This window comes from Bradyrhizobium sp. USDA3516, assembly GCF_057651995.1.
In genome coordinates this window covers 57,306-172,648 of record NZ_JBYGYN010000012.1, presented here as the reverse complement: position 1 = coordinate 172,648, position 115,343 = coordinate 57,306, and the positions used below count along the sequence as shown (strand labels likewise).

At 64.5% G+C, this 115,343-nt stretch carries 97 protein-coding genes and 2 pseudogenes (1 of these 99 only partly in view); 54 read left to right on the top strand and 45 right to left on the bottom strand.

Annotation, left to right across the window (positions count from 1 at the left end; all coding sequences use genetic code 11):
- Positions 1-1,956, bottom strand: partial view of a transglycosylase domain-containing protein gene (locus AC24YW_RS31495; RefSeq protein WP_487486363.1) — the 5' portion only. The gene continues 255 nt to the left of window position 1, outside the view; the window shows 1,956 of its 2,211 coding nt (coding positions 1-1,956); its start codon is at positions 1,954-1,956; its stop codon lies off the left edge, out of view.
- A 170-nt stretch (positions 1,957-2,126) separates the two neighbouring features.
- On the opposite strand from AC24YW_RS31495, the gene AC24YW_RS31490 reads away from it, so the two are divergent.
- Positions 2,127-2,552 (top strand): DUF1330 domain-containing protein, encoded by a 426-nt coding sequence (locus AC24YW_RS31490; protein WP_487486362.1) that lies wholly within the window; start codon positions 2,127-2,129, stop codon positions 2,550-2,552.
- 168 nt (positions 2,553-2,720) lie between these two features.
- Here the strand turns inward: AC24YW_RS31490 and AC24YW_RS31485 are convergent, their stop codons facing one another.
- Positions 2,721-3,944: an ABC transporter substrate-binding protein gene (locus AC24YW_RS31485; RefSeq protein ID WP_487486361.1), complete on the bottom strand. Its 1,224-nt coding sequence runs from the start codon at positions 3,942-3,944 to the stop codon at positions 2,721-2,723.
- Positions 3,945-4,078: 134 nt separating this feature from the next.
- Complete coding sequence (locus AC24YW_RS31480) at positions 4,079-4,435, bottom strand: DUF1304 domain-containing protein (RefSeq protein ID WP_487486466.1); 357 nt, start codon at positions 4,433-4,435, stop codon at positions 4,079-4,081.
- Positions 4,436-4,533: 98 nt separating this feature from the next.
- Here AC24YW_RS31480 and AC24YW_RS31475 point away from each other — a divergent pair, with 98 nt between their 5' ends.
- Positions 4,534-5,064 (top strand): methylated-DNA--[protein]-cysteine S-methyltransferase, encoded by a 531-nt coding sequence (locus tag AC24YW_RS31475; protein WP_487486360.1) that lies wholly within the window; start codon positions 4,534-4,536, stop codon positions 5,062-5,064.
- Between the two features lie 143 nt (positions 5,065-5,207).
- On the opposite strand, the gene AC24YW_RS31470 is transcribed toward AC24YW_RS31475, so the two are convergent.
- Positions 5,208-7,997: a [protein-PII] uridylyltransferase gene (locus AC24YW_RS31470; RefSeq protein WP_487486465.1), complete on the bottom strand. Its 2,790-nt coding sequence runs from the start codon at positions 7,995-7,997 to the stop codon at positions 5,208-5,210.
- 187 nt (positions 7,998-8,184) lie between these two features.
- On the opposite strand from AC24YW_RS31470, the gene AC24YW_RS31465 reads away from it, so the two are divergent.
- The 6 genes from AC24YW_RS31465 (at position 8,185) to AC24YW_RS31440 (ending at position 14,654) form a co-directional block, all read left to right on the top strand.
- Positions 8,185-9,156 carry an aliphatic sulfonate ABC transporter substrate-binding protein gene (locus AC24YW_RS31465; RefSeq protein WP_487486359.1) on the top strand — a complete coding sequence of 324 codons (972 nt, stop codon included), beginning with the start codon at positions 8,185-8,187 and terminating at the stop codon, positions 9,154-9,156.
- 210 nt (positions 9,157-9,366) lie between these two features.
- Entirely contained in the window at positions 9,367-10,212 is an 846-nt protein-coding gene (locus AC24YW_RS31460) for an ABC transporter permease (protein WP_487486464.1), read from the top strand.
- A 4-nt stretch (positions 10,213-10,216) separates the two neighbouring features.
- Positions 10,217-11,002 carry an ABC transporter ATP-binding protein gene (locus AC24YW_RS31455; RefSeq protein WP_487486358.1) on the top strand — a complete coding sequence of 262 codons (786 nt, stop codon included), beginning with the start codon at positions 10,217-10,219 and terminating at the stop codon, positions 11,000-11,002.
- Positions 11,003-11,057: 55 nt separating this feature from the next.
- A complete protein-coding gene (locus AC24YW_RS31450; RefSeq protein WP_487486357.1) occupies positions 11,058-11,567 on the top strand; it encodes an OsmC family protein in 510 nt (169 codons plus the stop codon).
- 204 nt (positions 11,568-11,771) lie between these two features.
- Positions 11,772-12,581, top strand: coding sequence for a hypothetical protein (locus tag AC24YW_RS31445; RefSeq protein ID WP_487486356.1), 810 nt, complete (start codon positions 11,772-11,774; stop codon positions 12,579-12,581).
- 396 nt (positions 12,582-12,977) lie between these two features.
- Positions 12,978-14,654, top strand: a complete 1,677-nt coding sequence (locus AC24YW_RS31440) for a methyl-accepting chemotaxis protein (RefSeq protein ID WP_487486355.1) — start codon at positions 12,978-12,980, stop codon at positions 14,652-14,654.
- A 115-nt stretch (positions 14,655-14,769) separates the two neighbouring features.
- Here AC24YW_RS31440 and mutS read toward each other — a convergent pair whose 3' ends face one another.
- Entirely contained in the window at positions 14,770-17,508 is a 2,739-nt protein-coding gene (gene mutS / locus AC24YW_RS31435) for a DNA mismatch repair protein MutS (RefSeq protein ID WP_487486354.1), read from the bottom strand.
- A gap of 318 nt (positions 17,509-17,826) precedes the next feature.
- Between mutS and pcaF the strand changes: the two genes are divergently transcribed.
- The 6 genes from pcaF (at position 17,827) to AC24YW_RS31405 (ending at position 24,592) form a co-directional block, all read left to right on the top strand.
- Entirely contained in the window at positions 17,827-19,035 is a 1,209-nt protein-coding gene (pcaF, locus tag AC24YW_RS31430; RefSeq protein WP_487486353.1) for a 3-oxoadipyl-CoA thiolase, read from the top strand.
- A gap of 151 nt (positions 19,036-19,186) precedes the next feature.
- Positions 19,187-20,080, top strand: coding sequence for a dioxygenase family protein (locus AC24YW_RS31425; RefSeq protein WP_487486352.1), 894 nt, complete (start codon positions 19,187-19,189; stop codon positions 20,078-20,080).
- A gap of 122 nt (positions 20,081-20,202) precedes the next feature.
- Positions 20,203-20,904: a protocatechuate 3,4-dioxygenase subunit beta gene (gene pcaH / locus AC24YW_RS31420; RefSeq protein WP_487486351.1), complete on the top strand. Its 702-nt coding sequence runs from the start codon at positions 20,203-20,205 to the stop codon at positions 20,902-20,904.
- The gene (pcaG, locus tag AC24YW_RS31415) at positions 20,905-21,507 is read left to right on the top strand and encodes a protocatechuate 3,4-dioxygenase subunit alpha (RefSeq protein WP_487486350.1); all 603 of its coding nucleotides are present in this window, start codon (positions 20,905-20,907) and stop codon (positions 21,505-21,507) included.
- A 261-nt stretch (positions 21,508-21,768) separates the two neighbouring features.
- A complete protein-coding gene (locus AC24YW_RS31410) occupies positions 21,769-23,457 on the top strand; it encodes a methyl-accepting chemotaxis protein (RefSeq protein ID WP_487486349.1) in 1,689 nt (562 codons plus the stop codon).
- A 70-nt stretch (positions 23,458-23,527) separates the two neighbouring features.
- Positions 23,528-24,592: a phosphotransferase gene (locus AC24YW_RS31405; protein WP_487486348.1), complete on the top strand. Its 1,065-nt coding sequence runs from the start codon at positions 23,528-23,530 to the stop codon at positions 24,590-24,592.
- Positions 24,593-24,761: 169 nt separating this feature from the next.
- On the opposite strand, the gene AC24YW_RS31400 is transcribed toward AC24YW_RS31405, so the two are convergent.
- The 3 genes from AC24YW_RS31400 to AC24YW_RS31390 are packed head-to-tail and all read right to left on the bottom strand — an operon-like array spanning position 24,762 to position 27,974.
- A complete protein-coding gene (locus AC24YW_RS31400) occupies positions 24,762-26,318 on the bottom strand; it encodes an MDR family MFS transporter (RefSeq protein ID WP_487486347.1) in 1,557 nt (518 codons plus the stop codon).
- Positions 26,319-26,335: 17 nt separating this feature from the next.
- A complete protein-coding gene (locus tag AC24YW_RS31395) occupies positions 26,336-27,499 on the bottom strand; it encodes an HlyD family secretion protein (protein WP_487486346.1) in 1,164 nt (387 codons plus the stop codon).
- Entirely contained in the window at positions 27,492-27,974 is a 483-nt protein-coding gene (locus AC24YW_RS31390; RefSeq protein WP_487486345.1) for a MarR family winged helix-turn-helix transcriptional regulator, read from the bottom strand. The genes AC24YW_RS31395 and AC24YW_RS31390 overlap by 8 nt, the downstream gene beginning before the upstream one ends.
- Before the next feature lie 152 nt (positions 27,975-28,126).
- Between AC24YW_RS31390 and AC24YW_RS31385 the strand changes: the two genes are divergently transcribed.
- The 3 genes from AC24YW_RS31385 to ispG are packed head-to-tail and all read left to right on the top strand — an operon-like array spanning position 28,127 to position 30,908.
- The gene (locus AC24YW_RS31385; protein ID WP_487486344.1) at positions 28,127-28,621 is read left to right on the top strand and encodes a Fur family transcriptional regulator; all 495 of its coding nucleotides are present in this window, start codon (positions 28,127-28,129) and stop codon (positions 28,619-28,621) included.
- A gap of 36 nt (positions 28,622-28,657) precedes the next feature.
- A complete protein-coding gene (locus AC24YW_RS31380) occupies positions 28,658-29,611 on the top strand; it encodes a DMT family transporter (protein WP_487486343.1) in 954 nt (317 codons plus the stop codon).
- A gap of 13 nt (positions 29,612-29,624) precedes the next feature.
- Positions 29,625-30,908, top strand: coding sequence for a flavodoxin-dependent (E)-4-hydroxy-3-methylbut-2-enyl-diphosphate synthase (gene ispG, locus AC24YW_RS31375; protein WP_212255829.1), 1,284 nt, complete (start codon positions 29,625-29,627; stop codon positions 30,906-30,908).
- A 7-nt stretch (positions 30,909-30,915) separates the two neighbouring features.
- Here ispG and AC24YW_RS31370 read toward each other — a convergent pair whose 3' ends face one another.
- A complete protein-coding gene (locus AC24YW_RS31370; RefSeq protein ID WP_487486342.1) occupies positions 30,916-31,368 on the bottom strand; it encodes a type II toxin-antitoxin system VapC family toxin in 453 nt (150 codons plus the stop codon).
- Complete coding sequence (locus AC24YW_RS31365; RefSeq protein WP_487486341.1) at positions 31,361-31,591, bottom strand: hypothetical protein; 231 nt, start codon at positions 31,589-31,591, stop codon at positions 31,361-31,363. The genes AC24YW_RS31370 and AC24YW_RS31365 overlap by 8 nt, the downstream gene beginning before the upstream one ends.
- A 299-nt stretch (positions 31,592-31,890) precedes the next feature.
- Between AC24YW_RS31365 and AC24YW_RS31360 the strand changes: the two genes are divergently transcribed.
- Positions 31,891-32,787, top strand: a complete 897-nt coding sequence (locus AC24YW_RS31360; protein WP_487486340.1) for a TauD/TfdA dioxygenase family protein — start codon at positions 31,891-31,893, stop codon at positions 32,785-32,787.
- 84 nt (positions 32,788-32,871) lie between these two features.
- Here AC24YW_RS31360 and AC24YW_RS31355 read toward each other — a convergent pair whose 3' ends face one another.
- Positions 32,872-33,705 carry an outer membrane protein gene (locus AC24YW_RS31355; protein ID WP_487486339.1) on the bottom strand — a complete coding sequence of 278 codons (834 nt, stop codon included), beginning with the start codon at positions 33,703-33,705 and terminating at the stop codon, positions 32,872-32,874.
- A gap of 424 nt (positions 33,706-34,129) precedes the next feature.
- On the opposite strand from AC24YW_RS31355, the gene AC24YW_RS31350 reads away from it, so the two are divergent.
- Positions 34,130-34,318 (top strand): hypothetical protein, encoded by a 189-nt coding sequence (locus tag AC24YW_RS31350; protein ID WP_487486338.1) that lies wholly within the window; start codon positions 34,130-34,132, stop codon positions 34,316-34,318.
- A gap of 3 nt (positions 34,319-34,321) precedes the next feature.
- Positions 34,322-35,134, top strand: coding sequence for an N-acetylmuramoyl-L-alanine amidase (locus AC24YW_RS31345; protein WP_487486337.1), 813 nt, complete (start codon positions 34,322-34,324; stop codon positions 35,132-35,134).
- Positions 35,135-35,166: 32 nt separating this feature from the next.
- On the opposite strand, the gene AC24YW_RS31340 is transcribed toward AC24YW_RS31345, so the two are convergent.
- The 3 genes from AC24YW_RS31340 to AC24YW_RS31330 form a co-directional block, all read right to left on the bottom strand.
- Entirely contained in the window at positions 35,167-36,774 is a 1,608-nt protein-coding gene (locus AC24YW_RS31340; protein ID WP_487486336.1) for a Na+/H+ antiporter, read from the bottom strand.
- Between the two features lie 46 nt (positions 36,775-36,820).
- On the bottom strand, positions 36,821-37,678 hold the full coding sequence (gene bla, locus AC24YW_RS31335; protein WP_487486335.1) for a class A beta-lactamase: 858 nt from the start codon (positions 37,676-37,678) through the stop codon (positions 36,821-36,823).
- Between the two features lie 180 nt (positions 37,679-37,858).
- Positions 37,859-38,233 carry a nuclear transport factor 2 family protein gene (locus AC24YW_RS31330; RefSeq protein WP_225175138.1) on the bottom strand — a complete coding sequence of 125 codons (375 nt, stop codon included), beginning with the start codon at positions 38,231-38,233 and terminating at the stop codon, positions 37,859-37,861.
- 94 nt (positions 38,234-38,327) lie between these two features.
- Here AC24YW_RS31330 and AC24YW_RS31325 point away from each other — a divergent pair, with 94 nt between their 5' ends.
- Both AC24YW_RS31325 and AC24YW_RS31320 read left to right on the top strand, forming a co-directional pair.
- On the top strand, positions 38,328-38,756 hold the full coding sequence (locus AC24YW_RS31325) for a GFA family protein (RefSeq protein ID WP_487486463.1): 429 nt from the start codon (positions 38,328-38,330) through the stop codon (positions 38,754-38,756).
- Positions 38,757-38,938: 182 nt separating this feature from the next.
- Positions 38,939-40,732 carry a caspase family protein gene (locus AC24YW_RS31320; protein WP_487486334.1) on the top strand — a complete coding sequence of 598 codons (1,794 nt, stop codon included), beginning with the start codon at positions 38,939-38,941 and terminating at the stop codon, positions 40,730-40,732.
- A gap of 31 nt (positions 40,733-40,763) precedes the next feature.
- Here AC24YW_RS31320 and AC24YW_RS31315 read toward each other — a convergent pair whose 3' ends face one another.
- Entirely contained in the window at positions 40,764-41,687 is a 924-nt protein-coding gene (locus tag AC24YW_RS31315) for a polyprenyl synthetase family protein (protein WP_487486333.1), read from the bottom strand.
- A gap of 160 nt (positions 41,688-41,847) precedes the next feature.
- Here AC24YW_RS31315 and mtgA point away from each other — a divergent pair, with 160 nt between their 5' ends.
- From mtgA to AC24YW_RS31300, 3 genes are all read left to right on the top strand, one after another.
- Positions 41,848-42,522, top strand: coding sequence for a monofunctional biosynthetic peptidoglycan transglycosylase (gene mtgA, locus AC24YW_RS31310; RefSeq protein WP_487486332.1), 675 nt, complete (start codon positions 41,848-41,850; stop codon positions 42,520-42,522).
- 171 nt (positions 42,523-42,693) lie between these two features.
- Positions 42,694-42,876, top strand: coding sequence for a 50S ribosomal protein L32 (gene rpmF / locus AC24YW_RS31305; protein ID WP_007598106.1), 183 nt, complete (start codon positions 42,694-42,696; stop codon positions 42,874-42,876).
- A gap of 140 nt (positions 42,877-43,016) precedes the next feature.
- Positions 43,017-43,667, top strand: coding sequence for a hypothetical protein (locus tag AC24YW_RS31300; protein WP_487486331.1), 651 nt, complete (start codon positions 43,017-43,019; stop codon positions 43,665-43,667).
- Between the two features lie 6 nt (positions 43,668-43,673).
- Here AC24YW_RS31300 and AC24YW_RS31295 read toward each other — a convergent pair whose 3' ends face one another.
- Entirely contained in the window at positions 43,674-43,934 is a 261-nt protein-coding gene (locus AC24YW_RS31295) for a hypothetical protein (RefSeq protein ID WP_487486330.1), read from the bottom strand.
- Between the two features lie 221 nt (positions 43,935-44,155).
- On the opposite strand from AC24YW_RS31295, the gene AC24YW_RS31290 reads away from it, so the two are divergent.
- Entirely contained in the window at positions 44,156-45,847 is a 1,692-nt protein-coding gene (locus tag AC24YW_RS31290; protein WP_487486329.1) for an EAL domain-containing protein, read from the top strand.
- A gap of 106 nt (positions 45,848-45,953) precedes the next feature.
- Here the strand turns inward: AC24YW_RS31290 and AC24YW_RS31285 are convergent, their stop codons facing one another.
- From AC24YW_RS31285 to AC24YW_RS31255, 7 genes are all read right to left on the bottom strand, one after another.
- Entirely contained in the window at positions 45,954-47,462 is a 1,509-nt protein-coding gene (locus AC24YW_RS31285) for a tripartite tricarboxylate transporter permease (RefSeq protein WP_487486328.1), read from the bottom strand.
- 4 nt (positions 47,463-47,466) lie between these two features.
- Entirely contained in the window at positions 47,467-47,952 is a 486-nt protein-coding gene (locus AC24YW_RS31280; RefSeq protein WP_487486327.1) for a tripartite tricarboxylate transporter TctB family protein, read from the bottom strand.
- A gap of 145 nt (positions 47,953-48,097) precedes the next feature.
- Positions 48,098-49,075 carry a tripartite tricarboxylate transporter substrate binding protein gene (locus AC24YW_RS31275; RefSeq protein WP_487486326.1) on the bottom strand — a complete coding sequence of 326 codons (978 nt, stop codon included), beginning with the start codon at positions 49,073-49,075 and terminating at the stop codon, positions 48,098-48,100.
- A gap of 205 nt (positions 49,076-49,280) precedes the next feature.
- On the bottom strand, positions 49,281-52,148 hold the full coding sequence (locus AC24YW_RS31270; RefSeq protein ID WP_487486325.1) for a PAS-domain containing protein: 2,868 nt from the start codon (positions 52,146-52,148) through the stop codon (positions 49,281-49,283).
- Between the two features lie 190 nt (positions 52,149-52,338).
- On the bottom strand, positions 52,339-53,214 hold the full coding sequence (locus AC24YW_RS31265) for an acyl-CoA acyltransferase (RefSeq protein WP_487486324.1): 876 nt from the start codon (positions 53,212-53,214) through the stop codon (positions 52,339-52,341).
- Between the two features lie 95 nt (positions 53,215-53,309).
- Positions 53,310-54,290: an amino acid--[acyl-carrier-protein] ligase gene (locus AC24YW_RS31260; RefSeq protein ID WP_487486323.1), complete on the bottom strand. Its 981-nt coding sequence runs from the start codon at positions 54,288-54,290 to the stop codon at positions 53,310-53,312.
- Positions 54,291-54,362: 72 nt separating this feature from the next.
- Positions 54,363-55,580, bottom strand: coding sequence for an acyl-CoA dehydrogenase family protein (locus tag AC24YW_RS31255; RefSeq protein ID WP_487486322.1), 1,218 nt, complete (start codon positions 55,578-55,580; stop codon positions 54,363-54,365).
- 359 nt (positions 55,581-55,939) lie between these two features.
- Here AC24YW_RS31255 and AC24YW_RS31250 point away from each other — a divergent pair, with 359 nt between their 5' ends.
- From AC24YW_RS31250 to mtnA, 3 genes are all read left to right on the top strand, one after another.
- The gene (locus AC24YW_RS31250; protein ID WP_487486321.1) at positions 55,940-56,212 is read left to right on the top strand and encodes a phosphopantetheine-binding protein; all 273 of its coding nucleotides are present in this window, start codon (positions 55,940-55,942) and stop codon (positions 56,210-56,212) included.
- A gap of 169 nt (positions 56,213-56,381) precedes the next feature.
- Positions 56,382-57,257 carry an S-methyl-5'-thioadenosine phosphorylase gene (locus AC24YW_RS31245; protein ID WP_487486320.1) on the top strand — a complete coding sequence of 292 codons (876 nt, stop codon included), beginning with the start codon at positions 56,382-56,384 and terminating at the stop codon, positions 57,255-57,257.
- A 33-nt stretch (positions 57,258-57,290) separates the two neighbouring features.
- Entirely contained in the window at positions 57,291-58,397 is a 1,107-nt protein-coding gene (gene mtnA, locus AC24YW_RS31240; RefSeq protein WP_487486319.1) for an S-methyl-5-thioribose-1-phosphate isomerase, read from the top strand.
- A 116-nt stretch (positions 58,398-58,513) separates the two neighbouring features.
- Here mtnA and AC24YW_RS31235 read toward each other — a convergent pair whose 3' ends face one another.
- Entirely contained in the window at positions 58,514-59,149 is a 636-nt protein-coding gene (locus AC24YW_RS31235) for an HAD-IA family hydrolase (RefSeq protein ID WP_487486318.1), read from the bottom strand.
- 104 nt (positions 59,150-59,253) lie between these two features.
- On the opposite strand from AC24YW_RS31235, the gene AC24YW_RS31230 reads away from it, so the two are divergent.
- Positions 59,254-60,009 (top strand): S1 family peptidase, encoded by a 756-nt coding sequence (locus AC24YW_RS31230; RefSeq protein WP_487486317.1) that lies wholly within the window; start codon positions 59,254-59,256, stop codon positions 60,007-60,009.
- Positions 60,010-60,133: 124 nt separating this feature from the next.
- Positions 60,134-61,636 carry a flavin-containing monooxygenase gene (locus AC24YW_RS31225; protein WP_487486316.1) on the top strand — a complete coding sequence of 501 codons (1,503 nt, stop codon included), beginning with the start codon at positions 60,134-60,136 and terminating at the stop codon, positions 61,634-61,636.
- 135 nt (positions 61,637-61,771) lie between these two features.
- On the opposite strand, the gene AC24YW_RS31220 is transcribed toward AC24YW_RS31225, so the two are convergent.
- Together AC24YW_RS31220 and AC24YW_RS31215 are read right to left on the bottom strand one after the other, a co-directional pair.
- Positions 61,772-62,698 carry a response regulator gene (locus tag AC24YW_RS31220; RefSeq protein ID WP_487486315.1) on the bottom strand — a complete coding sequence of 309 codons (927 nt, stop codon included), beginning with the start codon at positions 62,696-62,698 and terminating at the stop codon, positions 61,772-61,774.
- Positions 62,682-66,053 (bottom strand): hybrid sensor histidine kinase/response regulator, encoded by a 3,372-nt coding sequence (locus tag AC24YW_RS31215; RefSeq protein WP_487486314.1) that lies wholly within the window; start codon positions 66,051-66,053, stop codon positions 62,682-62,684. Before AC24YW_RS31215 ends, AC24YW_RS31220 begins: the two co-directional genes overlap by 17 nt.
- 167 nt (positions 66,054-66,220) lie before the next feature.
- Between AC24YW_RS31215 and urtA the strand changes: the two genes are divergently transcribed.
- The 8 genes from urtA (at position 66,221) to AC24YW_RS31175 (ending at position 74,187) form a co-directional block, all read left to right on the top strand.
- Positions 66,221-67,480 carry an urea ABC transporter substrate-binding protein gene (gene urtA, locus AC24YW_RS31210; RefSeq protein ID WP_487486313.1) on the top strand — a complete coding sequence of 420 codons (1,260 nt, stop codon included), beginning with the start codon at positions 66,221-66,223 and terminating at the stop codon, positions 67,478-67,480.
- Between the two features lie 145 nt (positions 67,481-67,625).
- Positions 67,626-68,552, top strand: coding sequence for an urea ABC transporter permease subunit UrtB (gene urtB / locus AC24YW_RS31205; RefSeq protein WP_487486312.1), 927 nt, complete (start codon positions 67,626-67,628; stop codon positions 68,550-68,552).
- Positions 68,553-68,569: 17 nt separating this feature from the next.
- Positions 68,570-69,709, top strand: a complete 1,140-nt coding sequence (gene urtC / locus AC24YW_RS31200) for an urea ABC transporter permease subunit UrtC (RefSeq protein ID WP_487486311.1) — start codon at positions 68,570-68,572, stop codon at positions 69,707-69,709.
- A gap of 10 nt (positions 69,710-69,719) precedes the next feature.
- Positions 69,720-70,475 carry an urea ABC transporter ATP-binding protein UrtD gene (urtD, locus tag AC24YW_RS31195; protein ID WP_487486310.1) on the top strand — a complete coding sequence of 252 codons (756 nt, stop codon included), beginning with the start codon at positions 69,720-69,722 and terminating at the stop codon, positions 70,473-70,475.
- Between the two features lie 208 nt (positions 70,476-70,683).
- Complete coding sequence (gene urtE, locus AC24YW_RS31190; protein WP_487486309.1) at positions 70,684-71,373, top strand: urea ABC transporter ATP-binding subunit UrtE; 690 nt, start codon at positions 70,684-70,686, stop codon at positions 71,371-71,373.
- 27 nt (positions 71,374-71,400) lie between these two features.
- Complete coding sequence (gene fmdA / locus AC24YW_RS31185) at positions 71,401-72,630, top strand: formamidase (protein WP_487486308.1); 1,230 nt, start codon at positions 71,401-71,403, stop codon at positions 72,628-72,630.
- A 98-nt stretch (positions 72,631-72,728) separates the two neighbouring features.
- On the top strand, positions 72,729-73,106 hold the full coding sequence (locus tag AC24YW_RS31180) for an FmdB family zinc ribbon protein (RefSeq protein WP_487486307.1): 378 nt from the start codon (positions 72,729-72,731) through the stop codon (positions 73,104-73,106).
- Positions 73,107-73,146: 40 nt separating this feature from the next.
- On the top strand, positions 73,147-74,187 hold the full coding sequence (locus AC24YW_RS31175) for an aliphatic amidase (RefSeq protein ID WP_487486306.1): 1,041 nt from the start codon (positions 73,147-73,149) through the stop codon (positions 74,185-74,187).
- A gap of 201 nt (positions 74,188-74,388) precedes the next feature.
- Here AC24YW_RS31175 and AC24YW_RS31170 read toward each other — a convergent pair whose 3' ends face one another.
- The 4 genes from AC24YW_RS31170 to AC24YW_RS31155 form a co-directional block, all read right to left on the bottom strand.
- Entirely contained in the window at positions 74,389-75,210 is an 822-nt protein-coding gene (locus AC24YW_RS31170) for an MlaD family protein (protein ID WP_487486305.1), read from the bottom strand.
- 178 nt (positions 75,211-75,388) lie between these two features.
- Positions 75,389-77,608, bottom strand: a complete 2,220-nt coding sequence (locus AC24YW_RS31165; protein WP_487486304.1) for an acetate--CoA ligase family protein — start codon at positions 77,606-77,608, stop codon at positions 75,389-75,391.
- 133 nt (positions 77,609-77,741) lie between these two features.
- Complete coding sequence (locus AC24YW_RS31160; RefSeq protein ID WP_487486303.1) at positions 77,742-78,311, bottom strand: class GN sortase; 570 nt, start codon at positions 78,309-78,311, stop codon at positions 77,742-77,744.
- A 178-nt stretch (positions 78,312-78,489) separates the two neighbouring features.
- Positions 78,490-80,754, bottom strand: coding sequence for a marine proteobacterial sortase target protein (locus tag AC24YW_RS31155; protein WP_487486302.1), 2,265 nt, complete (start codon positions 80,752-80,754; stop codon positions 78,490-78,492).
- 188 nt (positions 80,755-80,942) lie between these two features.
- On the opposite strand from AC24YW_RS31155, the gene AC24YW_RS31150 reads away from it, so the two are divergent.
- The 10 genes from AC24YW_RS31150 to AC24YW_RS31105 all read left to right on the top strand — a co-directional run bounded on the left by AC24YW_RS31150 (position 80,943) and on the right by AC24YW_RS31105 (position 92,310).
- Positions 80,943-81,713: a helix-turn-helix domain-containing protein gene (locus AC24YW_RS31150; RefSeq protein WP_487486301.1), complete on the top strand. Its 771-nt coding sequence runs from the start codon at positions 80,943-80,945 to the stop codon at positions 81,711-81,713.
- Between the two features lie 114 nt (positions 81,714-81,827).
- Positions 81,828-82,964: an acyl-CoA dehydrogenase family protein gene (locus AC24YW_RS31145; RefSeq protein WP_487486462.1), complete on the top strand. Its 1,137-nt coding sequence runs from the start codon at positions 81,828-81,830 to the stop codon at positions 82,962-82,964.
- Between the two features lie 111 nt (positions 82,965-83,075).
- Positions 83,076-84,242, top strand: coding sequence for an acyl-CoA dehydrogenase family protein (locus tag AC24YW_RS31140; RefSeq protein WP_487486300.1), 1,167 nt, complete (start codon positions 83,076-83,078; stop codon positions 84,240-84,242).
- Entirely contained in the window at positions 84,239-84,895 is a 657-nt protein-coding gene (locus AC24YW_RS31135; RefSeq protein ID WP_487486299.1) for a glutathione S-transferase family protein, read from the top strand. The genes AC24YW_RS31140 and AC24YW_RS31135 overlap by 4 nt, the downstream gene beginning before the upstream one ends.
- Before the next feature lie 214 nt (positions 84,896-85,109).
- On the top strand, positions 85,110-85,910 hold the full coding sequence (locus tag AC24YW_RS31130) for a helix-turn-helix domain-containing protein (protein WP_487486298.1): 801 nt from the start codon (positions 85,110-85,112) through the stop codon (positions 85,908-85,910).
- Positions 85,911-86,106: 196 nt separating this feature from the next.
- The gene (locus AC24YW_RS31125) at positions 86,107-86,973 is read left to right on the top strand and encodes a beta-keto acid cleavage family enzyme (RefSeq protein WP_487486297.1); all 867 of its coding nucleotides are present in this window, start codon (positions 86,107-86,109) and stop codon (positions 86,971-86,973) included.
- 100 nt (positions 86,974-87,073) lie between these two features.
- Positions 87,074-88,690 carry an acyl-CoA carboxylase subunit beta gene (locus AC24YW_RS31120; protein WP_487486296.1) on the top strand — a complete coding sequence of 539 codons (1,617 nt, stop codon included), beginning with the start codon at positions 87,074-87,076 and terminating at the stop codon, positions 88,688-88,690.
- Positions 88,687-90,663: an acetyl/propionyl/methylcrotonyl-CoA carboxylase subunit alpha gene (locus tag AC24YW_RS31115; protein WP_487486295.1), complete on the top strand. Its 1,977-nt coding sequence runs from the start codon at positions 88,687-88,689 to the stop codon at positions 90,661-90,663. Before AC24YW_RS31120 ends, AC24YW_RS31115 begins: the two co-directional genes overlap by 4 nt.
- 370 nt (positions 90,664-91,033) lie before the next feature.
- Positions 91,034-91,735, top strand: coding sequence for a hypothetical protein (locus AC24YW_RS31110; protein ID WP_487486294.1), 702 nt, complete (start codon positions 91,034-91,036; stop codon positions 91,733-91,735).
- A gap of 230 nt (positions 91,736-91,965) precedes the next feature.
- Positions 91,966-92,310 carry a response regulator gene (locus AC24YW_RS31105; protein ID WP_487486293.1) on the top strand — a complete coding sequence of 115 codons (345 nt, stop codon included), beginning with the start codon at positions 91,966-91,968 and terminating at the stop codon, positions 92,308-92,310.
- Positions 92,311-92,543: 233 nt separating this feature from the next.
- On the opposite strand, the gene AC24YW_RS31100 is transcribed toward AC24YW_RS31105, so the two are convergent.
- Entirely contained in the window at positions 92,544-92,744 is a 201-nt protein-coding gene (locus AC24YW_RS31100) for a hypothetical protein (protein ID WP_487486292.1), read from the bottom strand.
- Positions 92,745-93,375: 631 nt separating this feature from the next.
- Between AC24YW_RS31100 and AC24YW_RS31095 the strand changes: the two genes are divergently transcribed.
- Positions 93,376-94,041 carry a Crp/Fnr family transcriptional regulator gene (locus tag AC24YW_RS31095; RefSeq protein WP_487486291.1) on the top strand — a complete coding sequence of 222 codons (666 nt, stop codon included), beginning with the start codon at positions 93,376-93,378 and terminating at the stop codon, positions 94,039-94,041.
- Between the two features lie 118 nt (positions 94,042-94,159).
- Here AC24YW_RS31095 and AC24YW_RS31090 read toward each other — a convergent pair whose 3' ends face one another.
- The 10 genes and pseudogenes from AC24YW_RS31090 to AC24YW_RS31045 all read right to left on the bottom strand — a co-directional run bounded on the left by AC24YW_RS31090 (position 94,160) and on the right by AC24YW_RS31045 (position 105,738).
- Positions 94,160-95,146 (bottom strand): ABC transporter ATP-binding protein, encoded by a 987-nt coding sequence (locus tag AC24YW_RS31090; protein WP_487486290.1) that lies wholly within the window; start codon positions 95,144-95,146, stop codon positions 94,160-94,162.
- Positions 95,143-96,150: an ABC transporter ATP-binding protein gene (locus AC24YW_RS31085; RefSeq protein ID WP_487486289.1), complete on the bottom strand. Its 1,008-nt coding sequence runs from the start codon at positions 96,148-96,150 to the stop codon at positions 95,143-95,145. Before AC24YW_RS31085 ends, AC24YW_RS31090 begins: the two co-directional genes overlap by 4 nt.
- Positions 96,150-97,043, bottom strand: a complete 894-nt coding sequence (locus AC24YW_RS31080) for an ABC transporter permease (RefSeq protein ID WP_487486288.1) — start codon at positions 97,041-97,043, stop codon at positions 96,150-96,152. Before AC24YW_RS31080 ends, AC24YW_RS31085 begins: the two co-directional genes overlap by 1 nt.
- Positions 97,044-97,234: 191 nt before the next feature.
- Positions 97,235-98,182 (bottom strand): ABC transporter permease, encoded by a 948-nt coding sequence (locus AC24YW_RS31075; RefSeq protein ID WP_487486287.1) that lies wholly within the window; start codon positions 98,180-98,182, stop codon positions 97,235-97,237.
- A gap of 35 nt (positions 98,183-98,217) precedes the next feature.
- The gene (locus AC24YW_RS31070; protein WP_487486286.1) at positions 98,218-99,816 is read right to left on the bottom strand and encodes an ABC transporter substrate-binding protein; all 1,599 of its coding nucleotides are present in this window, start codon (positions 99,814-99,816) and stop codon (positions 98,218-98,220) included.
- 409 nt (positions 99,817-100,225) lie between these two features.
- Entirely contained in the window at positions 100,226-101,776 is a 1,551-nt protein-coding gene (locus AC24YW_RS31065; protein ID WP_487486285.1) for an AMP-binding protein, read from the bottom strand.
- 18 nt (positions 101,777-101,794) lie between these two features.
- Positions 101,795-102,950, bottom strand: a pseudogene (locus tag AC24YW_RS31060) (iron-containing alcohol dehydrogenase).
- Between the two features lie 293 nt (positions 102,951-103,243).
- Positions 103,244-103,495: a PilZ domain-containing protein gene (locus AC24YW_RS31055; RefSeq protein ID WP_487486284.1), complete on the bottom strand. Its 252-nt coding sequence runs from the start codon at positions 103,493-103,495 to the stop codon at positions 103,244-103,246.
- A 331-nt stretch (positions 103,496-103,826) separates the two neighbouring features.
- Positions 103,827-105,161, bottom strand: a complete 1,335-nt coding sequence (locus AC24YW_RS31050; RefSeq protein WP_487486283.1) for a T6SS phospholipase effector Tle1-like catalytic domain-containing protein — start codon at positions 105,159-105,161, stop codon at positions 103,827-103,829.
- Between the two features lie 247 nt (positions 105,162-105,408).
- The gene (locus AC24YW_RS31045) at positions 105,409-105,738 is read right to left on the bottom strand and encodes a hypothetical protein (protein WP_487486282.1); all 330 of its coding nucleotides are present in this window, start codon (positions 105,736-105,738) and stop codon (positions 105,409-105,411) included.
- Positions 105,739-106,096: 358 nt separating this feature from the next.
- Here AC24YW_RS31045 and AC24YW_RS31040 point away from each other — a divergent pair, with 358 nt between their 5' ends.
- The 3 genes from AC24YW_RS31040 (at position 106,097) to AC24YW_RS31030 (ending at position 107,145) form a co-directional block, all read left to right on the top strand.
- A complete protein-coding gene (locus AC24YW_RS31040; protein ID WP_487486281.1) occupies positions 106,097-106,360 on the top strand; it encodes a hypothetical protein in 264 nt (87 codons plus the stop codon).
- Positions 106,357-106,656 (top strand): hypothetical protein, encoded by a 300-nt coding sequence (locus AC24YW_RS31035; RefSeq protein ID WP_487486280.1) that lies wholly within the window; start codon positions 106,357-106,359, stop codon positions 106,654-106,656. Before AC24YW_RS31040 ends, AC24YW_RS31035 begins: the two co-directional genes overlap by 4 nt.
- A 210-nt stretch (positions 106,657-106,866) precedes the next feature.
- Positions 106,867-107,145 carry a DUF1488 family protein gene (locus AC24YW_RS31030; RefSeq protein WP_487486279.1) on the top strand — a complete coding sequence of 93 codons (279 nt, stop codon included), beginning with the start codon at positions 106,867-106,869 and terminating at the stop codon, positions 107,143-107,145.
- A gap of 332 nt (positions 107,146-107,477) precedes the next feature.
- Here AC24YW_RS31030 and AC24YW_RS31025 read toward each other — a convergent pair.
- The 4 genes and pseudogenes from AC24YW_RS31025 to rpmB form a co-directional block, all read right to left on the bottom strand.
- Positions 107,478-107,588: pseudogene (locus AC24YW_RS31025) on the bottom strand (phospholipase effector Tle1 domain-containing protein); the annotation flags it as partial.
- Positions 107,589-107,715: 127 nt separating this feature from the next.
- Positions 107,716-109,341: a DNA recombination protein RmuC gene (locus tag AC24YW_RS31020; protein ID WP_487486278.1), complete on the bottom strand. Its 1,626-nt coding sequence runs from the start codon at positions 109,339-109,341 to the stop codon at positions 107,716-107,718.
- Positions 109,342-109,360: 19 nt separating this feature from the next.
- Positions 109,361-113,059, bottom strand: coding sequence for an SNF2-related protein (locus AC24YW_RS31015; RefSeq protein WP_487486277.1), 3,699 nt, complete (start codon positions 113,057-113,059; stop codon positions 109,361-109,363).
- A 207-nt stretch (positions 113,060-113,266) separates the two neighbouring features.
- A complete protein-coding gene (gene rpmB, locus AC24YW_RS31010; protein WP_487486276.1) occupies positions 113,267-113,575 on the bottom strand; it encodes a 50S ribosomal protein L28 in 309 nt (102 codons plus the stop codon).
- Positions 113,576-114,128: 553 nt separating this feature from the next.
- Between rpmB and AC24YW_RS31005 the strand changes: the two genes are divergently transcribed.
- On the top strand, positions 114,129-114,944 hold the full coding sequence (locus AC24YW_RS31005) for a DUF3108 domain-containing protein (protein WP_487486461.1): 816 nt from the start codon (positions 114,129-114,131) through the stop codon (positions 114,942-114,944).
- Positions 114,945-115,343 lie beyond the last annotated feature (399 nt).

Genomic DNA, 115,343 nt, shown 5'->3' with positions numbered 1-115,343 from the left:
TTCGACCGGCAGGCCGCCGCCGGTCGCCTTCTTGGTCGGGGAATTGTCGTCATTGCCGAGCCAGACACCGGTGACGAGGTTCGCGGTGTAGCCGATGAACCAGGCGTCGCGATAATCCTGGCTGGTGCCGGTCTTGCCGGCCGCCGGCCAGCCCGGAATCTCCGCCTTCTTGGCGGTGCCCGAAACAAGCGTCTCCCGCATCATCGCATTCATCATGCCGACATGGCGGGGATCGATGACCTGGTTGCGCTCCTCCGGCTGGCGCATGTAGAGCAGCTTGCCGCCGGCCGTCCTGATCCTTGTGACGACATGCGGCGCCACCGCGAGGCCGCCATTGGCGAACGGCGCATAGGCGCCGACCAGCTCGACCACCGAGACTTCGGAGGTGCCGAGCGCGATCGAGGCGTTGGGCTCGAGCTTGGAGGAGATGCCGAGCCGGTGCGCGGTGCGCACCACGTTCTTCGGTCCGACCTCGAGGCCGAGACGGATGGCAACGGTGTTCAGCGACATCGCCAGCGCCTGCGTCAGCGTCACCGCGCCGAAATATTCGTGGGTGTAGTTCTCTGGCCTCCAGCCCTTGACCTCGATCGGCGCGTCCTGGCGCATGGTGTCGGGCGTGAGGCCCTGCTCGAGCGCGGTGAGATACACGAACGGCTTGAACGAGGAGCCCGGCTGGCGTTTGGCCGTGACCGCGCGGTTGTACTGGCTGTCGGAATAGTTCCGCCCGCCCACCATGGCGCGCACGGCGCCGTCGGGCGTCATGGCAACCAGCGCGCCCTGGCTGACGTTGAACTTCACGCTCTTGGCCGCGAGCTCGTCGATGATGGCCGCTTCCGCGACGCTCTGCAGCTTCGGATCGATCGTGGTCTCGACCTTGATGCTCTCGTCGATCTGGCCGACCAGATCGTCCAGCACCTCGCCGATCCAGTCGGCGACGTAGTTCACGGTGCCGGCGCCGGCCGGCTTCACGTTGTAGGAGGGATGGCCGATCGAGGCCTTCGCCTGAGCGTCGGTGATGAACTTCGCATCCGCCATCGCCGCGAGCACGATCTGCGCCCGCGCTTCGGCGCCTTCCGGGTTGCGGTTCGGGGCAAGGCGGGACGGCGACTTGACGAGGCCCGCCAGCATCGCCGCTTCCGCGACCGTCACGGTCTTGGCCGACTTGCCGAAATATTTCTGCGCCGCCGCCTCGACGCCGTAGGCGCCGGAGCCGAAATAGACGCGGTTGAGGTAAAGCTCCAGGATCTCGTCCTTGGAATGCTTGCGCTCCAGCCAGATCGCGAGCTCCACCTCCTGCAGCTTGCGCCGGATGGTGCGCTCCTGGGTCAGGAACAGGTTTTTCGCGAGCTGCTGCGTCAAGGTCGAGCCGCCCTGCGAGACGCCGCGATGAAGCACGTTGGTGACGAGGGCGCGCAGGATGCCGACCGGATCGATGCCGAAATGCGAATAGAAGCGGCGGTCCTCGATCGCGATGAATGCCTTCGGCAGGTAAGGCGGCAGATCCTTCAGTGCGACATTGGCACCGGCCATCTCGCCGCGCTGCGCCAGAATGCTGCCGTCGATGCCGACGATCTGGATCGTCGGCGGGCGCTTCGGGATCTCCAGCGACTGGATCGGCGGCAGATGCGCGCCGACATAGATGACGACGCCGATCATCGCGATGACGCCCCACAGGCTCAGCACCGCGCCCCAATAGACCAGGCGGCCGAGACCGAACCCGCCACGCGACTTCGCGCGACGCTTGGCGCCGCTGCGGCTGGCTGGCGCTTTGCGCTCGCGCGGCGGCTCGGTGCCGGCATCCTCGCTCTTGCGCTTGGCGGATGCTTTCGCGGATTTCTTCGGCTTGTCCTCGCCGCCGGGAACGCGGTCTGCCGGGGTGAGGCGCAGATCGGCGAGCGCCGCGGGCAAGCCGAACAGCGGCTCCTTCCGCGCACCCTTTTTCTTTCCCCACGCCATACGCAAAACGCCCGGTCAGCCCGCCCCGCCGAGACGCTAGCGGTCGCTGTTTAAGGCCGGGTTACCCCGGCGTTAACGCGCGATTAGGAGATGCGGCATTCGCCGTCCGCAGTTCCGCTTCCGGCGCGGCAAGGCTAGGATCGCCAGCATCAACAAGAAGAGGGAGCGCCATGGGCCATATCGATCCGACCAAGGAGATCTTTGCGCAATTCCGGGAGAACGATCGGCCGGGCCCGATCCACATGCTGAACCTGGTGCGCCTGCGCAAAGAGGCGGTCTATCCGGACGGCCGCAAGGCCAGCGGCGCGGAAGCCTATGCGGCCTATGGCCGCGAGAGCGGTCCGGTGTTCGAACGGCTCGGCGGCCGCATCGTCTGGCAGGGCAGATTCGAGCTGATGCTGATCGGCCCGCAGGAGGAACGCTGGGACCATTGCTTCATCGCCGAATATCCTGATGTCGCCGCCTTCGTCGAGATGATCCGCGACCCCGTCTATCGCGAGGCGGTGAAGCACCGCCAGGCCGCAGTGGAGGATTCGCGGCTGATCCGGCACGCCGTGCTGCCGGTCGGGAAGAACTTTGGGGAGATACCGACGTGAACGCCAAGTAGGAAGCTCTCTCGATCGTCATGGCCGGGCTTGACCCGGCCATCCACGACTTGCTTGACGCCCCAAGAACGTGGATGCCCGGGCCTTCGCCTCGCCGAAGCGGCTTCGGCCGCGCAGGCGGGACAAGCCCGGGCATGACGTCGCAGAGGCAGATGTGTTCTAGCCCGACGGGCCGGTGTCCTCGATGATCGGTCCGAACAGCTCCCAGCGCTCGCCGTTGAACTTCATCATCTGCATCTGCTTGTTGACGCGGTAGTCGTTCGGCCCGGTGTTGATCTTGATGCCCGGCAGCGCCAGGCTCGGCGTGTAGCCCTTGATATTGGCGGCCTGCTTCATGATGTTCTCACGCGTCAGATCGTCGCCGCATTGCTTGAGCACCTGCACCAGCAGCTCCGCCACCGAATAAGCGTAGGTGTTGATGGTGTTGAGCTTGTCGCCTTCCGGGAAATATTTGTCCATGAAAGCGAAGAAAGCCTTCACGCCGGGATCGTCCTTCCACTGCGGGTCGCTCGGCTCCTTGCCGTAATTGGTCGAGATGATGCCCTTGGAGATGTCGAGGCCTGCCGGCTTCAGGGTCGCCGAAATCGGGCTCGCATTGATGTCGAGGATGTGCACCGGCGTCCAGCCGAGATCGGCGAGCTTCTTGATCGCCTGCGCCGCGAATTTCGGCGTCGAGGCGTTATAGAACAGGTCAACGCCCATCGACTTCAGCTTCACCACCTGCGAGTCGACGGTGGGGTCGGTCACCTCATAGGAGACCTCGCCGACGATCATGTTGGCCTTGTCGCCGAGGCCGCTCTTGAGGCCGGCGAGATAGTCGCGGCCCATGTCGTCGTTCTGGTAAAGCACGCCGATCTTGGCATTGGGGTGATTGGCGAGAATGTACTTGGCGTAGATCCGCCCCTCGGACACGTAGTTCGGATTGTAGGCCATGGTCCAGGGATAGTTCTGCGGATCGTTGAAGCGCGCGGCGCCGGTCGAGGCCAGCAGCTGAGGGACCTTCTTGCCGTTGAGGTATTTCTGCACGGCGGCGTTCGCGGCTGTGCCGATCAGCTGGAAGGTGAAGAGCACTTCGTCGCCTTCGACGAGCTTGCGCACCTGCTCCACGGTCTTCGGCGGCGAATAGGCGTCGTCATACTGGATCAAATTGATCTTGCGGCCGTTGATGCCGCCCTGATCGTTGATCATCTTGAAGTACGCGGCCTGGGTCTTGCCGATATTGGCATAGACCGAATAGGCGCCGGAGAACGGCACGGTCTGGCCGATCTTGATCTCGGTGTCGGTTGCGCCGGTATCGTATTTCTTCTGGGCGAGGGCCTGGCTGGTCGAGACTGCGACGGCCAACGCCGCCGTGGCAGCTAAGAAGGCTCTGCGATTGTTCATGTTGGTTAGTTCCTCCTGACGGAATTTTAGGCCGATGGTCTTTCTCCGTTGATTGCAACGGTTGCCATCGCTGCCGAAGATTGTGGAGGAAGCCTCGCCGCAGCGCAAGGATCGCGGCGCTGCGCCGGTGCGTCTCAGGCGAGAAACATCGCAATCAACGCGATTGCCGCCGGCAGTGCCTGCACGATCAGGATCCGCGTGCTGACGGTCGCAGCGCCATAGGCGCCGGCCACGATCACGCAGAGCAGGAAGAACACCTTGATCTGGAACGCGAAGGCCGGGTCGCCGTGGAACAAGCCCCAGACCAGGCCGGCCGCGAGGAAGCCGTTATAGAGCCCCTGATTGGCGGCCAGCACTTTCGTGATCTCGGCCTTCTCGGGCGTGTTGCGAAACACCTTCAGGCCGGGCGGCTTGTCCCAGAGAAACATCTCCAGGATCAGGAAGAAGACGTGCAGCGCCGCGACCAGCGCCACCAGGACATTGGCGATCAGGATCAAGGTGAGCTCCCCCAAAGCATCAGCTTTCGGGTGGACGTTAGCACGGCTGCCGTGGCAAGTGCGATCGATGTGTTTCGCTCCCCTGGTGTTGCATGCCCATCCGGTCAACCAAGCCTTCTGTAAGTTTCGGTCTCGACCGCCTGGCGACGCCGATCGGGATTGCGCTGCTCGTCACCGACGCCGATGGCGCGTTGCGCGCGCTCGACTGGGAGGACTATGAGCACCGCATGCGCGAGCTGCTGCGCCTGCACCATGGCGCGGTGGATCTGCGTGATCAGCCTGCGCCGTCCGACATGCGGACTGCGCTGTCGCGCTATTTCGACGGCGATCTCGGTCAGCTCCAGAGCATCGCATGGCGCATCGCCGGCACACCGTTCCAGCAAAAGGTCTGGACCGCGCTGTCACAAATTCCCGCCGGCACCACGCTGAGCTATGGCGCACTCGCCGCGAAGATCGGCCTGCCCAAGGCGATACGAGCCGTCGGACATGCCAACGGCTCAAATCCGATCAGTGTGGTGCTCCCGTGCCATCGCCTGATCGGCGCGGACGGCTCGCTGGTGAAGTATGGTGGTGGCCTCGAGCGGAAGAGATGGCTGCTGCGGCACGAGGGTGTGGAGGTTTAGGTCTCTCCCATCGTCATTCCGGGGCGCGCGAAGCGCGAGCCCGGAATCCATATCCACCAGCTGTGGTTATGGATTCCGGGCCTGGCCCTTCGGGCCATCCCGGAATGACGAGAGGAGATGGTCGCGCGCGACTTTCCGCCCGCCTACGCCGCCGGCTGCACCGCCTTGTCGCCGGCCATCACATGGGTCAGCGCGCTCTTGATCGCGGCCTGGCGCGTCGGCGCGTTGATCTGCGCGCCCAGGAGGTCGGTGACGTAGAACACGTCGCGGGCGCGCTCGCCGAAGGTCGCGACATGGGCCGAGGCGATGTTGAGATTGAGCTTGGAGATCGCGGTGGTCAGCTCGTAGAGCAGGCCGGGCCGGTCGAGCCCGGAGACCTCGATGACGGTGTAGCGGTCCGACCATTGGTTGTTGATGGTCACTTCCGGCTCGATCACGAACGGCCTTGCCTTGCTGCGCACGGTGCGCCGCGCCACCACTTCCGGCAGGCGCAGCTTGCCCTCCAGCACGTCCTCGATCATCTCGCCGATGCGCGTGGCGCGCCGTCCTTCGTCCTCGTCGCGGTCGTACTCGCGCGAGATCGAGATGGTGTCGAGCGCGCGGCCGTCGGTCGTGGTGTAGATCTGGGCGTCGACGATGTTGGCGCCGGCCGAGGCGCAGGCGCCGGCGATGATCGACAGCAGCCAGGGATGGTCGGCGGCGAAGATCGTCAGCTCGGTGACGCCGCGCACCTCGTCGAAGCCGACATTGATCGCGAGCTTGTGGCCGGCCTGCTCGCTGGAGCGGACGAAGCGCGCGTGACGGATCTTGCGCGGCAGCTCGACCTTGAGCCAATAGGCCGGATAGTGTCGGCCGATATAGGCGTCGAGCTCGTCCTTCGGCCATTCGGCGAATGCCATGCGGAATTCGGCGTGCGCAGCGGCGAGGCGCTTGCCGCGGTCGACTTCCGAGAAGCCGCCGGTCAGCACCGGCTCGGTCTCGTAGTACAGCGAGCGCAAGAGCTGCGCCTTCCAGCCGTTCCACACGCCCGGGCCGACGCCGCGGATGTCGGCGGTGGTCAGGATCGTAAGCAGCTTCATCTGCTCCACCGACTGCACCACGGCAGCGAAATTCTCGATGGTCTTGCGGTCGGAGAGGTCGCGCGACTGCGCGACCGTGGACATCGTCAGGTGCTCCTCGATCAGCCAGGCTACGAGCTCGGTGTCGGCCGGGCTGAAGCCGAGCCGCGGGCAGAGCCGCCGCGCCACCTTGGCGCCGGCGATGGAGTGATCCTCGGGCCTGCCCTTGGCGACGTCGTGCAGCAGCGTCGCGATGTAGATCACGGCGCGGTGCTCGGGCCGGATCTTGCGGAACAGATCGCTCGCCAGCGCGAACTCCTCGATGCCGCCGCGCTCGATGTCCTGCAGGAAGCCGATGCAGCGGATCAGGTGCTCGTCGACGGTGTAGTGGTGATACATGTTGAACTGCATCATCGAGACGATCTTGCCGAAGGCGCGGATGAAGTGGCCGAGCACGCCGGTCTCGTTCATCCGCCGCAGCACGATCTCGGCGTTGTCGGAGGTCAGGATCTCCATGAATAGCCGGTTGGCCTCGGGATTTTCGCGCAAGCCCGCGTTGATCAGGCCGAGCGAGCGCGTCACGTCGCGCATCGCGTCCGGGTGGAAGGCGAGGTTGTTCTTCTGCGCGAGGCGGAAGATGCGGATCAAATTGACGGGATCGTGCTTGAACACGTCCGGAGCGGCGACGTTGATGCGGTTGTTGTCGACGATGAAGTCGTCGCTGTCGGGGACGCGCCGCTTCACCGCGGTCGGCCGCAGCCGCGCCATCATCCGGCTCAGCACCGGCGCCGGCTTGGCCTGCTGGTCCTCGAGCTTGGCGCAGAGGATGGCGGTGAGGTTGCCGACTTCCTTGGCGACGAGGAAGTAGTGCTTCATGAAGCGCTCGACGTCCTGCATGCCCGGATGCGAGGTGTAGCCGAGACGTATCGCGATCTCGCGCTGGAGATCGAAGGACAGGCGCTCCTCGGCGCGGCCAGAGTAGAAGTGCAGATTGCAGCGCACCGACCAGAGGAAGTCGGCGCAGCGGCGGAAGGTGCGATATTCCTGTGCGTCGAACACGCCGCGCGCGACCAGCTCATGGGTATCGCGCACGCGGTAGACGTATTTGGCGATCCAGAACAGCGTGTGCAGGTCGCGAAGTGCGCCCTTGCCGTCCTTGACGTTGGGCTCGACCAGGTAGCGCGACTGGCCGCCGCGGCGGTGGCGCTCCTCGCGCTCGGCGAGCTTTGCGGTGACGAATTCGGACGCGGTGCCCTGCACCACCTCCTTGTCGAAGCGCTCGACCAACTCGTCATAGAGCGGCTTGTCGCCGGTGAGGAAGCGCGTCTCCAGGATCGCGGTGCGGATCGTCATGTCGCCGCGCGCCTGCCGGATCGATTCGTCGACCGATCGCGTGGCGTGGCCGACCTTCAAGCCCATGTCCCAGAGGCAATAGAGGATGGCTTCGGCGACCTGCTCGCCCCAGGCGGTCTGCTTGTAGGGCAGGATGAAGAGCAGATCGATGTCCGATTCCGGCGCCATCAGGCCGCGGCCGTAGCCGCCGGTCGCCACCACCGCCATGCGCTCGGCCCCACTCGGGATCGGCGAGCGGTAGAGATGGCGCGTCGCGGCCGAATACAGGATGCGGATGATCTCATCCTGCACGTGGCACAGCCGCTCGGCGCAGCGGCGGCCGTGGCGGTCCTTCAACAGGATCGCCTGTGCGGCGGCGCGCGCCGCGATCAGCTCCGCCTTGAGCAATAGCGCCATCGCCGTGCGGAACGCGTCCTCGCGCCCCTCGTGCTTCTCGGCAAGGGCATCGACCGCGGCGGTGATCCGCGCGGTATCGAAGCGCTCGTCCACCTGTGGCTTCTGCTCAGTCGCGACGCTGTCCATGTCCCACCGGATATAAGAGGTGACAGGCGCTGTCACCCGCCATTCTCTGGCAATAGCCGTTCCATGCTGGAAAGCTGCGGCTTCGAGCAAATCTGTTCTCGGCCGGCATGCTTTCGAGGGCGGATTTTCTCGTTGACCTCTAGATATAACTCATTGAAAAACAATGAAGTTTTTCAGGAGGCTGAGGATGGCTGGGATGGCACGAATGATTCTTCTGGCGGGCGCTGTGGTGCTCGCATTGACCCAAGCGGCCAAGGCGGCCGACCCGCTCAAGGAAATCCGCATCGACTGGGCGACCTACAATCCCGTGTCGCTGGTGCTGAAGCAGAAGGGGCTGCTGGAGAAGGAGTTCGCCAAGGACGGTATCACGGTCACCTGGGTGCAGTCGGCCGGCTCCAACAAGGCGCTTGAATTCCTCAACGCCGGCTCGATCGATTTCGGCTCGACCGCGGGCTCGGCGGCGCTGGTCGCCCGCATCAACGGCAACCCGATCAAGTCGATCTACGTCTATTCGCGCCCCGAATGGACCGCGCTGGTGACGGCCAAGGATTCCAAGATCGCCGGCGTTGCCGACCTCAAGGGCAAACGCGTCGCGGTGACACGCGGCACCGATCCGCACATCTTCCTGGTGCGCGCCCTGCTCGGTGCCGGCCTCACTGAAAAGGACATTACGCCGGTGCTGCTCCAGCATTCCGACGGCAAGACCGCGCTGATCCGCGGTGACGTCGATGCCTGGGCCGGGCTCGATCCGATGATGGCCCAGGCCGAGGTCGAGGAGGGTGCTAGACTGTTCTATCGCAAGGCCGATGCCAACACCTGGGGCATCCTCAATGTGCGCGAGCAGTTCCTGAAGGATCGTCCCGAAATCGCCCGCCGCGTCCTCGCGGTCTACGAGGAAGCGCGGAAATATTCGCTGGCGAATTACGACGAGCTGAAGAAGACCTTCATCGCGGTGACGAAGCTGCCCGAAGCGGTCGTCGACAAGCAGCTCAAGGAGCGCACCGAGCTCACCCACAGCCGCATCGGCGCGCCCCAGCGCGAGTCGATCCTCGCCGCGGGCCTCGCGCTCCAGCAGGCCGGCGTCATCGATACCAAGGTCGACGTCAAGGCGACGCTGGATGCGCTGATCGACGACCAAGTCCCGCTGCCGACGAATTGATGTCTTACCCTCCCCTGGAGGGGGAGGGTCGATCGCGCGAAGCGCGAGCGGGCTGGGGTGATCTCTCCACACTAACAGTGCCCGTGGGGAGGCATCACCCCCACCCCGTCACGCAATCTCGCTTCGCTCGATCGCGGCCGACCCTCCCCCTCCAGGGGAGGGTTAAGAGGCGCCCTTGCATTCCCCGATCAGACGCGCTTGCTAATGACCATGATCTCCGACGCGCCCGTCTTGCAACAGACTTCGGAACCGGCCGAAAGCGCTGCTGCGCCCTCGCGCGCTGCGCGTTATGCGCGGCCGCTTCTCGGCGTGCTGCTGCCGCTGACGCTCGCACTCGGCTGGGAACTCGTGGTGTGGCTCGGCTGGTCCAACGGGCGCCTGGTGCCGCCGCCTTCGCGCGTGTTTGCCACCATCACCGAGCTTGCCCGTTCCGGCGAGCTGGTCCGGCACATCACGGCGACGCTGTGGCGCGTGTCGCTCGGCTTTGCTTTCGGCGTGGTCGCGGGTACGCTGTTAGGTGCCATCTCCGGTTACTGGTCGCTGGCGCGCCGGCTGCTCGATCCGACGGTGCAGGCGTTGCGCGCGATCCCTTCGCTGGCCTGGGTGCCGCTGTTCATCCTCTGGCTCGGCATCTTCGAGACCTCGAAGATCGCGCTGATCGCGGTCGGCGTGTTCTTCCCGGTCTATCTCGGCGTCATGGGCGCGATCCTCTCGGTCGATCGCAAGATCGTCGAGGTCGGACGCACCTTCCGCCTGTCGGGTCCCGCAATGATCCGCCGCATCCTGCTGCCGGCGGTGTTGCCGGCCTATGTCGTGTCCTTGCGCGTCGGTCTCGGCCTCGGCTGGATGTTCGTGGTCGCAGCCGAATTGATCGGCGCCTCCGAAGGGCTCGGCTATCTCCTGCTCGACGGCCAGCAGCTCGGCAAGCCCGCGCAGATCCTGGCCGCGATCGTCATCTTCGCCATCCTGGGCAAGCTCACCGATTGGCTGATCGAGCTCGCCGCCGCACCCTTCCTGCGCTGGCAGGACGCCTTCGGGCCGGCAAAGGGAGCTTGAGGCGATGCTGGCGCTTGACCGGGTCAGCAAGACCTATCCCAACGGCGTCGAGGCGCTGGCGCGCTTCTCGGCCGAGATCAGGCAAGGCGAGATCATTGCCATTATAGGCGGCTCCGGCTGCGGCAAATCAACATTGTTGCGTGCCGTTGCCGGCCTCGATCGCGCCAGCTCGGGCACGGTGACGCTCGACGACGAGGCTATCGGCTCGCCCCACGCCAAGATCGGCATCATCTTCCAGGAACCGCGGCTTCTGCCCTGGCTCAGCGTCGCCGACAATATCGGCTTCGGCCTCGCCGAGCTGCCGGCGGCCGAGCGGCGCGAGAAAGTGGCGCGTGGGCTCGCGCGCGTCGGTCTCACCGACAAGGCGCAGGCCTGGCCCCGCGAGCTGTCGGGCGGCCAGGCGCAGCGCGTCGCGATCGCGCGTGCGCTGGTGCCGCAGCCGGAGGTGCTGCTGCTCGACGAGCCGTTCTCCGCGCTCGATGCCTTCACCCGCAGGGATCTGCAGGATCATCTGCTCGACCTCTGGGCCGATACGCGGCCGACCCTCATCCTCGTCACGCATGACGTCGACGAGGCCGTGGTGCTGGCCGACCGTGTGCTGGTGATGCGGCCGCGGCCGGGCCGGCTGTTCGATCAGATCGAGATCAATCTCGGCCGGCCGCGCGACCGCAATTCGCCGCTGTTCGAGAACTTCAAACGCAGCGTGCTGACATCGCTCGACCGTTCGCTCGACCGCAACGTGCCCGACCGGGACGCAACCCAGGGTCCCGGTCAGGCCATGTGGTGGTGACAATCGCGCCGCGAGCCGGTACATCCGCAGGCATCATAGTCCGGGAGAGAACAAGATGGACGCTGCAGAGCTGCGCCAGATGCAGGCTCCGATCAAGGAGCGCTACAAGACCGATCCCAAGGCTGCGCTGATCACGCTGAAGGCCAAGGGCTCCACCGATAGCGACGGCATCGCCTGCAAGGTCGAGACCGGCCGCGCCATCGCAACGGCCGGCCTCCATCCCGCGACCGGCGGCTCCGGCCTCGAGCTCTGTTCCGGCGACATGCTGCTCGAAGCCCTGGTCGCCTGTGCCGGCGTCACGCTGAAATCGGTGGCGACCGCGATCGAGGTGCCTTTGAAGACCGGCAACGTCTATGCCGAGGGCGATCTCGATTTCCGAGGCACGCTCGGCGTCGACAAGGAAACCCCGGTCGGTTTCGCCGAGATCCGCCTGCGCTTCGAGGTCGACACGTCAGCGCCGCAGGACAAGCTCGATCTGCTGCTCAAGCTCACCGAACGCTATTGCGTGGTCTACCAGACCATCAAGAACGGGCCGAAGGTTTCGGTGTCGATGCAGCGGATGTAAGACGCAGGTCGTCATTCCCACCCACTGGTGTCGTCCCGGGGCGCGCCGCTTGGCGCGAGCCCGGGACCCATGACCCCAGGCCGTCGTGATTTTCGAACGGTCGTTGCTCCAGCTCTTAAGCCACCATGGCCTGTGGTTATGGATTCTCAGTGCGCAATTGCGCACCAGGGCTTGCGCTTCGCGCGCCCCGGAATGACAGACAGAATGTCCCTCGACCTCCACTTCCTCCTCTTCCTACTCCTGCGCATGGCGATCGCGGCGGCGTTCGTGGTGACGGCGTCGATCATCACCGAACGCTCGGGACCGGTGATCGGCGCGCTGATCGCGACCCTGCCGGTCTCGGCCGGACCGTCCTACGTCTTTCTCGCGATCGATCATGACGCCGCCTTCATCGCGCAAGGCGCGCTCGCGAGCCTGCCGATCAATGCGGCGACGATCTTGATGTGCCTCACTTACGTTGTGCTGTCGCAGCGGCACACTCTCGTGGTGAGTTGCGGAAGCGCTTTCGCGGTATGGATCGGGATGGCCTCGATCATCCGTCAGTTCGACTGGTCGCTCGCGGCGGGCCTCGCCGCCAACCTGATCGCGTTCGGCATCTGCATTCCACTGCTCGCGCGCTATCGCCATGTGAAGATGCCGCTCGTGACGCGCCGCTGGTACGATGTGCCGATGCGCGCTGCGCTGGTTGCGACCCTCGTCGCCATCGTGGTTTCGACATCGAGCTGGGTTGGCCCGCGCATCAGCGGCATCATCGCACTCTTTCCCGTGGTGTTCTCCAGCATCATGGTCATCCTGCATCCGCGCATCGGCGGACCGCCGACGGCCGCCGTGCTCGCAAACTCCGCCTGGGGCCTGCTCGGCTTTGGCATGGCCGTCGCCGTCCTGCACGTTGCAGTCGTGTGGTTCGGCTCCGCCGTCGGCTTGTGCATCGCGCTCGCAACCTGCGTGGCCTGGAATCTGACGTTGTGGGGAATTGGACGGCGCGCCTCGCGCCGTGCGCGGCCGACGCCGTGAGACTACGGATATTTGCGCCACGACGTCGCGAGAAGTCGATGTGGCTCGCTCAAGCCAGGCGAACAAGTGACGAGGCGTCTTCTCAAACCGTTGAATGAACGCCATCAATTCAAGTCCTGTCGTGCCGTTCTGCTGTGAGATCCAGTGCTGTCGCGCGGGCAGGCTGTTTCATCCCCGTCGAATTCCCGACAGTAAAATTAGAACTTTGTTCGAGCTTTTGCCGTAAAGAATCAGGCTGCTCGCTTCCGCTGCTGTCCGTACAAAATGTAACGGACCTTCCAGACTATCGGATCTGCGGGAAGCGTCGAATGGAATACGTCAGCTCTGCTGCACGATCAGTTCCTTGATACCGGTGGGCATATCCCTTCGGCTCAATTTCGAGATGGAGATTTTCTGATGTTCGGTCGCAAGTCCACCGTTGATGCACAAGCGCGGCTCGATGCCATCGGCCGCTCGCAGGCGATGATCGAATTCAATCTTGATGGAACGATCGTCACGGCCAACAAGAATTTCCTCGACGCACTTGGCTACCGGCTCGAGGAGATCCAGGGCAAGCATCACTCGATGTTCGTGCCGGCCGACCAGCGCGACAGCGCCGAATACAAGGCGTTCTGGGCCGCATTGAACCGTGGCGAGTATCAGGCGCGCGAGTTCAAGCGGATCGCGAAGGACGGCCACGAGGTCTGGATCGAAGCATCCTACAATCCGGTGCTCGACGGCAACGGCAAGACGGTGATGGTCGCCAAGATTGCGACCGACATCACCGAGAAGAAGATCCGCAGCATGACGGACGCCTCCAAGATCGCCGCCATCAGCCGCGCCCAGGCCGTCATCGAGTTCAAGCTCGACGGCACCATCGTCTCGGCCAACGAGAATTTCTGCAAGGCGCTCGGCTACACGCTCGACGAGATCAAGGGCAAGCATCACAGCCTGTTCGTGGCCGACGCCGATCGTAACAGCGCGGCCTATCGTGAATTCTGGGCCGCGCTCAACCGCGGCGACTATCAGGCCGGCGAGTTCAAGCGCATCGGCAAGGGCGGCCGCGAGGTCTGGATCCTCGCCTCCTACAATCCGTTGCTCGACGAAAACGGCAAGCCCTACGGCGTCGTCAAGTTCGCGACCGACGTCACCGCGGAGAAGCTGAAGAATGCTGATCTCGCCGGCCAGATCGCGGCGATCGACAAGGCCCAGGCCGTGATCGAGTTCAACATGGACGGCACGATCATCACCGCGAACGCCAACTTCCTCGGCGCGCTCGGCTATTCGCTGGCCGAGATCAAGGGCCGGCATCACAGCATGTTCGTCGAGCCCGCCGAGCGCGACGGCGGCGCCTATCGCGAGTTCTGGGCCGCGCTCAATCGCGGCCAGTACCAGGCGGCCGAATACAAGCGGATCGGCAAGGGCGGCAAGGAGGTCTACATCCAGGCTTCCTACAATCCGATCCTCGATCTCAACGGCAAGCCGTTCAAGGTGGTGAAATACGCCACCGACGTCACCAAGCAGGTCCTGGTCCGCATGGGCAACGAGCGCGTGCGCGGCATGATGGAATCGGTCGCCGCCGGCTCCGAAGAGCTCAACGCCTCGGTGCGGGAGATCTCCGAGGCCATGACCAAATCGCGCGAAACCGCGATGGGCGCGGTCGAGCAGGTCGGCGCCGCCGACGCGCAGGCCCAGCGTCTCACCGAGGCCGCGCAGGCGATGAGCGGCATCGTCGAGATGATCAACAACATCACCGGGCAGATCAACCTGCTCGCGCTCAACGCCACGATCGAATCGGCACGCGCGGGCGAGGCCGGCCGCGGCTTCGCGGTGGTCGCTTCCGAGGTCAAGAGCCTCGCCAACCAGGCCAAGCAGGCGACCGACAAGATCGGCCAGGAGATCGGCAGCCTCAACAGCATCTCCGGCGACGTCGTCAGCGCACTCGGCTCGATCAAGCAGGCCATCAACAATGTCAGCGAGTACGTGACCTCGACCGCCGCGGCGATCGAGGAGCAGAGCACGGTGACCAACGAGATGTCGACCAGCATGCAGCGCGCGGCCGCGGAAGCCGCGGCGATTGCGGCGCGGGGGTAGGCGGGAATCGTAGGGTGGGCAAAGGCGCGCACTTGGCGCGCCGCGCCCACCATCCTTCCGCGAATTTCGCATTTGCATGGTGGGCACGCTGCGCTTTGCCCACCCTACGGCATCGCTACTGCTTCGGCAGTTTCGCCTTCAGCGCGTACAGCGCATCGAGCGCCTCGCGCGGCGACATCTCGTCCGGGTGTAGCGCCTTCACCGCCTCCACCAGCAGCTCCGCTTCGCTCGGCGGCGCGGCCTCCGTGGCGGCGCGCGAGGGCACTGCGAACAGCGGCAGATCGTCGACCAGCGCTCGCGCGGGCTGGCCGCGGTCCTGTGCTTCCAGCTTCGACAGCACCGATTTGGCGCGTGTGATCACCGCCGGCGGCAGGCCCGCGTGCTTCGCCACCTGGATGCCGTAGGAGCGGTCGGCCGAGCCCGGCAGCACCTCGTGCAGGAACACGACGTTGCCCTGCCATTCCTTGACCCGCACCGTCGCATTGAACATCCGCGGCAGCTTGGCCGCGAGTGCGGTCAGCTCGTGATAATGCGTCGCGAACAGGGTCCGGCAGCGATTGCTCTCGTGCAGATGCTCGATCGCGGCCCAGGCGATCGAGAGGCCGTCGAAGGTCGCGGTGCCGCGGCCGATCTCGTCGAGGATGACGAGCGAGCGCTCCCCGGCCTGGTTCAGGATCGCCGCGGTCTCGACCATCTCCACCATGAAGGTGGAGCGGCCGCGGGCGAGATCGTCGGCGGCGCCGACGCGCGAGAACAGGCGGTCGACGATGCCGATCCGCGCGCGCGTGGCCGGCACGAAGCTGCCGATCTGCGCCATCAACGCAATCAGCGCGTTCTGGCGCAGGAAGGTCGATTTACCGGCCATGTTGGGACCGGTGAGCAGCCAGAGCTGGCCTGACTTCTGCGCCGGCGCAGGCGACAGGTCGCAGGCATTGGCGATGAACGGCTCGCCGTTGCGCTTGAGCGCCTGCTCGACCACGGGATGGCGGCCGGCCTCGATGGCAAAGCTGAGCGAGCCGTCGACCTCGGGCCGTACATAGTTCTGGTCGACGGCGAGCCTGGCCAGCGACGTCGCAACGTCGAGCAGCGCAAAGCCTTGCGCTGCGCCGCGCAGATCGTCGCTGATCGCGAGCGCCTTGGCGCAGAGCCGCTCGAAGATCTCGAGCTCGAGGCCGAGCGCACGGTCGCCGGCATTGGCGATCTTGGCCTCGATCTCCCCTAGCTCGGACGTCGTGAAGCGCACCTGCCCCGCCAGCGTCTGGCGATGGATGAAGGTCGCGTTCAGCGGCGGCGACATCAGCTTGTCGCCGTGCTGGGCGGTGACCTCGACGAAATAGCCGAGCACGTTGTTGTGCCGGATCTTGAGGCCCTTCACGCCGGTTTGGTCGGCGTAACGGGCCTGCATCGAAGCCACGACCAGACGCGAGGCGTCGCGCAGGTTGCGCGCTTCGTCGAGCGCGGGTTCGTAGCCCTGGCGGACGAAGCCGCCGTCGCGCTTGATCAGCGGCAGCTGCTCGTCGAGGGCGCTGGCGAACTCGGCTGCGAGGGCGCGCGACGGCCTTTGCAGCGCCGCCATCACCGCCGCGATTTCCTGCGGCGGCTGATCTATTTCGGAGAGCCGAGTCAGCACCTGGTCGGCGGCGATGATGCCGTCGCGGATGCCGGCGAGGTCGCGCGGCCCGCCGCGGCCGACCGAGAGCCGAGCCAAAGCGCGCGACATGTCGGGCGCGCCGCGCAGGATGCTGCGGATGTCCTCGCGCGCGGCGGAATCGGCCACGAAGGCGCTCACTGCGTTTAGCCGCCGCGCGATCGCCGGCGCATCGGTCAGCGGCGCGGCCAGACGCTGCGCCAGCAGGCGGGAGCCGGCCGAGGTCACGGTGCAGTCGATGGCGTCGAGCAGCGAGCCGCGGCGCTCGCCGGCGAGCGTGCGCGTCAGCTCGAGATTGGCGCGCGTTGCCGGGTCGATCGCCATGGTGGCGCCCGAAGCCTCGCGCGCGGGCGGCGACAGCGGCGGATGCTTGCCGACCTGGGTGCGGTCGACATAGGTGACGGCGGCGGCCGCCGCGGTGGCCTCCAGGCGCGTCAGCTGCGCCAGCCCGTCCATGGTCGCGACGGCAAAATAGTCGCACAGGCGCTTCTCGGCGGTGGCGCCGTCGAAGACGTCGCGGGTCAGCGGCGTCACGGCCGGCAGTTCGCGCAGGATCTGGCCGAGCTCGTTGTCGCCAAAGAGCGCGTCGGTGACGATCGCCTCGTTCGGGTTGATGCGCGCCAGCGTCGCGGCGAGCTCGCCGCCGGAGACCTCGGTGACCATGAATTCGGCCGTCGAGATGTCGATCCAGGCAAGGCCGAAGCGGTCGCCGCCGGCGCTGGAACGGGCGCGCGCGATCGCCAGCAGGTAATTGTTGGCACGCGCATCCAGCAGCGTGTCCTCGGTCAGCGTGCCCGGCGTCACCAGCCGCACCACGCCGCGGCGCACCACGCTCTTGTTGCCGCGCGCTTTCGCTGCCGCAGGATCCTCGGTCTGCTCGCACACCGCGACCCGGTGCCCGGCGTTGATGAGACGATGCAGATAATCCTCTGAGCGCTCGACCGGCACGCCGCACATCGGAATGTCGGCGCCCTGGTGCTTGCCGCGCTTGGTCAGGACGATGCCGAGCGTCTTTGAAGCGATCTCGGCGTCCTCGAAGAACAGCTCGTAGAAGTCGCCCATCCGGTAGAACAGCAGCAAGCCTTGATGCGCCGCCTTGATCTCCAGATACTGCTCCATCATCGGCGTGACGCGCGCGGCAGCCTCGGCCTGCGGCGCGGGCGTGTCGTCGGCGGGCGGAACTTGTATCGGCTGTTGCATCGTCATGGGCGGCGCAACCTACAAAATTTCGGCATCTGCTCCTATCGCTTTGGCCGGAGCGGCGAGGTTTTCCACGTTGTCCGTGTAGCGGGACATGGCGCCACATTCTCGGTCGTCATTCCGGGATGCGCCGGGAGGCGCAGGCCCGGAATCCATCGAGCCGCACGTCACGCCGACAAATGGATTCCGGGTTCGCGCCAAATGGCGCGCCCCGGAATGACGTCTGCCCCGCGAAACCGTCAATTGACCTGCCGCGGGCGCCCTCCTAAAACTCCGCCGACATTGAAGAATTTGGCCGGATCGCGGCATTCAGGGAGAACAACGATGCGTGACGTCTTTATCTGCGATGCCGTGCGGACCCCGATCGGCCGTTTCGGCGGCTCGCTCGCCAAGGTGCGCGCCGACGATCTCGCCGCCGCCCCGATCAAGGCGCTGATGGCAAAACACCCCAATCTCGACTGGGCGCAGGTGGACGAGGTGTTCTTCGGCTGCGCCAACCAGGCCGGCGAGGACAATCGCAATGTCGCGCGCATGGCGCTGCTGCTGGCGGGCCTGCCGGATTCGGTTCCCGGCCAGACCCTGAACCGGCTCTGCGCCTCGGGTCTTGATGCGGTCGGCGCCGCGGGCCGCGCCATTCGTTCCGGCGAGATCGAGCTTGCCATTGCCGGCGGCGTCGAATCGATGACCCGCGCGCCGTTCGTGATGGGCAAGGCGCAGGAAGCCTTCTCGCGCTCGGCCGAGATCTTCGACACCACGATCGGCTGGCGCTTCATCAATCCGCTGCTGAAGGCGCAGTACGGCGTCGACGCCATGCCGGAGACCGGCGAGAACGTCGCCGAGGAATTCCAGGTCTCGCGCGCCGATCAGGATGCCTTCGCCATCCGCTCGCAGCAGCGCGCAGGCGCCGCGATCGCGGCCGGTTATTTTGCGGAAGAAATCACGCCGATCACCATTCCCGGCGGCAAGGCCGGCCCCGTCACCGTCGACAAGGACGAGCATCCGCGCCCCGAGACCACGCTGGAAGGTCTCGCCAAGCTGAAGCCGATCGTGCGCAATCCCGGCACTGTGACCGCCGGCAACGCCTCCGGCGTCAATGACGGCGCCGCCGCCATGATCCTGGCCTCGGAGGCCGCGGTCAGGAAGCACGGCCTGACGCCGCGAGCCCGCATCCTCGGTCTCGCCTCGGCTGGCGTGCCGCCGCGGATCATGGGCATCGGCCCGGTGCCCGCGACCCGCAAGCTGATGGAACGGCTGGCTAAGAAGATCAGCGATTTCGACCTGATCGAGCTGAACGAAGCTTTCGCCTCGCAGGGCATTGCCTGCATGCGCCAGCTCGGCGTCGCCGATGACGCCGATTTCGTCAATCCGCATGGCGGCGCCATCGCGCTCGGCCATCCACTCGGCATGAGCGGCGCCCGCCTCGCGCTCACCGCCGTGCACGGCATGGAGAAGCGCGGCGGCAAGCTCGCGCTCGCCACCATGTGCGTCGGTGTCGGCCAGGGCGTCGCGGTTGCGATCGAGAAGGTGAATTGACGGGACGCGCAGCGTCCCGTCATCCCGTGGTTCGGTGCCCAGGACTCGTCATGCCCGGGCTTGTCCCGGGCATCCACGTTTTTGGTGCTCTGAGAAGGTCGTGGATGGCCGGGACAAGCCCGGCCATGACGAAAGGTGAGAGGATCGTCCCATGATCATCGAGCGCGAGAAGGACGTCACGGCCGCAGCCCTGGCGGTGATGGAGCGGACATCCGATCCGCGGCTGCGCGAGATCATGGTCGCCCTGGTCAAGCATTTGCACGCCTTCGTCCGCGATGTCAGGCTGACCGAGAAGGAATTCCGCGATGCCACGGCGATCGTGGCCGAGCTCGGCAAGCTGACCACCGACACGCACAACGAAGTCGTGTTGATGGCGGGGTCGCTCGGCGTCTCCTCGCTGGTGTGCCTGCTCAACAATGGCGATCAGGGCAATACGGAGACTGATCATTCATTGCTCGGGCCGTTCTGGCGGTTGAATTCGCCCCGGGTCGAGAATGGCGGATCGATCGTGCGCTCGGAGACGCCGGGCGCCACGCTGTTCGTCAGCGGCCGCGTCGTCGATAAGGACGGCCGGCCCGTCGCGGGGGCCGAGGTCGATGTCTGGCACGCCTCGCCGGTCGGCCTCTACGAGAACCAGGACCCCGAGCAGGCCGACATGAACCTGCGCGGCAAGTTCACGACCGATTCCGAGGGGCGCTTTTCCTTCCGCTCGGTGATGATGGTCGGCTATCCCATTCCAACCGATGGTGTCGTCGGCCGCCTGCTCGCGGCGCAGGGCCGCCACCCCTATCGTCCCGCGCATCTGCACGCCCTGATATTCAAGCCAGGATTCAAGGTGCTGATCTCGCAGGTATACGATCCCAACGATCCCCACATCGACAGCGACGTGCAGTTTGGTGTGACGCAGGCGCTGATCGGCAAATTCGTGCGCCACGATACCCCGCATCCGACGGCGAAGGACGCCTCGCTGCCCTGGTATTCGCTCGACCATACCTACCGGCTCGAGGCCGGGGAGGCGGTGCTTCCGCGTGCGCCGATCAGGTAGCAGCGGCCGGCTGCCATGCGCGGGAACGCCGCTAAACCGGCTTTCCCAAATTAGTTATATCCTATAATGATTGGCGAAAGCGTTGACCGGCCGGACCATGATGGCCGGGGAGGAGATCGCCAATGACATTCATCTATCCCACCGGCAGCAACGCGGCGCATCCGCTGCCGCTGTCGCCCGACTACAAGAGCTCGATCAAGCGCGCCCCGCACAAGCCCTTGATCCCGATGCCCCATACGCTGTCGGAGCTGACCGGTCCGGTCTACGGCCACGAGACCGTGCGCCAGGGCGACAACGATCTGACCACCCAGCATAGCGGCGAGCCGATCGGCGAGCGCATCATCGTGCACGGCCATGTGCGCGACGAGGACGGCCGCGGCGTGCCCAACTCGCTGGTCGAGATCTGGCAGGCCAATTCCTGCGGCCGCTATGTCCACGTCCGCGATCAGCATCCGGCGCCGCTCGATCCGAATTTCACCGGCGCGGGCCGCACCGTGAGCGATGTGTCCGGCTATTATCGCTTCGTCACGATCAAGCCCGGCGCCTACCCTTGGGGCAATCACCACAACGCCTGGCGGCCTGCGCACATCCATCTGTCGGTGTTCGGCCATTCCTTCGTCACGCGCCTCGTGACGCAGATGTATTTCCCGAACGATCCCCTGTTCCCGTTCGACCCGATCTTCAACTCGGTGCCGGACGAGAAGGCGCGGGCGCGGATGGTTTCGTCGTTCGACCTGGAGAATACCCAGCCCGAATGGGCGCTGTGCTACCGCTTCGACATCGTGCTGCGCGGTAAGGACGCCACCCCCATGGAGAACCATTAAGTGCAAGAGTCCGCGAAGCCCGACGGGATCACCCCATCGCAGACGGTCGGTCCATTCTTCAAATACGGCCTGACGCCGACCGGCGAGTACGCCTGGAACGACGCGTTCACCAATTCGACGCTGACCCCGGACGTTTCAGGCGACCGTATCCGCATCGAGGGCAAGGTGTTCGACGGCGATGGCGTTGCCGTGCCGGATGCCATGCTGGAGATCTGGCAGGCGGACGCGCAGGGCCGCTTCGCCGATCCCCAGGACAAGCGCGCGCTGCCGAATGCAAGCTTCCGCGGCTTTGCCCGCTGCGGCACCGACAAGGACGGCAACTATTCCTTTGAGACGATCAGGCCGGGCGCGGTGCCGGATCCCGCTGGCAAGCCGCAGGCGCCGCACATCCTGCTTGCGGTGTTTGGCCGCGGCATGCTCAGGCATCTCTACACCCGCATCTATTTCAACGACGAGGCCGGCAATGCTGCCGATCCCGTGCTGGCGCTGGTGCCTGCCGACCGCCGCGCCACGCTCACTGCGGTTCGCGAGGCCGGCAAGCCGGTTTACCGGCTCGACCTGCACCTGCAGGGCGACAAAGAAACGGTGTTCTTCGACGTGTGAAGGCGAGGCGTGCCGGGGAGGCCTGCTCCTCGGCACGCATATCTCATTCCGCGCACCGGAGCCGACGCTGCTGCCCCATCGGACTCCAACGTTCCTTTTGCGCCTTTGTGCGTCAGCCTCGCTGACTCAATACCGACGACTTGACACTCAATTCCCGTACTTATGCGGGCTTCGTGAAATACAATTCCGGCGCAAAGCAATTCCGTATTTACCGTAGTCGTCTAGGGTGGCCGCAGTTTCGACGCCGACCTGGATTGTTTCATGAAATTTCGTCTGTCCTTGTCCTCTGCGATCGTCGCGTTCGGCGTCGTTCTCGCCATTGGTTTCGCCGCCGTTGTGTCGACCAGCCTGTACGCCCTAAAAGAGCTCAAGGTCGGCGGTCCGCTCTATTCCGACATCAAGCTCGGCAACGACCTCATCGCCGACATCCTGCCGCCGCCCGAATACATCATCGAAGCTTATCTCGAGGCGACGCTGGCCATGCGCGAGCCGGACCAGCTGGCGGCCCACGGCGAACGGCTGGTCCAGCTCCGCAAGGATTACGACGAGCGCAAGGCGTTCTGGGTCTCCTCCAGCCTCTCGGCCGACCTCAAGACCGCGCTGGTGTCGAAATCCGATGCGGAGGTCCAGAAATTCTGGAAGGCGTCGGATCAGCTTCTGCCCGCCCTCAAGGCCAAGGACACGTCGGCTTCCGAGCGCGCCTATGCGCAGCTCAAGGAGGCCTATACGGCGCACCGTGCGGTCATCGACACCATCGTCGAGAGTGCCAACAAGCAGAATGCCGCGATGGAGAAGCTGGCCGCGGACCGCGACAGAGCGATGCTATATATCCTCCTCGGCGTCTCCGTCGCCGTCCTCGCCTTCGTTACCGCCGGTCTGTTGGGTGTTGCCCTCGGCGTGGTGCGCCCGATCGTGCGCATGACCGACACGATGCAGAAGCTCGCGACCGGCGATCTTGCCGCCGACATTCCGTTCGCGCAGCGCCAGGACGAGGTCGGCTCGATGGCGGGCGCGCTTCTGGTGTTCAAGCAGGCGGCGGTCGAGAATTCCCGTCTGCGCGAGGAGCAATTGCAGCAGGAGCAGGCGGCGGCGCTCGCCAAGCGCTCCGCCCTGCACCAGATGGCGGAAACGGTCGAGCGCGAGACCGGCCGCTCGGTCGATACCGCGACTGCGGCGACGCAGGGGGTGGAGCAAGCCGCCTCCGGCCTCTCTGAAATCGCAAAGTCGCTCTCTGCGCAGTCGCAGGCGGTCGCGGCGGCCTCGACGCAGGCGCTCGGCAGCTCGCAGGCCGTTTCGGCTGCGGCCGAAGAACTGAGCGCCTCGATCCGCGAGATCACGAGCCAGGTCGCGCGGACCAGCACCGTCACCAAATCGGCGGTCGCCGGCCGCGAGCAGGCGCGTTCGACCATTCAGGCCCTGGCCGGATCGGTGAAGAAGATCGCGGAGGTCTCCGACCTCATCGGCGGCATCGCAGGCCAGACCAACCTCCTCGCGCTCAACGCGACGATCGAGGCGGCGCGCGCCGGCGAGGCCGGCCGCGGCTTTGCGGTGGTTGCCGCCGAGGTGAAATCCCTGTCCGACCAGACCGCCAAGTCCACCGAGGAGATCGGCCGGCTGATTGCCGAGATCCAGGCCTCGACGCAGGCCGCGGTCGACGCCGTCGAGGCCATGGGAGGCCACATCATCGAGATCGACGGCGTGGCGACTTCGGTCGCTGCCGCGATGGAACAGCAGGATGCCGCGACCCGGGAGATCACGCGGTCGATTTCCGAATCGGCCTCCGCCGCACAGGAGGTCTCGACCAAGATCGGCGACGTCAGCCGTGACGCTGCCTCCGTCAACCAGCGCGCCGCGGATGTGAGGCAGGCGATCACCGGCATGGCGGCTAATCTGGAGCAACTGCGCTCGGTCGTGGTGCGGACCGTCCGCGACTCGACCGCCGCGGCCTGAGCCAGCGGCAGCCGCTGGTGCCCGGGCACGTGATCGTGCAGTATGACGCGGGACAGGGGCATCGTGGTTCATGACATCTCCACAATTGCCGGCGGTCGTTGAGCCCGCCCGACTGACGGCCGCGCTGCGCCGGGGCGGCGCGCTGGATGCAGGCGCCGTGCGCGAGGTCACGGTGCTGCACCAGCGCGACACCGTGGTGTCGCACATCGTCAGGCTCGGGCTGCGCTATGTCGGTGAATTCGCCGGTGCTCCGCAGTCGTTGATCCTCAAGACTCCCAATGCCGCGTTCGCCACGCGCCTCGCCAATGGCGGCCGGCGCGAGGTGGACTATTACACGCAGCTGGTGCCGCAGATGCCGCCAGGGCTCGTGCCGCGCTGCTTTGACGGGCATTTCGACGAGGACAGCCTTGCCTGGCATCTGCTGCTGGAGGATCTCACCGACAGCCATGAGATCGCGACAACCTGGCCGGTGCCGCCGTCGCGCGAGCAGACGTTCGCCGTCGTCACCACGCTGGCCCGCTGGCATGCAGCCTGGTGGGACCATCCGAGCCTCGGCGACACCGTCGGCACCTGGGCGAGCGTGGAGGACAGCGCGCAACACATGGAGACGTTTGCGGGTCACTATGACCGCTTTGCCGATCTTCTCGGCGACCGCCTCAGCGAAGAGCGGCGAAATATCTACCGCCGGCTCATCGATCAGTCGGAGCGGCTGTCCCAGCGTTACCATTCACGCCGCCACCTCAGCATCACGCATGGGGACGCCCATGTCTGGAATTTCCTGCTGCCCCGCCCGGGCGTCGCCGACACCGTGCGCATCTTCGATTTCGATCTTTGGAACATCGACGTTCCGGCCGACGACCTCGCCTACATGATGGCAATGCATTGGTATCCGGAACGCCGGCAGGCGCTCGAACGGCTGCTGCTCAATCTCTACCACGACACGCTGGTCGAGAGCGGCGTCACCGGCTACACGCGCGGCGCGCTCGACCGCGACTACCGCTGGGCGGTGCTCTGGCAGATCACGCGGCCGGTCCGGCAGTGGAGCATCAACATCCCGCCGGTGATCTGGTGGAACAATCTGGAGCGGGCGTTTGCGGCCGTGGACGATTTGGGCTGCGAGGAGCTGTTGGGATGATCTCTCGTGCCCCGGCGCAGCACGCAGTGATGCGCTGCTGAGCCGGGGCCCAGATCGACAGCAGAATGGGTCCCGGTTCTGCGGCGCATCGCCGTAAGCGCGTTCACGCGCGTCTTCGGCGCGCTATGGCACTGCACCGCGCCCGGGACACGAGATCGCGCGAACCGCTCTACTCCATCACCGCATGCTCCGGCCCCGCCGCCTGCTTGCGCAGCGTGGCCTTGGTCGAGCCGATCAGCAAAGCGAGCGGGATGGTGCAGAGGATGAAGAGCATCACCAGCTGGTAGTCGTGCGCGAAGGCGATGATCTGCGCCTGCACGCTGACCATCCGGTCGGCCATGGCGCGGCCGGTGTCGGTGGACAGATTGATCAGCCCGCTGACACCGGGCATCTGCAGCGCGTGGTTGAACGGATTGACGTGCTCGGAGAGGATCGCATAGGTTCGGCGCGTGCCCTGCGACAGCTCGGCGATGACCACGGAAATGCCGACCGAGCTCGCGACGTTGCGCATCAGGGTCAGCATCGCGGTGCCGTCGGTGCGCAGCTCGTTCGCCAGCGTCAGAAACGCAACGGTCGAGAGCGGCACGAAGACGAGGCCGAAGCCAAAACCCTGGATGACGCTGACGGTGACGATCTCCGGCACCTGGGTCATATCGGTCCAGCCGGTCATCTGGAACAGCGAGCCCGCCGTCAGCGTCAGGCCGGAGATGATCAGCGTGCGCGCCTCGAAGTAACGCATCATGCGGCCGACCAGCATCATGGCGAAGAAGGTCCCGATGCCGCGGGTCGCCAGCAGCAGGCCGGCGGTGATGATGGGATAGCCGATCACGTTCTGCATGTAGGGCGAGGCCAGCGCCATGGTCGAGAACAGGACGAGCCCCATCACGATCATGAACAGGCAACCGGTGACGAAGTTGCGGTCGCGGAACAGGGCGAAGCGGATGAACGGGGTCGATGTCGTGAAGGAATGCGCGAGGAAGAAATAGAGCGCGACGGCCGAGACGATGAACTCGGCGAGGATCTCGTTCGATTCCAGCCAGCCCAATTGCTCGCCGCGGTCGAGTGCGAGCTGCAGCGCGCCGATCGCGACCGCCAGCGCGGCGAAACCGAACCAGTCGAATCTGAGGCTGAGGTTCTTCTCGGTCTCGTCCATGAAGACGATCAGCCCGAGCACGGTGATGGCGCCGAACGGCAGGTTGACGAAGAACACCCAGTGCCAGGAATAGGTCTCGGTGAGCCAGGCCCCCAGCGAGGGTCCCATGATCGGGCCCATCATCACGCCCATGCCCCAGATCGCCATCGCCTTGGCGCGCTCCTGGAGCGTGTAATAGTCGAGCATGACCGATTGCGACAGCGGCACCAGGGCGGCGCCGAACACGCCTTGCAGCAGGCGGTACAGCACCATCTGGTTGATGTCCTGCGCGAGGCCGCACAGCACCGAGGCCATGGTGAAGCCGGCCGCGCAGATGATGAAGATGCGCTTGCGGCCGAAGCGGTTGGCGATCCAGCCCACCGGCGCCGTCATGATCGCCGCGGCGACGATGTAGGAGGTCAGCACCCAGTTGATCTGGTCCTGCGAAGCCGACAGGCTGCCCTGCATGTAAGGCAGGGCGACGTTGGCGATGGTGGTGTCCAGCGCCTGCATGATGGTCGCGGTCATGGCGCAGATCGTCACCATGTTCCGGCGCAGGCCGGGGACCATCAGGCTGGCACTGGCATCGGACATCCGATCGGTCCTTGTTCTTAGTCTTGGTCCTGGCCGGCGGTGGCCGACAGGCCGAGCAGGCCGGCGAGCGTGCGCTTGTGACCGGTGTCGATGGTCGCGTAGACGCTCATGCCGGCTTTCAGCTTCCGCACATATTTGTCGGTCTCGTCGAAATAGATGCGGATCGGCACGCGCTGCACCACCTTGACGAAATTGCCGGTGGCATTTTGCGGCGGCAGGATCGCGAATTGCGCGCCGGTGCCGGGCGAGAGCGAGCCGATCCTGCCCTTGAAGACATGGTTCGGGAACGCGTCGACCTCGAGCGTGACCGGCTGGCCTTCGGTGACATAGGTGAGATCGCTCTCCTTCGGATTGGCGTCCACCCAGGGATGCGCGACGTCGATGATGGAAAACACCGGCGTGCCGGCAGGCACATAGCGGCCGAGCTGGATCTGCTCGACCTGCGTCGCCACGCCATCCATCGGCGCACGCAGCACAGTGTGGTCGAGGTTGCGCTGGGCGTCGTCCAGCTTGGCTTTCGCCTGAGCGTAGGGTGGGAATTGCTCGAGCGGCAGGTCAGGGTTGCCGAGCAACTGGGTCTTTGCGTTGGAGAGCTGCTGCTTGATGTATTGCGCCTGCGCTCCGGCAGTGACGAGTGCATTCGATGCGTTGTCGAGATCGAGCTGCGAGCCGAAATTGTTCTTCACCAGCGCCTGCTTGCGCTCGACGTCACGCTGCTTCAGATCGATGCCCTGCTGGGCGAGGCCCAGCATGTCGCCATAGATCTTGATGTTGGCGACGAGGTTGTCATAGGTCGTGCGCGCCTGCGCGAGCTGCGCCTTGGCCTCCTCGACCGCGAGGCGGAACGGAACAGGGTCGATCTCGAACAGCTCGTCGCCCCGCTTGACCGACTGGCCCTCCTTGACGACGACTTTGAGGATCTTGCCGGAGATGTCGGGCGTCACCAGCACCTTCTGTGCGCCGACATAGGCATCGTCGGTGCCGACATAGCGGCCCCCATGCAGATAGAAGGTGACCCCTCCGACGGCGACGATCGCCGGCAGCACGACCAGGAGCAGGAATCGGCGATAGCGGCGCAGGCCCGCCAGCAGGCGGCGGCGCGGATCGCTGCCGGCATTCTTGGTCGGCTTGCCGCTGTCGCTCTTCTGCTCGGGCTGGAACTTGACGACCTGATCAGCCATGGCGCTGCTCCTTGCGTGCTTGCTCCGCGCCTGATGTCTGGATCGCGGTTCGCACGTTTTCCTTGATGGTCTCGAGTTGGGTGAGGAGGCGATGCGCATCCGCCGGATTGATGCCGTCGAGTGCGTTCGCCGTGAGCTCCGACTTCAGGCCGCTCATGCGGCCGAGCAGCTGCCGCCCGGCCTTCTTGAGGTACAGGCGCTTGACCCGGCGGTCCGACGCGTCGCTGCGGCGCTCGATCCAGTCGTTGTCGCAGAGCTTGTCGATCAGCCGCGTCAGCGTGATCGGCTGCATCTCCAGGAGCTCGGCGAGCTCGGACTGCTTCATGCCCTCGCTGCGCTCCACCTTGGCCAGCACCGCCCATTGCGCCCGGGTGATGCCGAAGCGCGAGGCCTCCTTGTCGGCATAGACGCGCAAGAGGCGGTAGAGCTCGGCGAGCGTGAACAGGAAATTCTGGTCGACCGACCCGCGGGTCATGAGCGTCTCCAATGAGCTTGGATATAATAAGCAAGCTTACGATTATTTCACGGCCCCGTCGCGCGACGCTGTCCCGCGGGAGAAGCATGGCTGACAGCCGGGCGGCTCGTCATGCTTTGGGTTCCGCCGCCGAAATGCTAGAAGACGGCGACATGAGCCTTGCAAAGCCGGCATTCCCTGCGCCCGATCACGATCACGGCCGTTGCACCGTGGACGCGCTCGCGCATGCCGAGGTGGTCTGCCAGCAGCGCGCGCAGAAATTCACGCCGATCCGCCGCCAGGTGCTGGGCGCCTTGCTCGCCAGTCACCGCCCGCTCGGCGCCTACGAGATCATCGACGAACTCGCCAAGTCGATGGCGCGGCCGGCGCCGATCACGATCTATCGTGCGCTCGATTTCCTGATGGCCAACGGCCTCGTGCATCGCATCGAAAGCCGCAATGCCTATCTCGCCTGCGCAGCCCACGACCACGATTCGACCTCCGCAGTGGCGTTCCTGATCTGCGAGCGCTGCGGCCTGGTCGGCGAGATCTCCTCGGCGTCCTTCGCCAAGGACCTCAACGCCGCCGCGCGCAGCTCAGGCTTCGCGCCAAAGCTGTCTGTGGTGGAGATCACGGGCGTCTGCACGCATTGTCAGAAAGTGTCTTGAAGCAACAACGGCGCAAAGCCGGATTTTTGGGAAGAAATGTCCGCACCTCAAGCCATACCGTCCGCCGGCCGTCCCCTCAGTGCCGGCGCCATTGCCCTGATGCTCATGCTGTGCCTGACCTGGGGCTTCAACCAGATCGCGGTGAAGCTGGTGCTGCCGGACATTCCGCCGATGCTCCAGGCCACCATCCGCTCAATGGGCGCGCTGCCGGTGCTGTTCCTCATCGGCACCTTTCGCGGCGTCAAATTCTTCGAGAATGACGGCACCTGGAAGCCGGGCCTGATCGCCGGGCTGATGTTCGGCATCGAATTCGTGCTGATCTTCCAGGGACTGCGTCTCACCTCCGCTTCCCGTGCGGTGGTGTTCCTCTACACGGCGCCGTTCTTCGTTGCGCTCGGCTCCTACCAGGTGCTCGGCGAGCGTCTCGGCGGCTCGCAATGGCTGGGCCTTGCCATCAGCTTTGCCGGCGTCGCGCTTGCGATCGGCGTGCCGCAGCCCAATGTCGATTCGCAGGTCCTGCTCGGCGATCTCATGATCGTCGGGGGCGCCGCGCTGTGGGCCGCAACCACGCTGGTTGCCAAGGGCACGCGGCTGCGCTTCGCCGCGCCCGAGAAGGCCTTGGGTTATCAGGTCGCGACCTCGATCCCGATCCTTGGGCTGGCGGCCTGGCTGTTCGGCGAAACCATCACGCACACCCCATCGCCGCTCTCGCTCGGCCTGATGGCGTTCCAGGCGATCTGGGTGGTGGGAACCACGTTCACGCTTTGGTTCGCGCTGGTGAAGGCCTATTCGGCCAGCAAATTGTCCGCTTTTACCTTCATCACCCCTTTGTTTGGCGTGGTGGGTAGCTATTTCATCATGCATGACACCCTCAGCCTGACATTCGGGGCCGCAGCGGTCCTTGTAATTGCTGGGCTTTTTCTTGTTAACCGTCCCAGCCCATCGGTTGCGGCGCCGCGCGATGCATTGCTGAACGTCACCAAAACCTGATATTTGGACCGCCATGAACAAGCTCGAAAACCCTCTCGATTCAGACATTGCGGGCCCGGCGCCCCGGCACCGGACCACCCAGGTCAAGGTCGGCAACGTCGCCGTCGGCGGCGGTGCGCCGATCGTCGTGCAGTCGATGACCAACACCGACACCGCCGATATCGATGGCACCATCGCCCAGGTCGCAGCGCTCGCGCGCGCCGGCTCCGAAATGGTCCGCATCACCGTGGACCGTGAGGAGGCCGCAGCCGCCGTTCCGCACATCCGCGACGGCCTCGCCAAGCGCGGCATCACCACGCCACTGATCGGCGACTTTCATTATATCGGTCACAAGCTGCTCGCGGCCTATCCGGCCTGCGCCGAGGCGCTGGCCAAATACCGCATCAATCCCGGCAATGTCGGCTTCAAGGACAAGCGCGACACCCAGTTCGCCGACATCATCGAGATCGCCAACAAGAACAACAAGCCGGTGCGCATCGGCGCCAATTGGGGCTCGCTCGACCAGGAGCTTCTGACCAAGCTGATGGACGAGAACGCCGCCTCGCCCAATCCGCGCGACGTGCGCGCGGTGACGCGCGAGGCCATGGTGCAGTCGGCGCTGCTCTCGGCCGCCCGCGCCGAAGAGCTCGGCATGCCCAAGGACCGCATCATCCTCTCCGCAAAGGTCTCTGCGGTGCAGGATCTGATCGCGGTCTACCAGGATCTTGCGGCGCGTTCGGACTACGCCATTCATCTCGGTCTCACCGAAGCCGGCATGGGCTCGAAGGGCATCGTGGCGTCCTCGGCCGCGCTCGGCATCCTCCTGCAGCAGGGCATCGGCGACACCATCCGCATCTCGCTGACGCCCGAGCCCGGCGGCGACCGCACCCGTGAGGTGCAGGTCGGCCAGGAGCTGTTGCAGACCATGGGCTTCCGCACCTTCGTGCCGCTGGTTGCGGCGTGCCCCGGCTGCGGCCGCACCACCTCGACCACGTTCCAGGAGCTGGCCCGCTCGATCCAGGATTTCATCCGCGACGAGATGCCGACCTGGAAGACGAAATACCCCGGAGTCGAGGAGCTCAACGTCGCGGTGATGGGCTGCATCGTCAACGGCCCCGGCGAATCCAAGCATGCCAATATCGGCATCTCGCTGCCCGGCACCGGCGAAGCGCCGGCCGCGCCCGTCTTCGTCGACGGCAAGAAGTTCCGCACGCTGCGCGGTCCCACCATCTCCGCCGACTTCAAGGCGCTGGTGATCGACTACATTGACCAGCGCTACGGCCAGGGCGCCAAGGTGCCGGCGCCTGCGGCGGAGTAGGCGAGGTTTACGAGACTTTCTGGTCTGGTGGCGGAACGGAATCAGCAGGCGAGCGCTTTGATCTGCCCGCTCGCCCCATAGTCCAGCAAGAGACGATCGCGGGTGACGAGTGTTGCGCCGATATCGCCTGCGGTCGCAATGATGATGCGGTCGGCAGGGTCGCGCGGCGGGTGCCGGGCAAGAACGACGATTCGATCAGGATATCCGGAGTAAGCTTGGCGAGCTCGACCCCCGGGATAGCCAGCACGTTCTGAAACCAGCGTTCAGGCCTCATCGAGAGGCCAATGCGGTTACGTGAAACCAGCAAGCCGATTTCCCACGCGCTAATCGGAGAGACAAAGATTGTGCTGCCCGCGTGCTGGACAGCATCTATCGCTTCGCGAGCTTTCGTTGCGAGGGGGAGCCCTTCGGTGATCCATATCGCGGCGTGAGTATCGAGAAGAAGCGCCGTCTCACTCATAGACTTTGCCCCAATCAGGATCGGCCGGCTCCGTGAGGTCAACACCTTCCGGAATGTAAACGGAGCCCTTCAGGGCGCCGAAGATCGGATGATGCCCGTCCTTCTTTGTCTGCGCGGCAGATGTCTCGGGGGCACTTTGTTCGACCCGGCGAAAGACCACGCGCCGTGTCTTGGTATCGACCTGTTCTGTCCGAAAACCAGCGGCAAGCCAAACCTTGGTCATGACGTTGTTGCTCGGATTGTTGCTCCACCAGGCCGGATATTGCGGCGAGTTAGGGGGAGCTTGCTTCCGATGACCCGCTCGATTTCGGCAAAGGTCATCGGCACCTCTTTGGTCCGTTGGGACTTCAGAAATTCACCAAGTCGCTCATATTTGCCCATGGTAGAAGCCTCCACCTCCATACACACTATTAAAGATGTCTAAGTGTGTCGACTTATAGCGTGTCGAGAATTTGTCGGCCTTTGCGGCCACTCGCGCAGAGCCTACGATGGCTCCCATCAACAACGATCGGGAGACACGCCATGAGCTCACTCGCCGGCAAGCAGGGCCCGCGCTATCGCCACATGGCCGAGGACGGCGCGCCATACGAGACCATCGCGGTCGAGAAGCTCACGCCCATCATCGGCGCGGAAATCAGTGGCGTCGATATCGGCAAGCTCGTCGATGGCGATGCCGGCTCCAACCGGCAGATGGACGAGATCCATCGCGCGCTCGCCGAAAATCTCGTCATCTTCTTCCGCGACCAGCACATCACGCCGCAGCAGCATCTCGCCTTCGGCCGCAAGTTCGGCGAGCTGCATTTTCATCCCGCAGCTCCCCACGAGGACGAAGACCCCGCCTTGATGAAGATCTATGCGGACAAGAACTCGCCGCGTGCCAACGGCGAGGGCTGGCACTCCGACGTCTCCTGCGATCTCGAGCCGCCGATGGGCTCGATCCTCTACATCAAGCAATGCCCGCCGCGCGGCGGGGACACGCTGTTCGCCAACATGTATGCGGCCTATGAGGCGCTGTCGGAGCGCATGAAGGCCTATCTCGACGGCCTGACGGCGCTCCACGACGGCGAGCCGATCTATCGCGGGCTCTATGCCAATTACGGCGTTGCCGATCGTCCCTCCTATCCGCGCGCCGAGCATCCCGTCGTGCGCACCCATCCGGTCACGGCTAAGAAGGCGCTCTACGTCAACCGCGGCTTCACCCGCCACATCAACGGCATCCCCCGCGACGAGAGCGATGCGATGCTCGCCTATCTCTACCAGCACGCCGAGAACCCGCTGTTCCAGTGCCGCTTCCGCTGGACCGAGAACGCCATCGCCTTCTGGGACAACCGCTGCACCCAGCACCGCGCGATGTGGGACTACTGGCCGCACACACGCTCCGGCACGCGCGTGACGGTGAAGGGAGAGCGGCCGGTGTGAGCGGTGGACGTTCGGCTGGCCTGCACTGAAAAAGAAAAAGCCCCGGACGATGCCGGGGCCTTCGATCGTCGCGGGAACGCGCCGTCAGTATCGGGCAACGATCGGGCCGCCAAACTTGTAGTTCACGCCGACGCGGGCAATCTGGTCTGTGAACTTGTGATTGATCGTGATGTCCGAGCCGGGAAGACAATTTACGCACCCCGGAATGCTCGTCGCGTACGATCCGAGGTCGACATAGAGATATTCAGCTTTGACCGTCCAATTTCCGGCAACGTGATACTCCATGCCGCCGCCAACCGTCCAGCCAGCCCGGGTCACTGAAGAGTTCACGATGCCAAGATCGCCGGGATCAATGCACGGCGCGCCGAAAAAGCAAAATGTATCGGTCGTCTTCAGATTTCCTACAGCCAAACCGCCAGTGACATAAAAGAGTGCATCACCCGCCGCCCAGCCCAATCTTCCGCGGAGTGTTCCCAGGAATGTCAGCTTGCTCGAATTGGTCATTACGTCGAGGGGATTGATGACCAGGAATCCGACCGGAGGGACCTGAACCCGGGTCGCCGTACCGTCGGCCCAGTTGGCATCGGCTTCGACACCGACAACAAGGTTGCTGGTCTGCCAATTATAGCCAGCCTGCACACCGCCAATCACCCCCTCAGGGTGCAAATTGGTCCGGGTGAACGCGTTCAAATCTGCGGCCCCGGCTGCTCCCCAACCGACGGGATTGGCAGCGGGAGTGATCCGATCGTCTCCCCAGTGACCGCCGACGTTGCCTCCCACGTAGAAGCCGGTCCAATTCCAAGCGGCAATGACCGGTGCTGGAGCCTTGGCGTAGGGACGGGCGCCCAGGTCGGCTGCCGCAGCGGCGCCGGTGAACAGGGCGGAGGTAACTGCAACGGCCAGCGCAAGTTTTTTCACGACGAGATTTCCCTCATTCCAAGGAGGCACGTTCCTTTAATTTACCAGTTGACAGCCGGCTTCGTCTGTCACCCGTGAGCAACGGTACCTGAATATGTTTCCCGGCTTGCGCGATTGGGGGGACGATACAAGGTGTGATTGTCAGCCGTCGAAAATGGCAGCGTCAGTGCTGAGGCGACAAGAAAGGCCCTGGCGGCGCCGGGCTTCATACGCGTTCCTGCACGCGGGGAGCGCCGGGGTAGCGACGGAGTGGTGCCTTAGAATGGGGAGTGCCCACCATCTCGCCTCACGCCAGGCGCGCCAGACATAGCAACGGCGCGAAGAGCCGCCTTTGCCTCCGGCCTACATCCTACGCGGCTCTGCGTTGACGTCTTCCAGCGTTCGCGCCAATCTTCCTCTAAAAAAGGAACCGGGAGGATCCGCCATGCTCCGCGCCGAGGGCAACAGATTCCTGACAAAGGCTGGCCCTGGAACGGGCATGGGCGAATTGTTGCGCCGCTTCTGGATTCCGGTCCTGCTCTGCGAAGAACTCGCCGAGCCCGACGGCGAGCCGGAACGTTTCGGCGATGTCGCGGGTTTCGTTGGCCGCCCCAGGATTGCAGCGGCGGAGTAGCGCTTGGGGCAATCGCGGGGCATCATCGTCGGGCTGGTCGCGTCGATCCTGCTATCGTCGCTTGTGACTGTTGACAGCAGCGAGGCCGCGATCGCGCGGAAGATTGCAAGATTCAAGGCCAAGCCGCAGGTGTCGGCCAAATGTGATATACCGAAATTCCGGATCGTCGTGGACGTCGGGCATACCCCGGACTCCTACGGTGCGTTGAGTGCGCGCAATGATCCGGAGTTCGGTTTCAACTTCCGCCTCGCACGGCTGATCACGGCCAAGCTCAAGTCCGACGGCTTTGCCGCAACCCGCCTGCTCGTCACCGATGGCAAGGCGCGGCCGAGCCTGTTCAAGCGCGTCGGCGCTGCGAACGAAGGCCGCGCCGACCTGTTCCTGTCGGTCCATCATGATTCGGTGCCGGACAAGCTGCTCGAGACCTGGGAATTCGACGGCGCAAAGAGCTATTTCAGCGATCGCTTTTCGGGCCACTCGCTGTTCGTATCGCGGCAGAATCCGCACTTCGCCACCAGCCTGATGCTGGCCCGGATGATCGGCCGGCAATTGAAGCAGCAGGGCCTGCACTATGCCAGCCAGTACACCCTGCCGGTGATGGGCCGCTACCGGCGCCAGCTGCTCGACAAGGATGTCGGCGTCTATCGCTATGACGGCCTGGTCGTGCTGTCGCGGACGCGGAGCGCCGCCGTGCTGCTCGAGGCCGGCTCGATCATCAACCGTGACGAGGAAATGGAGATGAACTCGCCGGAGCGGCAGGAGGCCGTCGCGGGCGCCGTTGCGGCTGCGATGAGGGAGTTTTGCGAGAAGCGGTAGTTGGCGCAGGTGCGCTCGCAATGACGAGGCAGCTACAGCGGCCCGCCGCGATACTCCCTATTCGCCAGGCTCGCCTCCTCCAGGTCCAGATCGCGCTCGATCCGCCGCCGCGTCTCGTCCGTGATCTTGCCGTCGCGCAAGAGGTTGTGGATGAACTTGCGCTCGGCGGCGATCAGGTCGCGGGTCAGAGCGATGCCGGCGGCGGAGACGTCGTGACGGTTGGGATTGAGTGAGTCCGGGAGCTGGTTGAGGCGTATCTCGTGGCGGGCGCGCAGCAGCCGCATGACCTCGTCGGAAACCTCTTTTTTCGTGGTGAGTGCGTCGAGCGATTGCAGCGCGGCCTCCAGCGCCTGACGGCGCGCGGCGATCTCCGCTTCGTGCTCGGTAGCATGCTCGTGACGACCGGCTTCGGCGACGCCGAGCCAATGCACGATCGGCGGCAGAGTCAGGCCGACGCCGATCAGAGTCACGAAGATGACACCGAAGGCGACGAACAGGATCAGGTCGCGATACGGAAACGCTTCGCCGTTCGGCAGCGCGAACGGCAGCGCCAGCGCGGCGGCCAGCGACACCGCGCCGCGCACACCAGTGAAGGCGAGCACGAACGGCCATTGCCATGGCGGCGGCGGATCGCGCTCGCGCAGCGACCTGGAGAGCATCCGCGGCAGATAGGTTGCGGGATAGAGCCAGGCAAAACGCGCGATCACGACGATCACCAGGACCAATGCGGTCGCGATGAGAATGTCGTCGAGCGGAAAAGTCTTCGATTTCTCGTAGAGCGCGCGCATCTGGAAGCCGGTGAGCAGGAACAGCATGCCCTCGATCAGGTAGATCACGAGATCCCAGAAGAAGATGCCTTGCAGGCGCGTCGCCGAGGAGATCAGCAATGGGCCGTTCCAGCTCACATAGAGACCGCAGGCCACGGTTGCGATCACGCCGGAGCCGCCGACATGCTCGGGCAGCCAGTACGAGACATAGGGCGTAATCAGCGACAGCGTCAGCTCCACCTGCGGATCTCCTGACCATCTGCGCAAGCGCAAGGAGAGCCATCCGACGCCGATGCCGAAGGCGATCTCGCCGGCGACGATGAGGAGGAATTCGCCGGCCGCGAGCGGCAGCGAGAAGTGGCCGATCAGGATAGCGGCGAGCGCGAAGCGATACAGGATCAGCGCGGTAGCGTCGTTGGCGAGACCTTCGCCTTCGAGCACGACCAGGATGCGGCGCGGCATGTTCAGCCGGCGCGCGATCGCGAGCGGCGCCACCACGTCGGGCGGCGCGACGATGGCGCCGAGCAGGAAGCCGACGGTCCAGGGCAGGCCGATCAAGTAGTGTGTGGCGGCCGCCACCATCGCCGTGGTGAAGATCACGGCGCCGACCGCGAGCAGCACGATCGGACGCAGGTTCTTCTTGAATTCGCGCCAGCTCATCGCGACGCTGGCCGAGTAGATCAGCGGTGGGAGCACCACGAGCAGCACCAGCTCCGGCGGCAGCTCCACCGTCGGCATGCCCGGCACGAAAGCAAGGCCAACGCCCGCCAGCATCAGCAGGATGGCCGGGGCGACGTTGAAGCGGCGTGCGGCCAGCGCCGCGCCTGCCAGCACGGCCAGCAGGATGAGAAAGGTCTGAAACTTCGCTTCCATGATGGTCTGTCTTGACCCGGAAGCGACGGCTACGTCAATGCGCGGCTCAGGCCAGCCGCTCGGCCACGATCCGGCCAACCCGCGCGAACGCGGATGCGATCTGCGCCGCATTCGGCGTGCCGCCCTGGGTATAGGCCGCGATCAGGATCGGCGTATCCGGCTTCGGCCAAGCGACCGCGATATCGCCCGAGGCGTCCTTGCCGTTGTTGCCGGTCTTGTCGCCGATCTTCCAGCCTGCCGGGAGTCCGCCACGCAGGCGGTTAGCGCCGGTCTTGCAGTTCACCATCCAGTCGGTGAGCAGGGCACGCGAAGTAGGCGACAGCGCCTCGCCCGTGACCAGCCGGCGCAAATTTCCCGCCATCGCCGCCGGCGTCGTGGTGTCCCGGGGATCGCCGGGCTGCGAGCGGTTGAGCTCGGGCTCGTTGTGGTCGAGCCGCGAGGTGGTATCGCCGAGCGAGCGCCAGAACGCAGTCAGCGCGGCGGGACCACCGATCCGCGCCAGCAGCAGATTGGCGCAGGTGTTGTCGCTGAGCTCGACGATGGCCTTGCACATCTCGCCGACCGACATCTTGCCGGCCGCGAGATTTTCCTTCGCCACGGGCGCGTATTCCAGCAGATCAGCCTGGCCATAGGGGATCATGGCCGCGAGTTGCTCCTCGCCGCGATCGACCCGCGCCAGCACGCTAGCTGCGAGCGAAGCCTTGAACGTCGAGCACATCACGAACCGTTCGTCCGCACGCCAGGCGAGCTTCTTGCCGGTTGCGAGATTCTCCGCATAGAGCCCGATCCGCCCGCCGCTCTCGCGCTCGTAGGATTCGAATTCTGATGGGGCATCCCCGGCGAGCGCAGGAGAGGCGGCCAACCAGGCGAATGAGGCGAGCAGGGAGCGGCGGTCGAGAAGCATGGTGATTTCCAGGCGAGCAGGGGTGGGAGGAGCGGACGCTGCATCCGCATCGTCATTGCGAGCGCAGCGAAGCAATCCAGAATCTGACCGCGGAGACAGACTGGATTGCTTCGCTGCGCTCGCAATAACGGAGAATTGGATAGCGAGTGCGTCCGAATTCGGGCGGCGGAATGGCGCCCGTCACTCCCTCAAATCATATCGGTACGACTTCGACACGATCTGCCAGCCGTCGGCGAGCTTCATCGCCACCAGATAATCGGTGAAATAGCGCGGCGGCAGCTGGCAGCGCACCTTGATGAAGGCGGTCTTGTCGTCCGAGCGGTCGATGGTGACGATGAAGTCCTCGCGCGGCTTGCCTTCGGCCTTGGCCGAGGCGCGCTTGCGCACGCGGTCGAGCCAGTCCGGCACGGTCAGAACCTGGAGCTCGCCCTTCTCGACCCAGCGCAAATCGGCGGAGGGATGGAAGATGGCGCCGAGCTTGTCGGCATCGCCCTCGTAAAGTCCGTCAAAATAGCATTGCACGACGGCTTCGACGCTCGACCGGTCCTGGCTCATGGATCGTTCCCTTGCATGATGGCTTCGGGCCAACTTAGTCGTCCACGTTGAAATGCGCTATGGGTGTGCCGGCGATTTGCACGAAGGCCTCACCATGACAGAATCAGAAAATTCGAACGCTCGCATCCTTGTCGGCGAATGCCTTTGCCGCGCCGTGCGCTTCGAGGTGGCCGATGCATTCGCCTATGCGATGAATTGCCACTGCTCCAACTGCCGGCGCACCACCGGTGCCGCCCTCAAGCCCTTCGCCGGCATCAGGCAAGACCGGCTCCGCATAGTCCGGGGTGACGACCTCCGGATGATCTTCGGCGACGACACCAGCCATGACGCGCATTGTGGCCGCTGCGGCTCGCTGCTCTATTCCCGGGTCCGCGAAGGAGAGTGGGTCCATGTCGCCATGGGAACCCTGGTCGATGCCCCCTCGATCCGGCCGAGCGCCCATATTTTCGTCGGCTCGAAGGCGCCCTGGCACGAAATTACAGACGACCTGCCGCAATATCGGGAGCACATCGGGGTTGTCTGACGGAACCCGTCCGCACCGCCGCTCGGTGGCGAACCGCGACGGCGCTGGCGCGACAAACAAAAGAGGGCGTTCGGCCTGTCGTCGAGGTCCGCTTCGTGACCTCCATCACAAGCGCCGGCGGTGGATGTTGCTAAAGCGGTCCCAAAGGGCCGAACGGCCCGGAAACCATCGGAAGTCGTGTCATGCGCAGCTTGCTCAGACTTTGTCCGCTTCTCGTCGCTCTCGGCCTGATGTTCGGTGCGGGGCCTGCTTTTGCCGGAAAGCGCGTGGCGCTGGTGCTGGCCAATTCGGCCTATCAGCACGCGCCCTCGCTCGCCAATCCCGTCAATGACGGGTCGGTGATGGCCAAGACGCTGAGGCAGGCCGGCTTCGACGTCGTCGATTTCCGGCACGATCTGTCGGCGCTGGACACACGGCGCGTGCTGCGCGACTTCGCCGACGCGACCCGCGACGCCGAAATCGCCGTGGTCTACTACGCCGGTCACGGCATCGAGGTGGAGGGCTCGAACTACCTGATCCCGGTGGATGCGAAACTCGAGCGCGACACCGACGTCTTTGACGAGGCGCTCTCGCTCGACCGTGTCCTGGTCGCGGTCGAGCCCGCCAAGCAGTTGCGTCTGGTGATCCTCGATGCCTGCCGCGACAATCCGTTCAGCAAGCGGATGAAGCGCACAGTCGCCTCGCGCGCTATCGGCCGCGGCCTCGCCCAGGTCGAGCCGATGAGCCCCAACACGCTGATCGCCTATTCGGCCAAGGCCGGCTTCACCGCGCAGGACGGCGACGGCGCGAACAGCCCGTTCACCATCGCGCTGTCGAAGCATCTGACGACGCCGGGCCTCGACGTCCGCCGCGCCTTCGGCTTCGTGCGCGACGACGTGCTGAAGTCGACCGGCAACAAGCAGGAGCCGTTCGTCTACGGCTCGCTCGGTGGCGAGGACGTGCCGCTGGTGCCGGTCAAGCTGGCGCCGGCGGCGCCCGTTGCCAATCCCCAGGCCGATATCCGCCGCGACTACGAGCTCGCGCTCCAGGTCGGCAACCGGCCGGCGTGGGAAGCCTTCCTCGCCCAGCATCCGGACGGGTTCTATGCGAGCCTTGCCAAGCTCCAGCTCGAGAAGATCGGCGCCGAGCGGGCGCATGCGGCGGCGCTCGAGAAGGCGAAGCAGGCCGAGGCCGAGCGCGACCGCCTTGCTGCGCTCGGCGCGCAGAAGGACGCGCAAGCCAGGGCCGCGGCCGATGCGAAGGCCGCCGAGCAGGCGCAGCTCGCCGCGCAGAAGGCCAAGGAGCAGGCGCAGCAGCAGGCGGCCGCCGCCGAGCAACAGCGCGTCAATCTCGCCGCTACGGCGCCGAGTGTTGCGCCGGGTAACACCACGAGCGCCGCCGGCACCAACGTCGCCGCGCTCAGTCCGGCGACCGCGCCGGCCGACCTCAACCGCTCGGTACAGAGCGAGCTCGGCCGCGTCGGCTGCTTCTCCGGGCAGGCCGACGGCAATTGGAATACGTCCTCGCAGCGGTCGCTGTCGCAGTTCAACCGCTATGCCGGCACCAAGCTCGACGTCAAGGTGGCGAGCACCGACGCACTCGACGCGGTCAAGGCCAAGCCGTCGCGGGTCTGCCCGCTGGTCTGCGAGCACGGTTTCAAGGCCGAAGGCGACAAGTGCACCCGGATCGTTTGCGGCAACGGCTATGTGCTGAACGACGACAATGAATGCGAGAAGAAGCGTGCCGGCAAGCCGGCGTCAAAGCCCGCGACCTCGCGGCGCGACGACGGCGAGGATCGCCCCGCACGGCAGCGGGCCGGTGCTGCAGCGGGCGGCTACGGTGCAGCTGCGGCGGCTGGCGCGGGCCGTGCCTCGAGCGGCAGCGGTCAGATCTTTTGCAACGCTCTGCTTTGCCGGCCGGTCAGGCCCGGCTGCCGCCTCGTCTATCGCGGCGGCGGCGGTCCCCACGTCGACGCCAATGCCGAGGTCTGCAACTGAAGAGGCACCGCTCTCCACTGAACGCCTAAGGTCAGTTTCTCCGCTCGGCCACGAAACGTGCGGCGGCCTGCAGCACGGCGGCGCGGTCGCCGAAGATCGAGACGGCGCTGTCGGCGCGCGCGAGCAGGTCACGCACGCGCTGCTTGGCGCCTTCGATCCCAAGCTGGGTGACGAAGGTGGTCTTGCCGAGCGCGGCATCGGCACCCGCCGGCTTGCCGAGCGCGGCCGCATCGCCCTCGACGTCGAGCAGATCGTCGGCGATCTGGAAGGCTTCGCCGAGCGCGCGGCCGTAATCGTCGAGCGCCTGATATTCCGCCTTCGAGGCCTGGCCGAGGATTGCGCCGGCAATGCAGCCGTAGCGCAGGAGCGCGCCGGTCTTCATCTGCTGGATACGGGCGACGTCGATCGGCTCGTTGCCGCCAAAGCGGCCTTCGCCGGCGAGATCGAGGATCTGGCCGCCGACCATGCCACCGATGCCGGCGCAGCGCGCCAGCGCACGCGTCAAGAGCAGCCGCACATTGGCGTCGCGATGGACCTCGTCGCGGGTGATGATGTCGAAGGCGAGCGTCAGGAGGCCGTCGCCGGCGAGGATCGCGGTGGCGTCATCGGTCTGCTTGTGCAGGGTGGGGCGGCCACGGCGCAGGTCCGAATTGTCCATCGCCGGCAGGTCGTCGTGGATCAGCGAATAGCAATGGATGCATTCGAGCGCGGCGCCTACCAGCAGGGCCGCCTCGCGCGGCACGCCGAACACGGCGGCGCTCTCGACCACCAGGAACGGCCGCAGGCGCTTGCCGCCGTTCAGGCTCGAATAGCGCATTGCGTCCATCAGTCGCTTGGGCCGGGCGATTTCGTCGTGCAGGATGTCGTCCGACAGCAGGCAAGCGAGCAGGGCTTCGGTGTCATCAGCGGTCTTGTCCAGACGTTTGGCGAAATCGGACGGGGACGTGCCGGTCATCAAGAGGGGCTCCAGAACTAAAATTCGGCGGACAATCCTTTATGCGCCCGCCCCAGTCAATCGTTTGGAAGGCCTAAAAAGTGCTGGAAAAGGCCCGAATTATCACAGACTTAATGCTCCAGCCCGTGGCCGCTCTTAAGTTTGCACCGGAAAGGTCAATTTGCGCATCGTCAAAATCCTGCTGGTGGTGCTCGCGGTCGTGGTCCTCGCGCCCTATGTGATCGCGCCGTTCTACCGCACCGGCCACCCTGTTTCGACGCTGATGGCCTGGCGCAGCCTGCGGGGCGCGCCGATGCAGCGGGAGTGGATCGATCTCGCCGATATGTCGCCCTCTCTGCCGCGCGCGGTGGTGGCGGCCGAGGATGCCCATTTCTGCAAGCATCACGGCATCGATTGGGGGGCGCTGCGCGAGGCGATCGACGACGCCAGGGAGGACGGCACCGCCTTTCGGGGCGCCTCCACCATCACCCAGCAGGTCGCGAAGAACCTGTTCCTGTGGCAGGGGCGCGATGTCGTCCGCAAGGCGCTCGAATTCCCGCTGGCGCTCTGGATCGACCTCGTCCTGCCCAAGCAGCGGATTCTCGAAATCTACCTCAACATCGCCGAGCTCGGGCCCCAGGGGCAGTTCGGGGTCGAGGCGGCCAGCGCCTACGCCTTCGGCAAATCGGCCGAAAGCCTTTCACCGCGCGAGGCGGCGCTTCTGGCCTCGATCCTGCCGAATCCGGTCAAACGCAGCGCCCGGACCCCGGGACCGGGCGTCCGGCGGCTGGCAGCCACCTATATGGCGCGGGCGCAGGCGAGCTCGCTCATGACCTGTTGGCGCGAAAATCACTGATTTTTGGCCCGTTCCGGGTGCATTTTCCGGCCCAAGAGCCTAGCTTTACGGCCAGCCTTCCTCTATAAGCGCGGCCTTGATCGGCATTCAGCTCGCCTCGTTATTTGCGGGTGCTGAGCCGTCCCTTCGCGGACGATGCCCTGATGACACCAATCCCTAGAGGATACTGAAATGGCCGTTCCGAGAAGAAAAACCTCGCCGTCGCGCCGTGGCATGCGCCGCTCGGCGGACGCCATCAAGAAGCCGACCTATGTGGAAGACAAGGACTCCGGCGAGCTCCGTCGTCCGCACCATCTCGACCTCAAGACCGGCATGTACAAGGGCCGTCAGGTCCTGAAGAAGAAAGAGTCCTGAAGCCAGGATCTTTCTCGGGCGGGAGATCGGACCCGCCCGATTTCGGCCAACCCATGAGATAGACGGTGACGGCGGCGGAGCGGATGCTTCGCCGCTGCATTGTTCTGCCCGGATATCTTGATCGAGAAAGCATCAAGCCGATGGTCGGTTTCCCGCTGCTTCTGATTCCGCTCGCGGTCTACAACATCATCGCTTTCCTGATGCCCAGCGTGTCCTTCACGGACGTGCTGTTCAAGGTGCCGATGATCACGGGCGAGACCTGGCCGGTCACGCTCGCCGATCTCCTGCTCGCGCTCGGCGTCATGCTGCTGCTGCTCGAAGTGGTCAAGGGCGCGCGGCCGGGCTCGAAATTCCTGATGGATCATTTGCTGTCGCTGATCATCTTCGGCGCGGCCGCCGCCGAATTCGTGATGTGGCCCAAATTCGGCAACTCCACCTTCTTCCTGCTGGTGCTGCTGGCGATGGCCGACTTTTTCGCCGGCATCGCCCAGCGTACGCGCCGCCGCGTCACCTATGTCGCCGAGACGACGGTGCCGGCGCCGCGCAAGGCCAAGCGCAGGGCCGAAGCGCCGGCGGAGGATGTGGAGTCCGAGCGCAAGTTCGAGCCGGTGGTTGCGCCGCAGCCGGAGCCGGCGGCACCGCCCGCGCCTACCGCGCAGTCCGTCGCCGAATCCGTGCTGATGGATCATCCGGCGCCCAAGCCCGTGCAGGGCGCGCCTTCGCCGGAAATTGCCTCGCCGCAGCTGCAGCCGGGCAACGGCACGCCGTCTTCCGACACGCCGCCGCGCTGACTGGCCTCAAGCCACCTGACGCGTGCGCGCGCTGACGGTTTCGAGCGGGCGCTTGCTGCCATAGGCCATCAGCGCATCCTCGGAGGAGGCGCGGCGGAGCCGGCTCGTCTGCGGCAGCTGCTCGGCATTGGCGATCAATTGGGTGATGAAGCTGGGATCGGGGCGCGGCAGCGCCGCCTTGCGGACCCACTGCAACGTCGGCATCAGCGGCACCAGGGCCGTGCCTGTGCCGTTGTCCGCCGCGTCCGATCGATCAGTACCCAACATCGCAATCACCGTTGATCCGGCGAGATTGTCGCGTTTCGGGACGCAGGCGCCGGTGCGAGTCCTGTACTCGCAAGGCCTATGCCGGCCGAGCCGGCTTGGTTCCTACGCCTTCGGAAACGTGGTTTCCAAATTGTTTATCAACTTTGCCTAGGTTCGGCAGCGAATCTGGCTCTATCCTGTGCCGGCTCAGGACTTCTCCACTGTCCCGAAACGAGGCGACTTTGACCCCTGGATTGCCGCAAGCCTCCGACATCCTGGCCGCGCTCGGTCAGGCCGTGTTCGCCTGGGACATCGCCAGCGATGCCATCGTCTGGGGCGAGCAGGTCGGCGCCGTCTTCCCCGGCATTCCCGCCGAGCGGCTTTCGACCGGCGCCGAATTCGCCAAGCTGATCGAGCCCGCGCAAACGCTGCGGACGGCGGCGCTGGCACTGACGTCCCCGGTGCACGGCGCCGACGGCACCCCTTACCGGATCGAATACGGCGTGCGCATGAGCGCCTCCGATCCCGTGATCTGGATCGAGGAGACCGGCCGCTGGTTCGCAGGTCCCGACGGCCGTCCCACGCGAGCGATCGGCTCCGTCCGCATCAACAATGAGCGCCACGCCCGCGACGAGGAATTGAGCAGGCTGGCCCGGCTCGATCCGCTGACCGGCGAGCTCAACCGCTCGCATCTGATCGCGGCGCTGGCCGAGGCGATCGAGGAGACGACGCGCTTCCGCTCGACCGCCGCCTTCATGCTGGTCGGCATCGATCATCTCGCCCGCGTCAACGATGCCTTCGGCTTCGACGTCGCCGACGCCGTGATCCTCGACGTCGCCAAGCGCATTCGCGCGCGCCTGCGCGGTGGCGACGTGCTCGGGCGCTTCTCCGGCAACAAGTTCGGCCTGATCCTGAAGAACTGCACCGTCGACGACATGAACGTGGCCGCCGAGCGCTTCCTCGCCGGCATCCGAGACGAGGTGGTGCCGACCAAATCCGGTCCGGTCTCGGTCACCGCCTCGATCGGCGCGGTCAGCCTGCCGCGCTACGCCCGCAACACCGACGAGGCCGTCAATCGCGCCCACGAGACGCTGGACGCCGCCAAGCGCCGCCGCTCCGGCTCGTTCGCGGCCTGGCGTCCGGATGCCGCACGCGACGCACAGCGCCGCGTCAACATCCGCGTCACCGACGAGATCGTCACCGCGCTCAACGAGCGCCGCATCAGGCTCGCCTATGAACCCGTGGTCTCGGCTGTCTCGCGCGAGCGCGCATTCCATGAATGCCTGGTGCGGATGGACCAGGGCGACGGCCAGGTGCTGCTCGCGCCCGACATCGTGCCGGTGGCCGAACGGCTCGGCCTGATCCGCCTGGTCGATCACCGCGTGCTCGAGCTCGTGGTCGCCGAGCTCGCGGCCGCGCCTGATGTCTGTCTCAGCCTCAACATCTCGCCGGATACGACCATGGATCCGGACTGGTGGGCGGGGATCGAATCGCTGATGCTGGCCCATCCCGGCGTTGCCGAGCGGTTGATCGTCGAGATCACCGAGACGGTCGCGATCCAGGACATCGACGACGTCCGCGCCTTCGTCAGCCGCCTCAAGCATTTCGGCAGCCGCATCGCCATCGACGATTTCGGCGCCGGCTACACCTCGTTCCGCAATCTGCGCAAGCTCGGCGTGGACATCGTCAAGATCGACGGCGCCTTCGTGCAGAACATCACCCATTCCGCCGACGACCGCGCCTTCGTGCAGACCTTGATCGACCTCGCCCGCCGCCTCGACATCAAGACCGTCGCCGAATGGGTGCAGGACAACGAAGCCGCAAACATGCTGCGCGACTGGGGCTGCGACTACATCCAGGGCCGCCTGATCGGGCTGGCCTCGGCGGAGCGGCCGTGGGGCGCTCCGCCGGATGCATTGCCTGCGGCAAGCTGAGAAGCCGTAGGGTGGGCAAAGGCGCACTTGCGCCGTGCCCACCATTCTTTTCCGAATTCGAGAAAGACGTGGGCACGCTTCGCTTTGCCCACCCTACGGAATCCCCCTAGGCCCCCTCGTCCAGCGCCACCAGCTCGCGCTTCTTGCGCAGCGACGGCAGCAGCGGCGCGATCAGCAGCACCAGGGCCAGCGCAAGGCACGCGCCCGAGATCGGCCGCTGCACGAAGGTCCAGAGATCGCCCTGCGACAGGATCAGTGACTTGCGCAGATTGTTCTCCATCATCGGTCCCAGCACGAAGGCCAGCACCAAAGGTGCCGGCTCGTAGCCGAGCTTGCGCATGAAATAGCCGATGATGCCGAACGCGATCATCACATAGACGTCGAACACGTTGTTGCTCGAGCAGTAGACGCCGAGGATCGTGAACAGGATGATCAAGGGGAACAGGATGTTGTAGGGCAGCTTGAGCAGCTGCACCCACATGCCGATCATCGGCAGGTTCAGGATCAGCAGCATGACGTTGCCGATATACATGCTGGCGACGATGCCCCAGAACAGGCCGGGGTTCTGCGTGATCAGCAGCGGGCCCGGCTGCAGGCCGTGAATGACGAAGGCTCCGAGCAGCAGCGCCATCACCACGTTCGGCGGGATGCCGAGCGTCATCAGCGGAATGAAGGCGCCGCCCGCCGCGGCGTTGTTCGCCGATTCCGGCCCGGCGACGCCCTCGATCGCGCCGTGGCCGAACCTTTCAGGGGTCTTCGACAGCCGCTTCTCAAGCGCGTAGGACGCGAATGACGAGATCACCGCGCCGCCGCCCGGCAGGATGCCGAGGAAAAAGCCGAGGATCGTGCCGCGGCCGACCGGACCTGCGCTCGCCTTCCAATCCTCCTTGCTGGGCAGGAGATGCGTGATCCTGGTGTTGATGACGTCGCGCTTGATCGCCTGCTCGGTGTTGAGCAGCACCTCGGCGACGCCGAACAGGCCCATCACCACGGGCACGAGGCCGATGCCGTCGATCAGCTCCATGCGGCCGAAGGTCAGCCGCGGCTGCGCGGTGATGCTGTCGAGCCCGACCAGCCCGAGCACGACGCCGATGCACGCCATCAGCAATGCCTTCGGCATCGAGCCCTGGGTCAGGAAGGTGAGCACGACGAGGCCGAGCACCATCAGGCTGAAATACTCGGCCGGGCCGAAGGCAATGGCGAGGCTGGCAAGCTTCGGTGCCACCAGCATCAAGGCCACCAGCGCAAAGGTTCCGGCCGCGAAGGAGCCGAATGCGGCGATGCCGAGCGCGGGGCCCGCGCGGCCCTGCTTCGCCATCTGGTGGCCGTCGATGCAAGTCACGACCGAGGCGGCCTCGCCGGGGATGTTGACCAGGATCGAGGTGGTCGAGCCCCCATACATCGAGCCGTAATAGATGCCGGCCATCATGATGATGCCCGATTCCGGCGTGCCCGACAGCGTCACCGGCAGCAGCAGCGACATCGCCGAGATCGGGCCGATGCCGGGCAGCACGCCGACCAGCGTGCCGATGAAGACGCCGATGAAGCAATAGAGCAGGTTGATCGGCAGCAGCGCGACGCCGAATCCATGTGCCACGTTGATAAGCGTATCCATGGGGTCAACCGATCCCGAACAGGCCGGACGGCAACTGGATCAACAGCAGCCGCTTGAGCACCCACCACATGCCCCATGGCACCAGCACCGCGATCGGAATCGCCAGCGTCCAGCGCACCGGATCGATCAGCCGCAACAGCAGCAGCATCAGCGGGATCGACGACAGCAGGAATCCCAGCGGCTCCAGCGCGAAGGCGAATGCCGTGAGGCAGGCGATGAGGACGAGCGGCTTGCTCCAGCGCACGTTCTCCCAGCGCGAGGCCAGCGTCGGCCCGCCCTCGGTGATCGCGGAGACGATGATGGCGCCTGCAAACACGCACATCAGGATGCCCGTGTAGAACAGCACATAGCCGGAGCCGGGATCGTTGATGGTGCCGAGCTTGAGCCTCAAGCCCGACCAGACCACGAAGCCGCCGAGTGCAAGTCCGATCAGCCCGCCCCAGAGTTCGGAGTTGCTGAGGCGGAGCTTGACGTTGGTGTCATTGTTCATGGCACTTCTCGTGCCCCGGACGCAGCGCATCAGGGACAGATGCGCTGCAGAACCGGGGCCCATGAGTGTGGACGGAAAATGGGTGCCGGCTCTGCGGTGCATCGCTCAAGAAGCGCTGCACCGCGTCCGGGACACTCTAGTGGCCTTATTTCTTCGCGAGCCCGAGCGTCTCGATCACCTTGCGCTCGGATGCCGTGACCTCGACGATGAACTTCTTGTAGTCCTCGGTGTTCTTGTAGTTCGGCACCATGTCGTATTTCGCGAGCGTAGCGATCACCGCGGGATCCTCGACCGCCTTCTTGAAGGCATCGTGCAGCTTGGCGACGATCTTGGGATCCATTCCTTTCGGGCCGGCGATGCCGAACGGGGAATCATAGACCATGGGATAGCCGAGCTCCTTCAGCGTCGGTACGTCGGGATAGTTCGGCGACCGTGCGCCGGTCCACACCATCAGGAGCCGCAGCTTGCCGGCGTCGACCAGCGGCCGCCATCCCGTGGAATCAGCCTGTAGCATGGTGTGCTGCCCCAGCACGGCGGCATTGGTCTCCGCCCCGCCCTTGAAAGGGACCTGGGTCAGCTTGATGCCGGACATCCCGGCGATCTGCTCCATGCCGATATGCAGCGAGGTGCCGGCGCCGGGCGTGGCATAGGTCACCTTGCCCGGATTCGCCTTTGCGAACTCCACCACGTCCTTCCAGCTCTTGAACTGCGATTCCGCGCTGGTCGTCACGCCGAACGTGTAGCCGGTGAGATGGACGATATAGGTGAAATCCTTTGCCGGATCCCACGACACCTCCTGCATCAGCGGCAGGCGAAACACGGTGATCGGGATCTGCGAGATGGTATAGCCGTCCGGCTTCGCCGCCGCCGCCATCGTCGCCGGTCCGACCGTGCCGCCGCCGCCGGCCTTGTTGTCGATCACGATCGGCTGCCCCAGCACCTTCGAGGCGCTTTCGGCGATCGCGCGCATCGAGATATCGGTCGATCCGCCGGCCGGCCAAGGCACGATCAACGTGATCGGCTTCGTCGGGTAGTCCTGCGCAGTGGCGGCCGTGGAGAGCAATGCGCCCAGCACGGCGTGCATCGCGGCAAATGCAATCGTCTTCAGCCCGTATCCCGACATCGAAAGCCTCCCTCGCGGCGGCCTCTCTGGGGGCGCCGTATCTCGTTCTTGTGAGGCGATTGTTCCTGAATTTGACGGAGAAGAAAAGCGCATTGCGCGCATCGGCGCGCGGCCGTCGGTCAGGCGACGCCGGCAGAGCCGACATATGTGACAATTCGCCGTTGGCCGCGTGCCGAGAGGCGGAATTTCAGGGGCCGAGAGCGGCTCAGGCCACGCGCCGAACCATGTTCAGCGTCTCGATGGTGCGGCCGACTTCCGAGGCGAGACACGGCTTGCCGAAATAATAGCCTTGCACCGCGGTGCAGCCACATTGGCGGACGAAGTCGAGCTGTTCCTCGGTTTCCACGCCCTCGGCCGTGGTCTCGACCCCGAGCACGGAACCGAGGCTTGCAATCGTTCTGACGATGGCAACGCTCTCCGGGCTTTCGCCGAGCGTGCCGACGAAGGAGCGGTCGATCTTGATGCGGTCGAACGGAAACTTGCGCAGGTAGCTCAGCGAGGAATAGCCGACGCCGAAATCGTCGAGGCTGACGCGCACCCCGAGCGCGCGGAGCTGGTGCAGGATGTCGATGGTCGCCTTGCTGTCGTCGAGCAGCGCCGTCTCGGTGACCTCGAGCTCGAGCCGCTGCGGCGGCAGGCCGGCTTCCGCAAGCGCGCTCGTGACCATCGCCACCAGCCCGCGGGAGCGGAACTGCACCGGAGACAGGTTCACCGCGACGGTGACGCCGGGCCAGGACGCGGCCGTCGCGCAGGCCGTGCGCAGCACCCATTCGCCGATCGGAACGATCAGCCCGTTTTCCTCCGCAATCGGGATGAACTCGGCCGGAGAGACGAAGCCGCGCGAGGGATGCTTCCAGCGCAGCAATGCCTCGAAGCCGGTGAGCTCGGAGGAATCGAGCCGCAACTGCGGCTGGAACACCAGGTGGAATTCCCGCCCTTCGAGCGCGCCGGCCAGATCCTGCTCCAGCGCGTGCCGGCTGCGCGCCTGCTTCTCCATCTCGGGCTCGAACAGCTGATAGGCTCCGCGCCCCTTGGCCTTGGCCTGGTACAGCGCGAGGTCGGCGCATTTCATCAGCTCATCGGCATCAAGTCCGTGGTCGGGCGCGATGGCGATGCCGACCGAGACGCCGACATGGATCGACTGGCTTTCCAGCGGCGGCGGATGACCGATGATCTCGACCAGGCGGCGGGCGAGCGCCTCGGCCGATTGCGGCTGCGGCCCGCGCTGGAGCACGGCGAACTCGTCGCCGCCAAGCCGCGCCACGGTGTCGTGCTCGCCGACGTTCTCCTTGAGACGCGCCGCGACCCAGCGCAGCAGGCGATCGCCGGCGGCGTGGCCGAGGCGGTCGTTGACGGTCTTGAAATTGTCGAGGTCGAAGCACAGCACGGCCATGGCGCCGCCGGCGATCGCGACCTGGTTCAGTCCCTCGCCCATCTTCTCGCGGAACAGCGTGCGGTTGGGCAGGTCGGTGAGCGAATCGTGTCGCGCCATGTGCGCCACCCGGGCCTGGGCCTTGTGGCGTTCGGTGACGTCCTCATAGGTCACGACCCAGCCGCCGTGCTCCATGCGCTTGTGATTGAGCTTGATGATGCGGCCGTCGTTCAAATGGCGGTGCAGCGTGTGCTCGCCCTCGCGCAGCCGCTCGACATAGTCGGCATAGAGCTTGGCGCCGGTCATGTTCGGATGGATGCCGAGCTCGCAGCTGTGCTCCATGATCTCCCGCATCGAGACGCCGGGCTTCACGATCTCCGGCGACAATCCATACATCTCGATATAGCGGCGGTTGCAGACGATCACGCGCAGGCTCGCGTCGAGCATGCACAGGCCCTGGCTCATGTTGTTCAGGGCCGCGTCGAACCGGCGGTACTGCTCGCTCAGCTCCTCGATCGCACGCTCGCGCTCGGTAATATCCTCATAGGTGGCGACGAAGCCGCCTTCGGCCAGCGCGCAATAGCGCACCGAGATCACGGTGTCATTCGACATACGCCGGCGCATCGGCGAGGAGTCTCGGCTCCCGATCCGCGCGCGGGCGGCTTCGAGGATCTGCGGCGGGCTGTATTCCGCGGAGAACGCGCCGTTCGCGATGGATCGCTCGATCAGTTCGGCGAGGTGGGTGCCGGGGCGGGTCTCCTCCGGCGACAACAGGTAGATCTTGCGGTAGGTGGAGTTGCAGACCCGAAGTCGCATGTCGCTGTCGAAGAAGGCGAGCCCGTGCGCCATGTTCTCCAGCGCCGCATCGAGGATGAAGTTCTGCTGCCGCAGCGTTTCCTCGTATTGCAGCCGCTCCGTGACGTCCTCGTGCACCGTCACCCAGCCGCCGTCGGGCAGGAAGCGTGAGACCGCCTGCACCATCCGTCCGTCGTAGCGCATCACCAGCAGCGTCTTCGGCTTCCTGCTGCGCACATCCTGCAGCCGGCTCTGGTAGAATTCGTCGCCCGACATGCCCGGCAGGTTACCGCGCGACATCCAGTGCTCGATCACCGTGCAGTGCGAGACGCCCGGCTTCACGATCTCGGGGTCGAGATTGTAGAGCTTCAGGAACCGGTCGTTGCAGACGACGACACGGCTGTCGACGTCGTACATGATCAGTCCGTGCGACATGTTGGCGAGTGCGTGCTGGCTGCGCTCGGTCTGCACGCGCAGTTCCGCTTCGAGCCGGGCGAGGCGGGTGACGTCGTCGCAGATCGTCATCCAGCCGCCGCCGGGGAGGGGCTTCAGCTCGAGCGACATGACGAGGCCGTTCGCCAGCCTTTGCTCGGTGCGGAACGGCTTGCCCGCGGCGATCTGCGCCATCCGGGTCGAATACAACGCGTCGAGCTGGTCGTGCGGAAAATTGCCGCGGCTTGCGCTGTGCGCGAGCACCTCGCGGTAGCTCGTGCCGATCCGCACGATCTCGGCCGACATGTCGAACAGCGCCAGGTAGCGCTGGTTCGTCAGCACGATCCGGTTGTCGGCATCGTAGACGCAGACGCCCTGCTCCATGTGGTCGAGCGCAAGCTGGCTCAGCGCGACCAGGGCGCCTGGGCCCTGTTCACGCCCTGTACCAAGCTCGCTGTCGCGGGTCGACGTCATGGGGTCGGCGGGGCCTCGGCCGGCAATAGACTTGATGCAACCTAATTCAGCCGCCGAGGCTAGCGAAGAGGCCGGAAAATTCCCTTAAGCGCCGTAGTTTACGGAGGGTGACCGGCGACGAAGAGATGTGAGCGTCGCGATCTGCATGATGAAGCCCAACCTCAGGCTGGATGCTGGCTGTGGGCCCGGATTACGGCCCGTACAGCACGAGCTCGGTGTCGGTGAGGTCGCCGAGCTGTGGCCGGTGCGGGCCCCTGAAGTATTTCCGGCCGCGCCGCTCGGTGTAGATACCGACGAGGCCGGGAACCGGGGCGTTGGCGTCGACGGCCACCGCGATCTTGCCGAGCCGCAGCAGCAGCCGTCCGATGCGGCCGGCGCATTCGGCAAATTCTGCGGTGCTCCGGCAATAGATCAGCTTCATTGCGGGCGGTGCGATGAAGCCGCGGCGGATGCGCACCGGTTGCAGGATGAAGGGGAAGGTTCCCTTCGGCGTGCGGCAGACGAGGCTAAGGCAATTGTAGCGCGCATGTCGCGTCAAGATCTCGGTCTCCGCCTCGGAGAGCCCCTTGATCTCCTTGGCGTGCGGCGGAATGACCTCGATCTCGCTCCAGCGCGGGACGCGCGCCAGCGCAGGCACGGAGAAGAAGATACCGCGGCAATAGGCGCGAAAGCCCTGCGTCTCGATGATCGGCCAGGTCCACGGCGCCGGGCTGATGTTGAAGTAAGTGACGTGCTTGTGCCGCTGGGCGATCTTGGTCAGCAGCGGCGCGTAGTTGCGGTAGGCCGGGTCGACATACCAGCTCGACAGATTGCATCGGATGGCGGTCTCTTCGCCGTCCTTGCGTGCGGTGTAGATCAAGAGCAGCACGCCGACCGGCGTGCCGTCGTCGTCGAGCATGTAGCCGAAGCGCGGATAGCCCTCCGGCACGGCCCGGAAGGCCTGCCGGCGCAGGCCCTGGATCCAGTATTCGCGTGAACGGCCGGCGAAACCGCGCGTCAGCAAGTCCGCGATCTTATTGACGTCGGACTCGGTGATCTCGCGGCATCGGACCTTGGTATGGATCACGCTCGTCTTGCCCGTGGAAATGGTCGGCCTCGTGGTGTCTATCGTTTCAGCATGATCTTCTCGGAAAACCGCTCCGCACTTTTCCGGATCATGCTCTAACGCCAACCTTCGCCATGGGCCTCGGCCGCGACTTGCGGCTGCAGGGCCAGGACGTCCCGCACCTTGGCGGGCCAGGCGGAGAGATCGGTGCCGTGGGTGTGGAACATGGCGACCGCCAGACGGTCCATGCCGAAGGCTACGCAGCCGGTATGGGCCGGCTCGCCGTCGGCGTCCTGAATTCCCCAGGTCGTGCCGAAATGCTCGCGGTGATAGTTGAAGCTCATGCACGCCGTCGGTTGCTCTTCCGAGCGCAGCGGGATCAGCAACTCGAACTTGAGCTGCTGCTGCTTCTGGCTCACCGCTTTCATCTGGCCGACGCGGCCGAAGAACGGATCGCTGGCATAGTCGACGCGGAAGGTCAGGCCGAGATCGGTCGCGATCTTCTGCGCGCGGACCATCCAGCGCTCGCGGAAATCGGCGACGTCGTCGGGGTTGCCGATGCAGACATATTCGCGCATGCGGAACGATTGCAGCCGGTCGAGATGCTTCGACGGCTCGCGGCGGAAGCAATCCGCGGCAACGTCGAAGCGCAGGCCGCCCTTCGGCAACCGGCCGCGGCTCGCCGCGATCGGATAGACCGGATAGCAGGCGGCCGGCGACAACACGAGATCGGCCGGCGACAGCGAAGTCGTCCAGTCGCCGCCGGCATCGAAGCGGCTCACCGCGGCGTTGATCTCGCGTTCGGTGCCGTGCAGGCCGCAGACGCAGCCGAGCAGGTTCGGAAAGCTCTTGAGATAGCCGGACTTCTCCAGCTGCGCCCGGCTCATCACCGGCGGGAAGCGCATCACCTCGGTGCCGGCCTCGCGATGACCGGTGATCAGCGCGGCGAGCTTCTCGACGATGCCCTCATAGAGGGCGGTGCGGGCATAGACGCCATCGGCGCCCATGCGGTGGAACAGCTTGTCGGCGAGATGATCGAGCGGATCGGTCATCTGCGGCGCGGTGGTGGGCGAGTCGGGGAGGACGGCAATATTCATGGTTCGATGTCCTGCTATCTTAAAATTGTTCTTGTTGAAGCGGTCGCCAAGGCACGTCAGTCGCGAAGCATGTCAGTCGCGAAGGCTCGCCGGCACGCCGCTCATCAACGTCGATGTCGCGGCATTGGCCAGGATCCGGTCGTTGTTGATCATGATCGGCGACGACAGCACGTCGCGGAGGTGACGGCCCATGGTGAAGTCGCCGTCGTTGCGGTAGCCGGCAAGACCCGCGGTGCGCATCGCGTGCATCACGGTCTCGACCGCGAGCTCGGAGGCCTGCACCTTCAAGAGCGTGATCGAGGACTGGAAGTCGAGCGAGGCCAGCGCACGCTCGTCATGCTCGACGCGGGAGAAAGCGTCGATATTGGCTGATATCAGCGCGCGCAGCTTGGCCAGCGACATCTTGGCGGCGGTGAAGTGCGCTGCGGCCGGGGGCATCTGTCCGCCCGACGCGCGGGCCGCCTTGCGGATGAAGGCCTGCGCGCGCGTCACCGCGGCAGCGGCGATGCCGGCCCAGGCCGACGACCAGCACAGATGCGCGAACGGCGTCATGGTCTGGGCGTGGATCTTGTCATAGGATTCCGGGAAGACGCGGTCGGCAGGGCAGTCGACCTTCAGCTCGAACCCGGTCGAGCAGGTGCCGCGCATGCCGAGCGTTTCCCAGCCCAGCGTCCGCCTCAGCGAATAATCGTCCTTGGCGAGTGCCAGCAGCACCTGGTCGGAGGCGGCGGCGTCGGTGGCGCGGCGGGCGATGGTGACGAGGCCATCGGCTTCGGCGCCGTAGGAGATCACGGTGGCGTCGCGCACCAGCGAGACGGTATCGCCGGCATGGTCGACCGCAGCCGCGCTGGCGCGGATGTTGCCGCCGTTCTGGCCTTCGGTGGTGGAGGAGGCGAGCAGCCACTGGTCGCGGGCGACCCGGCGCATCATGGTCTCCATCCAGGGAATGCCATGGCCGTGCCTGACGACGCAGGCGACCTTGGTCTGGTGCATCGCGTAGATCATCGCCGTGGACGCGCAGGCGCGTCCGAGCGTGTAGCAGATGTCGGTGACGTCATGGATCGAGGCACCGAAGCCGCCGAACTCGACCGGAACCATCACGCCGAGCAGCTTCTGCTCACGCGCGACGTCGAAGGCCTTGTGCGGGAAGCGGGCGTCGCGATCAACCCCGTCGGCGTCGGCCGCTGCCGCTGCGGCGGTCCGGGCGGCGCGCTCGATCAGGGAGGGACCCTGCTCGAGAAAACTCGTCTGCATTTCGTCGACAGTGAGGACTGCTTCACGCACGTTCATGCTCGTCCGCCTCCGGTTTGCCGTTCGAGATCGCCGGCATCATTCGCGATGCCGCTTGAAGCGATCCTCCAGCCATCTTTGCTTGTGAGACGAGGCTACGGATTTAATTCAAATTCGTCGATGAAATAGAGGGTAAACAAAACCGAATTCCGAACGAACAGTTAAGGTCCGGTTGTTCGCATCATCGGATTTTCCGGCATCGCGTTAGGACTCTGGAAGAAGCCTGGATTTCCGACAATCTGAGTCATCGTTTACTAAGAATCGCGAAGTATAGGTGCCGCCCATTGCAGGACCGGCAGCCTGCACCCATCGTTGCCGGCAGTCCGGTCCGCCCCCGATAGACAAATGGGAATTTCCCGATGCAGGCCTTCGATACCGATTTTCGCAATCGCATCATCAAGCTGGTGAAGAGCATTCTCGAGCAGAATTCGCTCGACGCAGACGTTACGCCTTCGGCCAAGCTGGTCGATATCGGCCTGACCTCGATGGACATGGTCAATCTCATGCTCGGCGTCGAGGCCGAATTCGACTTCACCATTCCACAGTCCGAGATCACGCCGGAGAATTTCCAGTCCGTGCAGACCCTGGAGCGGATGGTGGCGATGCAGCTCCAGCCGGCGACCGCGGCTTAAGCCAACACCCCACAATCGTCGTCCCTTGCGTTCGCAGGAACGACGCCGGTGTGACACCCACGTCGCGCCCCTCACACCATCGGCATCATCCCTTCGCCCCCGTTCCAAATCCGCCGCAAAACTGGCATAGCTTAACCATGTCAAATTTGACGGACAGGGTGGAGCAGGCATGACGCAGGCGGTATTGGGCATCATCGGCGGCTCGGGCATCTATGACTTGCCCGGCCTCGAGGGTGCGCGCGAAGAGGTGATCAAGAGTCCCTGGGGCGAGCCGTCGGCTCCTTTAAGGCGCGGCTCCATCGCCGGCCTGCCGATCGTGTTCCTGCCGCGGCATGACAAGGGGCATCGGTTGTCCCCCTCCGACATCAATTATCGCGCCAACATCGACGTGCTGAAGCGCGCCGGCGTCACCGACCTGATCTCGCTCTCGGCGTGTGGCTCCTTCAGGGAGGAACTGCCGCCGGGCACCTTCGTTCTCGTCGATCAGTTCGTCGACCGCACCCATAAGCGAGAGAGCTCGTTCTTCGGCCGCGGCTGTGTCGCGCATGTGTCGATGGCGCACCCGGTCTCGCCGCGGCTGCGCATCCATCTGGCGGCCGCCGCGGAAGCGGAAGGCATCGCGATCGCGCGCGGCGGAACCTATGTCTGCATGGAAGGGCCACAATTCTCCACTTACGCGGAAAGCATGACCTACAAGACGCTGGGCTATTCGGTGATCGGCATGACCAACATGCCCGAAGCCAAGCTCGCGCGCGAGGCGGAGATCTGTTACGCCACCGTCGCGATGGTGACGGATTTCGACTGCTGGCATCCCGACCACGATGCGGTCACCGTGCAGGACATCATCCGCGTGCTGAATTCGAACGCCGACAAGGCGAAGGCGCTGGTGGCGCGGCTGGCCAAGGATTTTCCGCGCGAGCACGAGCCGTGCCCGATCGGTTCGGACCGTGCGCTCGACACCGCGCTGATCACGGCGCCCGAGGCGCGCGATCCCGAGCTCCTGAAGAAGCTCGACGCGGTGGCCGGGCGCATCCTGCGGACGTGAGACGCAAGACAAGGTACGAAAAGGCAGAACGCCATGAAGGTCGACGGCAAGCATTTCCGCAGCATCTGGCGCGAGCGTGACGGCTGGTCGGTCGGCGCGATCGATCAGCGCCGGCTGCCGCATGAATTCGTCATTGCGCGGCTGACCTCGTGTGAAGATGCGGCCGTTGCTATCCGCGACATGCTGGTGCGCGGCGCGCCATTGATCGGTGCCACCGCCGCCTACGGCATGGCGCTCGCGATGCGCGAGGACGCTTCCGACGCCGGGCTGCGACGCGCCTATGACACCCTCGTCGTGGCGCGGCCGACCGCGATCAATCTGAAATGGGCGCTGGACGAGATGCGCGCGGCGCTCGCGCCGGTCGATCCGGTTGAAAGAGCGGAAGCGGCCTATGCGCGCGCCGACGAGATCGCCGAGCAGGACGTCGAGATCAACCGCGGCATTGCCGACAACGGCCTGAAGCTGATCGAGGCGACCGCGGCGAAGAAGCCGGGCGAGGTGGTCAACGTGCTGACCCATTGCAACGCCGGCTGGCTCGCCACCGTCGATTGGGGCACGGCGACGGCGCCGATCTATCTCGCGCACGAGCGCGGCATCAAGGTCCATGTCTGGGTCGACGAGACCCGTCCGCGCAACCAGGGCGCCTCGCTTACGGCCTGGGAGCTCGGTCATCACGGCGTGCCGCACACGGTGATCCCCGACAATACCGGCGGACACCTGATGCAGCACGGCATGGTCGATCTCGCAATCGTCGGCACCGACCGCGTCGCCGCCAATGGCGACGTCTGCAACAAGATCGGCACTTACCTGAAGGCGCTCGCCGCGCATGACAACGGTGTGCCGTTCTACGTCGCGCTGCCGTCGCCGACGATCGATTTCGCCGTCCATGACGGCATCCGCGACATCCCGATCGAGCAGCGCAGCGGCGTGGAGGTCACCGACATGACCGGCCGCACTGCGGACGGCCGGCTGGAGACGGTGCGGATCGTGCCCGAGAGCTCCCCCGTCGCGAACTACGCCTTCGACGTGACGCCGGCGCGGCTCGTCACCGGTCTCATCACCGAGCGCGGCGTGCTGAAGCCGGATCGTGCCGCCCTGGCGGCGGCATTTCCGGAGCGGATTGCCGCCGCGGCGAAGTAGGTCTCGTAGGGTGGGCAAAGCGTAGCGTGCCCACGATCTGTGGCGATCGAGAAAGAAGGTGGGCACGCTTTCCCTTTGCCCACCCTACGGCAGCGTACCTCGCAACGGCGAGTTGCCTACCCCAGCTTCAAACCCGTCGCCTTCTCCAGCTCCCCGATCGCCTGCGCCCCGCTCGTCACCTTGATCGTGGTCATGCCCATCTGACGCGCCGGCTTCAAATTGACGCCGAGGTCGTCGAGATAGACGCAATTGTTCGGATCGACCTTCAGCGTCTCGACCATCATCTGGTAGATGCGCGGATCCGGCTTGCGCAGACCGATCTTGGCGGATTCGATGACGTGATCGAACAGCACCATGACCTCGGCGATGTAGAGGGAGCGTCCCGTCATGCTGCCGATGGCGTTGGCCGGCAGATTGTTGGTGATGCAGCCGGTCTTGAATTGCTCCTTGATGCGCTTCAGGGCCTCGACCATTTCCGGGCGCAGATCGCCCTGCAGCAGCGGCAGCACGTCGCGGCCGCGCACTTCCGCGCCGAGCGCGAGCGATTCGGCGGCGAACAATGCGTCGAACGTCTCGATGTCGACCTCGGCCCGCTCGAACCTGGCCCAGGCGTTTTCCAGATGATTGGCGGCGTTGGTGCGCCGGATGATATCGGCGGGCAGGCCGCGCTCGGTCTCGAACCGCGTGAACGCCTCGAAGGGCGAGCTCGTCAGCACGCCGCCAAAATCAAAGATCACCGCCTCGATCGCCAATGTCCTGCCCTCGTCAATTGCTTTCCAAGACGGCTAGCATGCGCTATCGGCAAGGGCCAGTCCGAAGCAATCGCCCGTCTTCACCGATGCCGATCCGTGTTCCCATGAAGAAGCTTGCCGCCATCATCGCAGCTGCGCTGCAGCTCGCTACGCCCGCTCACGCCATCGTCGGCGGCGGCACGCCGCAGACAGATGGCGTCGCCCGCGCCGTCGTCACCATCGTCGGCTCGCGCGGCAATTTCTGCACCGGCAGCCTGATCGCCCCGAGGCTGGTGTTGACGGTCGCCCATTGCGTGCAGCCCGGCGCCGATTACAAGGTCGTCGATCGCGGCGGCGACGGCCAGCCGCAATTGCTGAACGTTCGCACCGTCGCGATCCATCCGAACTTCAACATGCAGGCGATGCAGGCGCATCGTGCCACCGCCGACGTGGCGCTGCTGCAACTGGAAATTCCACTGAAAGGAAAATCCGCGGTGACGGTCGGCATGCCCACGATTCCAATTCAGGTCGGCAGCCGCTTCGTCATCGCCGGCATCGGCGTCACCGTTAGCGGTGACGGCAAGAGCGGCGGCACGACCCGCGTTGCCGGCCTCGTTGCAACCGGCCAGCCCGGCACGCTTCAGATCCGCCTGGTCGACCCCGTAACCAACGGTGTTCGCGTCGGAATTGGCGCCTGCACCGGCGATTCCGGCGGCCCCGTGTTCGAGGACAGGCCGAACGGTCCCGTCCTCGTCGGTCTCATCAGCTGGTCGACAGGACCGAACGGCGCCGCTGGTTGCGGCGGCTTGACCGGCGTGACGCCGCTGACGCTCTATCGTGACTGGATCTTGCAGACCGCGCGGAGCTGGGGTGCGCTGTGATTTGACCGCGACTTGATCTATGTCATTTTGAAGCGGAGGCGCTGCGGGTGATCATGCCCGTCGCGGAGGAAACGCGCCGTCCGGTCAAGGACGGCCACAAAAACAAGCAAGGCATAAAGCAACAATGAATGTCGCTGTTCGCAGTCACGCCACGGCCAAACAGGCTTCTGAACATTTCGACGTGCTGATCGTCGGCGCCGGCATCTCCGGCATCGGTAGCGCCTATCACATCCAGAAGCAGCTTCCGGGCACGAGCTACGTCATCCTGGAGACGCAGGATACATTCGGCGGCACCTGGAGCACACATCGCTATCCCGGCATTCGCTCCGACAGCGATCTCCACACCTTCGGCTACAGCTTCAAGCCTTGGGTCGGCCCGCCGATTGCGACCGCCGAGGAGATCCTCTCCTATATGAAGGAGGTGATCGACGACAACGATATCGCGCGGCACATCCGCTACAAGCACAAGATCAATTCCGCGAGCTGGTCGAGCGAGCAGAATCTCTGGACCATCGACGCGGTGACGACCGACACCGGCGAGCCCAGGACCTTCACCGCGAACTTCCTCTGGATGTGCCAGGGCTATTATCGCCATTCCGAAGGCTACACGCCGGAGTGGAAGGGCATGGACCGCTTCAAGGGCCGTATCGTCCATCCCCAGACCTGGCCCGACGATATCGACCTCACGAACAAGAAGGTGGTGGTGATCGGCTCGGGCGCGACCGCGGCAACGCTGGTGCCGAACATCACCGACAAGTGCGCCCATGTCACCATGCTGCAGCGCTCGCCGACCTATTTCCGCCTCGGCCGCAACGCCATCGAGATCGCGGAAGAGCTGCGCCGGCTGCAGGTCGACGAAGCCTGGATCCACGAGATCGTGCGGCGCAAGATCCTGTTCGAACAGGATGCCTTCACCAAGCTCTGCGTGTCCAAGCCAGAGCAGGTCAAGAAGGAGCTGATCGGCCAGATCAGCGCCGTCCTCGGTCCCGACTACGACGTCGAGACCCACTTCACGCCAAAATACCGGCCCTGGCGGCAGCGCATCGCCTTCGTGCCGGATGCCGATTTGTTCAAGGGCATCGCCAGCGGCAAGGCCTCCGTCGTCACCGACGAGATCGAATGCTTCGTCGAGAACGGCATCCAGCTCAAGTCCGGCAAGCTGCTCGAGGCCGATATCGTCGTCACCGCGACCGGCTTCAATCTTGCCGCGCTCGGCGACATCGCCTTCGAGATCGACGGCAAGCCGCTCGCCTTCGGCGACACCGTCACCTATCGCGGGATGATGTTCACGGGCGTGCCCAACATGGTCTGGGTGTTCGGCTATTTCCGCGCCAGCTGGACGCTGCGCGTCGATCTGGTCGCCGATTTCGTCTGCCGGCTGCTCGGGCACATGAAGGCGAAGGGTGCCAAGAAGGTCGAGGTCAAGCTGCGGCCCGAGGACCACAACATGCCGATCCTGCCCTGGATCGATCCGGAAAACTTCAACCCCGGCTACATGATGCGCAACATGAACCTGTTGCCCAAGCGCGGCGACAAGCCGGAATGGCAGCACAGCCAGGATTATTGGACCGAGAAGGACGAGATCCCGAAGACGAACCTCGACGACAAGGCGTTTGTCTATAGTTGAGGCGAGCCGCTGCCGCGAACTCGTCATGCCCGGGCTTGTCCCGGGCATCCACGCCTTGGTCACGACAAGAAGGTACGTGGATGGCCGGGACAGGCCCGGCCATGACGCCGAGCAGTTTGTTGAATGTCGCGGAGATCAAGAATTCCGCCGCGTCGCATTCGCGGCGATCGCGGCTGCGGCGGTCCGGTTCTCGACGCCGAGCTTGGCGTAGATCTGCTCCAGGTGCTTGTCGACGGTGCGCGGGCTGAGACCCAGAATTTGCGCGATGTCGCGGTTGGTCTTGCCCTTGCTGAGCCAGGCCAGCACCTCGCCCTCGCGCGTGGTGAGGCCGAGCTCGCTGGTGAATTCGGGCGGCAGCGCGGTGCCGGCTTCCTTGGACAGCCGCAGCAGGAATTCGTTCGGCGCGGTCTCGCCCATGTAGTAGAAGCGGAGCTGCGGATTGTCGGGCAGCGACGCCGCCTGGGATTTGGAGCCGCTCTTGGCCTTCGCCTGATCGAGCCATTGCAGCAGCGCCGGCGGCAGCACGAAGTCGTCGGCCTGCGCACCGTGATGGTCGGATAGCAGCTTCTGCGCCTGCGGCGTCGCCCACAGCACGCTGCCGTGGCGATTGACCGCGAACAGGAAACGGCCGGAGACGTCGAGCGCGGCGCGCGCGCTCTGGGTCAGCCGGGCATTGCCGAGATGGACCCGGATGCGCGCCAGCATCTCCTCGATCACGATCGGCTTGGTCACGTAGTCGACGCCGCCGGCCTCCAGTCCACGCACGATGTGCTCGGTCTCGGCCAGACCCGTCATGAAGATGACCGGGACGTTGGCGAGACCCGCATCGCGCTTGAGCCGGCGGCAGGTCTCGAACCCATCGATCCCAGGCATTACGGCATCGAGCAGGATGATGTCGGGCGTGATCTGGTCGATGATGCGCATCGCCGCGGCGCCGTCGAGCGCCACCATCACCGTCATGCCGGCGCCGTCGAGCGCGTCGGTGAGCAGCCGGAGCGTCTCCGGGGAATCGTCGACGACGAGCGCGACGTCGCGCTTCTTCGATTCAATGCTCATAAGCATGCAACGTCTTCAATGTGTCCATGTACTGGTCGAGATCGAAGCGATCGACCAGCGACCGCATCTGCGCGACGAAGTCGGCATGCTCGGGGTGCTCGCTGCCGATCTCGTCCAGCTTCAGCTGGATGCCCTTGACGTAGCCGATCTGGCCGAGCCCGATCAGCGCCTCGATATGCCGCAGCGGCGGCTTCGATCCGGTCTCCGGATGCCAGAACGGCACCGCGACCTCGTGCGAGCCGTGTTGCCATTCGATCTTGAGAAGCTGGCGAATCGTCGCCAGCAGCCGCGGGATGTCGATCGGCTTCATCAGGTAGCCGTCGTGGAAGGGCTGCGCCAGCGGCGTGCCATGAGCCTCGAGCGCGCTGGCCGACACCATCAGGATGCGTGCCTGATGATGGCCGCTGGCGCGCAAGGCCTCGGCGACCGCCCAGCCGTCCATGGCGGGCATCGAGATGTCGAGCAGGAACAGATCGGGCCGGCAATGCTGCGCCAGTGCGAGGCAGCCGGCGCCGTCTGGCGCGCTGAGCAGGATGAAGCCGAGCGGCGTCAGCACCTCGCGCAGGAGGTCGCGATGCACGGGATCATCGTCGGTGATGAGGATGGTCTTGCGCGGGCCGTGATAGCCGGAGACCGGCGCCTCCACCGGCGCGATGCGCTGGGGATTGGCGACCTCCGAGAGCAGGATCTTGACCTTGAAGGTCGAGCCGGTACCGACCGTGCTCGTGACCTTGATGTCCCCGCCCATCACGCCGGCGAGCAGGCGGCTGATGGTGAGCCCGAGGCCGGTGCCGGTCTGCGGCTGCGAGGCGCCGAGCGCACCCCGCTCGAACGGCGCGAAGATGCGTTCGAGATCGCTGCCCTGGATGCCCGGGCCGGTATCGATCACCTCGAACTCGGCGACCGGGCTGCGGTAGTGCACCACGAACTGCACGCTGCCGGACTGGGTGAACTTGATGGCGTTCGAGAGCAGGTTGATCAGCACCTGACGCAGCCGCTTCTCGTCGGCATAGACCACGCGCGGCAGCGTCGGCGGCCGCTTGAACACGAAGTCGATGCCCTTGGCGGCGGCCTGGAGGCGGAACATGCCGACGAGCTGGTCGAGGAATTCGCTCAAGCGCACCTCGTCGCGCGACAGATACAGCCGCCCCGCCTCGATCTTGGAGATGTCAAGGATGCCGTCGATCAGGCCGGAGAGATGGTCGGCGCTGCGGCGGACGACGCGGACCTGGTCGCGCGGCTTGGCGCCAAGGCTCGTGTCCTGCTCGAGCAGCTGCGCATAGCCGCTGATCGCATTCAGCGGCGAGCGCAGCTCATGGCTCAGCCCGACCACATAGCGGCTCTTGGCGAGGTTGGCCGATTCGGCGACTTCCTTGGCCCGCTGGAGCTCGGCGTCGGTGCGCTTGTGCGCGTCGATCTCCTGGATCAGCAGCGCGGTCTGCCGCCGCGTCTCGGCCTCGGCGGCGCGGCGGCTCTGCTGCGCCAGCACGAACAGCCACGCCACCACGCCGATGATGATGCTGAGAGAGAAGAACACCTTCCACAGCACGTCGGACACGAGCTCGTTGTCGCCATGCGCGTTCGCCGACGTCTGTAGATAGATCAGCCCCAGCACCAGGGCGATCAGGCCGGCGGAGACCACGAACACGCCGATATAGTGGCCGACTTGCGAGTTGATCCGGGCGTAGATCGGCTGCGGCATCAGCCGGCCCAGCGTTTCCGACACCTGCGCCTGGAATCTTGCGTGCGGCTTGCAGAGATCGTGGCAGCGCGCATCCAGCGAACAGCACAGCGAGCAGATCGGGCCCGCGTAAGCTGGGCAGGAGGCCATGTCCTCCGGCTCGAACGAATGCTCGCAGATGCAGCACTGGATCGCCTCGATGTTCTGCCAGCTCCGCTTCGGCTTGCGCGCGATGTAGTACTTGCCGCCGGTGGCCCAGGCGATCAACGGCGCCGTGAGGAAGGCCGCCGCGAGCGCGATGAAGGCCGACAGCGCCTTCGCGGTCGGTCCGAACAGTCCGTAGAAGGCGCTGATCGAGACGATGGTCGCGATCGTCATCGCCCCCACGCCGACCGGATTGACGTCGTAGAGATGCGCGCGCTTGAACTCGATCTGCTGCGGCCGGAGTCCGAGCGGCTTGTTGATGACGAGGTCGGCGACCAGCGCGCCGACCCAGGCGATCGCGACGTTGGAATACAATGCAAGCGTCTGCTCCAGGGCCTTGTAGACGCCGATCTCCATCAGCAGCAGGGCCACGATGACGTTGAAGACCAGCCAGACCACGCGCCCGGGATGGCTGTGGGTCAAGCGCGAGAAGAAGTTCGACCACGCGATCGAGCCGGCATAGGCGTTGGTGACGTTGATCTTGACCTGCGAAAGGATCACGAAAGTGCCGGTCAAGGCCAAAGCGAGGTCGGGCTGCGACAGCACGTAGCGGAACGCTTCGAGATACATGTGCGCCGGCTCGGCCGCCTCCTCAGGCGGCACGCCGTGGCTGAGCGCGAAGAAGGCGAGGAACGAGCCCGCCAGCAGCTTCAGCGCGCCCAGCACGATCCAGCCCGGCCCCGCGCTCATCAGCGCCATCCACCAGGAGGCCCTGGAGGCGCGGCGGTCGCGCGGCAGGAAGCGCAGAAAGTCGACCTGCTCGCCGATCTGCGCCACCAGCGAGAACACGACCGAGGCCGCAACGCCGAACAGCAGGAGATCGAAATGCCCGTTGAGATCGCCGTGCTCGCCGGAGAACTTGTGCCACTCCGCAAAGGAGCGCGGGTTGTGCCAGGCGATCGCGGCGAACGGGATGATGTGAAGGATCACCCACAGCGGCTGTGTCCACAATTGGAAGCGGCTGATCAGCGTGATGCCGTAGGCCACCAGCGGGATGATGACGACGGCGCTGATGAGATAGCCCACGGGGCGCGGAATCCCAAAGCACATCTCGAGCGCGGACGCGAGGATCACGGCCTCGATCGCGAAGAAGATGAAGGTGAAGGAGGCGTAGATCAGCGAGGTGACGGTCGAGCCGATGTAACCAAAGCCGGCCCCCCGCGTCAGCAGGTCGATGTCGATGCCGCATTTGGCGGCATAATACGCAATCGGCACCCCGCAGCCGAAGATGATGACGGAAACCACGACGATGGCCGCGGTCGCGTTGGTGACGCCGTAGTTCAGCGTGATGGTCCCGCCGATCGCCTCCATCGCCAGGAACGAGATCGCGCCCAGTGCCGTGTTGGCGACGCGGGCGGCGGACCAGCGCCGCGCGCTCTTGGCGGTGAAGCGCAGGGCGTAATCTTCCAGCGTCTGGTTGGCGACCCATTGATTGTACTGTCGCCTGACGCGGTCTATTCGCTGCCGCCCTGCCACTTAACCCCACTCCCGATACGGACCGGACCCCTCGCAAATTCCGTACCAGAAGCCTACGTCGGCATTTTGCGGTGCAATATACGCGATCTTGCGTATGCGTGCGCTGCATAAATTCGAGCCATCCTCACCGCACCAATCGCGTGGTCTCGAACAAAAGTGGGGTGCTCATGTCAGACGAAGCAAACAAGGGCCTGTTGTCGCCGCTGCGGCGCAAATTGTTGATGGGAATGGCGGCCGTGCCGGCCATCACGATGCTGCCGAAGGCGTCGTTTGCGCAGGCGCCGGCGACCTCGGCGGTCAATACCACGGGTCTGGCCGTCACCGACACCGAGGTCACAGTCGGCATCCTGCATTCAGCGACCGGCACCATGGCGATCTCCGAAACCGGCTCGATCCAGGCCGAAAAGCTCGCGATCGAGCAGATCAACGCGGCCGGCGGCGTGCTCGGCCGCAAGATCAAGTTCATCCAGGAGGACGGCGCGTCGGACTGGCCGACCTTCGCCGAGAAGGCGAAGAAGCTCCTCGTCAACGACAAGGTCGCGGCGATCATGGGCTGCTGGACCTCGGCCTCGCGCAAGGCCGTGCTGCCGGTGGTCGAGCAGTACAACGGCATGCTCTACTACCCGACCTTCTACGAAGGCCTCGAGCAGTCCAAGAACGTCATCTACACCGGCCAGGAAGCGACCCAGCAGATCCTCGCCGGCCTGAACTGGATCGCCAAGGAGAAGGGCGCCAAGTCGTTCTTCTTCATCGGTTCGGACTACATCTGGCCGCGCACCTCCAACAAGATCGCGCGCAAGCACGTCGAGAACGTGCTCAAGGGCAAGGTCGTCGGCGAGGAGTATTATGCGCTCGGCTCGACGCAGTTCAACTCTGTCATCAACAAGATCAAGCTGACCAAGCCGGACGTGATCTTCACCGACGTCGTCGGCGGCTCCAACGTCGCCTTCTACAAGCAGCTCAAGGCGGCCGGCATCGACCTCTCCAAGCAGGCGTTGCTCACGATCTCGGTGACCGAGGACGAGATCGACGGTATCGGCGGCGAAAACATCGCGGGCGCCTATGCCTGCATGAAGTACTTCCAGTCGCTCGACAATGCGAACAACAAGGCTTTCGTCTCGGCGTTCAAGAAGATGTGGGGCGAGAAGACCGTGATCGGAGACGTCACCCAGGCTGCCTATCTCGGCCCCTGGCTGTGGAAGCTGACGGTCGAGAAGGCCGGCTCCTTCGACGTCGACAAGATCGCGACGGCTTCGACGGGCGTCGAGTTCAAGGGCGCGCCGGAAGGCTATGTGCGCATCCACGAGAACCATCATCTCTGGTCGAAGACCCGCGTCGGGCGCGCCAAGCTCGATGGCCAATTCGAGCTGATCTACGAGACTGCCGATCTCGTCGAGCCGGATCCGTTCCCCAAGGGTTACCAGTAAGAGCGCTACCAGTAAGTCGCGGCGTTCTCCGCCTCTTCTCCAGAAACCAAAGCAGCTCCCTGGCGTGGATCGCAAGTCCATGTCTCAAGCCCCCGCGTCGCGAACCTGCTCGCGACGCGGGACCCTTTCCCGACGGAGGACATGGATGTTCGGCGACTATTCGATTGGCGACCTCGGCTCGATCTTCGTCATGCAGGGGTTCGCCGGACTGATCCTGTTCTCCGTCTATGTCCTGATGGCGCTCGGCCTTGCGATCATCTTCGGCCAGATGGGCGTGATCAACATGGCCCATGGCGAGTTCATGATCCTCGGGGCCTACGTCACCTGGATGACCTCCAATCTGTTCCAGGCCTACTTGCCGAGCCTGTTCAGCGGCTACTTCTTCCTTGCCATGATATTGGCGTTCCTCGCCTCCGGCGCGCTGGGCATGCTGGTGGAATGGGGGCTGATACGGCACCTCTACAAGCGCCCGCTCGATACGCTGCTCGCCACCTGGGGCCTCAGCCTGATGCTGCAGCAGGCCTATCGCTCGGTGTTCGGCGCGCGCGAGGTCGGCGTCGAGCTGCCGCAATGGATGCTGGGCTCGCTGCGCGTCACCGACAGCATCGAAGTGCCGATCAACGGCATCTTCGTGATGTGCCTCACCGTGCTGATCACCATTGCCGTGGCCTATGTTCTCTACATGTCGCGCTGGGGCCGCCAGGTGCGCGCGGTCGTACAGAACCGCATCATGGCCGGCGCGGTCGGCATCAACACCGAGAAGGTCGACCGCTACACCTTCGGGCTCGGCTGCGGCATCGCCGGTGTCGCCGGCAGCGCCTTCACCATGATCGGCTCGACCGGGCCGACGTCGGGCCAGCTCTACATCGTCGACACCTTCCTCGTCGTCGTGTTCGGCGGCGCCGCCAGCCTGCTCGGCACCATCGCCTCGGCCTTCTCGATCTCGCAGACGCAATCGACGCTCGAGTTCTTCATGTCGGGCTCGATGGCCAAGGTGCTCACGCTGCTCGCCGTCGTCGGCATCCTGATGCTGCGGCCGCAGGGTCTGTTCGCCCTCAAGGTCCGCAAATAACGAGAAGCAGGCAAGTCATGATCATCAACTCACGCTTCTTCAATCGCTCCGAACTGATGGGCTTCATTGCGCTCGCCGCCGTGCTGTTCGTGATCCTGCCGCTGACCCTCGACGTGTTCCGCCTCAACCTGGTCGCGAAATACCTGACCTACGCCTTCGTGGCGCTCGGCCTCGTGCTGTGCTGGGGCTATGGCGGCATCCTGAGCCTGGGGCAGGGCGTGTTCTTCGGCCTCGGCGGCTATTGCATGGCGATGTTCCTCAAGCTCGAGGCCTCCAGCGTCGAGAACACCAAGATCCAGTCGACGCCCGGCATCCCCGACTTCATGGACTGGAATCAGATCACGGCGCTGCCGCTGTTCTGGCAGCCGTTCCACAGCCTCACCTTCACCATCCTCGCCATCATCCTGGTCCCCGGCCTGTTCGCCCTGATCATCGGTACCGCGATGTTCAAGCGCCGCGTCGGCGGCACCTATTTCGCGATCATCACCCAGGCCGTCGCCGCCATCCTCACCATTCTGATCGTGGGACAACAGGGCTATACCGGCGGCATCAACGGCATGACCGACCTGCGCACGCTGAAGGGATGGGACATCCGGCCCGACCACGCCAAGATCATCCTGTACTTCGTCGAGGTGGTGCTGCTGTTCGCCTGCATCGGCATCGCGCAGTTCATCCGCCTGACCAAGCTCGGCCGCATCCTGGTGGCGATGCGCGAGCAGGAGGACCGCGTCCGCTTCTCCGGCTACAGCGTCGCCAATTTCAAGATCTTCGCCTTCTGCATGGCCGCGGTCTTCGCTGCGATCGGCGGCGCCATGTTCGCGCTCAATGTCGGCTTCATGTCGCCGTCCTTCGTCGGCATCGTGCCGTCGATCGAGATGGTGATCTACACCGCGGTCGGCGGGCGGATGTCGATCTTCGGCGCGGTCTGGGGTGCCATCCTGGTGAATTTCGCCAAGACCAGCCTGTCGGAATCCTTCCCCCAACTCTGGCTGTTCGGTCTCGGTGCGCTGTTCATCGCGGTCGTGCTGGCCTTCCCGAACGGTCTGTCAGGCCTGTGGGCCGATTACGTGCAGCCGCGCATCGACCGGCTGTTCGCACGCAAGCCGAAGGCGGGGTGGAACGGCAATTCGGTCGCCGACGGCGCGCCGGCAGAGTGAGGAGGCGATCATGCTCATCGGACATCAGCCGAAGGACTTCCTGCTCGCGGTCTCCGGCCTGACCGTCTCGTTCGACGGATTCAAGGCCGTCAACGACCTCTCCTTCTATGTCGAGGAGAACGAGATCCGCGTCATCATCGGCCCCAACGGCGCCGGCAAGACCACCGTGCTCGATTTGATCTGCGGCAAGACCAGGGCGACCTCGGGCTCGATCCAGTTTCGTGGCAAGGAGCTCACGAAGATGAGGGAGAACGAGATCGTGCAGACCGGCGTCGGGCGCAAGTTTCAGACGCCATCGGTGTTCGAGGATCTCACCGTGTTCGAGAATCTCGAGATCTCGTTTCCGCGCGGCCGTACCGTGTTCGGCTCGCTGACCTTTCAGCGCGACCAGCTGGTGAAGGACCGGGTCGAGGAGGTCGCCGAGATGATCTTCCTCAAGGACAGGCTCAACACCTATGCCGACGAGCTCAGCCATGGCCAGAAGCAGTGGCTCGAGATCGGCATGCTGCTGATCCAGGATCCCGACCTCTTGATGCTCGACGAGCCCGTCGCCGGCATGAGCGTATCCGAGCGCGCCAAGACCGCCGAGCTGCTCAACCGCATCATCAAGAACCGTTCGGTGCTGGTGATCGAGCACGACATGAAGTTCGTCGAGGACATCGCGCACAAGGTCACCGTGCTGCACCAGGGCCAGATCCTCTCGGAAGGGACGATGGAGAAGGTGAAGAACGATCCCAAGGTCGTCGAAGTCTATCTGGGGCACTGAGAGATGGCGAAAGAGTCCGTAGCGGCATCGGCGGTGCACCTCTCCCCTTGTGGGAGAGGTCGGATCGCGCAAGCGATCCGGGTGAGGGGTATCTCTCCGCGAGTCGTATTCGCCGATGCAGACCCCTCATCCGTCGCGGACTTCGTCCGCGCCACCTTCTCCCACAAGGGGAGAAGGAAAGAGACACGCCGAGCTTAGGAGCACGCTGATGCTGGCAATTTCCGATCTCCACGTCGCCTACGGCCAGAGCGAGGTGCTGCATGGGCTCAACGTCAAGGTCGCGGCGAACGAGATCGTCGCGATCATGGGCCGCAACGGCATGGGCAAGACCACGCTGATGAAGTCGCTGATGGGCATCCTGCCGACCAAAAGCGGCTCGGTGAACATGGACGGTGCCGAGCTCGGCAACCTCAAGAGCTTTGAGCGCGTCGCCAAGGGCCTCGCCTATGTGCCGCAGGGCCGCATGATCTTCTCCACCATGACGGTGAAGGAGAACATCGAGACCGGGCTCGTCGTCTCCGGCGGCTCCGAGGTGCCTGACGATATCTACGAACTGTTCCCGGTGCTGCTGGAGATGAAGGGCCGCCGCGGCGGCAATCTCTCCGGCGGACAACAACAACAATTGGCGATCGCGCGCGCGCTCGCCACCAAGCCGAAGGTGCTGCTGCTGGACGAGCCGACCGAAGGCATCCAGCCTTCGATCATCAAGGAGATGGCGCGCACGTTGAAGCGCATCCGCGACGAGAAGGGGCTGTCGATCGTCGTCTCCGAGCAGGTCCTGAGCTTCGCGCTCGACATCGCCGACCGCGTGCTGGTGATCGAGAACGGCGAGATCGTGCGCGACGATCCGCGCGATGCCGTCGATGCCGCGCAGGTCTCGAAATATCTGTCCGTCTAACCAACCGTGTAAAAGGGGAGCATCTCGATGCCAGAGACACTGATCAAGGTCGATCTCACCAAGTCGGCCTATGAAAACGACATGGTGCACAACCGCTGGCACCCCGACATCCCGATCGTGGCCTGGGTCAATCCCGGCGACGATTTCATCATCGAGACCTATGACTGGACCGGCGGCTTCATCAAGAACAACGATTCCGCCGACGACGTGCGCGACATCGACCTGTCGATCGTGCACTTTCTCTCCGGCCCGATCGGCGTCAAGGGCGCCGAGCCCGGCGATCTTCTCGTCGTCGACCTGCTCGACGTCGGTCCGCTCAAGGAGAGCCTGTGGGGTTTCAACGGCTTCTTCTCCAAGCAGAACGGCGGCGGCTTTCTCACCGACCATTTCCCGCTGGCGCAGAAGTCGATCTGGGACATCAAGGGGCTCTACACCTCGTCCCGTCACGTGCCCGGCGTCAACTTTGCCGGCCTGATCCATCCCGGCCTGATCGGCTGTCTGCCCGATCCCAAGATGCTGGACACCTGGAACAAGCGCGAGGCCGAGCTGATCTCGACCAACCCGACCCGCGTGCCCGGCCTTGCCAATCCGCCGTTCGCGCCGACTGCCCATGGCGGCCGCGCCAAGGGCGACGTCAAGGCCAAGATCGGCGCCGAGGGTGCGCGCACCGTGCCGCCGCGCGAGCATGGCGGCAATTGCGACATCAAGGATCTCTCCCGCGGCTCGAAGATCTATTTCCCGGTCTATGTCCCCGGCGGCGGCCTCTCCATGGGCGATCTGCACTTCAGCCAGGGCGACGGCGAGATCACCTTCTGCGGCGCGATCGAGATGGCCGGCTGGCTGCACCTGAAAGTCGAGATCATCAAGGACGGAGTTGCCAAGTACGGCATCAAGAACCCGATCTTCAAGCCGTCGCCGATCACGCCGAACTACAAGGACTATCTGATCTTCGAAGGCATCTCGGTGGACGAGGCCGGCAAGCAGCATTATCTCGACGTCCACATCGCCTATCGCCAGGCCTGCTTGAATGCGATCGAGTATCTCAAGAAGTTCGGCTATTCCGGCGCCCAGGCCTATTCGATCCTCGGCACTGCGCCGTGCCAGGGCCACATCTCCGGCGTCGTCGACGTGCCCAACGCCTGCGCCACGCTGTGGCTGCCGACCGAGATCTTCGACTTCGACGTGATGCCGTCGGCGGCAGGTCCCATCAAGCACATCACCGGCGACATCCAGATGCCGATCTCGCCGGACAAGTAATCCCTGCGCGACGGGATGCGGGACGGCCGGTATTTCCGGTCACCCCCGCATCCATCGCGAGGTGTGTTGAACAGGCAAGAGCGTTGGGGATGATGTAAATGCCGGTCTACGAATATCTCTGTGACGATTGCGGTCCCTTCAAGGATCTGCGCCCGATGGCGGAATGCGACGATCCGCAGAGCTGCCCGCACTGCGAGACGATGGCGCCCCGCGTCATCCTGACGGCGCCGAACTTTTTTTGCATGCCGGCGGACAAGCGCAAGGCGCACGCCGTCAACGAGCGCAGCACGCACGCGCCGCAGACGCTGGCGCAATACAAGGCCTCGCACGGCACGGGCTGCGGCTGCTGCTCCTTCGGCAAGACCGTGAAGGACAAGGGCACGACGGACGGGAAGAAGCCGGCGCGGCTGATGACCAAGACCAGGAGCGGTGCCAAGGGCTTTCCGACCGCACGGCCCTGGATGATCAGCCACTAACCCACGCCACTCAGACAAATAAGGTACAGGAGCGCTCGACATGCTTCACGGTGACATCTCCAGCAGCAACGACACGGTCGGCGTCGCGGTGGTCAATTACAAGATGCCCCGCCTGCACACCAAGGCCGAGGTGCTCGACAATGCCCGCAAGATCGCCGACATGATCGTCGGCATGAAACTCGGCCTGCCCGGCATGGATCTCGTGATCTTCCCGGAATATTCGACGCAAGGCATCATGTACGATGCCAAGGAGATGTACGAGACGGCCTCGATGGTGCCGGGCGAGGAGACCGCGATCTTCGCCGAAGCCTGCCGCAAGGCCAAAGTGTGGGGCGTGTTCTCGCTCACCGGCGAGCGCCACGAAGAGCATCCGCACAAGGCGCCCTACAACACCCTGATCCTGATGAACGACAAGGGCGAGATCGTGCAGAAATACCGCAAGATCATGCCGTGGGTGCCGATCGAAGGCTGGTATCCCGGCAATTGCACCTATGTCTCCGAGGGCCCGAAGGGGCTGAAGGTCAGCCTGATCATCTGCGACGACGGCAATTATCCGGAGATCTGGCGCGACTGCGCCATGAAGGGCGCGGAGCTGATCGTGCGTTGCCAGGGCTACATGTATCCGGCCAAGGAGCAGCAGGTCATGATCTCCAAGGCCATGGCCTGGGCCAACAACGTCTATGTCGCCGTCGCCAATGCCGCCGGCTTCGACGGCGTCTATTCCTATTTCGGCCATTCCGCGATCATCGGCTTCGACGGACGCACGCTCGGCGAGTGCGGTGAGGAGGATTACGGCATCCAGTACGCGCAGCTGTCGAAGCATCTGATCCGCGACGCGCGCCGCAACGGCCAGTCGCAGAACCATCTCTACAAGCTGGTCCACCGCGGTTACACCGGCATGATCAATTCCGGCGACAGCCCGCGCGGCGTCGCGGCGTGCCCGTATGATTTCTACAAGAACTGGATCAGGGATCCCGAAGGCACCCGCGACATGGTCGAGGCGATGACCCGTTCGACGCCGGGCACCGACGAGTGCCCGATCGACGGCATTCCGAACGGGGCGGCGGCCAGCAATTACTGAGCTGTTGGGGATTCCGCCTTACCCTCCCCTGGAGGGGTCCGGGACGAGCGTAGCTCGCCCGTGGTCGATCGCGCAGCGCGAGCGGGGTGGGGTGATCTCTCAGCACCGGCAGTGTGCGAGATGGAGAGACCGTCACCCCACCCCGTCTCGCATCGCTATCGCGCTGCGAGCCGACCCTCCCTCTCCAGGGGAGGGTAAGCGCTACCGCTTCTGCTCCGTGGGCCTGCGCGGGGGCCGCGGCGGCGCCGGCGTGCCGCTCATCTTGTTGGCGGCCTCGCTGACGTCGAGCAGCGAGCGGCGAATGTCGTCGAGATAGGTCGCCGACTTCTTCTTCATGGTGCCTGCCAGCTCATGCAGCCCCTGGATCTTCTCGAACAGCTCGTCGGCCTTGCCGTCGACGAAGCCCGGCACCGCGTTTTCGATCTTCCCCACGGCCTTGTCGAAGCCCGCAAAGGCGCTGTCCACCTTGGCCATGACCGAGTCGATCTCCGCGCCCTTGTTCCTGAGGTCGGCGGTGGTGGTCTCGAACGTGTGCAGGCCCTCCTTGATTGCAGGGGCGTTGTTCACGATGGTGCGGTCGACGCTGTGCAGCGTTTCGACGATGGTTTCGGCGTCGCTGAGATCGGCCGTCAGCACCGGGATGCCGTCCGCATCCAGCGGCACCGGCGGTGCAGAGGGGGCGCCGCCGATGAGCGAGATCGCGGCGACGCCGGTGAGGCCCTGGAACTCGATCCCAGCCACGGTGTCCTTGCGGATCGGCGCGGTGTTGTCGAGCATGACGAGCGCCACGATCCGGCGGGGACTGTCCAGCTTGATCGACAGGATCTGGCCGGCGGGCACGCCGTCGAAATTGACCGGCCCGCCGCGGCGCAGCCCGCTGGCGGATCCACCCTCGAACACTACGCGCAACTGGCTGCGGCTCTGGATGGTGCGCCATTTCTGCGCGCCGAGCAGGCCGCCGAACGCCACGGCGATCGCCGCCAGCGTCGCCGTTCCGATCACAAGATTGCTCGCGCGTGCCATGCAGGCTGAGTTTAGGGCCAAAGCGGGACGGTTGGAAGGAGGCCGCGATGGTAGCTGAGGCCGGTTAACGACTTGTCCGCCGAAGCTCAACGAGCGAAGCGGAAGCGTAACCCGCCGCTTTCGCCTCAGCAGTCGTGCAAATAGGCGGATTGCGCTTGCGCTAATCCGCCCCACGGCCTTAGTGCCCGGCCGCCCGCCTGGCCGCAGCATTGTTCAGCACGATCAGGGCATCGACGGCCACGCCCGTCCTGGTGTTGATCAGAAACGGGTTGATGTCGATCGAGGCGATGCGATCGCCCGCATCCGCAATCAGGTTTGAGAGCCCGACCAGCGCCTTCACCACTGAAGCCTCGTGCAAGGCCGGCCTGCCGCGATAGCCGCGCATCTTGATTCCGGCCTTGGTGCGGCCGATCAGGAGCCGTGCTTCGGCCTCGTCCAGCGGCGCGGCGGCGAGCGCGACGTCCTTCATCAGCTCGATGTCGATGCCGCCGGTGCCGAACAGCACGACAGGCCCCATCTCGGCGTCGAGCGAGGCGCCGACCACCAGCTCGAGCTCGCCCCTGACCTGCTGTGCGATCAGGATGCCGTCGAGCTTCGGCTTGCCCTTGAGCTTCTCAACGCGCGCGATGATGTCGGCGAACGCCTTCTTCACCTCGGCTGCACTGTTGAGGTTCAGCACCACGCCGCCGATGTCGGACTTGTGCAGGATCTCCGCGCTGACGAGTTTTGCCACGACCGGAAAGCCGATCTGCTTGGCAATCTCGACGGCGTCCGCCGCGGTCTGTGCGATCGCCTCCTTCGAGATCGGGATGCCGTAGGCCTTGAGCAGCTTCTTCGAGGCGACCTCGTCGAGCGCGGCGCCGGTCGCCGATTTCAATGTCTTCTCCAGCACGGCGCGCGCGGCGGGTTTCGAGCTCGAGACGATATCGGGCACCTCCTTGCGCAGCTTGGCGTAGGCAAGCAGCGACTTGATCGCGGTCACCGCGCGGTCCATGCCCTGCATCACCGCCAAATGCGGCAGCGACTTCCGAAGGCCCTTGGTGTACTCGGTGAAGCCGATCGACATCGCGCTGATGTAGATCACCGGCTTGCCCGCCTTGCTCGCCATCTCGTTGACGATGCGCAAATTGCGCTCGCGCAGCTCGTGCGGCGCCTTCGGCAGCTCGGCATCGACGATGACGATGTCGATATCGGGGTCGTCGATCATCAGCTTGATCGACTTCATGTAGACGGAGGGATCGACCACCGCAGCGAAGCCGGCATCGAGCGGATTGCCGACGATCGAGCCGGGGCCGAGCATCTTCGCGAGCTCCGCGCTGACATGCGGGCTCAGCGGCGCAAAGTTCAGGCCTTCGGCATAGAACGCGTCGATCAGCATGCCGCGCTTGCCGCCCGACAGCGTCACCGCGGCGAGCCGGTCGCCTTTGGGCAAGCCAGCGTGCACGAAGCACTCGGTGGTCTCGATCAGCTCGTCGAGGCCGCCGACCCGGATCACCCCTTCGCGCGTCGCGATCGCGTCGAACGTCTCGATCGAGCCGGCGAGCGCGCCGGTATGCGCCATCGCCGCGGCGCGGCCGCCTTCGGAGGCGCCGAGCTTGAGCGCGATCACCGGCTTGCTCGCCGCACGCGCCGCCTTGCAGGCGTCGCGGAAGGCCTTGGTGTTGCGCACGCCTTCGAGGTAGATGACGATCACCTTGATGCTCGGATCCTCGGCGAAGTAGCGCATCAGGTCCGGCGTCTCGAGCCCGGCCTCGTTGCCCGTGGTCACCATGTAGCCGACACCAACGCCCCGGTCTTCCAGCGCCTGGCGGATCGCCATGACGATGGCACCGGATTGCCCGGCGATCGCCACCGCGCCCTGTTCCATGGTGACGATGCGATCGTCGATATTGGTGAAGAGCTTCTCGCCGGCGCTCAAATTGCCGAGGCAGTTCGGGCCGGTGACGGCGAGCCCCGTCTCGCGCACGGCGGCCTGCAATTCGGCAGCGAGCTTCTGGCTTGCGTCATCCTGCAGCTCGCTGAAGCCGGAGGTGACGATGGTGGCCGAACGCGCGCCGGCCGCGGCGGCGTCGCGGATCACCTGAACGGCGAAGCGCGCCGGCACCAGCACCAGGACGTGATCGGGCTTCTCGGGAAGGCTCGCAAAATCCTTGTAGCAGGGAACGCCCCAGATAATGTCGCGCTTGGCGTTGACCGGATAGAGCCCGCCTTCGAAACCGTATTTGATCAGATTGTTCCAGATGCGTTCGGCATAATTGCCGGGCTTGTCGGTCGCGCCCACCAGCACGATGTTGCGCGGGTGCAGCATGGCGTGGATGCCCTTGACGATGTTGCTGGCTTCTGGCGGCGGAGACCAGGAGCGCTGAGAAAGCGACTCGGCAGGCACCTGAGCTTCCATGCGTCACCTCACCTGTTGTTCTTATTGGTGTCGCGTCACTCTGTTCTATGGCGAGTCCGTTGGCAACTGTGTGGCTGGTATGCCGTGTGGCGGAATGAAGCGCGCACCGGTGCCTGTCAGTCCGACCGGCGATCTATCCGTCGGCTTCAATCAATGTCGCGTGCAGGATGTAGCGCTCGGGGCCGGATGTGACGGCATCGAATGGCCAGCAGGTCGCGAGCACAAGCTCGAACCCCCCTGCCGTGGTGTCGATGCCGGATGCATCGAAGCGAACCACGGCCGAGGAATCCGCGCGATAGCGAAAGTGTCGGCCGTCACTGCGCGTGACATCGATGACGTCGCCAATGGCAACATCCTTCAGGAAGCGGAAATGAGTGTCACGATGGGCGGCATAGACGGCAACCCCGCGTTCGCCCGCATCAGCCGTGTGCTGGATATGGCCGGGTCCGAAAGCGAGTGCCTGCCCGCTCGTGCCTTCCAGCACGATCGCGCTGGCGCCGATCCGCTTCACTTCGATCCGCGCGACCGGCCAGGTGTCGGCCCACGACCACGGTTTCACCGCCTGTCCCGTGGCAATGCTTCGGTCGAAGGCCCGCTCCAGCAGCACCTGCGCCAGCCAGGCCTTGGCATGGATATAGGCGCCGTCGCCGAACAGGATGAGGCCGACAAGTGCGAGGACCAGCGGAGAGATGAAGCGGGGCATTGTGTTTCTCTCCCGTCATTGCGAGCGAAGCGAAGCAATCCAGACTGTCTCCGCGGCGGCAGTCTGGATTGCTTCGTCGCTTCGCTCCTCGCAATGACGATCAAAAAAGGCGCGCGCGGCCGTTTGGAGGGGACGGGCAGCCGCGCGCGCTAACAGAGGAGTTCGGGGGGCTCCTCTCTCAAGCGGCGTCGGTGAGCAAGGTCCGACGCCGGTTGAACACGAACAGGATCAGGGCGAGCACGATCAGGATGAAGCCTGCGACCATCTTCAGCTCGGCCGAGGTCGCGGTCTTGGGCAGGCGGATCGCGTCGGGCGCAGCAGGCGTCGGCCGTCGCGTCGCCGGCTGGTTGCGCGCATCGGCATGGCGCTCGCGCAGCTGTGTGGGCGTCAGATGCGGCCGCTCGCCGAACACCTTCTCGAAGTCCCAGCCCGCGGGCAGGTTGATCTGCAGCTCGCTGAGCTTCAGCGGCTCGCCCTCGGGACGGCTCGGCGTCTTGTCGACCGCGACGAGGCTGGTCAGCCGCGTGACGATCTGATGGTCGAGCGCCAGCGCCAGGATCGCCTTGTCGGCGTCTCCGGGTGTCATCTCGCGCAAGGTGCGCGCCACCTCCGCATCGGCGATCTTGCGCCTGGCCCAGAGCTTTGACAGCCCCTTGCCTTCGGCCGCGTTTTGCAGCGGCAGCGTCACCGACCACGGACGGTCGCCGACGCGGCCCTTGATCTCGAGCGAGCCTGCGAGCTTGTCGAGTCTCGCCGCCAGCACCAGCGGCTCGCCGCGGTAGACGTCGGGAATGATCGCCGGGGTGACGTCGGCCGTGGCCTGGGAAAACCTTGCGCTGAGCCCGGTCACGGCGGGATTCTCCAGCTTGGCGAACAGGCCGCGCATGCGCTCCTCCACCTGCTCGGTGGAACCGATATGCGTGAAGGCGCCGCGGCCGAGCTCGGCGGCGCGGGTCATCAGATAGGTGTTGGGCGCCGACCCGATGCCGACCATGAAGACGCGCGAGCGGCCGCGCATCGTCGTGATCGCATCGAACAATTGCTGCTCGTTGCCGATCGCGCCGTCGGTCAGGAACACGACCTGGCGGACCATGCCGGTGTCGCCGTTCCTGTCGGTCAGTGCCGCGCGCATCGCCGGCACCATTTCGGTGCCGCCGCGCGCCTGCAAGGCGCCGACGAAGGCGGTCGCCTCGCCGACATGCGCGGCATCGGCCGGCACGGAGGCCGGAAACAGCATGTCCATGGTGTCGTCGAAGCGGATCACGTTGAAGCGGTCATTGGGCTGCAGGCGGCCGAGGGCATAGAGCAGACTCGCCTTGGCCTGCACGATGGAGGTGCCGCCCATCGAGCCGGAATTGTCGATCACGAACACGACCTCGCGCGGCAGCGGCTTCTGCATCGCCTGCTCGGCGCTCGGCGGGGTGACGAAGGCGAGCAAATAGTCGGCGTCGCCGATGCGCTCGCGGAACAGGCCGACCGACGGGGCTTTCTCGGCAGCCGGCTTCCAGGTCAGCTCGAAATCGCGGTCGGCGGGGACGGCGCCGTCGGCCAGCGTCACCACGCGCGTCGCGTCGTCCGGGCTTTCCGTCTTGACGTTGTGATGGTGGCTCTTGACCTCGCCGAGCGCAAAGCCGGCCTGCAGGCGCACCGTGATGCTGGTCGGATTGACCGGCGCATGTTTGGCGGGATCTAGCACAGGGGGCGAGATGCGCTCGCGATCCGGCACCGGGTCCGACGTCGCCGCGCCCCAGCCCGAGCCATCCTTGCGGAAATCGACGCTCTGGATGATTGGTGCGGGATTGTAGCGGGGTGCGACCACGAGCGGCAGGCGCAACGAATATTCGTTGCCGGCTTGATGCACCGGCTCCTGGTACTCGATCTGCACCAGCACGGTTTCGCCAGGACCGATATTGGCGACCGAGTTGGTGAAGATGTTCGGCCGTTCCTGCTCGGTGAGCGCGGCCTTCTGGCCGGCGCGGCGCGCCTCCTCGTAGATCACGCGCGCCTGCTGCCGTTCCTTGATGTCGCCGATGATGACGCGGTCGCCGACCACCATCTTCAGCGTGTCGACGGCGCCGCCGGCCGCGAGCGGATAGACGTAGGTGGCCTCGACCCAATCCTTGCTCGGGTTGCGGAATGCCTGCGTGACGCGGGCGCGCAAGGTCGGACCCGACACCGTGATGTCGATATCGGTCCCGAGGCGGATCGCCTCCGTCGTGGCGCCGTCCTCCTTCAGCAGCAGGCTGCCCGACCGTGCCTCGCCGGGCTGGAGCAGGCCGGCCTGTTCGGTCGTTGCCGACCAGCTCGCCCCAAAACTCACCAGCAGGGCCAGGAAGGCGACCAGCATCACGGCGATGCCTTGCGCCAGAAGGAACAGTCCGACCTTGATGAGGCGGCTCAACAGCGGGTGTTCGTCGCTGTCGGCCATGTCGTAGGCGTCCATTTTGGCTTGCTCCCGAAGCATGTTTGCTGGTCCTCAACATCCGCCGGCGGGGCGGGATTTCGCGAGCAGAATGATCGGCAATGTTCCGCCGCGGCCGGCCCCGGCTCGCTTCGGCCGCGGCGGTCATGTGCGGTTTTGTGCTGGTTTGTCCGCCCTGCTAGAGTGACCAGCCTGGAGCGGGGCTGACGATGCAGACGCAGGACAAACTCACCGACAAGCAGCTTTCGGACGAGCAGAGCCGCGAGATCGCCGAAACCATTCGCGAGGAGCTCGCCCGGCGCCGGATGTCGCGGCAGGCGCTGGCCGAGCAGGCCAAGCTTAGCCTTTCGACGCTGGAGAAGGTGCTCGGCGGCCGGCGGCCGTTCACGCTGGCGACGACAGTCCGGCTGGAGCAGGCGCTCGGCGTTTCCTTGCGCAGAAGTGTCGTCGCGGCGGCGCCCCCGGCCGCAAACGACGTCGCGCCCGACAGCCTCGGCTCCTACGCCCACCGCGCGGTGATCTGGCTCGAGGACGTCTACATCACCCTGCGGCCGTCGTTCGGCGACAAGGATGCGATCTTCGCCTACCGCACCGAGATCGCCTGGGAGCCGAAGGTCTCGTCGCTGGTCTTTCGCGAGGGCGAGCGGACCGATGCCGCCTACGAGCATACCGGCGAAGTCGCCGTCCCGCATCAGTCCGGCTTCATCTATCTCGTCATCATCAAGCACGGCCAGCACCGCGTGATCACGGTGTCGCGGCCGACGGTATCAGGCGAGATGTACGGCATCATCTCGACGCTGCGCGCCGGGCCCGGCTCGCAGCTCACGCCGATCGCCGCGCCGATCGCCTATGTGCCGCTCAGGAATATTCCAAAACCCTCCTTGGGCCGGGTTGCGCCTGAGGATCCCAACCATGCCCTGTATCGACAGCACTTGCGCCGCACGGTGGAGGAGCCGTTCGCGCTGTTTCTGACGTTGTGACCCAGGAGAGGGCCTAGCTCGAAGCGTCCGCGCCGATCAGCCACTCCGCGCAAGTGAGCGGCCAAGGTTCGAGCCATGGTGGCCGGGACGAATCCTTTCGAGGCAAGTCTCGCGATGAAGAGCCCGTTCTATACCGCCGAGCACGACGCGTTCCGCGACGTGATGCGGCGCTTCGTCGAGAAGGAGATCACCCCCTTCGCCCATGAATGGGACGAGGCCGGCGAATTCCCGCGCGAGCTCTATCGCAAGGCGGCCGAAATCGGCCTGCTGGGACTCGGATTCCCGGAGGAGTATGGCGGCATCGCCGCCGACCAGTCCATGAAGATCGTGGCGAGCCAGGAGCTTGCGCGCGCCGGCGCAGGCGGCGTCAGCGCCAGCCTGATGAGCCACACGATCGGCTCGCCGCCGATCGCGCGGGCCGCTCGGGCCGAGGTGAAGGCGCACGTGCTGCCGCAGGTGTTGGCCGGCGAGAAGATCTCCGCACTGGCGATCACCGAGCCGGGCGGCGGCTCGGATGTCGCAAACCTGCGCACCCGCGCGCGGCGCGACGGCGATCATTACGTCGTGAGCGGGGAGAAGACCTTCATCACCTCAGGCATGCGTGCCGATTATCTGACCGTTGCGGTGCGGACCGGCGGCGAGGGCGCCGGCGGCGTCAGCCTGCTCCTGATCGAAGGCGACACGCCCGGCCTGTCCAGGACCAAGCTGAAGAAGATGGGCTGGTGGGCCTCCGATACCGCGACGCTGCATTTCGACGCATGCCGCGTGCCGGCGGAGAATCTGATCGGCGAGGAGGGCCAGGGCTTCAAGATCATCATGCAGAACTTCAACAGCGAGCGCATGGGCATGGCGGCGAGCTGCACCGCCTTCGCGCGGGTCTGCCTCGACGAGGCCATCGCCTACGCCAGGGAGCGCCAGACCTTCGGCAAGCCGCTCGCGCAGCACCAGGTCATCCGCCACAAGATCGTCGACATGGCGCAGAAGGTCGCGGCATCCCAAGCCATGCTGGAGATGCTGGCCTGGCGGCTCGAGCAGGGCGAGAGCCCGGTCGCGGAGATCTGCATGATGAAGAACCAGGCGACGCAGACCATGGCGTTCTGCGCCTCGGAAGCCGTGCAGATCTTCGGCGGCGCCGGCTTCATGCGCGGCATCAAGGCCGAGCGCATCTACCGCGAGGTCAAGGTCAACGCCATCGGCGGCGGCACCGAGGAGATCATGAAGGATCTGGCGTCGCGCCAGATGGGGTTGTGAAATGTGTCGTCCCGGGGCGCGCGGAGCGCGAACCCGGGACCTAGAGCTGAGTCCCACATATCGAGATTCCGGGTTCGACGCTTCGCGCCGCCCCGGAATGACAGGAGCAAAATGCTGTTCACCGCCGACCACGACGACATCCGCCGCTCCCTGCAGAAATTCATCGCGAACGAGATCAATCCTCACGTCGACGCGTGGGAAAAGGCCGACATCTTCCCGGCGCACGAGCTGTTCAAGAAGATGGGCAGCCTCGGTTTCCTCGGCCTGAACAAGCCGGTCGAATTCGGCGGCTCGGGCCTCGACTATTCCTACGCGCTGATGATGGCGGAGGAGCTGGGCGCCATCACCTGCGGCGGCGTGCCGATGGCGATCGGAGTGCAGACGGACATGGCAACGCCGGCATTGGCGCGCTTCGGCTCCGACGAGGTTCGGCGCGAATTCCTCAGCCCCTCGATCTCCGGCGACTACGTCGCCTGCATCGGAGTCTCCGAGCCGGGCGCCGGCTCGGATGTCGCCTCGATCAAGACGAGTGCGCGCTCCGACGGCGACGATTACGTCATCAATGGCGGCAAGATGTGGATCACCAACGGCACCCAGGCCGACTGGATCTGCCTGCTCGCCAACACCGGCGACGGCCCCGTTCACCGCAACAAGTCGCTGATCTGCGTGCCCATGAAGAGCAAGGGCGTCACCGTCGCCCGCAAGCTCGACAAGATGGGCATGCGCTCCTCCGACACCGCGCAGATCTTCTTCGACAATGTCCGCGTGCCCAAGCGCAACCGGATCGGCGAGGAGGGCCAGGGTTTTACCTACCAGATGATCCAGTTCCAGGAGGAGCGGCTCTGGGGCGCGGCCGCCTGCCTGAAGGCGCACGAATACATCATCGACCAGACCATCGAATACACCCGCAACCGCAAGGCCTTCGGCAAGTCGATCCTCGACAACCAGGTCGTGCACTTCAAGCTCGCGGAGATGCAGACCGAGGTCGAGCTCCTGCGCGCGCTGATCTATCGCGCCGGCGAGCAGCTGGTCGCCGGCGAGGACGTGACGCGGCTCGCGACCATGGCCAAGCTGAAGGCCGGCCGGCTCGGTCGCGAGCTCACCGACGCCTGCTTGCAATATTGGGGCGGAATGGGCTTTACCAACGAGACGCCGGTCAGCCGCGCCTATCGCGACAGCCGCCTGACCTCGATCGGCGGCGGCGCCGACGAGGTCATGCTGATGGTGCTGTGCAAGATGATGGGGACGCTGCCGGGCAGCAAAGGGAATGCATCATGATCACGCTCTATCACTGCGAGGCCGCGCGCTCGTTCCGTCCGCTCTGGATGCTGGAGGAGATGGGGCTGCCCTATGAACTGAAGATGCTGCCGTTCCCGCCGCGCGTCTTCGCCAAGGACTATCTCGCGCTCAATCCGCTCGGCACCATCCCCTTCCTGATCGACGGCGAGACCCGGATGACGGAATCCTCCGGCATCTGCCATTACCTCGGCGTCAAATACGGCCCGACGCCCTTGATGGTCGGCCCTGAGGATCCCGCCTATGGCACGTTCCTGAACTGGATGTATTTCAGCGACGCGACGTTAACCTTCCCGCAAACGCTGGTGCTGAGATACACCCAGCTCGAGCCGGAGGAGCGCCGCAACCCGCAGGTCGCCACCGATTACGCGAAATGGTTTCTGGGGCGCCTGCACGCCGTCGAGGCAGCGACCGCGAATGCCGAAACATTGTGCGCGGGCCGCTTTACCGCCGCCGACATCGTCATCGGCTACGCGCTTCGGCTCGCGAGCAATATCGGGCTCGCCAAGGATTTTGGACCAAACGTCGCAGCCTATTGGGCGCGCCTGCAGCAGCGCGAGGGTTTCAAGCGCGCGGTTGCTGCGGAGCAAAAGGCCGGTGAAGAGCAGAATGTCGCGCCGAGGGTGAGAGCGTAAGGTCTCTGGCCGTCATTCCGGGGCGCGCAATAGCGCGAACCCCGGTGCGCCGTTGCGCACCTGAGAATCTCAAGTTCCGGGTTCAGTCCTGCGGACTGCCCGGAACGACCGGTCGTGTGTCCATGACAGCGCTATCTCACCGTGACAGCGCCCAAATTTCCGCTAAGGTGACCTCCGTCCGCAGCGGCCAGAGAGCCGCGCGAGGAGGACCCCCATGGAATATAACGGTCGCGAATCCGACCATCTGATGCTGATCACGCCGGAGCGGGTGTTCTATGCGGGCCTGCTCGGCCGTCCGCGCAAACGGACACCCGGTTGCTGCCAAATCTATGTCGCGGTGAAGGGCAATCTGCACCTGACCATCGACGACGTTCTCGCCACCGGCGAGCTGTTCGTCACCTTGCCGAACCAGCGGCATTCCATCGCCAGCGACTACCGCACCGCGATCGCCGTGACGCTGGAGCCGGAAAGCTTACCCGATGGCGCGATCGAAGCCTTGGCCGCGCGCCTGACCGGACCCGACCAGGCCGCCTATGTCCGCAAGATCCTCGCCGCCTACGCACTTTTGCGTCAGCGCCGCTATGGCGACATCACCACGGCCGAGTTCGACGAGATGTGCTTTGGCGAGGCGCTGCCGCGCCGCGTGCTGGATCCGCGCGTGATGCGTGCGGTGGCGCGCATCGAGCGCTTCTCCGGCGAGCCGGTGACGGCGGATACCTGCGCCGCTGAAGCCGGCCTCTCGGCCTCGCGCTTCCTGCACCTGTTCAAGGAGGAGACCGGCATCTCGTTCCGCTCCTTCCGCGCCTGGAAGCGCGCGCGGCACCTGCTGCACTTCGCCAACCAGGACCTCAACCTCGCCCATCTGGCGCAGGACATCGGCTATCCCGATTCCACGCATTTCAGCCACTCGATCCGCCGCTTCTACGGCTTGAAGCCGCGGGCAATCTTCGTCGGCTCGCGCGATCTTGCGATCTATCGCAGCAACGAGACGGTGCGGATGGCGGAGGCGGGCTAGCTTCGCTCTCGTAGGGTGGGCAAAGCGTAGCGCCCACCATCTTTGCCAAACACCGACAGTGGTGGGCACGGCGCAAGGGCGCCTTTGCCCACCCTACGAAAGCTCGTCTTTCCCCAGCTTCTCCGCGCAAGAAGCCGCATGTCGCGCGTCACATGATCGCAAGCGTTGAATTCTCAACGTGCGGGACATTGAACGCATGAGCGACAAGGCCGTCATCACCTGCGCGCTGAACGGCGTGCTCACCGACCCCAGGCAGCACAACGTCCCTGTGACGCCCGAGCAGATGGCGCGCGAGGCCAGGGCTGCGTTCGAGGCCGGCGCGTCCATCATGCACATCCATCTGCGCCAGCAGGCGCCGGGCAAGGGACACCTGCCGTCCTGGGAGGTCGCGGTCAGCAAGGAGATTCAGCAGGCGATCCGCGAGGCCTGCCCGGGCGTCATCATCAACCACACCTCGGGCGTATCAGGGCCGAACTATTCCGGCGCGCTCGACTGCATTCGCGAGACCAGGCCCGAGATCGCCGCCTGCAACGCAGGTTCGCTGAATTACCTGAAAGTGAAGGCCGACAACAGCTGGGCCTGGCCGCCGATGATGTTCGACAATTCGGTCGAGAAGGTGAAGGACTATCTCGACGTCATGAACGCGGTCGGCACCATCCCGGAGTTCGAGTGCTTCGACGTCGGTATCGTCCGCTGCGTCGGCATGTACCGCCAGGTTGGCATGTACAAGGGCCCGCTCGAATACAATTTCGTCATGGGCGTCGCCTCCGGCATGCCGGCCGACCCCGAATTGCTGCCGATTCTGATCAAGCTGAAGCGCCCCGAGGCGCATTGGCAGGTCACCGCCATCGGCCGCGAGGAGATCTGGCCGCTGCACCAGCGCTGCGCCGAGCTCGGCGGTCACCTGCGCACCGGTCTCGAGGACACCTTCTATCTCGCCGACGGCAGGAAGGTGACGTCGAACGGCCAGCTGATCGAAGCGATCGCCGCCTGCGCAAGGCGCGCCGGCCGCGAGATCGCAAGCCCCGCCGAGGCGCGGAAGATCTTTGGGACGAATCGCTGAATACCCCCGTCGTTCCGGGGCGATGCGCAGCATCGAACCCGGAACCTCGAGATTCCGGGTTCACGCTTCGCGTGCCCCGGAATGACGATCAAGGTGTGTCATGTCCATCCTCGAAAACACCGTTTCCCCCGGCAGCGCCGCCTACCAGGCCAACCGCGACGGCATGCTCGGCCTGATCGACCGCATGCGCGCGCTGGAAGAGCGCACGCGCGTCGCATCGGCCGCGGCCAAGGACCGCTTCCACAAGCGCGGCCAGCTGCTGCCGCGCGAGCGCGTGGCGCTGGTGCTCGATCCAGGTAGCCCCTTCATCGAGCTCTCGACGCTCGCCGGCTACATGTTCGACGTGCCGGATGCGAGCAGAAGCGTGCCGGGCGGCGGCGTCATCGCCGGCATCGGCTTCGTCTCGGGCATCCGCTGCATGGTCAGCGCCAGCGATTCCGGCATCGATGCCGGCGCGCTGCAGCCTTACGGCCTCGACAAGACGCTGCGGGTGCAGGAGCTCGCGCTGGAGAACAAGCTGCCTTATGTGCAGCTGGTCGAAAGCGCCGGCGCCAATCTCTTGCGCTACCGCGTCGAGGATTTCGTTCGCGGCGGCAACATCTTCCGCAATTTGGCGCGGCTCTCGGCTGCGGGACTGCCGGTCGTCACCGTCACGCACGGCTCCTCCACCGCCGGCGGCGCCTACCAGACCGGCCTCTCCGACTACATCGTCATGGTCCGCGGCCGCACCCGCGCCTTCCTCGCAGGGCCCCCGCTGCTGAAGGCCGCGACCGGCGAGATCGCGACCGAGGAGGAGCTCGGCGGCGCCGAGATGCATACGCAGATCTCCGGCCTCGGCGATTACCTCGCCGAGGACGATCGCGACGCATTGCGCATCGCGCGCGAAATCATGGCGGCGCTGCAATGGGAGCGGCCGGGCAAAGCCTCGGTGCAATTCAAGCCGCCGCGCTACGACCAGGACGAGCTGCTCGGCATCATGCCGATGGACCACAAGCGCCCGGTCGACATGAAACAGGTGATCGCGCGCATCGTCGACGATTCCGATTTCACCGAGATGGCGCCGAATTACGGCCCGGCCACGGTCTGCGGCCATGCCCGCATCGAAGGCCAGGCCATCGGCATCATCACCAACAACGGCCCGCTCGATCCCGCCGGCGCCAACAAGGCGACGCATTTCATCCAGGCCTGCTGCCAGACCCGCACGCCGCTGCTCTATCTCAACAACACCACCGGCTACATGGTCGGGAAGGCCTATGAAGAGGCCGGCATGATCAAGCACGGCTCCAAGATGATCCAGGCGGTGACCTCGGCGACGGTGCCGCAGATCACCATCTATTGCGGCGCCTCGTTCGGCGCCGGCAATTACGGCATGTGCGGCCGCGGCTTCCATCCGCGCTTCTGCTTCTCCTGGCCCAACGCCAAGACCGCGGTGATGGGCGGCGAGCAGGCCGCCGAGACCATGGCGATCGTGACCGAGGCGGCCGCAGCTCGCCGCGGCAAGCCGATCGAGAAGGACAGGCTGGACGCCATGAAGGCCGAGATCATCGGCGTGTTCGACGGCCAGATGGACGTGTTCTCCACCAGCGCCCGCGTGCTCGACGACGGCGTGATCGATCCGCGCGACACCCGCGCGGTGCTGTCGGAGGTGCTCGCGATCTGCCGCGAGGGCGATGCGCGCACGCCCCAACGCATGCAGTTTTCGGTGGCCCGCCCATGAGGAACGGATCAGTGCAGCAGCGGCCGTTCTACAAGGTTCTGGTCGCCAACCGCGGCGAGATCGCGCTGCGCGTGATGCGCAGCGCACGGCAGCTCGGCCTTGGCGTCGTCGCGGTGTATTCCGATGCGGATCGCGATGCGCTCCATGTGAAGCAGGCGGATCAGGCCGTGCGCATCGGCGAAGCCTTGCTGGCGCAATCCTATCTCAACATTCCCGCGATCATCGAAGCGGCCAAGGCCAGCGGCGCGGATGCCGTTCACCCCGGCTATGGCTTTCTCGCCGAGAACGAGGCGTTTGCGCGCGCCTGCAAGGACGCCGGCCTCGTCTTCATCGGCCCGTCGCCGCAGGCGATCGAGGCGATGGGCAACAAGGCCGGCGCCAAGGAGATCATGAAGAAGGCCGGCGTTCCCATCGTGCCAGGCTACCAGGGCACTGAGCAGGGCGACGAGGTCATGCTTGCGGAAGCCGGAAAGATCGGCTTTCCCGTGATGATCAAGGCCGTCGCGGGCGGCGGCGGCCGCGGCATGCGGCTCGTCACTGATGCCGCGTCTTTCCCCGATGCGCTGCGCAGCGCGCGATCGGAAGCGAAGGCCGCGTTCGGCGATGCTACCGTCATCCTCGAGCGCGCCATCCGGAATCCGCGCCACATCGAGATCCAGGTGTTCGGCGACAGCCACGGCAACGCGATCCATCTCGGCGAGCGCGACTGCTCGGTGCAGCGGCGGCATCAGAAGCTGATCGAGGAGGCGCCGTCACCCGCGGTCACGCCGGAGCTGCGCGCCAGGATGGGCGAGGTTGCGGTCGCCGCCGTGAAGGCGCTGCGCTATGAGGGCGCCGGCACGCTGGAATTCCTGCTCGATGCCAGCGGCGCGTTCTACTTCATGGAGATGAACACGCGCCTGCAGGTCGAGCATCCCGTCACCGAGGCGATCAGCGGGCTCGATCTCGTCGAGCTGCAGCTGCGCGTCGCGCGCGGCGAGGCGTTGCCGATAAAGCAGCAGGACGTCAAGTTCTCCGGCCATGCCATCGAGGTGCGGCTCTGCTCGGAAGATGCCGCGCACGACTTCATGCCGCAGTCCGGCCGCATGGCGCGCTGGCAAGTGCCCGACGGCATCCGTGTCGAGCACGCGCTGCGATCGGGCTCGGAGATTCCGCCGTTCTACGATTCCATGATCGCCAAGATGATCAGCCACGGCGCCAATCGCGAGGAGGCGAGGGGGCGGCTGATTGTCGGCCTCGAGCAGCTCACGGCGTTCGGCGTGACCACCAACCAGGCGTTCCTGATGTCGTGTCTGCGCCATCCCGGCTTTGCCAAGGGCGAAGCGACGACGGCGTTCATCGGCGCCTATCGCGACGAGCTGCTCGCGCCGCGTGCGGACGCGGCGTTCGAGACGGCGCTGGCAGGCCTGCTGCTCTACGTCACCAACCCGCGCGCGCCGTCGTGGCAGGACGGGCGCAGCCTCGCCGCCACCTTTCCGCTGCCGGCGAAAATCGAGATAGCCGGCGAGGCGAACGAACTCGACATCACGCGCGAACGCGACGGCAGCTACACGGTCATTGCTGACGGCCGCCAGCATAAGTTCGAGATCGAGCAGCTCGATCCCGACGCCATCCGCTTCCGCCACGCCGGCGTGATGGACAGCGCAAGATTCCTGCGTGATGGCGATCGCCTGTACCTCCAGCATCGCGGCATCCCGCTCGCCGTCACCGATCTCACGCTGGCCGCGCCGAAGGCCGCCGCAAGCAACGGCGGTGACGGCAAGGTGCGCGCCGCCATGAACGGCCGCGTCGTCGCCGTGCTGGTCAAGCTTGGAGACCGCGTCACCGCCGGCCAGCCGGTGCTGACGCTGGAGGCGATGAAGATGGAGCACGTCCACAAGGCCGGCATCGACGGCGTGGTCGGCGCGATCGACGTCTCCGAGGGCGAGCAGGTCACGACGGGCCGGATCGTCGCGGAGATCGGGGCGGGATAGTCTCGCTCTCGTCATTGCGAGCGTAGCGAAACAATCCAGAATCTCTCCGCGGGACAGTCTGGATTGCTTCGCTGCGCTCGCAATGACTTTGGCGGCCTCTGCGCCTTGAGCTTTCGCGAGTGTTCTGGACAGGACGAATCGCGTGCCGCTGAAAAAGCACATGATTTCAAGGGTATGGAGCGTCGACCCGCCGGACTATTATTCCGATTGAACTTCGTTCATTTTCTCGGCTACAAACATTGAACAAAGTTCAATTCAGGAGCCACGTATGTTCCGCACCCATGATCGCCCCCAAGCGGCCGATGTCATACTCCCCTCAGCGTCCCGCCGTTTCTCCGTCGCTGCCCCGAAAGCCCGCGAAAAATATCTGATGGGCGCAATATTCGTTCTCGCACTCGCCGCACTCTTCGCGCCCGGATTACCCGCCGCCGCCTGGCACATCCCGCATTTCGTCGATAGCCGCGCCTTCCTCGGCGTACCCAACGCCGGCGATGTGCTGAGCAATCTCGCCTTTCTCGCGATGGGCGTCTGGGGCTCGGAGCGGCTGCGTGCCCGCAAGGATGCGCCGGTGGGCGCGAGCTGGTTCTTCGTAGGACTTATCCTCACATGCCTCGGCTCGGGCTTCTATCATCTCGACCCCGACGTGCCGCAACGGCTCATCGCCGATCGTCTCGGCATGGCGGTCGCGTTCGCAGGCTTTCTGGGCATGGCGGCCAGCGAGCGCATCAGCACGCGCGCGGGCGAAGCGGTGCTCGTGCTGACGATGGTCGCGGGCCTGCTGGCGGCCTGGGTGGCCCGCGAGAATCTCACGCCTTGGGTGGTGGTGCAGTTCGGCGGCATGGCGCTGGTCGTGGGCCTCGCATTCACACGCCCGCGGCCCGGCGCGCTTGGCGTGCCGCTCGGTGGCGTCATCGTCTTCTATGTGCTGGCCAAGCTGTTCGAGCTCGGCGATGTGACCGTGTTCGAAGCGACCGGGCACATGGTCTCGGGCCACACGCTCAAGCATCTCGCCGCCGCGCTCGCGGCCTGGCCGGTGATCCGGGCGCTGGGATCGAGGCCGTATCCGCATTAACGGGCCGGGCGCCGCCTGATGTCGGCTTCGCCTCAACATCGGCGGAGAAGCAGCAATCCGCCAACATCGCCGAAGGGCTAGAAGCGGACTCCCACGGTGTAAGAGCACAACAAATGTCAAATGATTGATCTTCTTGACGAGCGTGCGCCGGTTCCATATTAGCAGCACATGCCGCCATCGGAGCCGGAGAAGGTCGGATGAACTCGTCCAGCCAGTGAGCGGGGGCGTATATGGCTTCGGTGTTTTTGGTAGAGGATGAAGTACTCATCCGTATGATGGTTGCTGACATGTTGGCGGATCTTGGCCATACGGTCGCGGCGGAAGCTGGGGATCTGCAGTCGGCATTGGAGCTCGCCAATAACGCGGACTTTGACGTGGCAGTCCTCGATGTGCAGCTAGGCCGAGATGGCATCGAGCCCGTGGCGAGGGCTCTCGCACATCGCAATATTCCATTCGCCTTCGCAAGCGGTTATGGAGCGGACGGATTGCCTGAAGAATTTCGCGGACGGCCATGGCTGCAAAAGCCTTTTCCAACCGAGGAGCTTGAACGCTGCATTGGTCGATTGCTGGCCTAGTTTGAAAAGACGAGCAACTGCTCCCGCCTTCGTTTTGCTGAGGACAACGCGCTCCTTCGGACGGGCTTGGTTCCGGAAGGCCACAAGGGCCACAAGGGCCACAAGCCTGTATTGGTGCCGCTTCGCATCGGTGGCCCACCTACAGGGCCTACCAGCGAATAGGATGCAGTCCTCCTGACAGACAGACCATCCAAGCCAGTGAGGCGGGCAGCATGAGTTGGCGAAGCGTAGCATCAGGTAGGCGGCTTTAAGCCCGGTGAGTTCAGCCATTCGGTCAGGTGCGATGCTGTTTCGGCCTGCCGTGATTTCCGCAACACGTTCTCGCGCACAGCGCCAGGTGGTAGCAACTTGGCTTCGGCGCGCAGCCGCTTCGCTTCCTCTGCAAGACGTTCGACAAGAGATGACGTTTGCTTAAACCGGCGACGCTTCTGCATGAGGGCACCTTCGATTTCGCGCGGGTCCTAACCGCGGAGTTGGCGATGCCGGAGTTTAAGTTCGCGTTCGGCAAACCGTCTGTCCACCGCCCGACACATTGCATGGAGTTGAATCGACGTGGCAGCAGCGCCGCGTGCCTCGACGAGCTCGGTCTGTCTAGTCTATGCGGTCGGTCCCCTATTTGGGATGCAGCGCCAGCTTTTGGGCTTCGAGGTCCCCGATAAGCCGCTTGATCCCGTCCGAGGTCTGTTGATCCGTGACCCTGCTGTCGAGAGCCCGGTAATGGTCGATACGTTCATCAAGGGGTTTGCACTTTTCACACATGGCGCGCCTCATTTAGGCGGGAGCGCTGTGTCTCTCAGTCACCGATAGTTGCCACGAATTGCGCGGTGATCCCGTCATAGTACCCCTTATGTCGGGTTCCCGACAGACCAAAGTAAACCGAGTTGGAGCGCTGTTTATGTCGGGTAGGCGGCAGACTGCGCGCTTGGAACGTGATTTGATGCGAGCATTATCGGCCATAACACCTGGGCGTCGGTAACTGAGAGTTTTGTGCTCCCGCCTTTCGGCAGCGGAGCACGTACCCTGATACATCAGAATTTATTGCTCGGCTCCCTTTCGGAGGCCGACATGACAGCACTCACGCCTCATCTGCGTCTGGTCACTCTCGAGCACAAACGAGTTCTCTACGATGCCGGCGACAGGGTTCTTAACGTCTATTTTCCCACGACGTCGGTGGTTTCGCTGGTGGTGGGCTTGACCACGGGTGAGCAGGTGGAAGCTGCGATGGTGGGCAAAGACGGCGTCGTGGGCGCAGGCCACGCACTGGATGGCAAGATGTCTCTGAATCGCGCCATCGTGCAGCTCGCGGGCGATGCGGTGGAGTGCGATGTCGATGCTTTGGCGGAGGCTGCCTTTAAGAGCCGCAGCTTGATGTCGGCCCTGATCCGTAACGAGCAGGTTGTGTACGCACAGGCGCAGCAGTCGGTTGCTTGCATGGCAACGCACGATACTCTGGCTCGGCTTTGTCGTTGGCTGCTGCGTGCCCGCGATCTTTCGGGAAGGGACGACCTGCATTTCACGCAAGAATTCCTTGCAGAGATGTTGGGCGTGCAGAGGACAAGTGTGAGTCCCGTAGCACACACGCTACAGCAAGCGGGCATGATTAAATATGCTAGGGGCCGCATCGACATCTTGAATGTAGAGGCGCTGAGGGAAAGTGCGTGCGAGTGCTACGAAAGCGTCAAGCTTCACTACAAAAAGACGGTTGGTGCCAGTAAGTCCCAGGACCGTTAACCGTGCTTAGCGGGAGGCTGCATTAGTTCTCCTACGGGTCCAAAAGCGGTAACGCTCTGCCAGCAGAAGATGTCCGCTCTTCCTTCAGGAACTGACATTGCTTTCATGAGTCCGCGCCCTAGCGGCCTCGCCCCGTCCCGTCATTGAGCAAACACGCCACCTGATGCCCGTCGCCGGCATCCAGCAGCGCCGGCCGCTCCGTCCTGCATCGCTCCATCGCAAACCGGCAGCGGGTGTGGAATGCGCAGCCTGAGGGCGGGTTGACCGGGCTCGGCACGTCGCCGTCGACCAGTGGCGCGAGCTTCTTCGCCAGCGGATTGGCGACCGGCACCGAGGCGAGCAGGGCCTGGGTGTAGGGATGCCTGGGATTGCGGAATAGCTCGTCCTTGTCGGCGATCTCGACGATGCGGCCGAGATACATCACGGCGACGCGGTGGCTGATATGCGCGACGACGGCGAGGTCGTGCGCGATGAAGAGGTATGAGAAGCCGTGCTGGTGCTGCAGGTCGATCAGGAGGTTGATCACCTGGGCCTGGATCGAGACGTCGAGCGCGGAGACCGGCTCGTCGCAGACGATCAGGCGTGGCCCCAGCGCCAGCGCGCGGGCGATGCAGATGCGCTGGCGCTGGCCGCCCGAGAATTGATGCGGGAAATTGCGCATCTGGTCGGGCCGCAACCCCACCTGCTCGAACAGTGTTGCGACCCGTGCTTCCAGCTCCTTGCCGGTCGCGAGCCCATGCACGGCGATCGGCTCGCCGACGATATCGCCGGCGGTCATGCGCGGGTTGAGCGAGGCGAACGGATCCTGGAACACGATCTGCATCGAGCGGCGATGCGGCCGCAGCGCCGTCTTCGAAAGATGCGTGATGTCCTCACCGTCGAGGCGGATCTGCCCCGAGGTCGGCTCGACCAGCCGTAGCACGCTGCGCGCCACCGTGGACTTGCCGCAGCCGGATTCGCCGACGAGGCCGAGCGTCTCGCCTTTGCCAAGCGCGAACGAGACGCCATCGACCGCGTGCACGGTGCCGACCTGCCGGCGCAACACGCCGGCGCGCACGGGATAGTGCTTCCTGAGATCGGTGACTTCGAGCAGCGCCTCGGTCATGCCACCTCCGCGACTTCTTCCGCGCGCCAGCACGCGGCCAGATGCCCGCCGCCCCAATCCGCCAGCGGCGGATATTCGGCTTCGCAACGCTTGATGGCGAGCTTGCAGCGCGGCGCGAAGGCGCAGCCTTGCGGCAGCCGCACCAGCGAGGGCACCGTGCCGGGGATTTCGTTCAGCCGCGCCTGCGCGGCGACGCCGGAGGCCGGAACAGTCGGGATCGAGGCCATCAGCCCGCGCGTATAGGGATGCTTCGGCGCGGCGAACAGCGCCTCGACGCTGGCCTCCTCGACCTTCCGCCCCGCATACATCACGATCACGCGCTGCGCGGTCTGCGCGACGACGCCGAGATCGTGCGTGATCAGCACCAGCCCGGTGCCGAGCTCCTTCTGCAGGTCGAGGATCAGCGCCAGGATCTGCGCCTGGATGGTGACGTCGAGCGCCGTGGTCGGCTCGTCCGCGATCAGAAGTGCCGGCCGGCACGCCAGCGCCATCGCGATCATCGCGCGCTGGCGCATGCCGCCCGAGAGCTGATGCGGATATTCGCGCGCCCGCCGCGCCGGCTCGGGGATGCGCACCAGCCGCAGCATCTCGACGGCGATGCCTTGCGCCTGTTTCGACGAGATGTTCCGATGCAGCCGCACCGCCTCGACGATCTGGTCGCCGATCCGCATCACCGGATTGAGCGAGGTCATCGGCTCCTGGAAGATCATGGAGATGCGATTGCCCCGGACGCTGCGCATCTGCGCCTCATCCAGCGCCAGCAGGTCGGTGCCTTCCAGCGTGACGGAGCCGCCGACGATGCGGCCGGGCGGATCGGGCACGAGCCGCATCAGCGACAGCGCGGTGACGCTCTTGCCGCAGCCGGATTCGCCGACGATCGCCAGCGTCTCGCCGCGCCTCACGCTGAAGGAGAGGTCGTCGACCGCCCTGAACAGGCCGGAATTGGTGAAGAACACCGTCTTCAGGTTCTTCACGTCGAGCACGAGATCGGTCTTGTCCGCCATCAGCCGCGCTGCCTCGGATCCAGGATGTCGCGCAGGGCATCGCCGAACAAATTGGCGCCGAACACGGCGAGGCTGATCGCGATCCCCGGGAAGATCACCAGCCACGGCGCGGTGCGGACATATTCGGCGGCGGATTCGGACAGCATGCGTCCCCATGACGGATACGGCTCGGGAATGCCGAGGCCGAGGAAGGACAGCGAAGCCTCGGTCAGGATGGTCGAGCCGAGCTGGGCGGTGGCGAGCACGATCAGCGGCGCCAGTGTGTTCGGCAGCACGTGGCGCAGCGCAATCCGCATCTCGCTCATACCGATCGATTTGGCCGCCTCCACGAATGGCTGCTCGCGCAGCGCCAGGGTGTTGGCGCGGATGACGCGCGCCACCGTCGGGATCAGCGGAATGGCGATGGCGATGATCACGTTCGGCAGCGACGGCCCGAGCGCGGCCGTCATCACCAGCGCCAGCACCAAGAGCGGCAGCGCCTGCAGCACGTCGGAGACGCGCTGGAACACCAGATCGACCCAGCCCGAGAGATAGCCGGAGGTGAGGCCGACGATCACGCCGATGGTGCCGCCGAGCACGGTCGAGCCGATGCCGACCGCGAGCGAGATCCGCGCGCCGTGGATGATGCGGCTGAACACGTCACGGCCGAACGAATCGGTGCCCATCCAGTGCGCCAGGCTCGGGCGGGCCAGCGCGCGGGCGGAATCGACCGTCAGCGGATCATAGCGCGCAATAAAATCGGCGAAGATCGCCGTCAGCACGAACAGCGTCATGATGACGAGCCCGGCCGCGCCCAGCACGTGCCGCTGCGCCATGAACAGCACGCGCCGCCAGCCCCCGGTCGCATGCGCCCCGGCGCGCCTCAGCTCAACGTCGAAGTCGATCGCGGCCATATGAGCTCTATCTTCCCCCTCTCCCCGCCTGCGGGGAGAGGGTTGGGGTGAGGGGGGCTCTCCGCAGGAGAGGTGAGAGTTGGACTCGTGGAGAGTCCCCCTCACCCGGATTGCTGCGCAATCCGACCTGTCCCCGCAAGCGGGGAGAGGTGAAGGACAGTGCGCTCGCGGTGTGAACGAACATCATGCCTCTAATCCGTGTACCTGATCCGCGGATCGAACACCGCGTAGAGCATGTCGACGGTGAAATTGGCGAACACCACCACGACCGCGATGAACATCACGAGGTTCTGCACGATCGGATAATCGCGCCAGCGGATCGCCTCGACCAAATAGCGCGCGACGCCGGGGATGTTGAACACCGTCTCCGTCACGATCAGGCCGCCGATCAGGAACGCCGCCTCGATGCCGATCACGGTGATGACCGGCAGGATCGCGTTCTTCAGCGCGTGCTGATAGTTCACCGCCGCCTCGGAGGCGCCCTTGGCGCGGGCGGTGCGGATATAATCCTGCCGCAGCACCTCCAGCATCGAGGAGCGCGTGATGCGCATGGTCAGCGCCGCGCTGCGGAAGCCGACGGCGGCGGCGGGCACGGCGTAGGTCGCGAACGCCTCGAGCCAGGTCTTCGGATTGGGATTGAAGATCGGCATCTGTCCGAACATCGCCACCGAAGCGGTGAGGATCAGAAGGCCGAGCCAGAACGAGGGCAGCGACAAGCCGCTGAGGCTGACGACGCGCAGCGCGTAGTCGAGCTTCGTGCCCTGCTTCACCGCGCTGATGACGCCCAAGGGAATGCCGATCGATGCCGAGAACAGCAGCGCTAGGCCGGCGAGCTTTGCCGTGATCGGAATTCGCGGCAGGATCTCCTGCAGCGCCGGCTTCTCCGAGACGTAGGAGAAGCCGAAATCGCCGCGCAGGAAGCCGCTGATCCAGTGCCAATATTGCACGATCAAGGGACGGTCGATGCCGAGCTCTTTCTCCAGATTGGCCTTGTCGGCGGGATCGACATAGCCGGCGGCGGCGAACAGGATGTCGACGATGTTGCCCGGCACGATGCGCAGCAGGAAGAAGATGACGACCGAGATCCCGAACAGGGTCACGAGCATCAGGAACAGGCGCCGCACCAGATAGGCAAACATGCTTCGCCCTCCGCGCTACTCGTCAGGCCCACGCGTTACTTGTCGAGCCACACATCCTCGTAGCGGAAGCCGTTGTAGGAGCTGTTCGACATGATGGTGACGCCCTTGACGTGCGGGTGCCAGCAGGTGCCGGCCCGGGCATGGAAGATGATCGGGCGGGCGACGTCCTCCTGCAGCTTCTTGTCGATGTCCCAGACCAGCGGCCGGCGCTTTCCGATGTCGGTCTCCTGTGACTGCACGTCGAACAGCTTCTCGATCTCCCTGTTGCAATAATTGGTGTAGTTCCGTTCCGAGCCGCAGGCATAGTTCTCGTAGAATGACTGGTCGGGATCGTCGACGGCATTGCCGGTCAGGTTGAGGCCGAGCATGTAATCCTTGCGCGCGACCTTCGGGAACCAGTTCGCGGTCTCCACGACGTCGAGCTCGCCGTCGATATAGATGCTCTTGAGCTGGTCGATCAGGATCACGGCGGGGTCGCGATATTCCGCGATGTTGCGTGTCGAGACTTTCACGGCGAGGCGCTTGTCCGGACCATAGCCCGCCTTCTGCATCAGCTTCCTGGCTTCCTCGCGGTTGGCGTTGATGTCGCGGCCATAGCCCGGAATGGTCTCGAGCTTCTCCTTCGGCATGCCCCAGATGCCCTGCGGCGGCGGCAGCATGGTGCCGCCGATGTCGCCCTGGCCTTCGAACAGGATGTCGATGAACGCCTTGCGGTCGAGCGCGAGCGCCATCGCCCGGCGGATGTCGATGTTGTCGAACGGCGCCGAGCTCGAATTGACGATGATATTGGTCGAGACGTTGGTCGGCTCGACGACGCAGGTCGCGTTCGGCGCCTGCGACTTGATGTCTTTCAGCAGCGGGATCGTGATGTGCGTCGGAAAGGTCATGTCGAACTTGCCGGCGACGAAGGCCAGAATCGCGGTCGAGCGGTTGGTGATGATGGTGTACTCGATGCCGTCGAGATGGGGCAGGCCCTTCTTCCAATAGTCCGGATTGCGCGTCAGCTTGATCGATTCATTGGCCTTGAACTCGACGAACTTGAACGGCCCGGTCCCGATCGGATGGGTGCGCATGTCCGCCGGCGAGACGTGACAGGGATAGACCGGCGTGTAGCCGGAGGCGAGCATCGCCAGCAGCGAGGGCTGCGGCCGCTTCAGGTCGAAGGTGACCTCGAATTCGCCGCCCGTCGTGACCTCGTTGACCTCGCTGTACCAGGCCTTGCGCGGATTCTGCCGCAGCTTCTGCTGCGACTTGCCCATCAACAGGTCGAAGCTGCATTTGACGTCGGCCGAGGTGAACGGCTTGCCGTCGTGCCATTTCACGCCCTGGCGCAGCTTGAACGTCAGCTTCTTGTTGTCGCTGCTCCAGGACCAGCTTTCGGCGAGGTCCGGCCGCAGCGTATCCGGGGTGTTCTGCGCGATGTGCTGATCGTAGATGAGGAGATTGTTGAACACTCCCATGAAGGGAATGTTGATCGAATAGGTCGCACCTTCGAGGATCGAGGCGTTGGCCGGACTGTCGCGGTGATACATCCGCAAGATCCCGCCCTGCTTGGGCTCGCCGGCGAACGTGGCGGTCGAGGCCGTCAGCACAGATAGCGCCGCCATTGCGGCGAGCGCCCACACGCTCCGCATGCTCATCCTCCCTGGACCTCGGCCTTTGCGGCCCGTTTGTCCAGACGATAGCGAGCCACGTGCAGCGAGGCAACCCGCAAGGCCTCTGCGCGCTCGACAATTCGGATGACGGAATATCGAAGGGCGCTCCTCGCGCCATGCGAGAGTGCAAGTGCGAAGGGCATCACGTCATGGCGTTGCGGGAGCCGCGGCGAAGGTGTGCTCCCTCCCCCGCTCTTGTCCGCCGAAGCCTTGGCGAAGGCGGATGCGGGGCGACGAGCTGCGCTCGCGCCGGGAGGGTTGGGGAGAGGGTGTCTCCGCGTTGGGTGTTGAGAATCTGCCGAGCATGTCCCCGCGCGGTGAGAGCCCTCACCCGCCGCGCTCTGCGAGCGCGTCGGCCTCTCCCGCAGCGGGAGAGGCGAAGCAACCCTCACACGATCCGCGAGGACTTGTTCCCCCAGTAGCGGTCGCGCAGCAGCCGCTTGTACAGCTTGCCGGTGGGCAGCCGCGGCAATTCCTTCTCGAAATCGACCGAGCGCGGCACCTTTTGCCGCGACAGCGATTTGGCGCAGAACGCGATCAGCTCCTCGGCGAGCGCCGGGCCCGGCACCACGCCCGGCATCGGCTGCACCACCGCCTTCACCTCCTCGCCGAGATCGGCATTGGGCACGCCGAATACGGCGGCATCGGCGACCTTGGGGTGGGTGATCAGCAGGTTCTCGCATTCCTGCGGATAGATGTTCACCCCGCCGGAGATGATCATGAAGGTGGCGCGGTCGGTCAGGTAGAGGAAGCGGTCGGCATCGACATAACCGACGTCGCCGACCGTGCTCATGCTGCCGTCGGCCGAGCGCGCCTCCCTGGTCTTCTCCGGGTCGTTGAAATATTCGAACGGCGTTGCCGTCTTGAACCAGACCTGGCCGGGCGTGCCGGTCGGGCACTCCCGCATGTTCTCGTCGAGAATGTGCAGGTCGCCGAGCAGCACCTTGCCGACGGTGCCGCGATGCTCAAGCCATTCCTCGCTGTTGCAGGCGGTGAAGCCGAGGCCTTCGGTGGCGCCGTAATATTCGTGGATGATCGGTCCCCACCATCTGATCATCTCGTCCTTGACCTGCGGCGGGCAGGGCGCGGCGGCGTGGATCGCGATCTCCAGCGAGGACAGGTCGTAGTGGGCGCGCACTTCCTCCGGTAACTTCAGCATGCGCGAGAACATCGTCGGCACCAGCTGCGTGTGCGTGATGCCCCATTGCTGGACGAGCTGGAGATAGCGCTCCGGATCAAAGCTCTCCATGATGATCACGGTGCCGCCCATGCGGATCGTGAGGTTCACGGCGGCCTGCGGCGCAGAATGATAGAGCGGCGCCGGCGACAGATAGACCATGCCCTCGCGGTAGTGCCAGAGTTTTACCAGGAAATCGAACAACGGTAGGGTGTGAGCCGGCTTCTCCTCCGGCAGCGGGCGCAGGATGCCCTTCGGCCGTCCGGTCGTGCCGGAGGAATAGAGCATCGCCGTGCCGAGCCATTCATCTTCGATCGGCGTCGCCGGCAGGCTGGCGGTCACCTCGGCAAGGCCGACGATGCGCTCGCTCTCGCCCGGTCCGTCGGCGACGATGCAGAGCTTGACCTCGGGACAAGCCTTGATCGCCTCGCGCGCGATGGCGAGCTTCGCGACCGACGTGATCAGGATCTTCGACTGGCTGTTGACGAGGAGAAAGGCGAGCTCACCCGGCGTCAGGAACGAGTTGATGCAGGTGTAGTACAGCCCGGCGCGCTCGCCGGCGCCGCAGGCTTCGAGATAACGCGCATTGTTTTCCATGAAGATCGAATAATGGTCGAGCCGCCTCAAGCCGTGCTGGCGGAACAGATGCGCCAGGCGGTTGCTGCGCGCCTCCAGCTCGCGATAGCTGACGGCTTCGCCGGTCGCCGCCATGATGAAAGCCGGCTGCAGCGGGCGCAGGCGGGCGTGGTGACCTGTGTACATCGATCCTCCGGATGGCGATCAGGCGGCAAGGAGCAGGATCTCGCGCACATCGGCGGGGCCCTCGATCCTGCGCGGGTTGCGTGGAATCCAGTTCGTCCGCATCGCGGCTTCCGCGATCGCGTCGAAATGCTCCGGCGAGATGCGCACCTCGGTGAGGCTGCGCGGCATGCCGAGCGAGCGGATGAAGGCATCGAGCACGTCGGCGGCGTCACGGCCGGGATAGCCCATGGCGGCCGCGACGATCATCTGCCGCTCGGCATTGTCGCGCGCGTTCCAGCGCATCACCGCCGGCAGCATGACGCAGGAGGTGTAGCCGTGCGGCACGTCGAAGGCCCCGCCCAGCACGTAGCCGATGCCGTGGCTCGCGCCCATGGGAACGCCGGCGGCGAGCGCGCCCATCGACAGCCAGGTGCCGATCTGCGCGTCCATCCGCGCGTCGAGATCATTAGCGTCCGGCCTTCACCCGCGGCAGCGCGTCGGCGAGCATGGCGAGGCCCTTCACCGCCTGCGCATCAGCGTAGGGATGCGTCTCGCGCGAGCAGATCGCCTCGACGCAATGGTCGACGGCGCGGATGCCGGTCGACAGGAACAGCCATTCCGGCGTGTGCACGGTGATGGCGGGATCGAGGATGGTCGCGCGCGGCACGGCGAGCGGATGCCGCAGCATCTGCTTCACCTGCGCAGCGCGGTCGGTGACGCCGGCGATCGACGAGAACTCGCCGCCCGCGATCGTGGTCGGCACGCTGACCTGCCGCACGTGAGGGGCTTTCATTTCGGGCGCTGTGCCCTTGTGCACGCGGATGCGGTCGATGCCGGCGATATCGTCGATGCCGTTGGCCAGGCAAAGCTGCACCGCCTTGGCGCCGTCGGTGATGGAACCGCCGCCGATTGTGACGATCAGATCGGCCTCCGCCGCGCGCGCCGCTTGTGTCGCCGCGATCACCGCCTCGCGCGGCGTATGCGCCGGCATGGCGTCGAACAGGCCGGCGCAGCGGGAGCCGAGCGCGTCCTTGATCTTCGTGATTTCGTCGGTCTGCCGGTTCAGCGTCCCCGACACCATCAGGAAGGCGCGGCGTGTTCCCAGCCGGTCCATCTGCGCGACGATGGCGCCTGCCGCCGGATGGCCGAACACGACCTCCTCGATCGCGCCGAACACGACACGTCCCTGGTACACGCCTGTCCTCCCCGGACCATTCGTTGTTGTTGTTGTGGCCGTAATCTAACCGAGCTGGCCGGAGCCGTCATGCGCGAAGACGCTGGCCGGTGGGCGGCGCGGCGGGGCTGTTGCATGTGAGATGCGGGCTGTAGGCCGCTGACTATCTCCACAGCGTCATGGCCGGGCTTGTCCCGGCCATCCACGTCTTTCCCAGCAGCACGAAGAACGTGGATGCCCGGGACAAGCCCGGGCATGACGACCTCTGTGAAATTCCAATGCGCCCAAAGCGGTCAGCACTGGGCCGCCATTCCTCAAAACACCACGCCGACGCGCGTGCCGCGCTTCCAGGCGATGCGGCAGCGCTTCCTGGTGTTGACGTGCAGCAGCTCGAAGCGATCGGGGATCTTCACCTGCCCGCCGAGATCGACGCAGGCGCCGCCCGGCGAATAGTCGATCAGCGTGCACGGGATCACCGGCGCGCGCGGGTCGGTGATGATCTTGGCCTGGCGCGACACCAGGCCTGCGGGCTTCACGCGGACAAACTTGCGCGGATGCTGTGGCACGTCTCCTCCAAGTCCGCAGGTTTCGTGGCGAACATGATGCAGATGAGTTGATGCCATCCAGCTAAGCCGCGCCCGAGAATTTTAATGAAAAGTGTCGGCGACCGCGGAAAGCGCCGGTAGCGGGCTGCCACCCTCCCCTGGAGGGGGAGGGTCGATCGCGCGAAGCGCGAGCGGGGTGGGGTGATCTCTCAACACGGGCAGTGCATCCGCGGAGAGACCGTCACCCCACCCCGTCTCACATGTCGCTGCGTTCAACGTGAGCCGACCCACGGGCGAGCTACGCTCGTCCCGGACCCCTCCAGGGGAGGGTAAAAGCGCCGTGCCCCCCACCTCAGCCCGTCACGCCCACCACCTCCAACCCCGCTGCCACCCCCGGCGTCACCGGCATCGGCACCGTCACATAATCCTTCGGCAGGTTCACCGGCCGGTAGCCCGGCTCCACCGCCATGCGCTTGATCACGCTCTCATGCACATGCGCGCCTTCGGGGATCAGGCGCGGCTCGGCGTCGGGGATGTAGAAGCCGAAATAGACCTTCCGCTCCGGCCATTCCCGGTACGTCGCGCGCTTCGGCAAGAATTCCAGCACGCGCCAGATCGCCGTCATGGAATCGTGCAGCATGCCGGTCTTGCCGGTAAAAGCGGGCTCGACATATTTGAACGGCGAGCTCTTGCGCTGGATGCCCCAGGCGAGCTGGTTCACCGTGCGCGGGTTGAACTTCAGTCCGGCCTTCTCGGCCTCGTCGATCATCCACAGCAGCGGATATTTGGACTCGCCGCTCTCGGCCTCCGGATAGCCGCCGCCGACGTCGCAATGCACGCCGGCGAACCACACCTGCAAAATGTCCTGCGGCACCTTCTGCTCGTCCGGCACGTAGCGGTTGCTCCAGAATTCCTGCGGCTCCTTGTATGGCTTCAGGCGGAACATGCGCCGCCGCTCGTCGATCGCGATCGCCTGCCGGAAGATCCTGATGCTGGGATCGCGCAGCGTGAAGGCGAGCTCCTCCAGGCTCGGCCAGTAAAAGCGGTCGGCGCGCGGCACGATCACGCTCGCCACCGTGTCCCAGACGCCGACGAAGTGGATGGTCGGCCAGCGCGTCGAGGTGATGCGCGCGAACTGCGCGGCGAGGTCGAATTCGTCCTTCGGCAGCGGCCCGCTCTCGTCGAACACGATGTTCTTGATGTCCTCGACATCGTTGCCGCGCCCGCTGCCGGAATATTGCTTGTAGGCGATGAGGCCCGAGCCTGCGAGGTTCGCCTGCTCCGGCGAGATCAGACCGATCTTGTGGATCAGCCCCGCCAGCACGCGCACCGTGTAAGCCCCGCGCGAGAAGCCGAACAAATAGATCCTGTCGCCGGGCGCATAATGCTGGACCAGGAAGCAATAGGAGGACAGCACGTTGTCATCGAGCCCGTATCCGGTGGCGAGGCCCCACACCAGCTTGATGTTGGCCTTCCAGCGCCCCCACGTCGACGGCTCCGTCATGGTCCCGACGCCGGGATCGTAAAACACCATCTGCCGCGGCTGCGTCTTGTCCGTCTTGCGCAGGCAGCGATAGAGCTTCAGGACGTTGGAGATGTTCTCTGAGATCTCGTTGCCGGTGCCGTCGCAGCAGATGACGAGGTTCTTGCCGGCGGGGTGGGGGTCGGGGTTGTGCGCGGTGTCCATGGGATGCGCCTCCGGGTGATGCTACCGGGGCGAGTATAGCGGAATCGCGCGACGGAGTGGAGACGATGCTGCTCTTACCCTCCCCTGGAGGGGGAGGGTCGATCGCGCGCAGCGCGAGCGGGGTGGGGTGATCTCTCCACACGGGCAGTGTCGGATGTTGAGAGACCGTCACCCCACCCCGTCTCACATTTCGCTGCGCTCAATGTGAGCCGACCCTCCCCCTCCAGGGGAGGGTAAGCGCGCCCCCCTATTTCTTCTTCGCCGGTCCGAAATCCGGCTGCCAGGCCGCGTCCTTGCGGCTCGGCGCCGCGGCGATCACCTTGGCTTTTTCCTTTTTCGGCTTCTTGGCCTCGCGGTTGCCGCGTTGCTGTCCCTTGGCCATGTCGCTCTCCGTTGGTTCGAGTTCGCCGAGTTCGTCCGCCTGCAGCACGCGTCCGCGCGGCGTGCAGACGCGCACGTCCATGTAGCCGTCGCGCAGCAGCTTGCGCGCCAGCCGCAATGCGACCGTGGCGCTGCCGCGTCCGATATTGGCGCTGCCATACTCGCTCGTTCCGCTGACGAGGTAGGGCACGCGCATGGTCCTAGCCACGGAGCAGGACCGCAGCGCACACCAGCAGCAGAAGGAAGAGCGGAACGATCAACGGCGGAACGATCCATTCCGAGGCGCGCAAACGCGGCATGGCATGCTCCTCGCGACAAGGACACGACCGTGTCCTGGCTGACTGAATTGACGGCGGGAGCGCACGTGACCCTCAGTCACCGGTCGAAGCCGTAGCGGAAGATGCGGTGATGGCGCCGACCCTACGCCTGTTGCGCGGCGATAGCGAGGGCAAAAGCGCCGCGCGACGATAATGCTGGCTATTGCCGCGAAGGAGGCGCATGGTCTGATATCACCGGCGTCGGTTGGGGCCGCTGTTGCAGCAAGGCAGGCGTGCATGACCATCCGTTCGCGGCGGGAAACCGTCACATTCAAGCATTCGTTCCATATCCGCGGCATCGACCGCGAGTTGCCGGCAGGCGCCTATGAGGTCGTCACCGACGAGGAGCCGATCGAAGGCCTCACCTTCTCGGCCTGGCGCCGCATCGCCACCATGATCGTCGTGCCGGCGGAAGGCGCGCACTGCGCCATGGAAACGGTGTCGATCGGCTCGGTCGATCTCGCCAACGCGCAAGCCGCTGACGCGAGCGCGCGCCAATGACCGACCACACCGTCGATCTCGACAAGCATCGCGGCATGGCCGCGCAGAAGGCGACCGACCTGCGCCGCGCGCTGGCCGATGTCGAGAACAATGTCCGCCAGCTGCGCGAGCGCGAGGCCGATCTCGAGCACCGCCTGATGACGGTGCCCGCCGCCTCCTGGTCCGAAGCCGCGGTGAAGGCGCGCTATCTGCTCAACCTCTATGCCGCCAGCCTGCCCGCGGAGGACACGCGCCACCGCGCGCTTGTGGCCGCGCTGTTCGACGATTTTGCCCGGCTCTCGGAGGAGGAGAGCTGAGGCGAGCCGGCCGCTCGCGTCCCGTCAACCGCGCGCAAAGTCGCGGACGGCGCGCGGGCGGTCGCCCCGGCCTCGCTTCCGGCTTGCCGCGCCGGAGCTTCAGCGCAGGCAGCTTGCCGCGCCGAAGCATTGGCGAAGGCGGGATCTCGCCGTCGGGCCTATCGATTGGTGCGACGGCTCCAGGCAAGCCATCGCGTAACGGAGTATCTCATGACACTCACGACCATCCGCTTCATCGGCCACGATCAGGACCGCGGCATCGTCCAGTTCTCGATGCAGGACGGAGCCAAGGAGATCGCCTGTGCGATCTCGACCTCCGCGATGGACGACCTCGAGCGCGGCCCGCGCGCCAAACCCAATGAGCGCGAAGCCCAATTCACCCGCCTGCGCGACCGCATCGAAGCCTGCACCGGACGGAAGTACCAGGCAACGGAATTCGAAGGCACGCCGCCGGGCATCGTGCTGCGAAGCATTGATTTTCGCGGGTAGGGAAGGCGCTTCAAAGCACGACGGGATGAGTCTCGATCGCCGCAACGACGAAGCTGCGCCCCCTCTCCCGCGTGCGGGAGAGGGTTGTATCCACAGCGGGGCATTCTCCGAGAGAAGAAAGCACCGCGTAGCGCCACGCTGCCTAAGGCGGCCGCGAACGTCTCATCCTCCGGTGCGAAGACCAAGAGAGCAGCCAGCGAATTGATGTCGACGCTCCGGGACCGCCGCCGGCTCCGTTTTCATGTCGGCCCCGGTATCGCTCCGCCGTCATTGCCGGGCTTGACCCGGCAATCCATCGCCCGGGCAGAGTTTTGTTTGAAGATGGAGACGCAGAACGCCATCTGCCGCAGCCGCGTCCGCTCCGATTTGCGCAGGCAGCGATAGAGCTTCAGGACGTTGGAGATGTTCTCGGAGATCTCGTTGCCGGTGCCGTCACAGCAGATGACGAGGTTCTTGCCGGCGGGTGATGGTCGGGTTGTGCGCGGGGGTCCATGGGGCGCCTCCGGGGGATGCTACCGGGGCGCGTATAGCGGGAAACTGAGCGAAGCGATATCTCGTTGGCATGTGCGGCTAAGGATCAGTCTCGATGGATTGCAGCTCCTCGGCCGAGGTGGAGTCAGGTTCGTCTGAGTTCGGTGACGACAAGAGTTCAGTCGTCTCGATCTCGGGCAGCAACTCGACTGATCGTAGCTTGCGATCAATCGCCCGTTTCCGAACCGAAACTTTGTCAATCGTGTTTGAAGCCTCTTGTAGCTTCTTTTGCACGCTATCTATAATTGAGCCGTACTTGTTGAATTCGGTCTTTACGGCACCGAGAATCTGCCAGACCTCGCTAGATCTCTTTTGAATGGCCAGAGTTCTGAAACCCATGCGCAAACTATTCAAAAGCGCAAGCAGGGTTGTGGGGCCGGTTACGAGTATTCGATTCTCGCGCTGAAGGTAATCTGAAAGGCCGGGCCTTCTGATGACCTCAGCGTAAAGGCCTTCGGTCGGCAGAAACAAGATTGCAAAGTCAGTGCTGAAAGGCGGATGTATATATTTGGTTGCGATGTCATTCGCCGCGTGCCGAATACGTGTCTCCAGGGCCTTCGCGGCCGAATCGACAGCTTCTACGTCGCCCCGTTCTGAAGCATCAATCAGTCGTTCATAATCTTCAGTCGGAAACTTCGCATCGATTGGCAACCAAAGCGGACCACCTTCGCCACCCGGAAGCTTGATCGAAAACTCGACCCTCTGATTACTTGCCGGTCTTACTTCAACATTCTTTTCATATTGATCCGGCGCCATCGCCTGCTCAAGAATGCTAGCTAATGTAACCTCTCCCCAAGTGCCTCTGGCTCTTACATTTGTCATCATGCGCTTGAGATCGCCGACACCTGTGGCCAAGTTCTGCATCTCTCCTAAACCGCGGAAGACCTGTTCGAGCTGATCACTGACTTGTTTGAAGCTATTGTTGAGCCGCTGCTCCAACGTATCGTGAAGCTTCTCATCGACCGTCGCTCGCATCTGTTCAAGTTTTGCCGCGTTGTCGCTGCGAATGACCTCGAGACGAGCTTCGACGGTGGTGCGAACCCCTTCTTGAGCCTTCTCTAGTCTTTCAGTTAGCGAAGATAGAGTGTCGTTTACATTGCCCAGCCGTTCGCTTTGCAACCGGCTCGACTGAGTGAGCGAGTCATTGACACTAGTTCCGAGCCGATGAAAGCTGTTACTGAGTTCGTCTTTCAGAGCGCGGGCCGTCTCCGTGTGCCCTGTCAAATTTTGATCAAGCTTTTGCTCAATCATGCCTCGAAGGCTGTCTCGATTTGTGACTGCCTCCGATCTTATTTTCTCGAGGTCACCGTCTAGTTTGGATGCTATTCCGTCGGTGCGCCCTTCGATTGATAGGATTCCGCTATCGAGGCGTGCCGAAAACTCCCTAATCTGTTCGTTGATGCCCCGCCCAAGGGTACCGAAGCCAACGATGATTGCCTCTTGAAATTTGGCTAGCAAATTTGAGAGTTCTTCTCTAACGCCACGTGATTGATCCTCAGTGGTCCGGCGAAGCACCTCAGTTTCCTCGCGAAGTAGCTTGCCAAGCGCGACCAGCGAAAGTTCTTGAGTCAATCGGCGATTGGACAGGTAAGTCAAGAGTGAGAAAATGACGGCAATCAGGCTAATCGCGCACGATGCTGACAATAGCGAAAGAGTTAAATCCATGTGCTCCCCCAAAGGAAATCTAGCGAGCGACCTCTATCCAATTCTCCTTGCCACGTTTTCCAACGCAGATACGTCCGACAATGCTCTTGGTTGAAATGTCGTAGAGTGCACCGACCTGATAAACGCGAAAACCGAACATCGCTCTTGATTCAGAGGATGTTGCTAAATGTCGATTGTCCGGCGATATAATTGCAGCTTCCACCCGATACTTTCCGCCGGTCTTAGCGGACGTGAGTTGGTTAGCAATCTCGGGCCATCTCTCGATGCCCTCTGTATTGCGACGGATACCCTTGAGCATCTCGATCAGGGGCTCGAGCCGATAAGGGGCGTGCGGCGTCAGGAACTCGAAATGAATAGAGAGCCCGGTTAGCTCGCAGGTGCGAATATCATCAGGATGGGCCGCACGACCGCTCCACGCGCACATCTGACGTTCCGTGGGCGCGCAAAACGTCCCGGTTGATGACCGCTGCGCTACCTGCTCCAAGAGTCTCACACCGGACAAACTGCTACTCACAAAATAGCGCTTCAGAGCCCGCTTGCCGGTTAACGAGCACGTCTCAAGGCCGATTGGCAGAACCTTCTTGCCGGTTATCTCGCATTTTTCGAGAACTCCGGCTCTCACAGGATGGCCGGTTATCTCGCACCTTTCAGCCTCGTCGATCGCCATGGGCTGTCGTGTCTCATGACACAAGATGAACTCTTGCTTATGTCCTGTCCTTCCTGACGCTAGCGATTGCATTGCTTCGTCCGACCTATACTCCTTGCCCGAAACTTGACTGATGGCGAGTTCGTCGAACAGGAAGTCAGACTTAGTGAAGGCGCATGGTCGAAAATGCTCCGCTTCGGCTTTCTTTCCGCTCATTGCCGAAGTTTTGAGGAATTCGATCGATACGAGCTTTCCCGTCACTGCTGACAAGTCGGCTTCCTCGCGGAGAATGCGCTTGCCGCTATGTCCGCAGACGACAGTGAACTCCGGAAGAGCCAGGCGTCCACTTGTCTCCGATTTTGTAAGGAGGTGTCGGAGCACGTAGGCCCCGGTCATGTCGCATCTGGCCAAACAATGGGTGGGAACGGTCTTCCCGGATTTCGAGCATAGGTTTAGTTCGGGTGCGCGAATGAGCGCTTTGTCGTGTGGCCGGACGACGAGAAGGCTCTCGTACTCATCTTCAGAGTCGATGGTGTACCGTACTTTTACCCCGATCTCCCTATGCACTCTTCCGTCTAGTCCGACGAGCGTCATTTCCAGTCGAGGTGTGAACTCGTCTTCCAATTTTTTGCGCTTGCGTGCATCGGACGCGCGCGTGGTCTCCTGTTCCCGGCGTTCCAAGTAGAAGCGTGAGAACTCAGAAATGCCCTGATCCGACAACGTGGCTCTCTGAAGTCTATCGATGTCGATGCCAAGTGATTGAGGTTTGTCGAACGCTTTCGGAATGGGACTGATGGCGGTTTTGCCGCGTTCGCTTCGATGGTCTTGACTGTTGCAGTCGACGCCTATGAGTCGTTCGTAGCTATCGTGAGCTACGGTGGCTCGAACGCGTAACAGAGCCGATCCGTCGAACATTCGGATGCCGTCGATTAATTCTGAGGACGCGAAGTGGCCACCGATTTGCGTAATCCATGTCTGGGCGATTTCTCGAGATGCTCGGGTTGGATCCTGGTCGAGGTCATCGACTTCGTGCAATCCGCTTGCGACGACGCGACTCACAAGGCGCTGAAAGGCCGGCGTCCCGGGTGCGTATAGTGTGGTTTGTCTGGTCGGGTCGATCGGTTCTGCGAATCTGATGTATTCGCGTCCGCCATTCTCTTCAGCGCGTATTAGGCCGTCAGGTTCCTCAGTGTGTTGAACTCTGAGGAATTTGAGCGCGGCCAACGTGAAATCGCGAGGGGGGAGCGACCGCTCATTTTGTGGGAGCGTTGGAGTGCGAGGACCAGTATATTCGGCTTCGTCCATGCCGCCGAGCATGGAGTTGATATTTTCTTCTTCGCGTTCCAACTCCAGCTTGGCGTCCTCAATACTCTTTTCGGCCAGTTTAGTAGCTCTTTCGACGTCCTTTCCTGCTAGTGCGGCCAGCACAAGATCTAAGATCTTGTCCTCAAAGCCTGATGCTCCATCTTCATCTCCGTCGCCGACATCTGCGCCTTGGAGTAGAGCTTCTACGTCTCCGACGGCGTGTGACGCCATCTGAAGTTTTTCCATCAATCTGCCGACAATGTAATCTTCAAAAGTCCCTCGGAGAGTGACGTTGTAGATGCTTACAAACGCGTGCCCCGAAGCGAGACGTTGCACGCGCCCGATCCGCTGTTCGACAATCATCGGATTCCAGGGCAGGTCGTAGTTGACGAGCACGTTTGCGATCTGAAGATTGACGCCCTCGGACCCTGCTTCCGTTGACACGATGACCCTGTAGCGCGGGGGCGTTTCACGGAAGAGCCTTATGGTCTCCTGATTTCGCTCTCCCGAGTCGCCGTTGATTATACCGACCTTCAGCCCGTGGCCTTCTAGGAAGTTCTGTATTGTGGTTTGGGTCTCTCGCCGAATCGTGAATACGACGAGCCTCCAGCTATCGGGATTTTCCTTTTTTAGCTTTTGTATGAGGTTGTTGAGGCCGAGAAGTTTTGCTGTCAGGGGCATCTGTGTGACGATGCCTTTGACCGAAGCGGCAAGGTCGGTCGGTACAGATCCGTTCCGAGCCATGTTGTCCAATTGTGCCGACAGTGCTTCGGGACTGCTTGTTAGTGCCTGTAGTATCGAGATTTGAGTAAGCCGATTGAGTTTTTGAATTGGCTTTGCGATCGCCTTGATGAGCTGCAGTTCTCCCGCGGTGGGGTCTACCTCGTGTCGCAGAACCTTTCTTTCGGGAAAGTAGAGCTTGGCATCACCCCGACGTACGCGAGACATGTAACCGTAGACGATTGATCGAAATTCGTCCCTAGCCTCTTCTTTTAGTTGACGCGCTCCGTCCCGAGGATCGGCGACAAACTTGCGGATAAACATGCCCTCGCTGCCGAAGGGATTGTCGTGGCCGCGAGCAACGGTCAGCAGGTCCACGAGGGAATAAAGATCCCAAAGTCGGTTTTGAATGGGCGTGGCGGTCAGCATTAGGACGTAGGGAAATCGTCGCTCCTCAAGCGCTGTCCGAAAGCGCTTCGCGACCTGCGGTGTGTTGGGAACGCCGTAAAGATTTCTGAGCTTGTGTGCTTCATCCAAGACCAGCATTTGGAAGCGGTCTTCCGGAAGCTTTTCGAGATATAATCTCGCCGAATTGTAGGTAGTGATTACAGCGCCGACTTCGTCAGGTTCAGCAGCAAGTAGCTCTTTTCCAAAGGCAACGATGCCAGGAATGTTGAACTTCGCCTCCAGCTCCTCCTTCCATTGCTGGGCGAGAATTTTTGGACAAACGATCAGGACTTTAGACAGTCGAGATCGAACCACAAGTTCGCTAATGATCAAGCCGGCACTGATCGTTTTCCCGAGGCCAACGTCGTCCGCGAGCAGAGTTACCGGAAGTCGTCGACAGAAGGTAATGAGGTTGGTTACTTGGTGATGATAGGGGGTGAGGCGATCGCTCCATCTCGGTGTGGATTTAAAGTCCTCAGCTCGATCAATCACGATAGGCTCGGTCAGATCCCACTCGAGACCTGCCCGGTAAATTCGATATTCGTCGGGTTCTTTGCTTCGGCTAAGAATCTTCGACTTAAATTCAGTGGCGACGTCCATCCTCCTGCCCCAACCAAAGATGTGCTCAACCGCAAGATGCTCGGTGCTACTCTTGCGGGCAAGTGGCACTTTCGTCGGTGCGCTACTAGCCTACCGTCGCTCAAAACAAAAACGGCCGGATCTCCCGATCCGGCCGCTACTCAAACTCGTACTCGGCTAAGCCTACGCCACGCGACGCAACCTAGCCCCCGCCCAATTCCGTAAAACTCAGCTCGCCTGCTTCGCCGGCTGCGCGTCGCCGACCTTCTTCTGGATGGCGCGCTTCAGCTCGACGGCGCGCGGGGAGAGCGCGTCGGTGCTCGCCTTGAGCAGGTAGGCGTCGAGGCCGCCATTGTGGTCGACGCTCTTGATCGCGTTGGTGGAGACGCGCAGGCGCACGTTGCGGCCGAGGGCTTCCGAGATGAACGTCACGTTGACGAGGTTCGGCAGGAAGCGGCGCTTGGTCTTGATGTTGGAGTGGCTGACCTTGTGGCCGACGAGGGGGCCCTTGGCCGTCAGTTCGCAGCGGCGAGACATGGTAGAAATCCTCAATGTTCGAACCCCCAACGAGTGCGGCCGCCATTTCGGCGCCACGGGGGCAAATTCTGTCGTCCTTGCAGGGAGCGGGCGGACGTATAGGGGGGAAGGGGCGGGTAGTCAAGGATTTGGGGCTGTTGGGATGCGGGTTTTGCGCCCCACCATCGGTGTCATCGCCCGCGAAGGCGGGCGATCCAGTACTCCGCAGCGGCGCGGCCATAGTCGAGAGGCTGCGGCGTACTGGATGCCCCGCCTTCGCGGGGCATGACAGCGGAGAGGCTGAAGCGCCCCCCGTTACCGCCCGATCACCAAAACGGCAATGATTGTCGCCCCTTACCATCACATAAAGGGCGTATTCGCCGCCGAAGAGTCCGGTGGAGTTCTAAGGGGCTGCACGCCCCGACACATTGTTTCTCGCGGTTTTTGGCTTAAGTAACAGCGGATCGCGCCCCGATTGGATTATTTCGTGCCGATAACGCTTCATTTCGCGCAAGTCCTGCGCTCAGCCTGTCTGCGCCGGGGCGTCCATTTGGACGTCCCCTGGGCCGGCCGGCTGATGGCGCTTTGCGGCCTGGCGCTGGCCGTTGCGGGCGGCGCGGCCCCAGTGGCGGCGCAGGGCAAGCTCGAGGCGCAATATGAGGCGACGTTGTCGGGGATTCCCGTCGGCAAGGGCGCCTGGAACATCGATATCCAGGACGACGTGTTCTCGGCGGCGGCCGCCGGCGGCACTTCGGGGCTCTTGAAGTCGTTCACGGGCGGGTCCGGCACCGGCGCGAGCCAGGGGCGCGTGGTCAATGGCGCGCTGGTTGCGACCGGCTACCAGGCCTCCACCACCACCCAGAAGAAGACCGAAGAGATCCGCATCACCCTCGACAAGGGCAATGTGAAGGATTTTGCGATTTTGCCGGAGCCGCCGGTCGATCCGGATCGTATCGTCGTCACCGAGGCGCATCGCCGCGGCGTGTGGGACCCGATGACCGCCTCGCTGTTGCGCGTGCCCGGCACCGGCGATCCGGTGTCGCCGGAGGCCTGCCACAATTCCGCTCCCGTGTTCGACGGCCGCATGCGCTACGAGCTCAAGCTCGATTTCAAGCGCATGGAGACCGTGAAGGCGGAGAAGGGGTACAAGGGCCCGGTCGTGGTCTGCTCGATCTATTTCGTTCCCGTCGCCGGCTACATCCCCGACCGCCCCGTGATCAAATACCTCGCCGCCCAGCGCAACATGGAGATCGCGTTCGCCCCCATCGCCGGCACGCGCATCCTGGTCCCGTTCTGGCTGAAAGTGCCGACCCCGCTCGGGCCGGCCATGCTGGAAGCGACGAGCTTCATCACCGCCCCCCAGCCGCCGCGCGTCGCCAAGACGCAGTGATGCTCTTAACCCTCCCCTGGAGGGGGAGGGTCGATCGCGCGTCAGCGCGAGCAGGGTGGGGTGATCTCTCCGCACGAAGACTGCCCGAGTGGAGAGATTCACCCCACCCCGCGACGCATTTCGCTGCGCTTCATGCGTCACGACCCTCCCCCTCCAAGGGAGGGTAAGAGTGCCCTAGCAAAATCAATCACTTACCTACTGTGCATGGGGTTGTTTTCGTAACAATGAGTTTGGAAGGCCGTCATGGCCGGGCTTGACCCGGCCATCCATCCCCTCGAGAGATGCTCGTCTTTCGATGGATGCGCGGGTCAAGCCCGCGCATGACGAAGACGGGAATCCATTTGACTCCTCCCCGATTCTGATTCGACTCAGCCCCGTCCCCAGCTTTAACCAGTCCGC

Coding starts and splice junctions, on each gene's coding strand:
- rpmB (WP_487486276.1), bottom strand. CDS start 113,575: ATGTCTCGCCGCTGCGAACTGACGGCCAAGGGCCCCCTCGTCGGCCAC.
- mtnA (WP_487486319.1), top strand. CDS start 57,291: ATGAAGGTCGACGGCAAGCATTTCCGCAGCATCTGGCGCGAGCGTGAC.
- AC24YW_RS31045 (WP_487486282.1), bottom strand. CDS start 105,738: ATGCGCGTGCCCTACCTCGTCAGCGGAACGAGCGAGTATGGCAGCGCC.
- AC24YW_RS31300 (WP_487486331.1), top strand. CDS start 43,017: ATGGTCGGTTTCCCGCTGCTTCTGATTCCGCTCGCGGTCTACAACATC.
- AC24YW_RS31035 (WP_487486280.1), top strand. CDS start 106,357: ATGACCGACCACACCGTCGATCTCGACAAGCATCGCGGCATGGCCGCG.
- urtD (WP_487486310.1), top strand. CDS start 69,720: ATGCTCATCGGACATCAGCCGAAGGACTTCCTGCTCGCGGTCTCCGGC.
- AC24YW_RS31285 (WP_487486328.1), bottom strand. CDS start 47,462: ATGGATACGCTTATCAACGTGGCACATGGATTCGGCGTCGCGCTGCTG.
- AC24YW_RS31450 (WP_487486357.1), top strand. CDS start 11,058: ATGGACGCTGCAGAGCTGCGCCAGATGCAGGCTCCGATCAAGGAGCGC.
- AC24YW_RS31080 (WP_487486288.1), bottom strand. CDS start 97,043: ATGGCCGCGATCGACTTCGACGTTGAGCTGAGGCGCGCCGGGGCGCAT.
- AC24YW_RS31365 (WP_487486341.1), bottom strand. CDS start 31,591: ATGACCAAGGTTTGGCTTGCCGCTGGTTTTCGGACAGAACAGGTCGAT.
- AC24YW_RS31150 (WP_487486301.1), top strand. CDS start 80,943: ATGCAGACGCAGGACAAACTCACCGACAAGCAGCTTTCGGACGAGCAG.
- AC24YW_RS31280 (WP_487486327.1), bottom strand. CDS start 47,952: ATGAACAATGACACCAACGTCAAGCTCCGCCTCAGCAACTCCGAACTC.
- AC24YW_RS31020 (WP_487486278.1), bottom strand. CDS start 109,341: ATGGATTTAACTCTTTCGCTATTGTCAGCATCGTGCGCGATTAGCCTG.
- AC24YW_RS31135 (WP_487486299.1), top strand. CDS start 84,239: ATGATCACGCTCTATCACTGCGAGGCCGCGCGCTCGTTCCGTCCGCTC.
- AC24YW_RS31380 (WP_487486343.1), top strand. CDS start 28,658: ATGTCCGCACCTCAAGCCATACCGTCCGCCGGCCGTCCCCTCAGTGCC.
- AC24YW_RS31410 (WP_487486349.1), top strand. CDS start 21,769: ATGAAATTTCGTCTGTCCTTGTCCTCTGCGATCGTCGCGTTCGGCGTC.
- AC24YW_RS31275 (WP_487486326.1), bottom strand. CDS start 49,075: ATGTCGGGATACGGGCTGAAGACGATTGCATTTGCCGCGATGCACGCC.
- AC24YW_RS31455 (WP_487486358.1), top strand. CDS start 10,217: ATGCTGGCGCTTGACCGGGTCAGCAAGACCTATCCCAACGGCGTCGAG.
- AC24YW_RS31405 (WP_487486348.1), top strand. CDS start 23,528: ATGACATCTCCACAATTGCCGGCGGTCGTTGAGCCCGCCCGACTGACG.
- urtC (WP_487486311.1), top strand. CDS start 68,570: ATGATCATCAACTCACGCTTCTTCAATCGCTCCGAACTGATGGGCTTC.
- AC24YW_RS31320 (WP_487486334.1), top strand. CDS start 38,939: ATGCGCAGCTTGCTCAGACTTTGTCCGCTTCTCGTCGCTCTCGGCCTG.
- AC24YW_RS31110 (WP_487486294.1), top strand. CDS start 91,034: ATGGGCGCAATATTCGTTCTCGCACTCGCCGCACTCTTCGCGCCCGGA.
- AC24YW_RS31050 (WP_487486283.1), bottom strand. CDS start 105,161: ATGGACACCGCGCACAACCCCGACCCCCACCCCGCCGGCAAGAACCTC.
- AC24YW_RS31070 (WP_487486286.1), bottom strand. CDS start 99,816: ATGCGGAGCGTGTGGGCGCTCGCCGCAATGGCGGCGCTATCTGTGCTG.
- urtA (WP_487486313.1), top strand. CDS start 66,221: ATGTCAGACGAAGCAAACAAGGGCCTGTTGTCGCCGCTGCGGCGCAAA.
- AC24YW_RS31180 (WP_487486307.1), top strand. CDS start 72,729: ATGCCGGTCTACGAATATCTCTGTGACGATTGCGGTCCCTTCAAGGAT.
- AC24YW_RS31120 (WP_487486296.1), top strand. CDS start 87,074: ATGTCCATCCTCGAAAACACCGTTTCCCCCGGCAGCGCCGCCTACCAG.
- AC24YW_RS31465 (WP_487486359.1), top strand. CDS start 8,185: ATGGCTGGGATGGCACGAATGATTCTTCTGGCGGGCGCTGTGGTGCTC.
- AC24YW_RS31075 (WP_487486287.1), bottom strand. CDS start 98,182: ATGTTTGCCTATCTGGTGCGGCGCCTGTTCCTGATGCTCGTGACCCTG.
- AC24YW_RS31315 (WP_487486333.1), bottom strand. CDS start 41,687: ATGACCGGCACGTCCCCGTCCGATTTCGCCAAACGTCTGGACAAGACC.
- AC24YW_RS31230 (WP_487486317.1), top strand. CDS start 59,254: ATGAAGAAGCTTGCCGCCATCATCGCAGCTGCGCTGCAGCTCGCTACG.
- AC24YW_RS31490 (WP_487486362.1), top strand. CDS start 2,127: ATGGGCCATATCGATCCGACCAAGGAGATCTTTGCGCAATTCCGGGAG.
- AC24YW_RS31425 (WP_487486352.1), top strand. CDS start 19,187: ATGATCATCGAGCGCGAGAAGGACGTCACGGCCGCAGCCCTGGCGGTG.
- AC24YW_RS31350 (WP_487486338.1), top strand. CDS start 34,130: ATGCTCCGCGCCGAGGGCAACAGATTCCTGACAAAGGCTGGCCCTGGA.
- AC24YW_RS31440 (WP_487486355.1), top strand. CDS start 12,978: ATGTTCGGTCGCAAGTCCACCGTTGATGCACAAGCGCGGCTCGATGCC.
- AC24YW_RS31470 (WP_487486465.1), bottom strand. CDS start 7,997: ATGGACAGCGTCGCGACTGAGCAGAAGCCACAGGTGGACGAGCGCTTC.
- AC24YW_RS31245 (WP_487486320.1), top strand. CDS start 56,382: ATGACGCAGGCGGTATTGGGCATCATCGGCGGCTCGGGCATCTATGAC.
- AC24YW_RS31325 (WP_487486463.1), top strand. CDS start 38,328: ATGACAGAATCAGAAAATTCGAACGCTCGCATCCTTGTCGGCGAATGC.
- bla (WP_487486335.1), bottom strand. CDS start 37,678: ATGCTTCTCGACCGCCGCTCCCTGCTCGCCTCATTCGCCTGGTTGGCC.
- AC24YW_RS31015 (WP_487486277.1), bottom strand. CDS start 113,059: ATGGACGTCGCCACTGAATTTAAGTCGAAGATTCTTAGCCGAAGCAAA.
- AC24YW_RS31255 (WP_487486322.1), bottom strand. CDS start 55,580: ATGAACGTGCGTGAAGCAGTCCTCACTGTCGACGAAATGCAGACGAGT.
- AC24YW_RS31260 (WP_487486323.1), bottom strand. CDS start 54,290: ATGAATATTGCCGTCCTCCCCGACTCGCCCACCACCGCGCCGCAGATG.
- AC24YW_RS31295 (WP_487486330.1), bottom strand. CDS start 43,934: ATGTTGGGTACTGATCGATCGGACGCGGCGGACAACGGCACAGGCACG.
- AC24YW_RS31175 (WP_487486306.1), top strand. CDS start 73,147: ATGCTTCACGGTGACATCTCCAGCAGCAACGACACGGTCGGCGTCGCG.
- AC24YW_RS31090 (WP_487486290.1), bottom strand. CDS start 95,146: ATGACCGAGGCGCTGCTCGAAGTCACCGATCTCAGGAAGCACTATCCC.
- AC24YW_RS31130 (WP_487486298.1), top strand. CDS start 85,110: ATGGAATATAACGGTCGCGAATCCGACCATCTGATGCTGATCACGCCG.
- AC24YW_RS31370 (WP_487486342.1), bottom strand. CDS start 31,368: ATGAGTGAGACGGCGCTTCTTCTCGATACTCACGCCGCGATATGGATC.
- AC24YW_RS31460 (WP_487486464.1), top strand. CDS start 9,367: ATGATCTCCGACGCGCCCGTCTTGCAACAGACTTCGGAACCGGCCGAA.
- ispG (WP_212255829.1), top strand. CDS start 29,625: ATGAACAAGCTCGAAAACCCTCTCGATTCAGACATTGCGGGCCCGGCG.
- AC24YW_RS31400 (WP_487486347.1), bottom strand. CDS start 26,318: ATGTCCGATGCCAGTGCCAGCCTGATGGTCCCCGGCCTGCGCCGGAAC.
- AC24YW_RS31095 (WP_487486291.1), top strand. CDS start 93,376: ATGACAGCACTCACGCCTCATCTGCGTCTGGTCACTCTCGAGCACAAA.
- AC24YW_RS31170 (WP_487486305.1), bottom strand. CDS start 75,210: ATGGCACGCGCGAGCAATCTTGTGATCGGAACGGCGACGCTGGCGGCG.
- AC24YW_RS31250 (WP_487486321.1), top strand. CDS start 55,940: ATGCAGGCCTTCGATACCGATTTTCGCAATCGCATCATCAAGCTGGTG.
- AC24YW_RS31220 (WP_487486315.1), bottom strand. CDS start 62,698: ATGCTTATGAGCATTGAATCGAAGAAGCGCGACGTCGCGCTCGTCGTC.
- AC24YW_RS31165 (WP_487486304.1), bottom strand. CDS start 77,608: ATGGAAGCTCAGGTGCCTGCCGAGTCGCTTTCTCAGCGCTCCTGGTCT.
- AC24YW_RS31085 (WP_487486289.1), bottom strand. CDS start 96,150: ATGGCGGACAAGACCGATCTCGTGCTCGACGTGAAGAACCTGAAGACG.
- AC24YW_RS31100 (WP_487486292.1), bottom strand. CDS start 92,744: ATGCAGAAGCGTCGCCGGTTTAAGCAAACGTCATCTCTTGTCGAACGT.
- AC24YW_RS31225 (WP_487486316.1), top strand. CDS start 60,134: ATGAATGTCGCTGTTCGCAGTCACGCCACGGCCAAACAGGCTTCTGAA.
- urtB (WP_487486312.1), top strand. CDS start 67,626: ATGTTCGGCGACTATTCGATTGGCGACCTCGGCTCGATCTTCGTCATG.
- AC24YW_RS31065 (WP_487486285.1), bottom strand. CDS start 101,776: ATGTACACAGGTCACCACGCCCGCCTGCGCCCGCTGCAGCCGGCTTTC.
- mutS (WP_487486354.1), bottom strand. CDS start 17,508: ATGACGATGCAACAGCCGATACAAGTTCCGCCCGCCGACGACACGCCC.
- urtE (WP_487486309.1), top strand. CDS start 70,684: ATGCTGGCAATTTCCGATCTCCACGTCGCCTACGGCCAGAGCGAGGTG.
- rpmF (WP_007598106.1), top strand. CDS start 42,694: ATGGCCGTTCCGAGAAGAAAAACCTCGCCGTCGCGCCGTGGCATGCGC.
- pcaF (WP_487486353.1), top strand. CDS start 17,827: ATGCGTGACGTCTTTATCTGCGATGCCGTGCGGACCCCGATCGGCCGT.
- AC24YW_RS31160 (WP_487486303.1), bottom strand. CDS start 78,311: ATGCCCCGCTTCATCTCTCCGCTGGTCCTCGCACTTGTCGGCCTCATC.
- AC24YW_RS31395 (WP_487486346.1), bottom strand. CDS start 27,499: ATGGCTGATCAGGTCGTCAAGTTCCAGCCCGAGCAGAAGAGCGACAGC.
- AC24YW_RS31105 (WP_487486293.1), top strand. CDS start 91,966: ATGGCTTCGGTGTTTTTGGTAGAGGATGAAGTACTCATCCGTATGATG.
- fmdA (WP_487486308.1), top strand. CDS start 71,401: ATGCCAGAGACACTGATCAAGGTCGATCTCACCAAGTCGGCCTATGAA.
- AC24YW_RS31140 (WP_487486300.1), top strand. CDS start 83,076: ATGCTGTTCACCGCCGACCACGACGACATCCGCCGCTCCCTGCAGAAA.
- AC24YW_RS31145 (WP_487486462.1), top strand. CDS start 81,828: ATGAAGAGCCCGTTCTATACCGCCGAGCACGACGCGTTCCGCGACGTG.
- AC24YW_RS31155 (WP_487486302.1), bottom strand. CDS start 80,754: ATGGACGCCTACGACATGGCCGACAGCGACGAACACCCGCTGTTGAGC.
- AC24YW_RS31385 (WP_487486344.1), top strand. CDS start 28,127: ATGAGCCTTGCAAAGCCGGCATTCCCTGCGCCCGATCACGATCACGGC.
- AC24YW_RS31485 (WP_487486361.1), bottom strand. CDS start 3,944: ATGAACAATCGCAGAGCCTTCTTAGCTGCCACGGCGGCGTTGGCCGTC.
- AC24YW_RS31040 (WP_487486281.1), top strand. CDS start 106,097: ATGACCATCCGTTCGCGGCGGGAAACCGTCACATTCAAGCATTCGTTC.
- AC24YW_RS31360 (WP_487486340.1), top strand. CDS start 31,891: ATGAGCTCACTCGCCGGCAAGCAGGGCCCGCGCTATCGCCACATGGCC.
- AC24YW_RS31445 (WP_487486356.1), top strand. CDS start 11,772: ATGTCCCTCGACCTCCACTTCCTCCTCTTCCTACTCCTGCGCATGGCG.
- AC24YW_RS31125 (WP_487486297.1), top strand. CDS start 86,107: ATGAGCGACAAGGCCGTCATCACCTGCGCGCTGAACGGCGTGCTCACC.
- AC24YW_RS31115 (WP_487486295.1), top strand. CDS start 88,687: ATGAGGAACGGATCAGTGCAGCAGCGGCCGTTCTACAAGGTTCTGGTC.
- AC24YW_RS31475 (WP_487486360.1), top strand. CDS start 4,534: ATGCCCATCCGGTCAACCAAGCCTTCTGTAAGTTTCGGTCTCGACCGC.
- AC24YW_RS31390 (WP_487486345.1), bottom strand. CDS start 27,974: ATGACCCGCGGGTCGGTCGACCAGAATTTCCTGTTCACGCTCGCCGAG.
- AC24YW_RS31030 (WP_487486279.1), top strand. CDS start 106,867: ATGACACTCACGACCATCCGCTTCATCGGCCACGATCAGGACCGCGGC.
- pcaH (WP_487486351.1), top strand. CDS start 20,203: ATGACATTCATCTATCCCACCGGCAGCAACGCGGCGCATCCGCTGCCG.
- AC24YW_RS31340 (WP_487486336.1), bottom strand. CDS start 36,774: ATGGAAGCGAAGTTTCAGACCTTTCTCATCCTGCTGGCCGTGCTGGCA.
- AC24YW_RS31270 (WP_487486325.1), bottom strand. CDS start 52,148: ATGACGTCGACCCGCGACAGCGAGCTTGGTACAGGGCGTGAACAGGGC.
- AC24YW_RS31330 (WP_225175138.1), bottom strand. CDS start 38,233: ATGAGCCAGGACCGGTCGAGCGTCGAAGCCGTCGTGCAATGCTATTTT.